Genomic DNA, 115,343 nt, shown 5'->3' with positions numbered 1-115,343 from the left:
AACCGATCCGAGCATAGCGCCTGAAGGTTGCGAAAACCTATTTCTGTTAATTCCTGTCGCTCCTGATCTTACCGACGATGAAGCCACCCGCGAACGTTATTTCAACCTGATTATGGATAGGCTCGAAGCCTATGTTGGTGAGGCTATTCGGGGACACATCGTGTTCAAGCGTAGCTATGCACACAGCGATTTTAAGGCTGATTACAATGCTTTTCGGGGAAATGCCTATGGATTAGCCAATACGCTCCGACAAACCGCACTTTTAAAGCCATCTCTTAAGAACAAAAGGGTGAACAACTTGTTCTACACCGGTCAACTAACTGTGCCAGGGCCCGGCGTTCCACCTTCCTTGATATCAGGCTTGGTTGTCGCCGATGAAGTTGCCAAAGAGTTTGTTTAGTTTTAGGAAACTCATTCCGGAAAAAGAAACCAAGCGAAAGAAAATGCCGTACATGTCCTTTCGTCAGTGGTCTATTTTTCTCTCCATAGCTTTCCTGTTAACCCTTCCTTCTTAAAATGTATGATGGCCTTATTCGATAAAACCGCACTGGAATGCAGTAAATTAGTTACCGAGCGTTACAGTACGTCGTTTACGTTAGGTATTAAAACACTCGATCGCAAATTCCATTTCCCTATCTACGCCATCTATGGATTTGTTCGATACGCCGACGAGATTGTGGATACATTCCATGATTTCGACAAAAAAACGCTCTTAGAACGATTTAAACACGATACCTATCAGGCCATTGAGGAAGGTATCAGCATGAATCCGGTTTTACATTCGTTTCAATTGGTGGTTAGTCAGTATCATATTGAGCATGATCTCATTGAAGCGTTTCTGAAAAGTATGGAGATGGATTTGTACTGTCAGGAATACGATGCCGATGGCTATAACGAATATATATACGGATCGGCGGAGGTTGTAGGCCTGATGTGCTTACGGGTGTTTTGCGAAGGAAATCTGGCCGAATTCAACCGCCTGTGCGAACCTGCCCGAAAATTGGGAGCCGCTTTCCAGAAAGTGAATTTTCTGCGCGACATGAAAAGCGACTTTGTTGAACGGGGACGCACCTATTTCCCCGGTGTTGATTTCAGCAACTTTGGCAGTGAAGTCAAGCAACTTATCGAAGCTGATATTCAGCGCGATTTCAACGAAGCTTATCTTGGCATCATGAACCTGCCACGAGGAGCCAGAATGGGCGTTTATCTGGCTTACATCTACTATCAAACCCTATTCAACAAGATTAAACAACTCCCGGCTTCGCGCATTCAGAACGAGCGGGTTCGTGTACCGAACCCGCAGAAATTTGCGCTACTCGCCCAAACGTATCTGAAGTATCGCCTGAATGTGATCTAAAAATTACACCCGTACACCTGCTTTTTCAAGCGTTCCTAATACGCCCCCAGCCACAGATAAGTAGGTTTGAACCGCTTTAGCTAGTTTGGGTCTATGCTTCTGCATATTCATATCGACTTCATTCATAAAGTTCTTCCAGTTGGATGCATTCAGGCTATCTAATGCCACCGAGATGGTTGGTGTGAGCGAGCGGGCAGTATGCCACCAACCGCAGGGAATGAACAAGGTTTCTCCAGGGCCGACGACAAACGAAACGGGCGTTGATTTAGCAAACAGCGGGTATTTTTCCAGATCAGGATTCCAGATATCATTTACCTGTGAAACCCAGGCATTTCCGGGTGTTGGGTACAAGTATTGTGTTTGATCGGGAGGAATTACCGTAAATTCTTTTTCGCCATACAATTGCGTAATGAACGCGTGAAGGCACATAAAGTCGTAATGCACATAGGGGAACAGAGCGCCTGGGCTGCCAAAAAATATCTCCAGCGTGTTTGCCCCTGATAGCAAGCGATTAGGTACGAGTTTGCTCCCGATACGACTTGGTTGGGCATATTTGAGCGGAGGCATAACATCGCGTAACAGCTCTGGGTATTCGCTCTCAATTTGGAGCGTACAAGGATAAGGAGCAGGGTTTGTCTCATCGCCCGTCAGCATCCAGTCAATGTATTCCCCTAAGCTGTATGTTTTTCCGGAGATAGTTACTTCACGGTCGCTGTAGTGTTTCTTGAAAAACTCGGGCGTAAATTTTTTCTTCGCCGACCAAGCTTCACAAGCGTCTCCAATTACCACAGGATAATTTGCAAAGAGGTGTTTCTCCGCAAATTCGTCATAACTCATGTGGTACTTTTTTTCCACCAAAATATTTTTCTCGTGAACCAGTTCAACAGTTTGGGTAGCCATCTTCAGAGGAGGTCGTTCTATGTAAAAAGATACTATTAGTCTTTAGACTATAAATTCTATAAATAGACATCTACAAGTTGGTCTATTTATTGTTCGGTACCTTTGTATGATTTCGTTAAAGCTGATTAGCAACCGTCAGCTGTTTTATTTCTGCCTATCTTTGCCTAAAATCACTAATTTTTATCGATGGTAGCCGAAGCGACCCTTTCGCCAGATGTTCTGTCCAAATACGAAGCCGTAATTGGGCTGGAAGTACACTGCCAGTTGCTTACGCAAAGCAAAATTTTCGCGGCCGATGCCAATGCATACGGCGCAGAACCCAATACAAATATCAGTGCGATTACACTCGGCTATCCGGGCACGTTACCCAAACTGAATCGCAAAGCTGTTGAATATGCGATTCGGATGGGATTAGCTTGTGGTAGCGAAATCACGCGCCACAATGTGTTTGCCCGTAAAAATTATTTTTATCCAGATCTGCCAAAAGGCTATCAGTTATCGCAGGATAAAGGGCCGATTTGCGTTGGTGGCGGCATTCCGATTAAAGCCAAAGACCCTGTCACGGGTCAATCCTACCAAACAACCATTCAGCTTCACCACATTCACCTTGAGGAAGATGCTGGTAAATCCATCCACGATGGCGATGAATGGGCCACTCAGCTTGACTATAACCGAGCCGGAACACCTTTGATCGAAATGGTGACGGACCCTACTATCCGAACTGCCGACGAAGCGGGCCAATACCTAACTGAAGTTCGTCGGTTGGTACGGTATCTGGACATCTGCGATGGGAATATGGAGGAAGGTTCACTCCGGTGCGATGTCAACGTTTCGATCCGTCCCAAAGGCGCAACACATCTCGGCACGAAGGTTGAGGTTAAAAACCTGAACTCGATTCGGAACGTAATGCGCGCAGTAGACAGTGAATTCCTTCGCCAGGTTGAACTGACCGAATCGGGCGGGCGCATCATACAGGAAACCCGTACGTTCGATGCCGCTACAGGTCTCAGCTATGGTATGCGTGAGAAGGAAACCATGAATGATTATCGCTATTTCCCTGATCCTGACCTGACACCAGTCGTTGTTTCGGAGGAATGGTTGGCAGATATTCAGGCTCAGATGCCAATGCTTCCGGCTGCCTTATACCAGAAATTTACGAGGGTATATGGCTTGCCTGATTACGATGCGGCTTTACTGACCGACGCCAAAGAATTGGCCGAATATTACGAAGCTGTTTGTACGAATACGACGAATTATAAAGCTGCGTCGAACTGGATCATGGGTCCGGTAAAAGGTCAGCTTAACGAAAAAACGCTGCGCGATCGTCAGTTTCCGGTTTCGGCCGAACGATTGGCTGATTTAATTGCCCTGATTGACAAAGGCACGGTAAGTCAAACGGCGGCTCAGCAGATCTTCACATTGATGGCTGAGCAGCCCAATGCATCGCCCGAAGACTTGGCAAAAGCACACGGACTCATTCAGAACCGCAATACCGATGCACTGCAAACGTTGGTAGAAGAAGTACTGGCTGCCTGGCCCGATAAAGTTGAACAATATCGAAAAGGAAAGAAAAATTTAATGGGCATGTTTGTTGGCGAGGTCATGAAAAAATCGAAAGGCTCTGCTGACCCTAAACTGGTGAATGAGTTATTAGCGAAGACATTACAGAACATATGAAAAACGCAGTATTCGGTATCGCTGGTTTCATGGCGCTCAGCCTCGTAACCAATGCTCAAAGCACAAAACCGTTTACGGTTACGGGCAAAGTCAATAAAGCAACCCCAGGCAGTTACGTTTATCTGGAAACGAACTCTCAGCCAACTCATAAAATTGACTCGACCAAAATCGTTGCGGGTAATACATTCACGCTCAACGGCAAAGTGGCCGATGGCGGTGAGGTATTTGTGCTTAACGTAGGGGGAGGTCAGAAAATGGCCCTGCTAGTGGAAGGGGGCGAAACCCTGAATGTGGTGGCCGATGGTTTTCAGATGGATGCTAAAACCGGGCAGGTAGGTCATGCAACGGTCTCTGGCTCCAAAAACATGGACTATTATGGCAAACTAATGGCGCTCCGTACCGATATGGAGACCAAAGTTTCCAACTGGAATAAACAGGTAGCAGCGGCTACAGAGAAAAAAGACAACAAGAAAATCGCCCAGATCGAGCAGGATTATCAGAATGCCGAACAGGACGTTGTCAACAAAGTAAAGGCGATGTTGCCGGAAATGGGAACATCCTTAGTGTCGCTTTTCGCGTTGAATTTCATCAATATCGATACCGATTTTGCCACCTACGATGCGCTGGCCCAACGGTTCGAGAAGGAGAATCCGAATAGCCCACACGCTAAATCGCTGATTGGCCGTGTAGCCCGGATCAAAGGCGTATCGGTTGGCGCGTCGGCCCCGGAAATTGCCCTGAACGACACAACCGGAACACCTGTTCCCCTTTCGTCTTTGCGTGGCAAATATGTTCTGATTGACTTCTGGGCGTCTTGGTGTGGCCCTTGCCGAGCCGAAAACCCAAATGTGGTTCGGATGTATAACAAGTATAAAGACAAAGGATTTGCGATTTATAGTGTCTCGCTCGATCAGGCCAAAGCGAACTGGACTAAGGCCATTCGCAATGATAACCTCACCTGGACGCATGTTTCAGATTTGAAATTCTGGCAATCGGCAGCCGCTCAACAATATGGTGTTCAGGCCATTCCCGCAACATTCCTGCTTGACAAAGACGGTAAGATCATCGCCAAAAATCTACGTGGCCCCGCTTTAGAGCAAAAATTAGAAGAAGTTTTACAGGTAAAATAGAAAAAGGGAGAAAGGAGGAAAGGGACGAAGGGGAGAAAGGTTCATCCATCTCCTTCGTCCCTTTCCTCCTTTCTCCCTCTCCTCCCTCCATTATGAAAATTGCTATTGTAGGTTGCGGCAACATGGGTATGGCTTTTGCCAAATCGTTTTTGCAGTATGACCTTGTAAAAAAAGAAGATTTACTCTTAATCGAAAAAAGTGCCGACCGCTCCGAATCGTTAAAAGCCGAAAAAGCGGGCGTTGTTGTTGATACCATTGGGCCACACGTTGGCGAAACGGATTTGATTATTCTGTCGGTAAAGCCACAGGACTTTAACAGCGTTCACGAAGCCTTACGCGATATTATTCAGCCCAATCAAGTGATTCTGTCGATCATGGCAGGCATCCCAATCGCACAAATTCAGGAAAAGTTGGGTCACCCTTTAGTCGTTCGGGCTATGCCTAATACACCTGCCATGCTTGGTATGGGCATCACCGGTTTCACGGCGGCCAAAGAAGTGGATCTAAACAACCTACGTAGAATCGAAAACCTGATCAATGCTACAGGCCGATCTATATTCCTGGAAGATGAAGCCATGATTGATGCCGTAACGGCCCTTAGTGGTAGCGGTCCGGCTTATTTCTATTACGTCGTAAAGTCGATGATTGAGGCTGGCAAACAAATGGGATTCGACGACGCAGTGGCGGCTTTGTTGGTTAAACAAACGATGCTCGGCGCATATCACCTCATTAACAACGCCGATAAATCGCTGGACGATCTTATTAAAGCAGTAGCCTCTAAAGGCGGCACAACCGAAGCGGCACTCCGCGCATTTGAAAGCGGGGGTTTATCCGATACATTAGTGACAGGAATCAAAGCGGCTCAAATTCGGGCAACCGAATTATCGAAGGGTTAATTTTCAAGGCCAGGCCGCTATGGCGGACCATAGCGGCCTGGCCTTGAAACATGAGTCATCCCGAATTTTGAGTAATGGCAAAAGCTACCATCAACGCATTGGCGATAGCTAAGCGAAGTCGATAGATCGTCACCGAATAGTTTCGGTGCTGATTACCTGTGATTAATTTCGCGAATCAGTCAGACTGGGCCCCCAAGCTATTGGGAAGAGCGGAATCTTACGCGTTGCAGGTATACCAAGATTATGCTCAATTTAAAGCCGCCTTTAAAGCCGGATGGTTCACTAAATAGGTCGATTTTAATCAGGACAGGAAAAGTAAGAATTATACTTTTATATACCAGCTTAGCTGCGTCATAACTGCACAACTTAGAGCCATCTGCTACTCAAACAGGTTTTTTTCTTAGGCAATAAAGTCTGAGCCGCCCGTTTCCTGTACAGTCTACTGTGTTTGCAAACTCTCTTTTTTTGGGGGAACACATGCCAGCGGCTGCCAAAGCAACTTTTCTCTTCGGACGCGTTTACTTTTTTTGAGAAAGCGGAGAATAAACTACCTTAAATAGATCGGCAGTATATCTTAAAATATAACCGATCAACGGATCACGGGGCTAGCCATACAATAATATCAAAGGAGTTTTTAGCAATCAGAAACCCCACCGAATAGCTTTCACTTCGGGCTACAGTCTATTCATAGCCGCTTTTGTGAGACGAAAAGACAGTAGATAACCGGACACTTACTAGTAGGGCGGGTTGTCTTGATGATCCGGCTATCTACTGTTGCCGTTAGGACGGATGTTTGCTGGTCTGAGCATCCTTGTCGATGAGCCCCTTCGCTTTAAGTTCCGACCAGAAATCAGCGGGTATCTTGGCGTTCATCGACGCAACATCCTCCGTTATTTGCTGGGCCGTGCGTGCGCCAACGATCAGGGCAGCCGCTACGTCAGGAAAGGACGAAAATTGCAGAGCGGCTGTCCTCAAATCAACGCCATGCGAGGCCGCAACCTGGCGCAACGTTTCCCGTTTGGCCAGGTACTCCTTGGGTATGGGCTTAGTGGGGTCATAGTTATACCGATTGCTACCCGAAAGAAAACCAGCATTTAAACTAGAGCCGATGACCAGCTTAATGTTATGCTTTCGTATTTCCGGGAAAAGGGTATGAAGCGCGTTTTGATGGTCAATCAGGGAATACTGGGAGGCCATAAGGAATACATCCGGCGTACTATCCTGCATGGCTTTCAGAATTGGCTCGGGGCGATTGACACCCAACCCCCAAGCTTTGATGAGCCCCTCTTCCCGCATCTTATTGAGTTCCGGGAAAGCCCCTTTGCGGGCTATTTCCCAATGCTCCAGCCAACTTCGGTCAAAATAGCGGAAGTCGGGCGATAAGTCATGGACAAAGGCAATATCGATGCTATCAATGCCGAGCCGCTGTAGACTATCCTCGACAGATCTTCTTATAGCTGGGCCTGAATAATCGTAGACGGGTGTATTGGGGGAGCCAGCATGAGGGAAAAGGGTTGCACCCTTGTTGTTCCTGGATGCCTTTAACAACTTCCCAACTTTGGTGGAAATGAAAAAATCCGTCCGCTTCTGGTTGTGTAGAAAAGAGCCAAATCGCCGTTCTGCTAATCCCAGGCCGTACCAGGGCGCCACATCAAAATACCGTACCCCGGCTTTCCAGGCAGCAGTCAGCGTTTCAAAAGCCTGATCGTCAGTGACCACTTCAAACTCATTGCCAAGGGGTACACCACCCATACCAAAACCAGGCAGGTTATCGAGCCAGGTATTTCCTCGTTCCCGGTCAATTTGTGGATTACTTATTCCAGTTCCCGAAGTAAAGTCAGCGGCCATACTATGCTGTGGTAAAGCCCCCAGACTGGCCAGTAACGCTCCGTTTCCGGCCATCGCTAAAAATTCACGTCTTGTTTCCATTGCACTTGATTTTTTGTATAAAAAACAAGGCAACTCCGGTTACGTTTTTGCAAAACGTGTCAACTATTTTGCTCATTTGCGTCAACCACCTTTTTACCTGGTAAAGACCGGGCTTGGGAAGGCGTTTGACCAAAATGTTGCTTGTATACCCTTGTAAAATGAGCGCTGTTGGTAATTCCTACCTGACGCCCTACATCGCTGATGGGCAGCCGGGTATGCAGTAACAGATCAAGCGCCTTTTCGAGCTTTTTCTGTTTGAGCCATTGGGCAGGCTGGGCCAGATAGATACGCTGGAAATCCCTGCGAAAGCTGGAAAGGCTACGCCCAGCTAACGTAGCCAGTTGCTGAAGGGACAGATCTTTTAAATAGTTCGCTTCGATTACCTGACTCAGGTCGGCAACGAATTCTCGTTCTAAGGTAGTTAACTGGGCCAATAGCTGTTTATCCGTTACTGCCAGGTCATATAACAGTTCAAGCATCTTCAGCTTAAATAATTGTTCGTTGATTTCTTCAGGATCTCGAAAGTAGGGGTGTAACGATTCCAGAAACTTTAACATCCGGCTCCCAAAATCTTTGACTGTAATCTCTGAGTCACTTTTAGAGATATCAGCCTCAAGGCTGGTCTGGCGAACAAACTCGGTCAAAAAGCCGTCTTTCAGAAAAAACATCATGCTTTCATAGGCAAATTGATTGTCTGGATTGCCTACCTTATGCGACTCAAAATAGGTATGTTTTTTCAGCAATACCATTTGATGCTTACCCACCGAGACCGACTGGGTGCCCCATCGAATATGATGAGTACCTTCCAAAACAAACAGCAACAGATGGTCTTCCAAAAAAATCTTCGCTTTTTTATCGTGAGCATTGGCACAGGACTCCACCAGCGAAACTCCCGTTAACTCGATCATATTATGTAGGTTAGGCCCCATTCGATAGTCGCTGGGCGTTTTTATGATCTTCATACGCGTGTAGACCGTTTAAGTATGAATAGTTCAGCCAATTATTCAGCGTTATGAATCGACATTCTCAGTCAATGCGGATAATCCCTAGTAACGGCCTATTGGCGTCAGCATCGATCTGATAATCTTTTCCGTTCATGCTGATAGTTATCATAAACTAATTCGCTGTTCCAAAACCATGATAAATGAAGGCAAAGCTCAGGTTTATAGGACTTTAGCAATTGACTAATTCAAACAGATACTTGATAAAATCAAACAGGTTGTATCAAGTATAGCGCCATCCTAGTAGAAGAATAGCTTGTCTATGGTCGTGAATCTGGCATCGAACAATCTGCCGGTATACTAAACAGTAAATAGAAATGGGAAGAACCGTTTATTCACGTTGATATTCGTTGGCAGGTGTACCTTACTATTCAGATACCTTCGAACCGTAATGAAACCATAAGGGTATCAAATGCTGCGTAAGAAGGTGTTAATTAAACGATTGGCGAAATTCAGAGGGTGAGATGGCCGTCTTGTTCTTAAACAATTTATTGAACGACTGCGGGTAGTCAAACCCCAATTGATAAGCAATTTCGCTGACCGATAAGGAGGTCGTAGACAGAAGCGCCTTTGCTTTTTCAACCAGCTTGGCATGAATATGTTGCTGCGTTGTCTGCCCCGTATAACTGCGCAACATATCACTTAAGTAATTTGCTGAAATCGACAATTCCTGGGCTACATACTGTACCGTAGGCAACCCCAGTTGCAGTTGGTCTTCATTGGCAAAATAGGTATCGAGTAACTTTTCTAATCGAATAAGAATTTCCGCATTATCGGGTTTACGGGTAATAAACTGCCGATTATAGAAGCGATTGCAATATTGTAAAAGAAGCTCGATTTGGGCGATCATGATATCCTGGCTGTACTGATCGATATTGGCTTTATATTCCGAAGTGATCTTCTCCATAATGCCAGCCACCGTAACCTCCTCGTCTTCCGAGAGGTGTAAAGCCTCGTTGAGTTCATAAGAAAAAAAGCCGTACTGGTTTATGGTAGCCGCTAACGAATAACCGAATAGAAAGCTTGCGTGAAATACGATGCCTATCCCTTCCCTGGCTGCGTCCTCTCCCCGAGGATAGGAAGACACCTGGTTGGGACCTAAAAATGTCATCACACCTGACCCAAAGGCATAGTACCGTTGTCCATATAAACAGTGCCCATCAAAGTTTTTCTTGATAGCAATGCAGTAGAAATCAAACATGTATTTATCCGGTAAACTATCCGTTACGTTTGTATCTTCAAAGCGGAAAACACTGATCAACGGATGCCGGGGTTTGGACAGTCCAAAATGAGCATGATGCTCTTCAATGGTCTTAATGAGGTAGGGAGCGCTGTTCTGTTTCATCGTTCTGGTTATCCATTGATCATTTGCCTACTATCCGAAAGCGGTACCTGATACGTTGGGTAATCCGTATAACCAACAGACCCTCCAGTATAAAAAGTTTTTCGATTGGGAAGCGCGAGCGGCCACCCGTTTTGGAAACGGGCAACCAGGTCCGGGTTAGCAATAAATCCTTGCCCAAAAGCGGCCAGGTCGATCAAGCCATTACTAATCAATTCATTCGCACGCACCTGGGTAAGACTGCCAGCGAAGATAAGGGCAGTTTGCGGTAAGTCCCCTCGCCACTGGCGAAGCAGCCGATGGATGGCGTCGCTGGTCGACTCCGCCCCAGCGGGCATGGTAAAAAATCCCGTCTGATCCATGACATGGATATAGGCAATATGGCGTTCGCCCAATGCCTTTCCCACCGCCAGATACGTTTCTTCTGCATCGTCAAAGTGGGGACAATCATTCAGGGTGCCATAGGGGGAAAGCCTGACGCCAATCCGTTTATGGCCTATTACGTCGCTAATAGCATCTACCGTTTCCAGTAAAAACCGTAAGCGGTTTTCCATCGTCGTGGTCGCATACCGATCGATCCGGTCATTGATAAGGGGATTCAAAAACTGATCGAATAAATACCCGTTAGCCGCGTGCAACTCAACACCATCAAAGCCTGCTTCGATCGCATTCCGCGCAGCCTGCACAAAATCCCTAATGACACGGCTGATTTCTCCGGTTGTCAGCGCTCTTGGTGTTGACGACGGAATAAAATTGATTTGACCCGTGGCATCCCGTCCAAAGGCATTGGCGTTTTTAGCTACTCGATTGGTAGAGCTGACGGGCGGCTGACCATACTGTTGAATAGACGTATGCGAAACTCGGCCGACGTGCCAGAGTTGTACTACGATTCGACCACGCGCTCGTTTGACGGCATCCGTTACCAGACGCCACCCGTTGACTTGTTCGGGGGTAAAAATGCCGGGATTGAAAAGATACCCTTGCCCTTCATTAGAGATGGGTGAGCCTTCAGCAATAATTAATCCGGCAGTAGCCCGCTGGCTGTAATAAAGCGCCATTTCCTGGGTGGCAATATCCCTTGGAGCCCGAGCCCTTGTCAGTGGCGGCATCACGATGCGGTTAGGCAACTCCAGTCCGCCCAGCTTAAAGGATGAAAATAAATCCGGCATTTTACTTCTCATTAAGGTCTGTTGAGATACTGACCGTTTTCCACTTGTCGATCTCCTGGAGCATGTTCGTTAGATGATTTGTCACGACCTGGACCCCATCGCTGCCCATAATGATATGGGTGGGTGGGTTCGCTTCGTTGAATAAGCGGATAATGACATCAGGGGCTTTTTCGGGATCTCCCAACTGTTTCCCATTCAGGTTGTTGTCAAGCCACTGCTTGTGCTGGTGAATATGGGCATAATCATCGATGGTAGGTTCGGCATACATAACCGATCCTTTACCCAGAAAATTGGTCCGAAAAGGCCCGGGGGCTACGGCGATAACCTTGATATTAAACGGCTTGAGATCTTTCGCCAGCGCATCACTAAGCCCCTCGACGGCATATTTGGAGCTGTTATAGACATTGGCTCCCTGATCGCCGTGCCAACCTGCAATGGAAGTAATATTGAATATATAGCCCGACCGTTGGTAACGCAATTGCGGTAATGCCTGACGAATGACATTGAAGGTAGCAAACACGTTAATCTCAAATTCCTGCCGAATCGCTTCCATGGAAAGTTCTTCTAAAGCGCCTAGTAGTCCATACCCGGCATTGTTAACCACGGCATCAAGGCGATCAAACCGGTCAATGGTTTCTTTAATTGCCGTTGCGACCGACGATTCACTGGTCAAATCGGTCTCCAGCGGCAAAAATGAATGATGCGTCCCTACAGCTTCCTGTAATTCAGACCTATTGCGGGATGTGGCTGCGACCTTATAGCCTTCTGCCAGTAACCGTTTTACTAAAGAAAGTCCGAGGCCTTTCGATGCCCCGGTGACAAACCAAACTTGTTGATGACTCATATCCGATCTTATTTTTGATACGGCAAAGTTCTCCTCTGTACCATTCCTGCGCTTATCCATATCTCCGAATAGCTTATCCAAAAGTTTTGTCCAACTAAACTTGATCCTTGAACAGTTGGTATTACGCTGACCACATGCCCGTATGAGGAGTGTACTTTTTGAGAAGGCTGTTCCCTCGCAGGGTATGTAAAGCCCATATTTGGTTAAAGAAGTCCGTTGAAAAAGAAGGGTTGGCCGTTTCACGTTTGTGCGTTGTACTATTACCAAGCCTGATCTGTCGGTAAAATAAATAGTTCGGCTACATCGACATGGTCAGGGGCCTCCAATGCATAGACCATGCTGTTGGCTATGTTATCAGGCGTAAGAAATGTCATTTGATTCCTGCTTTCCTGCATACTCGCCTGATATTTTTCGTCCGTAGTGTGTTGTTGTAATTCAGTAGCCACTGCGCCGGGTTGTATGCTTGTTACCCTGATGTTGTATTTGGCGGAAATTTCCATTCTGAGTACATCCGAGAACGCCGATACCGCATGCTTGGTAGCGCAATAAACCGCTAGTCCCGGAAAGAGCTTTCTGCCAGCAATAGAAGAGACGTTGATAATATGACCTGATTTCTGCTGCATTAAAAAGGGAAGCGCAGCGGCAGTCGTATTTAGAACCCCTTTTATATTTACATCGATCATCCTATCCCACTCATCTGTTTTTAGACTGTCAATGTCTGCGACCTGCATCAATCCAGCATTGTTTATCAAGATGTCGATCCTTCCAAAGGAAGCTATCAATTTTTCAACTCCTTTCTGTGCCGAGTTCTTATCAGTAACATCCATTTCCAGGATCACTCCTGTACCCCCGTTTTGCTCAATTTCCTGTACTAGATTCTGAAGGCGGTCTATCCTTCTGGCAGCGATTCCTACGTTAACGCCTTTGCCCGCCAGTGCTTTCACCACGGCTTCCCCTATGCCACTTGAGGCCCCTGTAACAAGGGCTACTTTGTCCTTTAATTTCATACTGACAGGTATTTTTTTGCAACAAAAGTATTGGCAGGAAGCCAGGGGGGCCTTGATGATTAGAAACCGATGATTGTATAATTCAAACAGATGGCGTACATTTTTAATGGAGGACGCCATCTGTTTGATTGCTAATTCGGCTCGGATTTATCGGCTTTACAGAAGACCTCCTGAAGCCGCTATCAGTTCACCTGTGATCCAGTAACTAGTGTCGGACGCCAGGAAAACCGCTACCCTGCCAATATCGGAGGGAAGTCCACCACGCCCTAATGGCGTTGCAGCCACAAGTTGTTTTGCCCATTCGGCAGCATTTTCACCCATGCTCCGTGCGCCCTCGGTGTCCACATAACCCGGCAAAATAGCATTCACACGAATCTTCATGCTACCAAGCTCCTGGGCCGTAACTTTGGTGATTTCGTTTAGTGCCGCTTTGGTAGCTGCATAAAGGGATGCGCCATGGACTGTTTTGCGGGTAGCGAGTGAGCTAATATTGATAATACTTCCTCCGGATTCACACATATACTGCACCGCTTCCTGAATGGTAAGCAGTGAACCAAGAACATTAACGTCGAACAGACTCCGGTATGCTTCTTCCGTTACATCACTGATTAACGGATAGGTATATATGCCAGCATTATTAACTAGAATATCTATTCTTCCAAACCGATCAATAGCAGTTTGAAACATTGTTTTTACCTGTTGTTTCTGTGAAACGTCTGCCTGAACGATTATCGCTTCCGTAGCGGTCTCGTTCTGAATTCGATTCGCAATAGTTTGGGCATCGTCCCGATTTGATGAATAGTTGATGACGAGCTTAGCACCCGCTTTTGCAAGTTCTAATGCAATACCGGCTCCAATACCTTTCGAAGCACCTGTTACCAGAGCCACTTTATCCTTTAATTCCATATCATTCTAATTGATTTTAGCGTAAATCTAAACGGGCCGTTTAGCGGGTACAATCCCCGAAAAGTTATTCATAGAGAATAATTTTTCCCTATAGGCAAGCGGTCGTAATCTCCTTAAATTGCGATACTTTTGGTTATGGCAATTTAAGGAGAAAAATCCCTTTGGATCTGGGATGTGGTTTTGAATTAGTGCGGCATATCATTAATGGGAAATGGAAATTCATGTTGATGTATTGCTTACATGAAGGCATTAATCGGCCAAGTGATATGCAACGTGTTTTGCCCGGAATCAGCCGACGGGTAATAAATATTCAATTGAATCAACTCATCCAGCATCAGTTGATAATGAAAGTAGATTATGAACAAAAGCCACCAAAAGTAGAGTACTTTTTAACTGATCTGGGCAAAAGTTTGCTGCCCCTGATTACTGATTTGGGAGCCTGGGGCGAAACCAATAAGAATTTGTTGCAAACAGCCATCGAAGATACGATCAGCTATGTGGCTTTATAAGCTGGCATCTGCATGCAGGTTATGTTGAATTCGGTAGTAGCTAAGTCTGTCATGCTCTATCATAAATGACGTAGATAAAAGTGACAGCCGGGTGGCATTATATAAGGCTACCTGTTGGAGCCCTCTTTTTTTAGCAAATAAGCAATCGAGTCTTCAGCGAGTTGCTTCAGTTTATGCAAGTCTACACCCGCTAGTTTGCCGTTGGCTTTTACTAACTTTCCGGCTACCATGACCGTATCCACATTACTGCGGTCGGCCGCATGAACCACTGTTCCCACCGCATCATTGGCAGGAAACAGATTAATCGCATTCGTATCGATCAGGATGAGGTCGGCTGATTTGCCGGGCGTAATGCTGCCGGATTCGTTTCCGAAACCAGCTATTTCTGAGCCGTTTAATGTGGCCGCTTCAAGGATTTCATAGGTGGTTGCTGGCCTCGGAGAATTAGTATCTCCATTGTATTTTCTGTTTTGTGCAAATGCCCGCTGGAGTGAGAATGCTACACGCATTTCCGTGAACATATCACCTCCATAAGCGGTTTCAAGATCCGTTCCTAGACCTGGCTTTATGCCCTGGTCGATGGCATGCTGATAGGCGAATACCCCTTCTTCCAGACCGTATTGGGCATCCGAACGTGGATCAACGGTAACCCTGACACCGCAATCGCGTATGATTTCCCAGGCTTCGGTTGTCAGCCCGGTACAATGGTTAAATACATTGTCCGGCCCCAGTGCTTCTTTTTTCTGGAGTTCTTTTAAACTTCCGGATAGCGTTTTGCCCAAAAATTCAGTAATGATCGGAATACCTAATCGACGGGCTACCTCCCAATGATCCGTACTCATATGTGTAAAGATACCCAGGCGTAGAAGGCCTTCCGATGAGAAACGCTCCGTTTGTAAACGTTCCAGTCCCGCTGTCCAGAACGATTGCTCCCATTCGCCACCCAACGGAAAAGCAGGCGCATATAAAGCCCTTATTCCTGACTCTTCCAGTGCATCCACGGCGGCACTGGCATGGGCATAGCTACGGGTGTTATGCGACGCATCGATGATTGTCGTTATGCCGGAATCCAGGGCACTCCAGGCCGTAAGCAGGTTGGCAATGTAGATATCTTCAGGCCTGTAACGGGTTGCCAGCCCCAAATGAATATCATTTACGTAAGTCATTAAATCGCTGACATCCGGCATCAACCTACGCAGGGTTCCCTGCCAGGAGTGACGATGCGCATCGGTAAAACCTGGCAGCAGAATCATGCCCGTAGCATCTATTAATTCGGCATTTTCATGAATGATCTGTGGGGCTACTTCAGCAATCTTACTACCGCGAATCAGTACATCGCCAATAGGCAGATTGTCAATCCGGGTGTCCATGGAAAGGATGTGTGCGCCTTTTATCAAAATTGTTTGCTCTTGTCTGGACATAACTTGTTTGTTTAGAACAAAGCTAGAGCCAACTAAAAAGAGAAGACAGACACTATATACGGATAGGCAAGCACAATCTACGGATTCTGTTTACGAAAGGCCGACGGTGAAATACCCGCTTGCTTCTTATAAAACCTGGCAAAGTAAGATGCATCACTAAAGCCTAACTGATCGGCTATTTGTGCTATGGTTAACTTGGTCTGAACCAGCAGGCCGGTAGCTACCCCCGCTAATTCCTCCTGAATATATTGTCCGACAGACTTCCCCAGTATAGCCCTTACGGTATCATTTAGATGGTTCGGCGTTATATATAACCGCTCTGCCTGTTGCTTGAGCGAGGGTAGGGTAGCTATTTTCCCACTCATGAGATTCGCAAAATCATCCTTACAGTACTGTAAAAAGGATTTGACTATTTCTATTGCTGCACCATTTTTAGGCGTAATCTGATTGTCTCGACCAGCAAACAGGGAGGCTGCCTTTCTTATGAGCACATGCAACTGGCTTCTGATTAACTCCGCATCTGGGTTGCTTCGACAACCGTACTCATGTTCCATATCGTCCAGCAGTAACGTAAAATAGCTTGTTTCGGCTTCAGTTAATGGTATGATGGCATGCCCAGGTATGGCTAATCGTTTGAGCCAGTGTTTATTTTCCAGTCCTTCATTGAAAAAGCCCTCCGAAAATGTGCAACAAAAGCCCTCCTGGAATGGAGTTTGGGCGTGCCAGGACACTAACGTATAGGGTTTTATTAAGCAAAGCGTGTTCGCTTTCAGGTAATAACCGTTTTGGTCAAAATGATAGATGCCTTCTCCCTTTCGAATCAGGCAAAGCATATAGAAATCAAGGATATGGGGCGATACCGCATTTTTGCAGCTTCGGAAATGCTCATCTGTTTTAATGACCGAAAACTGTGGGCTCATGGCAGTAACAGGAGTTGCCGGTAACGTGCCGGAAAAATAAATGCCAGAAAATTTGCTTTTTTGAACGATTGACAGTGCAGCTTTCATGTTTCTCGATGAGTGCCCTATTGGGGTTAATTCCGGTACTCCAGAGGTGTATGATTGGTATGCCTTTTAAAGAAATGGTTGAAATGGGATGGCTCGTCGAAACCCAGGCTAAATCCGATTTCCGATACGTTCCAGTCTGTATGTTTCAATAAGGCTTTTGCCTCGACGATAATACGGTCGTAAATTAGTTCGGATGTGGTTCTTCCCGTTGTCATTTTTACAGCTCTGTTCAGATGATTAACGTGTATCGCCAATCGATTGGCAAAATCTTTTGCGCTTTTCATCGAAAATGGCTGTGCCAGGCTTTCCACAGGAAATTGACGCTCCAGCAACTCCATAAATACGGCTGTTAGCCGGGTATTGGCGTTACTATGAGGGTATAATTTATCGGAAGGCTGTAGCTTCAGGGCTGTGTAGATGATTTCCAGCGTGTAATTCCGGATCAGGTCATATCGGAACCGGAAATCAGATGCATGTTCCCGAACCATTTTTTCGAAGATTATGCCTATCTCACTGCTCATTGTCTTATCCAGACTATAGGCTGGACTTCCTCCAATCTGATACATCGGGAGTTCCCGCAGACTGGCTCGTAGAAACTGACTCAAAAAACTTTCCCTGAAAATGCAGAAATAGCCGCCAGATTCCTCACTGATGGGTTCAAAAGTATAGGGAATAGCAGGGTTGGAAAAAATCAGCGTATCGCCGGAGACTTCCAGGGTTTTATCCGCATAATGGAAAAGATGGTGGCCCCGTATCAGGGTGATCTTGTAAAAATTTCGTCGGGCAAATCGAGGAGGCTGCTTATCCTGCGCCATGTTATCTTTTTTAAAGACATGGAATTGACCGGTATTCTCACCCGCTACGTCAAGCGTTTTAAGGGCCCTTTGTTCGTAAAATTCTTCTATTGTTTCGCTGACGGCCATGATTTGAGACTATCTATTTCCAAAAGGACTTTTAATTCAGATTGCGAAAGTCTTTAGGCGATTTTCCTGTTTTACTTTTAAAGAGTTTGGTAAAATGAGAGGGATAGTTAAAGCCAAGATCATAGGCTATACTACTGATTGACTTATCGGTGCTCCAAAGGAGCAGTTTTGCCCTCTCAACCAGTTTTAAATGGATATGTTCCTGCGTAGTCTTTCCGGTATATTTATTCAGAACATCCGACAAATAGTAGGGCGATAGGTTCAGATGAGCAGAAAAATAGGTTACGTCCGGCAATCCGATTTCGGTTAATGACTCATGAGTAAAGTAGTTGTTGAGTAAATCCTCAAATTGTTGAATAATGTCCTGGTTGACGTTGGCCCTCGTCAAAAATTGTCTGTCATAAAATCGGTCGCAATAATTCAGTAACAGTTCAATATTGGTCACGATAAGTGTTTGGGTATGCTTGTCGATTGGCCGCGTATATTCCAGCTCAATATGTCGGAGACAGGCTTCCAGCACTTCTTTTTCAGCATCTGAGAGATGCAATGCTTCCGTCGATGCATAGTTGAAAAACGAATACTCGTTTATTTTTTTGCCCAACCCGGTGCGGGCTAATACATCGGGATGAAAAAACAAACCCCACCCTTTTTCCGGTGTGGGATCGGCACTGGGTGCCACTACCTGATAGGGAGCGGTAAACAGCAACGTAGCTTCATCAAAATCGTAATACGATCGGCCATAGGGTAAAGCCCCTTTGAGTGTCTTGAAATAAACACAATAAAAATGCAGCCGGTATAGACTGGCCCCCGACGCCACTTGTTTTTTCGTTTTAGACAGGTCGATAATGCTCACCAGCGGGTGCTTTGGCTTTTCATAACCATAGAACTGGTGTAGTTCGTTGATGGATCGTATATCGATGATCGTTCGCTCCATAGCTGAGAGAGTATACGTATTGACACTAGCCGCGCATCGTTTTCAGGTACTGTTCTTCGCTGCTCTTTGCCTTTAAATCAATATAAAACCGGGCATCCTCACCGACCACATACCGCAGCTTCAGTTTGCCGTCTGTGGCGGCTTCGTATATCGTTTCGGCTACCTCCTGCGCACTTGCTTTGGGCAAATGTTCGGTTCGTTTGGTATAGCGGGGAATGAACGTAGCCAGTTCGGCCTGATAGTCGGTAATCTCATTCTGAATCATCTCCATGCCGTTTCTGAAATTGGTTGCTACGCTCCCCGGCTCGATGAGTTTGACGGCAATATTGAGGAAAGCAAGCTCGTGCGACAAGGCCTCGGAAAACCCTTCTACGGCAAATTTCGAGCTGTTGTATAGGCTGGCAAACGGTCCGGCAGTAATGCCGCCAAAGGAAGAAATATTGATGATAACCCCCTGTCTATGTTGGCGCATCACCGGCAAAACAGCCCGTGTAACCTGCATGAGGCCAAATACATTGACCGCATACTGCTGTTGAATCTGGCTGTTCGTGGCCGATTCAAAAACGCCCATTACCCCATATCCTGCGTTGTTTATCAAAACATCGATGGTCTTAAAGGTGTCGATACCTTTTTGTACCGCCCGGTCGATGCTTTGCTGGTCGGTTACATCTACTGATACCAACACTACGTTATCCAGTTGAGCCAGCTCGTTCTCTTTTTCGGGCGCGCGCATCGTCGCCAGTACATTCCATCCGTTGCGTTGAAATAATTTTGCGGTTTCCTTTCCAAAACCTGACGATGCGCCAGTAATGAACACAGTCTTTGCCATAGGTTGTATTATATAGTCCATGCAAAGCTCGTCTCATTAATCGTTTCGCCTTTATAGGTTTTCAGGAATGGCTTATACATTTTAAGGTAAATGGGGGCGTCAGTTGCCGCAGGCGTGTCGGAATAAACGATCGCTTCGGCTCCCTTAGTTAGAGCGAAATCCCTGCTTGAATGCTACCGGAGTGAGGTTTGTCTTCTTTTTAAACAGGCGATTTAAGGATTGAGGGCGTTCAAAGCCTATCAGGTACGCCACCTCGGAAATGGATAAATTGGTCGTGGAAAGTAATTCCTTTGCTTTCTCAATGATTTTATCCTGAATGTGTCCCTGAGCGCTTTTTCCGGTCGCGATACGGAGCATATCGCTCAGGTAATTAGGCGAAATATGCAATGCTTCGGCAATATGCTGAACCGTTGGTAAGCCTTCCCGGAGTGCCATCTCATCTGAAAAATAAGCGTTCAATAACTTCTCTACTCTAGCCAGCAACTCGTGATTGGCAGGCTTTCTGGTTATAAACTGGCGATTGTAAAACCGTTGGCTATAATGCAATAGCAACTCGATATGGGTGATCATGACATCCTGGCTCAGGGTATCTATGGGGTTTTGGTATTCGGTTTCGATCTGGCCCATGATCGTCTCGACCAAAAGTTGCTCTTCATCCGATAAATGCAGGGCCTCATTCAGTTCGTAGGAAAAAAAACCGTACTGCCTGATTTTGGCCGCCAGTACGTGTCCAGCAAAAAAGTCAGGGTGAAACATCAGGCAGAACCCTTCCTCCGGAATATTGTCTCCACCGGTATGAGCCAGTAATTGACCCGGCCCAACAAAAGACATCATCCCTTCGTCGAAATCATAAAAACTCTGTCCGTAGCGAACCTTACCCTTGAAATTCTTTTTGATGGCAATACTGTAAAATTGGGGGCAGAAATAATCCAGTAATTTATCATCCCTTCGGGTAATCTGGTCATACCGATACACAACGATCAACGGATGCCGGGGCTTGGGTAAACCCAGTAACTGATTAAGCTCTGTTACTGATTTTACGACAAAAGGAATTTTATTCTTCATGGCAAGTACTTCGTCGAAGTTGACCGTGAATACAAGAATACAACTATCCCTATTCCTGTATTCACGGTTACTGGATTATTCTTCATCTTTAGGCGTTGCCTTCGCATCGCTGCGGGAACCAGCCTGCCGATGCCCCAAAGGGAGAATCGATTCTAATTTAGCGATTTCTTCCGCTGTCAGGGTAATATTAGCGGCTGCCAAATTTTCCTCCACGTACTTAACTTTTCTGGTACCCGGAATGGGAACGTGTCCTTTGGCGACAATCCAGGCTAAGGCTAACTGGGAGGCCGTTACCTGTTTTTGTTCGGCTATCCCTCGCAGTGCTTTAACCAGTTCAAGATTTTTATAAAAGTTTTCGCCCTGAAATCGTTCTAAATGTCGGCGCGCATCGTTTGCGTCAAAATCATCCGGGCTTTTCAATTCGCCCGTTAAAAAGCCGCGACCCAGTGGCGAATAAGGAACGAGACCAATGCCTAATTCTGTCAGTACATAGGTCGTGCCATCATCATCGAGCGTGCGTTCAAATAAGGAATATTCCGTTTCAATGGCCGTAAGCGGGTGAACGGCGTGGGCTCTGCGAATCAGCTCGGCCGATACTTCCGATAAACCAAGATAGCGTACCTTGCCTTCCTTGACCAGGGCGGCCATTGCCTCCATCGATTCCTCAATCGGCGTTGCCGGATCTGGGCGGTGCATATAATACAGATCAATGAAGTCGGTGCCCAGGCTTTTCAGCGACCGTTCTGCGGCTTGTTTGATGTAGTCCTTTTTGCCATTTACTTTTCCGGTGAACTCCCCCTGATCATTGATTTCAAAACCGAATTTGGTCGCGATAACCACTTTATCGCGTCGACCTTTTATCGCTTTCGCCAGTAGGCGCTCATTCTGTAAAGGCCCATAGGCGTCCGCCGTATCTAAAAAATTACAGCCCAATTCCAGGGCCCGGTCAATTACCGCTAGCCCATCCTTTTCGTCTGATTTGCCATAAATGTACTGGGTATCGCTGCCGGCCAGACTCATACAGCCCAAGCCGATAACAGGCACCTGAAGCCCCTGATTACCAAGTTTTGTCGTTTTCATGTTTACTTGTTTTTACGCCAATCGTTTGAATGTTCTTACTTTTCTAAATACACCCTGCGCAGATAGTCCTTCATCGATGTTGGCGGACGAAGGAGATAGCGCGCTATATCCGTATGATTCGTATTGAATTCATTTCTACGTATTGATTCAGCCATATCCGCCAGGTAGGTAGCCAGCCATTCCGGTTGGCCCTTTTTCAGCAGATAGGCTAAAAATGCGCTTCGGTCCGGGCTCACATAAGGAAGCGGTTTTCCCGTCAACTCACTCAATATTTCCGTTATCTCCTGAAACGTATAGGCTTTCGAGCCCGCCAGCGTTATGATTTGATTTTCAGGAACATTGCTGAGCAGAATAGTTGCCGTTGCCTCTGCGATGTCGGTGCGGGTAAGGAAGGGAACCTGCCCCGTTCCGGCCGGAAAGCAGATACCTTCAGGCAGTACGTCATTGCCGATAAACAGGGGCAATAAGTCAGCATACAGGTTGTTATTGAGAATCGTGTAGCTAATCCCAGATTCCTTTAAGTAATCGATGGTTTGGGCATGCGGTATGGAAAGAAAGGGCACAGCACTATGCCACAAATCCGTCATATCGAAACCCGTGTAATAGATTCGCTTTACACCGGCTGCTTTAGCTGCGTCAATTGCCTGTTTATGATGCAGGAAGCGATCGGTATCGTGATTGGAGGATATGAGTAAAAGCTTTTCTACGTCGGCAAACCCATTTACCATAGCCTGGTAATGGGTATAGTCGCCCTGGCGTACGTCAATACCCATGTTTATAAACTCGTCTGCTTTCCGGATATCCCGAACCATAACCGCAAAGCGTCTGTCCGTTCGTTTGTGCAGTGCGTCGACGGTTGCTTTTCCTAAGTGTCCGGTTGCCCCTGTGATCAGTATCATATCGTCTTGTTTGCAGTGGCAAAAGTAGACGGGGGATCAGGCCCGGAATTCACTGGATTACTGAAATGTGTAGCTCAATCAACGAAAGTCTCCCGATGACCCAGTTTCTTGAACTGACTCAGCGGGAGACTTTCGTTCAGCTTTATATAAGGCTGACTTTTGGTATGATTTAAGTATAATTGGGTAAATCTAAAAAAACGGACCGCAGTGGCCGGTACGCTGGATCAGGACCATCAAAGGTGTTTAGAGCCGGTTCACACGGCTGATCTACCTTAATAAGTTCTGCTTTTATTTAACTACCACTGAAGGGTTCTACTCTGAACCGCTTACCCCTACCCGCTTTTACTATCCATGCAGAAGTTCTTGCTGCCTTTCGAAATACGTTTGCGGGAGTGTAGCGGTTTCGTACCAAAACAAGCGAAGATCGAGCATAAATTGTTTCCAATCCGGGAACGAAAATGGCTTGGTAAAGTAGGCAGCCGCTCCCAATTGATAGGCGTCTTTGACGTGCCGAGCGCTTTGCGACAACACAATCGCCGGCAGCAGTTTCCCTAACGGATGAGCTTTAAGCAGTTGCAGGAAATCTAATCCAGTTTGACCACCAGCTAGAAAAACATCCAATAGAAGCAAGCGAGGTCCTTTTCCCTCCAAATTATACAAATAAACGACTGCTTCTTCAAAGGTGGAGATAGCAATAATATCAGCCTCTGGAAAGCAAGCTCTGGTTGCGCGTTGAATAATATCAATAATGGCCAGATCATCTTCCACCAGCAGGATGGGAAATCTAGGCCCACTGGTTGGATTTAAAGACATCAGGACAGTGGTGTTTATCAAAAGTAACCAGTTTCAGCGAAAACTGTTAAGTTGAACTCCCTGCGCCATTAGGAGAATCAATGGGTTAACGACTTTGTCAAAAGACAAACGGCGATAAAAATGCCTGTGTTTCATTGAGCTAAATCCAATAGCCTGGTACATACGTATTTATACGCATTTATCTGTTTTTAACCAACACATTCGCGATCCGTAGAGAATAATGGCCTCATGTTATTTAGCTTAAAAGGAAAACACTAACCATGAACAAAAAGTATACTCACGTTAGTAGCCCGATGAAATTCACTCAGTTAAATGAAAAACACGTTTAATGTTTTGATCGTCGACGATGATGAGGATGATCAATTTTTACTAAAGACCGCGTTTGAGCAGGATTCCCCCCTTTTCAATCTTCGATTTGCCAATGATGGTACGGATGTCTTAGAAAATATTGATCGTACAGACTTCCTTCCTGACTTGGTTCTATTAGATCTCAATATGCCCCGGATCGGTGGTTTTGAGGTGCTTTCTCATCTAAAAAACTCTCCACACTATCGCCACGTACCCATCTTGATTTTAACGACGTCCGACAACGAGGAGGACATTAACCGATCCTATGAATTAGGAGCGAATACGTTCCTGATCAAACCGACGCAACATCAAGGATTAGTCGAACTAGCCGAACAGATTCGTCTATACTGGTTTAGGTTAGCTAAAATTCCAACCCGCCGGACCAATCAACGCGGGACGTAGGATGGTTCAACCGAAATCAATTCAAAACAATCGGGCTACTTACTAACCAACTTTCTTTATCTCAACGTATGCAGTCAGCACAATCTAGTCAGTACTTCGCTATTTTAGTGGTGGATGATGAACCGCCCATTTATGAACTTCTGGTTAGAGCTTCGGAAAAGGAGTTTCCCGAAGCTCGGTTTACCAATACTCGATCCGTTCAAGAAACGGTTACGTATCTGGATAGGCAATCCGATCAATCTCCTCAACTCATTCTTTTAGACATCGACCTGCGTGAATCAGCCGATGGGTTAAGCTTATTGCCTGAATTACGGGCGCGTTTCAAAGGTCGAGTGCCAATCATCATGCTGAGTTACCTGGATGAAGAAGATAAAATTGAACAAGCCTATGAACTGGGCGCTGTGGCTTATACGCAAAAACCAGAGGACATGCAGGGCTGGCATGAGTATGTAATCATGTTACGTCGGTATTGGCGTGATTCAGCTCGTCTGCCGAAAATATAACTCGTTGAGCGTTTTGTAGTTGATTTATTTTCGCACTTCCTTGACTAGTCCGAAAGGTGGATTGTGTCACATCATATACCCCATTAAAGAAGCGTATGCTACTGATTTCTGTGTACAGTACATTAGTAAGCCAATGGTTTGCTACTAATTAAGAAACGGTTAAGAATTAAAACGACCGATTCTGATCATGACTTAGAGAAGTATCCCAACCAAGTTAAAGAGCTCAAACCCGAAAGGCCAAATCAGCTCTGGGTAAGCGATCTAAGTTATATTCGAGTGGGAGTTGGCTTTGCCTATTTATCGGTGATTATGGATGCCTACTCACGTAAAATTGTTGGCTGGTCGTTTCACAAAACGTTAGAAGCCAAAAGGCCCGTAGCGGCTCTGGAGATGGCCTTAAAAACGCGTAGCCAAACCGATGAACCGCTTATTCACCACCGCACGGGCGACCCCGTCGGATCGGGCCAGACGGCCAGTGCCGTGTTCAATATTGCTCGGGAGTCTATGTGGATCGATTGCGCCAAGCGAGGATTACCATTAGTACGACTGAGTCAAGTCAGGCGACCCAAACGAAAATGCTTTAGCAGAACGGGCTTTTCGGACTTTAAAGGAGGAGTTTCATCTAGGGGGATCCCTACTTTTAACATGGCTGAAACGGCTATCGAGCAGGCTATTGTTGCCTACAATTCGTTACGGCTACATGGGTCTTTAGGCTATAAAACCGCACCGGCGGCCCGGGCCTAATCGGGCTCACCAAAGTCAAGGCCATCAGTCACTAAAAGGGTACCCTTATAAAAAAGTTCGGTACGGAAATGTGCAATATGAGGCTGATTGTCAACCTTGTTCCCTTTTGTAAATCTATTCCAGTGCTTTTCCAATTTAGATTCTATAGTTTCTGAAGATTCTATAAATTCTGATAATCAGGCGTCTGGTATCAAAAGAATCTAGTAGAATCAAAAAAAACTATTTTGGAAGAGCACTAGTAGCATACGCTCTCGTTTTTTTTTAGATTTACCCATAATTCTATAATAGGCTATTCTGAAAAAAGTCAATTCTTATGAAACTGATGCTTAAATGCAATGGGCGTTAAATTTGTCTTTCGTCTAAACAGTTTACTAAACGACTGTGGGTAGTCAAATCCTAACCGATAGGCGATTTCGCCCACTGTCATATTTGTTCCAGTCAGGTATTCCTTTGCTTTTTCAATCATTTTTTCATGAATGTACTGCTGTGCATTTTGCCCGATAAGGGCGCGGAGCATATCGCTCAGGTAACGGGGGGATACATTAATATGAAAAGCCAAATAATCGACAGTTGGCAGGCCGGTTGTTAAACCTTGTTCGCTACCGAAATATTCATCCAGCAGTTTTTCTATTCGGTACAACAGATCGTGATTGACCGTTTTGCGTGTAATGAACTGCCTTCCGTAAAAACGATTACTATAATTGAGTAGGGTCTCAATCAGCGAAACAACAATGTCCTGGCTAAAATCATCAAGACTGTGCTGTAGTTCATCGTTTATATTTTTGAAAACCGTCAATAGGGTATTCTTTTCCTTGTCTGAAAGATGCAAAGCCTCATTACTTTCATACGAAAAGAAGCCAAATTGTTTTATGCGCCTGCCCAGGGGGTAATTCCGGATATAATCAGGATGAAAAAGCAGGGAGATGCCAAAATAGTCGTGATCGCCATCGGTCGAAATCAATTGTCCAGGCGCGGTGAATACCATTGTCCCATCGTCGAAGTCGTAGTAATGCTGGCCATAGCCTGTTCTCCCTTTCAGCTTTTTCTTGTACGAAATGGTGTAGAAATCAAACATGAACGACTGGGGCAGCGTAGCTTTATTCACGATAGCCAGCGTATTATCGAACAGACTTACCAGGGGATGTAAGGGCCCTGGTAAATCCATTAATTGGTGCAATTCGACCGGTGAACTGATTTTAAGGGGGGTATTCGATGGATGTTTCATATAACCACATCAGCCAGGTTAATTCCCTAAAAAAGCGGATTCCATAAAGCGTCTGAACCCTTCATCACCGAGTTGCAGGCGCTGGTTATAAAGGGCCCTGGCCTCCTCTCCTATCAAATAACGCAATTGATCTTTCCCATCGGTGGCGGCTTCATAAACAACTTCGGCTATTGTTTCGGCCGGGGCAAAGGTAACCTGATCGACGTTCGAGAAAAAGCGATTAAACAGCTCGTCGTAGGCAGGATGATAGGCTTTATCGTACGATCGACCAATAAAATCAGTCTGGATAGCCCCTGGTTCTATCACTTTGATCCCAACATTAATGCTTTTCAGTTCATAAGCCATACTTTCACTCCATCCTTCCAGCCCCCATTTGGTGGCATGGTATAACGATGAAAACGGAAAGCCAACCAACCCGCCCACTGAGGTTGTCGTAATAAAAAGCCCGCTGCCTTTCTCCCTGAAATAGGGAATAAATGCCTGCGTAACCCGGATGACGCCTAACAGATTGGTATTAATCTGACGGGTCAACTGTTCTTCCGAAGTGGCCTCCAACGGGCCTGACAGGCCATACCCGGCATTGTTAAAAACGACATCTATATTGCCAGTCGCAATGGCCTTACTGACGGTTTTCTTAATCTGCTCAGTGTCAGTGACGTCCAGCGGTAAAATCGTTACGTTATCCAGCTGACTCAATTCAACTGCCTGCTCAGGCTTACGCATAGTTGCTATGACGTGCCAGCCTTTTTGTTGAAATAAGGTAGCGGTGGCCTTCCCTAAACCCGACGAGGCTCCGGTGATGAAAATTGTTTTGCTCATTTGCTTATTCGTTTATAGAGCAAAATTGGTCGGAACGTTTCAGGAAGATGTGGCCATATTGAGTTTAGTTGTGTTCAAAATGACACACCCATCAGGTAGCCTTTGCTTTACCTTATGTGGGCGAAATCCCAAACTGCTTTTCAAAGACATAAACAGCATTTCCTCGCGTTTCAGGTCAGAAAAGGTATTGTTTACTTAGCCCCTTCCGCTTGTAACCCATTGATCACGAAAGGTATATTTGAAATTGATAGCCAATAAAGAACGTTCACTAAAACGTCAGTTTAAATGCTCTGTAAGAAATCATAAAACTCCTGCTTGCTGGTAAACTTCAATTTAGCATTGATGTTTGTTGTTCAGACCCAGCCACGACGGAAAGCTGACGGCATCGAAGAAATAAGTATAATTCAGCTGTCCTAACAGAACGGGAAATAAATAAACACCAAAATAAACGAGCAGCCGGTGCTTGAAAATCAGCCCGAGTGCCAATACCGTAAACATAAAAAAGAACGCACTCGATAGCGCAAACAGCCGGGTGAGTTCTTCCTGGTCATGCTTAATGATAAACTGGCGTTGAGTCGACACTGTAATGGCTAATTCATGGATACCCGTCGTGCGTCGACTACGTAAGAATAGCCCTGCACGATCGTGTGGGAGCAGCGTGAACGGCAAGGCAAACGCTCGGATCGGAATAGCTCGCTGCTCGAGTGGTACCCGACGAAACAATTTTCCCAGATGGGTCAATTTACGGGGGTGGCCAGCTAGCACAAACGCGTCCAGGGTATCACAGCGGTTATGATCCAGATCGACCATCAGTTGTCGGCGCTGATTAGATGGATTCACGAGTGGCAAATAGACCCAGGCTTCCGGATACCGGTAAGCGGGCCCGATTAGCACGCTTTGTGAACTAGTGCTGTTCCAATTTAGATTCTATAGATTCTCGGGGCCGCCCGCGCGGTTGTCTCTATCGTTTCTGATTATCAGCACAATAGAATCGATAGAGACAAAAGAATCTATTTTGCCAAAGCACTAGTATTGAGTAACCAACTGGAACCTAAACCGAATCTGTTAGCTCGCCCATTTCCTTTGGTCAATCTTAGCTGAGATGTTGGTTGCTTTATTACTCCCAGGTCACATACTTCTGCCAGTTATGTTGTTCCTTAAAGCCCAGCACTTCCCGAATTTTTCGGTTTGAAAACAAAGCTTCATACTTCCCCAATTCGCGCGTAAGGGGTACACCAGGGAAGAACTTTTTAGACAGTTCTAGGCTAGGAAGAATAGCTCCATTGTGATCATTACCTGCATTGAAAATCTGATATCCAAGACCCTCTTTTTGCAAACATAAATCCACAATCTGGCCCAAGTCTCGCGCATCAATGTAGCAAAAGGCATTCCGACGTCGCACTTCAGGATGAGTCAAGTAAAAGGGAAACAGTTCGGTGTATTCGTGCGGTTCAATCACATTACCGATCCGAAGGGCGTACACATCAAAGCCCGAACGGCGCTGGAAGCTGCGGGCCGTTTGTTCATTGACTACCTTTGATAAGCCGTAGCTATCCATGGGATCAACGTCATAATCCTCTTCCAACGGCAACGATTTTGGGTTGGTTTGACCATCGGAAAAACAAATCCCATAGGTAGTCTCTGAAGAGGCAATAATAATCTTTCGAATACCCAGTTTGACAGCTGCTTCAATCACATTATAGGTGCCAATGGTGTTAACCCGAAACGTTTCATTATCTGGTTTAAGTAAAATTCGGGGCACGGCTGCAAAATGGACGACGGCATCAAATTTGGGTACGCCCGTACCTGGCTCTAATTCATCTAAGCTGGCATAAGAACTTAGGGCATTAAACATTTGTCCAGAATCCGTAATATCAGCGACGATATTATTTACTCCTGGATGATCCAAGGGCATCAGGTCTACATTCAACACGGTGTGGCCTTGGTCGATCAGGTAGGGAATGACATGCTTTCCAGCTTTCCCCGATCCACCAGTAAAAAATATGCGTTTTTTAGTCATGTATTCTGCTGATTAATCTATGATTTTTTTGCTTAAAAATTGATCTTGTTTACCCCACTTATAACAGGTCAATTTAAACATTATTCGTTATTCGTTCATTGAGTAATCGTGGGTGTGGCGCTGAGCAAGCTCTTTGTTTGATCGTTAATATTAACGTGAATAATGGATGATTTACGAATAGAATTATACTAATTTTTTGTCATCCCGACGCCAGGAGGGATCTTCGGTAAATAATCAGTTGCCGAAGATCCCTCCTGGCGTCGAGATGACAAAAAACGATATTATAAATAACTGATAATCAGTCAATAATTTCAGATTTCATCCATTATTCACGTTAATATTAGGTATTGGTAGCTGGCGGCTATAGACTTATAGATGGGGGCAATTGCCCGATTTCTGGTCATAGCAGACCAGTATAGATTTCAGAATGAAGCGATTATAGTTTGTTTATAATGTAAATAGCCGTGCTGCTTGTTAGCAGCACGGCTATTTATATAGACCTTACGTTACTCTACATCAATTATATTCCCGTATAGGTAAACGGCGTAATAGCGCGTAGCTCGCCCTTAACTGCTTCCGATACATCTAAACCCTCAATAAATTCGCGAATGGTATCCGCTGTAATTTTCTGATTAGTTCGCGTGAGGGCTTTTAGGGCTTCGTATGGCTGTGGGTAGCCTTCGCGACGGAGAATCGTTTGAATTCCTTCGGCTACGACAGCCCAGTTGTCTTCCAGATCAGCATTGAGAGCATCCTGATTCAACTCTAGCTTGTTCAAACCTTTCAGGAGTGATTTGAGCGCAATAACTGAGTGAGCAAACGGAACACCAATGCTCCGTAATACCGTCGAATCAGTCAGATCGCGCTGAAGCCGGGAAACGGGGAGTTTAGCCGATAAATGCTCGAAAATGGCATTAGCGATACCCAGATTTCCTTCCGAATTCTCAAAATCAATCGGGTTGACTTTATGTGGCATGGCCGACGATCCGACTTCACCCTCTTTTAGGCGCTGCTTGAAGTAATTCATGGACACATAAGTCCAGACGTCACGATCGAGGTCAATCAGGATTGTATTCAGCCGTTTAAAGGCATCCATCGTGGCCGCCAGCATGTCGTAATGCTCAATCTGGGTCGTAAACTGGCTACGAACCATGCCAAGACCTTCGACAAACCGATCGCCAAATTTCTTCCAGTCTTCGTTTGGGTAAGCCACCGCATGCGCATTGAAGTTGCCCGTTGCCCCACCAAATTTAGCCGCCGTCGGAATTGCGGCCAGAATTTGTAATTGCTTCTCAATCCGCTCAACAAAAACGGAAAGCTCTTTTCCTAATCGCGTTGGCGACGCGGGCTGTCCATGTGTGCGAGCCAGCATTGGTACGCCCTTCCACTGATTGGCCAGCTCCTGTAATCGCATAAATATCTGCCGGTAAAGCGGGACAATTTCGGTGTCGAGCGCTTCACTTAGCAACAGCGGAATAGCCGTGTTGTTGATATCCTGCGAGGTTAAGCCAAAGTGAACGAATTCCAGATACGGTTCAACAGACGATCCTTTCAGTTTTTCTTTGATAAAATACTCAACCGCCTTGACGTCGTGGTTGGTCGTTTTTTCAATTTCTTTGATACGAAGTGCGTCTTCTTCTGAAAACGTTTCGTATAGGGTCCTCAAGACAGAAAACTGTGCAGAATCGACGTCGGCAAGTTGTGGTATAGGCCATTCGCAGAGCGCGATAAAATATTCGATCTCAATACGAACCCGGTAATGAATCAAACCAAGTTCCGAAAAATAAGGAGCTAAAGCCTCAACCTGAGACCGATAGCGACCGTCAACGGGCGAAATAGCCGTTAATGCAGACAAAGACATATATATGATGTATAATGTAGTATGTATGATGTGTTATATATGATATGTAATTCTCTCATACATCATATATAATACATTCTATATCAAAATGGGCTCAGGTAGAGGCCAACGCCTATCCAAGAGGTTTGTTGTTGCTCATACTGGCTGTATGGACGGAAACCAGAATATCCTTCCAACAGAAACGTCAGATTGTTTTGCGTGCGTCCTAACTCAATACCTATCCCACCATGGATACCAGGCCGGAAATCGGTTTGCTGCCAGAATTTAATATCGGCACCACCTACCAATCGGGCGGCATGCGTAGATGGCTTTTTATAAAATGCCCCAAGCTGTGCACTAAACAGTTTACGCTCCTCTGTTTTTCGCAGCACAATTCCAGCTCCACCATACAATCGCCAGTCGCTTACAGTACGGCTATAGGTAAAGTCCAGTTGTTCGTAGTTAACCGAATTGGGTGAGGGAGCTGTCAGTTTGTTCCGATAGATGTAATCGTCGCCTAAATGCGATGATATGTGATAGACCCGAATTCGGTAATTGTGCTCTCCCCGGCGGATATTATAAATAATACTGATTTTATAATCGGTATTCATAATTTGCCGACGTGCCTTATCCATCACGTCATCGTGATAAGCCTCGAATTGGGTGAATGAGGCCAAATCCAGCACCCACTCTTCAGCCCGACCAGGTTCGGTAGTCCGGCGATAAAAGGGTTTTGCAAAGCCAAAAGCGAATGGAACTATGCTCCCCTTATACTTCTGACCTTCGGTCCAGTATCCGGGTAAAATACTTCCATACGTTTGGGCCTCCAGCGGGTCCAATATAATCGGGTCGAATAAATGTCCTTTGGGCAGAAACTCCCGCTTGGGCCGTACAGCCGTTGGTTCTACGCTACTCGTCGCAGAATCGGTTTGCACGGCAACAGGCTTTTTCTCTCGTTTTGGACGTTCGACCTTTGCAGGCTCCACTACTGCTGGTGCCACAGTCGGAGTATCAGTAAATGGCGAAGCAGGTGCCGTTTTAGCCGCTTTATCGGCCTTTCTTTGAGCTTCCTTTGCTTCTTTCGCAGCCTGTTTATCCGCTTTTTGTTGCGCCTTTTTAGCCTCTTTAGCCGCTTGTTCTTCCTTAGCTCGTATTTCTTTCTCAGTAGGCCCTACAACTACCGGTGTTGTTGGCTGGCTAACTGATGGTTGCACAGTTTGCGCTGGAGCAGGTGGTGGTGCTACAATTGGTTTCGACTGAGGGGCTGGTGTCTCTTTGGCAGGCAGTTCTTTTCCTGCTTTTTTAGCTTGTCGTTGGCGCTCCTTCTCGGCTTGTTTAGCTTCGTATTCACGTTGCTTTTGCAACCATTCTGCTCGAATTTGCCGTTCTCGTTGAATTTCTCGGTCTATTTTTTCTTTCTGCTTCTGCTCAGCGGGTGTTAATACACGAGCAGGTGGAGCAGTTGGCGTTTGTTGAGCAGAAGCCCAGGTCACCGCCAAAAAACTTAACAAAAGAACCGGTAACGTTTTTTTCATAGAGAAAAGAAGGATTTACGCCTAAACAGTTTTACGCGACTTTTTGAAATAGGGCTTTTGCCTGGAGCCGTGTCCCGGCTCCAGGCAAAAAACCTGTGAACAATACTTATTGCTTGAGAGCTGCGTAGTATTTATAGAAATAAGGGATGGTTTCGATGCCTTTATAGAAGTTAAAGAGGCCATAACTTTCATTCGGTGAATGCAGGGCATCGCTATCGAGACCGAAACCCATCAGAATCGACTTAATACCAAGCTCTTGCTCAAACAGCGCTGTAATAGGAATACTACCACCACCGCGTGTTGGAATGGGCTTTTTACCCCAGGCTTCTTCAAATGCTTTGCTGGCAGCCTCAAATTCAACTGAATCGATAGGCGTTACGTAAGGCATACCACCATGATGTGGCGTAACTGTAACAGTTACACCCGCTGGCGCTATCGACTTGAAATGAGATGTAAACATCTCCGTAATTTCGTCGGGCGTTTGGTTTGGTACCAATCGCATACTGATCTTGGCCGATGCTTTTGACGGAAGTACCGTTTTGGCTCCTTCGCCTGTATACCCACCCCAAATCCCGTTGACATCTAATGTTGGCCGAATCGAAGTACGTTCGTTGGTCGAGTAGCCCGTTTCACCGAGCACATCATTAATGCCCAGGTCTTTTTTATACTCTTCTAAATCGAAGGGAGCCTTCGCTAATTCAGCACGCTCGGTATCACTTAGATCAATCACTTTATCATAAAAACCAGGAATCGTCACGCGACCGTTCTCATCATGAAGCGATGCAATCATTTCGCACAAGACGTTGATCGGGTTAGCGACCCCACCGCCATACACGCCCGAATGTAAATCACGATTTGCACCTGTAACCTGTACTTCTACGTACGAAAGCCCACGAAGACCCATTTCAAGCGAAGGGGTTTCGTTTGAAATAATGCTCGTATCCGAAATTAAAATGACATCGGCTTTAAGCATCTCACGATTTTCCTTCACAAAAGTGCCAAGGTGATCAGAGCCAACTTCTTCTTCGCCCTCAATCATCACCTTTACATTACAGGGTAAACCGTCCGTAGCCACCATTGCTTCAATGGCTTTGATATGCATGTAGAACTGGCCCTTGTCGTCGCAAGCACCTCGCGCATAAATTCGTTCGTTACGAATCGTCGGCTCAAAAGGCGGTGTATTCCAGAGTTCGTACGGATCGGCAGGCTGAACATCGTAGTGACCGTATACCAACACCGTTGGCAGGGTAGCGTCCACAATTTTTTCGGCGTAAACAATTGGGTGGCCTGGTGTTTCGTACAAAGCGGCCTTATCTAATCCAGCAGCCGTTAGTTTGTCTTTCACAAATTCGGCAGCCCGGCGCACATCGCCTTTAAATGCTGAATCGGCCGAAACCGATGGAATACGTAGTAAGTCCAGCAACTCATCTAAAAATCGTTGCTTATTGGTTTCAAGGTAGTTAGTCATACTTTGATGTATGATATATGGTATATGATATAAGATAGATAAGCCAATAGCCATATCATACATCTTATATCATATACCATATATCTAAAAAGTTCGCCCCGAAGTTACGCCTTTTTCGCGCAACGCCGGGGCGTTGATTTATCCTGAAATAAGGTTTCTTAGCCTAGTGCTTTTTTCGGAATCGGATTAGAATAGTACGGCTTTCTTCGCCACGTAATAATCGACCAATATTTTTCTGGTGTGTAAATACCACAAGCAAAAAGACGATGAAGCCAAAAACAATCAATAATGGATTTTCTTTCTGACCAAAAATCTGCAATAACAACAGAACAGGGAAGGCCAATGCGGCAAGAATTGACCCTAGCGATACGTATTGTGAGGCAATAACCACCAATAGAAAAATGCCAATGCAAACGGCGGCCATTTCTGGATGCGTCGCTAACATCATTCCCAGCAGCGTTGCCACGCCTTTCCCACCTTTAAAATTGGCAAAAACAGGATATAGATGCCCTATAACGGCCACTAAGCCAAAAACGATTTTGAAGGTCAGAATTTCATTGATGGTGATAACATCGGCATACCATAGTATAGTCGATAAAATAGCTGCTGTGTATCCTTTCAGTACGTCCAGCAACATCACTATGGTTCCGGCTCGTTTACCCAACACGCGGAAGGTATTGGTTGCACCGGCATTACCACTACCATAGTTACGAATATCAAGGCCAAAGAATGCCTGACCGTACCATACGGCGGAGGGGATAGACCCTAGCAAATAGGCCACTAGTGTAGTGGCGCAGATAATGAGAACATTCATCAATAAAACTTAAGAACTGGTTGCTGGATAAAGAGACTAGCCAATTAAATTGATTAGCCTTGTAAAGGGAGTGTAACCCCAAAATTAAGGGATTGTTACTAAACGGCAAATCTTTTTAGACTACAAAACGACTTGGTTTCTCTATACAAATCCTATTTACCCCCTACAACTACTTCATTCAGGCTTTCTGGAGTTAGGTAACGGGTCGCCATTTCCATAACTTCCTCGGCTGTTACTGCGCGAATTCGTTGAATGTAGGTCGTCAGAAAATCAGCAGGCATACTATCCAGCAAAATCACTTTATACCGATCGGCAATGTCAAATGGTGTATTCAGTGATCCAACAAATTCACCAGACATATAATTCTTTACCGTTTCCAGTTCGCTGTCAGCAACCAGCTCGGTTTGAAGGATACGGATTTCCTTGCGTATTTCATCCAGTGTCTCTTGTGTATTTTCTTTATTGACATCCGTACCAATCAGAAAATAGCCATCTCGCCGGAATGAAGGCATATTCGAGGAGATGCCATACGTAAACCCTTTCTCTTCCCGAATATTCTTCATCAACCGAGAACCAAAATAGCCGCCCAATACTTCATTGGCGACCAACATTTTGAAAAAATCGGGATGAGAACGGGTAAACAACCGACGCCCTAATCGAATGGACGACTGAACGCTATCGGGCTTTTCCGCCAAAATAGGCAAATTATTATCGGCGGGTAAGGTACCAGAAAAACCGGGGAGGTTATCAGTCTTGATAAGTTGCTGACCCAACGCCTGGTTAATCAACAAGACTTCATTTTCAGACGCTTGTCCGGCCAGAATGATTTGAAACTGGCGATTTCGAATAACCCGTTCGTAAAAGGCTACTACGTTCTCGCGAGTGAGTTGCTCAACCGCTTCGGGCCGTTGACTACGCCCATAAGGATGCTCGGCACCGTAGAGTTTTTCACGAAACAGAACCCCCGCGAGGTAGGCACTCTTTTCGTAATTGACTCGCAAATTCTGAAGTGTAATATTCCGCAGGTCATCTAATTCTTTCTGCGGAAACACGGGTTCGTTAAGAATCTCGCTCAAAAGAGGCAGCACACTCGGCAGAAACTTCGTCAGACAATGAATAACGATACTTGCTCGATCAGGGCCGCTATTCAATTCCAGAAATGCTCCGTAACGATCGACGTACTCACTAATCTGTGCCGATGAGCGTGCTATTGTCCCTTCCGAGAGCATCTTCATTGTAAAGAAGGCACTACCCGGAACTAACTCGTGCCAGGTACCGGCATCAAATACGCATTCTAAGCGAATTACGGGCTGCTGATTAACCGCAATTAAATGCAGTGGAATACCATTATCTAACCGATGAGACTGCACTGAGGGTAATTGTATCTCATGTATAGCCTGAAAGGCGGGCGACTGGCTTCTGTTAAGTGTCATATAAAGAGCAAAAGAGTGAAAGAGCGAAAGAGTGAGTGAGTGAATTTGCCAGTTTGGCCTTCACTCACTCACTCTTTCGCTCTTTCACTCTTTAATTTTAGTTAGAATCGTCGGTTACGGCTTCTTCATCACCAACCCGATTCGCTTTATTAAAGTTAAATACTAATGAGATCCGGAACGTATCGGACAGCGGGCTACCCTGTTTTATTGGCACCAAATAAGAGAAGTCAATGCCAAATTTCTGCTGGAGCCGGAGTCCAATACCCGTCGTCACATATTTACGGCCACCTTTCTGATTCGATTCGTTAAAATAGCCAAGTCGGGCAGCAAACTGATCGTTATACCAATACTCAACACCCGTTGATAAGGTGACCTCTTGTAATTCCTCACTGAATCCGCCCGGTGCATCGGCAAACGAACCAAAGACGGATGAGAAGTAATCTTTATTGGCATTCAGATCCACGCCGTTAACAACGTTTGGCGTTGGCACCATCAATTTATTAGCGTCTAATACAAAGTTGAACTTGTTATACTGGTCGGAAAACAAGGTCAGACTGGTTCCTAAACGAAGATTGGTCGGAATAAAGTAGCTCTGCGTTCCTCCATAATTAAGTCGACCACCGAGATTCGAAATCATACCGCCAAATGCCCAGCCAATTCCTTTGCCCGTTGCATTATCGCGTGACTCGTTATGATAGTAAGCACTGATATCAGCAGCTGCAGTTGAACCAGGCTTAAGCGCCGGGTTAGCGCTACCAGCAGCTAAGTTGGAGTTCAGGTATTTCAGGTCAACAGCCAGCGAAAAATTCTGAGAGAGTTTCTGCGCAAACGAGACAGTGAGTGCATATTCGCGGGAGTTGAATGTACCAGCGGCCACACCATTTGCGGTCGTGAAATCAACTGTGCCTAAATCGAAATACATTAACGAACCCGATACCACGGAGTTCTTACCTACTTTTCCGTAGCCGCTCAGGTAGGAATAGTACATATCCCCAATTAGATTTCGCAGCCAGGGCGTATAGGATAGCGATCCTCCAGAACTCTGTTTAGCGAAAACCAGCTTCGAAGGATTCCAGAAAATAGCGTTGGCATCGACATCCCCAAGCGCTACGCCCGCTTCTCCAAGCGCCCCAGAACGAGCGTCAGGCGTAAAGTTCAGGAAGGGTACTGATGAGGTCGGAACATTTTTTGCACCGTTTAAACCATTTTGAGCAGATACGACGAAAGGAAAGTAAAAGCAAACGCCGAGAAGAACACGGAAAAAATTGCGCTTCATACAAAGAGAGTTGGTCAACGACCGCAACTGGATAGGGTGAGTAGTGCAGTACTGTTTGGTCAAAATTACAATGAATCGTTGGATTAGAAAAAATGAGACGATTTTAAGTCTTTTTAAATCATTTTGTTAGTACAATCCGGCTAGCACCAATAGCTGTTGTGCCATCGGTTGCCGAACGAATTTCAAGCCGAACCATGTACAGGCCATTCGATACGGGTTGACCCGTATCTGTCAGACCGTTCCATACACCAACGTCAACACTCGCATCACAATTGGTACATTGACCGGTTTGCTGGCTTAGTAAGCGACTGTTGATGTCATATATGCTTACTGTCCAGTCAAGCGGTTCGCCCGAACGATTGAGTTCTGCGGTTAACGTTGTTTGGGCAACCACTGGATTAGGACTAACCCGCAATGTGCGCAAAGCTAAGCCCGGTCGGTCAGAAACTACTATGGTCAACGCGCCCTCGCTTGAATTATTGTTAATATCCCACGCTTTGGCCCGAATCGTATACGTACCCGATACTACGTTTCGAAATGTATAGCTGGCCTCGCCCTGACGTCCATCTGCGCTGTTCGCCACATAATTTTCGTTCAGGATAACCGCTGCCTGGTCACCAAGCTGAGCCGTCAGCTCATGGCCAAGGCCCGATCTGGCAATATTAATCCCTTTATTATCTGACAGATTAATAAGAAGCGGGACATCTGGCCCCGTACAATGAACAACGTCACCGTCAAGCTTCCCTCCTATCACACTGAGCTTTATTACGGGTGGCTGCGTATCGATACTATTAGCAAAAACACTGCCACCAATTAGCAAACTATCGTAGCTTCCGCCTGCCGCTAACAAACTATCCGATTTTACGGCATATAGATAAAGTTTGCCTGGGCCGACGGTATAGTCAATATCTTTCGGCATCGTAAAGCGAGCAACGAATTTACCTTGCTGAACAGGTACCTGTCCTGTAAAAATAGGGTTGCTAAACGCCTGATACGTCATTTTAGGGCTACCCGCTTCAGAACCGAGGGTTGTATGGGTCACAGCCTTATCGTAAAGAGACAATCGAATGGTACCCGTAAAATCAGTTACTCGCTGGCTTTGCTGCCGAATTTCACCAGTTAACTCGACCGTCTGTAATGCTTTGAGGGTGTCCTGGCGAGTAGTAGTCACGCCTTTCCCATTGACTTGTGTAAGCACAGCCTTTGCCTGTGGATAGGCCAGTGTCATAGATGGATCGCCCAGAAGTGCAAAATTTCGGTTAACAGCACCACTCAAACTATTGTTTTTCGTGCCCCGCATCACATCGCCCAAGCGAGGCATTTGTCCATTCACCGGTGTGAAAACGGTATTATAGAATGCTTCATTTAAGAGTAAATTCGTATTGGCATAAACTGGGCGGGTGGTTGTCAGCAGTCCAATTCCTCCTCCCGTTCGACTTAATAAGGTTAGTTCTGCCCCTGAATTAACGTTCGGATCATCATACCGACCGAACTGGCAGGTAGCTGTCACGAATAAGGGAAGTCGGCTGTTCCTCCAGGAAAGAATATCCTGAAGGGTTACCACTTGCTCATCAGCCAGTCCTATTACGCCCCCATGCCCACTATAATTGATAATCAGCCGCCCGTCAGTAACTGCCTGATTAATTAATTGATTAACAATTGGGGCTTTTTGACCATCCGATGTGTTTTCTTGTGGATAATCGTCCAGAAAAACACGTTCTGGGCGATACGCAGGCGCGATTTTCTCAATATTTCTCGCCATCAAATCGGCATCCTGCTGGTGAATATTATAATCACCATCGTCGGCAACAAGGGTAATCCGACTTTGCCAATCGCCAGTTAATGAGGCATCTGAACTATAGCGAATAAGCTTATCAACAACGGTTTTGGCTTCATCTGCCGATTTTACGGGTAATCTGCCCACACCAATATCTAACAGGTAGTCGCCCGTAGTAGTCTCCGGCCACTCCCCTTCATTAGTATCCATAAAGCCAAAATAATCGTCGGAGGAATAGCTCGTAACCGGATGCAGTGATTCCCGACTTTCGTATACAGGCACCATGTTCGCCAATTGTGCCGCACTAACCTGCCCCGAAATATTTCGATAATCATAAGTCGCATCGCCAAAAAGCAATAGGTACTTGAGCTTAGCCGGTTGCTTCAGGTAAAAGTATCGAGCCATATCCCGAATGGCCGTCGGATCGGGTTGGCCTGAGCCAAACTCGTTATAAACCTGTTGCGTCGTAACAACCTGAACAGACAACAGATCATGCTCGCGCCGAAATTTCGCTAATCGTTCTGCCTGATCTACCCAGGCCGCTGGACTTACGATAATCAAGTCGGCAGTAGTCTGACTATGCAAATCCTGATTCGAGATGCTTTGTAGTGATACGGGCGCTAAAACCTGTGAATCTGTAAATAAAAAGTAGTCCCCTGAACGCGAAGCCAGCCACCCAGCTTCCTGTGCCGATGAAAGGGTATACGTCTGCGAAATGGGGACAGACGGGCTTGTTACATCCCACACACGCAAACCAGAAGACGACTGTTTAATAGTATATTGACCAGCGGGTAATCGCCGTACCCATGTTGGCTTATCATACTGACGCAGCTCCCGCTTGACTTGCGCCGACAAATAATTCAGATAGCCCTGCGCCGAGTATAAGCCATTCTTACGAAATGTAATGGCCAGGCGAATAGGACTATCGGCAGTTGTTAGTTTAGCTAAAAATGTGTCTGTCCGAGCTATGCCCTGATAATCATATTCATATCCAGAAATGGGCGTCATGGGCATGGTACCTACTAACTGATCATTGAGTTGAAGTCGAAATTGGGTGGATACAGTCGCTCCCGAAACAACTGATGCGGCTAATCGGACTGGAGTATTGGCTACCAGCCCCGGTACATCAAATAACACAACTTTGGTTGTGTCCGTAGTTAGGTATTCGCCTAACCATTCCCGGCCAGAGCGGACAGACGGCAACTTCAGCAGATCCAGTTCGTGAAACTGATAGTCATCGAAGGTCGTAACAGTTGCAGTAGCACCCAGCGAGCCCGCTGAACGGTCAGCGACACGCAGGCCATTTGAAGCCCCAATCGTCAGAAAGTAGAAGGTTGTGTCGGAATAAAAATTGAGTTGATGAGCGAATCGTTTAGCCGTTGAATCGTAACGAATTGCATGAGGACTTTGGCCAAAAAATAGTAGAGCATCTCCCGCATCGAATCGACCATCGGCTTCACCTGATACCTGAATTGCATTTTCGATTAAATCAGAAGCCCGTGGCGTGGCATTCGGTTGTGGTAATACAGCTCCGCCATTACCATAGAGCCGTAATCGCCTTGGATCGGCGGTCGCAAAAGCAGGATTTAATTGAATCAGCTGGGCTTGAGAAAGTCGATAAATCCCAGATTCTGTAACGCCAATTTTCACCCATATTCCCTCGCGCAGGACAGACTGGGCTTTCGAAGGGCAAATGATGAATGATAAATGATGAATGATCAGTAGAATAAACAGTCCCTTTCTAACTGCTTGCTTCCTCCATTCTCGTAGACTATAGTTTATTCCGCATTTATCATTCATCATTCATCATTATTGACACCCAGGCGTGAGCCAGAACGGCGTATGATTTTCCCGATGTAACTTCCTTACAAACGACGCGAGTACGCCGTAGCGTACCTCGTATATACGTCTTTTGAGCTAATTGAAAAGTCTTACCTTCCGATACATCCCGAAGTAATACCCGATTCTCTGGTATAGTTTGTATTGGTTGCGGATCAAACTGTCGTAATGCCAGAATTAATGCAGGGTGTGAATAGGTTGTAGCGCCAGGATTAGCCATGTAATGCGTAAGTGGACGCAGGATGGCCGCCGGGAAAACAGCTTCAGTCAACAGGGGTTGCATGAGCTGCTGAAAGGCCATTTGCCAGGCTTCCCCATGTGGCTTAACCCGCCGGGATCTTCGCTGTGCTACGTGCTGAAGATGAACAGCCGCATGGGCTACTTCATGCACATAAGTGATTAAAAACGCGTACGGATTTAGGTTCGTATTAACCGTTATCTGGGTCTGATTGTGTGGCAATACCCGGAAGTCACCTAAACGTGTCCGGCGGGGTTTTACGATCCGAAAGTGAAATTTATAATCCCGTAGAAGTTGATGGCAGTACTCAACAGCCATCGGGGGAATATGCGTAGTAAATACGTTTGTCAACGTCTTAAAAACAAAAAAGCCTTATAAAAATAAGGCTTTTTAAATTCTTGCGCGAAGAAAATTATTTCTTCGTGGTGTCAGCAGCAGCAGAATCAGCCATCATTGTAGATGCAGAATCCGTAGCCATTGTTGTAGTGTCGGTTGACATAGTTGCAGTCGAATCCGTAGTGGTTTCTTCTGTCTTAGGTTTGCTTTGGCAAGCAGCAAATGTCAGCATGCTACCAACGAACAATAAAGCGATAACTTTTTTCATTACCTTCTCAGTGATATTTTAGGTTTCCAGCTACAAATATACTTTTTTCTTAGTGAATGCAATAATACCCTGCAATAAATTTACAATTAGGTACTTAGCACACCAAAAAATCCTATTTGAAGTTGAATTAATCAGAGTTTACCTCTATACGTTACTTTCTGGTTCTTTTGATGAACGCGAAAGGAGCTTATCATAAAAACCTGTACTACGAAATGTCAGGAGTTTATGGCCAAAATAGTTGGCTAAGAAGCTCATTCCCATACCTGCTACGTGCGAACCTTTCTCACGCCAGAGTTCAGGGGTATTGGGAAATAAGGGAGTAGCAATCCACTCTAAGGTATATTTAGCCACATATACCTGAACTACAAGGGCAACAATAGCAATACCCAAAAATTTAATGGCTTCACGCCCTGTGTTACCTGTGTCTTTAGCCGAAAAAGCGTAGCGCTTCGTCGGAATAAACGTTAGCACAGTTGCGGTTAGGTAGCCGCAAAAAACACTGGTATCAAAATCAAAAAATTTCCGGTAGAAGATCTGGCTGACAAAATTAATGGATGCACCCAGTACAGCCGTTAAAAAGAACGAGAAGAAGTCCTTATATTCTTTTGGTTTTGGCTGTTCTATGCTACTCACGTTCACTGTTTTACCGGGCGAAATTCGTTAAATCTATTTATTATCTGGCCAACAAATTACCCCAAAAGTACACACTTGATAGCAAAGGTCTATGCTATCAGATGTTATTACTTAGGATACGGTCTCAGAAAGAGCCGTTTACTTATTAAAATAGGCCTTGTAATAAACCCGGTGCAATCCCTAATCCTATGGTCAGGATAATTGCTCCCACTAGTACGTATTGGAAGAAAGGTGCAACCCGAATCGGCTCCGTTGCGCCATCTCGGAAGTACATCGCAATAATGACCCGGAAGTAATAATAAATACCTACAGCCGACATCAGCACGGCTACAACCAGCAGCCAGATTTGTCCGCGTTCAACAGCGGTTGAAAACATGTAGAATTTGCCCCAGAAACCTGCTGTCAATGGAATACCTGCTAATGACAGCATCGAAACAGTCATTGCCAAACCTAAGAGTGGGTTTTGCCGAGCCAGCCCATTGAAGGCATCGAAATTTTCGGTCAGAACACCTTCACTTGTAATCGTTTGTGTACTTCGTTGTTGAGAGACCAGTATCAGTACCCCAAAAGCGGCAATTGTAGCTACCGAATAAGCTAGTGAATAAAACACAATAGCTTGTTTTGTTTGTGTACCCAAGGAGGCTAAACCAATCAGCAGATAACCCGCATGCGAAATACTGGAGTACGCCATCATCCGCTTAAAGCTCGTTTGGTAGACGGCGGTGATATTTCCGGCAATAAGCGTCAATGCCGTAATGATGGCCAACAAAGTCCACCAGAACGTGTAAACCCCACCGAAGGAAACAGATAGTAACCGGAACAAAGCGGCAAAACCAGCCGTCTTCACCACTGTCGACATGAACGCGGTGAAAATGGTTGGTGCTCCATCGTATACGTCAGGCGTCCAGAAATGAAAGGGAGCTGCCGATACTTTGAAGAGTAAGCCAATCAGTAACATCAGCAGGCCAACATAAATCAGTAAAGACAATCCTGTTTGTGGGTGTGCTGTATAAGAAGCAAGGCCAGAAAGCGTAAATGAGCCAGTTGCGCCATATAGCAATGCCATACCGAACAACATGATACCGGTGGCAAAAGCGCCCATCAGGAAGTATTTCAGCGCAGCTTCGTTTGAGCGTAAGTTCCGTTTGTCGCTACCTGTCAGTACGTACATCGCTACCGACAATATTTCGACGCCAACAAATAGCATAATCAGGTTTTCGAAGCTAACCATCATAACAGCTCCTACCAGCGAGAACAGCATAAGTGCGTAATATTCGGCAGGTTGGGCGGAATCATCATCGATAAAGCTACTCGACAAGGCCACAACCATAAATGCCGACCCCAGCATAATAGCGGTAAAAACCATTGACAGGTTATTTGTCCGCAGCATATCGTTAAAATACAGATACGTTTTATTCCAGTCGAGGAAGTTAACTCCCAGTGCGACAACGAGGAACAAGAGCGTAGCTGGTAGTAACACTGCCTTTGACTTCAAAAAGCCCAGGAACAATAGAGCAATGCCAAAAACCGATAACAGAACGATGGGAAGCATAGGTTTATAGTTTGTAGTTCGTAGTTTGTAGTTCGTAGTTGGCTGACGCCTGTTATTTCTGTGTCAGTCAACTACGAACTACAAACTACGAACTGAATAACTCATTTCAAGGATACAGCTGTTGTGCCGATATACTTCATCATATTGGCGACAGCGGGTTCGGTTACTTTCAAAAATGAATGCGGGTAGATACCTATCCAGAAGACAAGCACGACTAGCGGAATAAATACCCAACTTTCAGAACTGGTCAGATCAGCAAATGACTCTGTGCGCGATGAAGTCTGGCCAAACATGCTCTTTTGGAACATGCGGAGCATATAAACTGCGCCGAAGATAATCGTAAAGCCAGCCGCTAAACCCAGGTAATTGTTGTAGGTGAAGACACCATGTAATAACAGAAACTCACCAATGAATCCGTTTGTCAATGGCAGTGCTACGCTTCCTAATAGCATGATTAGGAAGAAGACTGTTAGTTTAGGGGTGGTTTGTGTAATACCGCCCAGTTGATCAAGTTGGTTGGTTTTCGTACGCGAGAAAATTATGTCGGCAACAAAGAACATTCCTACAACATTGATACCATGCGCCAACATTTGTACCAAGGCTCCCTGCATACCCGTTTCGGTTTGCGAGAATACGCCAGCAGCCATCAAGCCAACGTGCGAAAACGATGAATAAGCGATCAATCGTTTCATATCGCGCTGGCGAATGGCAATAATAGACCCGTAAATAATACCAATGACCGATAAAATAACGGCTGTTTTCCCCCAGGTTTCAACCCCAAGTGGCACGATAGGAAGAATAAACCGAATCAGGCCATAAACGCCCATCTTGAGCATAATACCAGCCAATAACATCGTAGCGGGCGTTGGCGATTCAACGTAGGTATCGGGTTGCCAGGTGTGGAATGGGAACACCGGCATCTTAATAGCGAAGGCGATAAAGAATGCCCAGAAAATCCAGGTTTCGGCTTCGGGCGTCAGGTTAAGCTTATAGAAATCAACAATAGCGGCCGAGTGTGCCGATACGGCTGTTGCAGGTGTCTGATAATACAAATATACCAAAGCAAGCAGCATGAAAAGGCTACCAAAAATGGTGTAAACAAAGAACTTGAAGGTAACTGGAATCCGATTGGCACCTCCCCACATAGCGGCCAGGAAGTAAATAGGAATCAGCGCGGCCTCAAAGAAGAAATAGAACAGAAAGCCATCACGAGCGGTAAAAACTCCAATTAAGGCCGCCTGCATATACAGCATCAGCGCATAAAACAAAGCAGGACGAGGGTAACTCCGATCGAAGGTAGACAGTATAATGAACGGAACTAGCAATCCCGTTAGCAATACCAGCAACACACTGATTCCATCAATGCCCGCACTGAATCGAATACCTAAGGAGCCAATCCAGGCGTAGTCGAATCCGAATTGCGAACTTGCATCAGGTTTAAATCCAATGAAGGCGTAACCCGCAAATGCCAGCTCGACAAGTGCAGCTATCAAAGCCGCCTGCTTTACCCGTTCTCCCCGAATCATCAGGATTAGCGAAGCTGCTACGACAGGATAAAAAATCAGAAATAATGTAAGCATCATGAACAAGTTTTCGGTTCTCAGTTTCCGGTTTTCGATTTTGCCAGTTGACAAACCAAAAACCGAAAACCAAAAACTATCTTATAACCGAATAAAGAATCGTAGGGCAAAAATGAGAACGATACTAACAACCATTGCCAGGACATAGAAACCGATCGAACCACTTTGCAGCAATCGTAACTGCGCTGCGCTTTTCTGTACTAACCAGGCCACACCATTCACGATACCGTCGATAAGACCTTCACCAAAGCTATACAAGGCATCCCCCAATCCACGAATTGGGCGAACGATGATCGTTTCGTATAGCTCATCGACATAATATTTGTTGTAAATGACCCGCTCTGCGAATGAACGTTCATCTGTTTCAGGGGCAGGAACAGCACCCCGGCTGATGTACATAACGTAAGCAATAATCAGGGCGACAAAGGCAACGCCTGCCGAAACCGCCATCAATACATATTCTGTACTATGCTCAATCGTCGATTCAGCAAAAGCTTCGGGATTAACTTGCTTCGAACCTTCGAACAAGGGTTCCATAAAGTGTCCCAACCAACCTCCGCCGGGTAGGTTAAGTGCTCCACCTACTGCCGATAGTATCGCCAGAACAATCAATGGCGCAGTCATCGTAATCGGTGACTCATGCAGGTGATGCTTTTGCTCTTCAGTTCCCCGAAACTCGCCAAAGAACGTTAGGAACAACAAGCGGAACATATAGAACGACGTCAGGCCAGAACCTACAACGCCCAGTGCCCAAAGCACTTTGTTATGTTCAAAAACGTGAGCCAGGATTTCATCTTTCGAAAAGAAACCAGCAAACGGAGGTAAACCTGAAATAGCCCAGGTACCAATTAAGAAGGTGATAAACGTAATGGGCAATGCTTTCCGCAAGCCACCCATTTTGCGAATATCCTGCTCATCAGACATAGCGTGAATCACGCTACCTGCTCCAAGGAACAACAATGCTTTGAAGAACGCGTGGGTAATAACGTGAAACATACCCGCTGTGTAAGCCGTTGCGCTTAAACCGAGGAACATATAACCCAGCTGCGAAACAGTTGAGTAAGCCAGTACTTTTTTGATGTCGTTCTGCAAAAGGCCGATCGAAGCAGCTAGAAGCGCGGTAACAATGGCAATTCCACCAACAATTTCAAGCGTTAGTGGCGATAGGGTATACAAGACATTCGAGCGAACGACCATGTAAATACCAGCGGTCACCATCGTCGCTGCGTGAATCAGCGCCGAAACCGGCGTTGGCCCCGCCATAGCATCGGGCAACCAGGTGTATAATGGAACCTGTGCCGATTTACCCATGGCACCGATAAACAAAAGCAGCGTAATGGCCAGTACCGTTTTATCGCCTATCTCCAGACTTGTAGCTTGTTTGAAGATGTCTAAATACTCAACCGTACCGAAGGTGTTAATAAGCATGAATATGCCTAACAGAAAGCCCAGGTCACCAATACGGTTCATGACGAAGGCCTTGCGAGCAGCATTGTTGTAGTTCGTATTCTTATTCCAGAACCCAATAAGCAGGTACGAACATAGTCCCACGCCTTCCCAACCAATAAACATGATGACGTAATTAGAACCCATCACCAGCAGGAGCATGAAGAAAATAAACAAGTTCAGGAAGGCCATGAACTTACCAAATCCTTCATCGTGGTGCATATAACCAATACTGTAGAGGTGAATCAACGAACCAACGCCCGTTACCACCAGCAACATCAAAAGCGACAACTGGTCAATTTGAAACGAGAAATTGATGTGCAGATCGCCAACGCTAATCCAGTCGAAGAGTACAGCGACGATAGGCTGAGAATCTCCCGAAAAAGAACTGAACAGCGAAATTGACAGAACAAAAGAGGCCAGAACTGCTATGGTGGCTATTGCCCCAACCAGGCCCGTTGGTACCCGACGAAAACCGAGGCCATTAATCAAAAAGCCTATCAGCGGAAAGAGCGGAATAAGAGCGCAGAGTAATTCTACTTTCATGAGGTCTAAGTTTCAGGTTTCAGGTTTAAAGTTTCAGGTTCAAATAAGAATGATCACGTAAATCTGAGTCATCTAGCAGAGAACGTGGAACTTGAAACATAAAACTGATTTCACCATTTCAATTTGTTAAGCAATCCTACGTCGATGGAGCGGGTATTGCGGTAAATCATGACAATAATAGCCAGACCAACTGATACCTCAGCGGCAGCAACGGCCATAATGAAAAAGACGAATACCTGCCCCGACGAATCTGATCGATACGACGAAAAAGCGATAAGTAGCAGGTTGACAGCATTGAGCATTAGCTCAATGGACATGAAAATGATAATGGCATTACGCCGGGTCAATACACCAATGATTCCAATAACAAACAGCGCGGTGCTGAGAATCAGATAATAGGTGAGCGGTATCTGCTGAATGACTTCCGGAATGAGGACGTCCTGCGTGGGTTGCATGGCTTGCCGGTTAATAGAAAGTGTCGCAAATGTAAAGATTATTCGGGCTTGCTCAAATCTGGAAGGGCAAGGTAAGTGTGAGATTTACACTTTTACTTCTTTCCAAGGCCATTACTGAACATCCGAAGTCGTATTTCAGTCAGCCGACGTTTAGTATCGAGCGGAAATTCGCCTTTCAATATCCAATCGTAGAATGATGGCTCTTTTTTGAGTACCTCCAACACCGGGAAACCTTTATGTTTCCCGAAATTAAATACTTCTTCGCCTTTGTCGTTGAGAATTATTCGTCCGGCAAGGTCAACATTTGTGTTTGCCGTGAGGCTATGGAGCATATCGACGTCGTTCTCGAAGATAACATCCTGTCCATTATCAGCTTTGGCAACCATACCCATATAGCGTTGTACCTGAGCATCGAGCACTTCAAGCGTAGCAATAGTGTCTGCCTCGGCACCATGAGCACCAATTAATTCTTTGTTACAGTAGAATCTGTAGGCTGCCGATAGATTTCGGGGTTCCATCAGATGAAAAATGCGCTGTGCATCGACCAGACGCCGATTTTTCATATCAAAATCAACATTGGCGCGCAGAAATTCCTCAACCAATAAAGGCACATCGAAGCGATTGCAGTTGAAACCGGCCAGGTCGCAGCCATCCAGAAACTGGGCCAGCGTTCGGGCAACCGATTTAAACGGGGGCGCATCTTTTACATCGTCGTCGTAGATGCCATGAATCAAACTCGATTCCAACGGTATGGGCATACCGGGATGAACACGCTGAGTTTTACTGACGACTTCACCACCCGGAAGCGCTTTGATCACGCAGATGTCAATGATGCGATCTTTGGCAATGTTAACGCCCGTTGTTTCGAGATCGAAAAACGCGAGCGGCTTTCTAAGTATAAGTTGATGCGTCATAACCAAACCGGATTTCGCACGGTCAGGTTACAAAGGTAAACACGTTTCGGTGGAATCAGGCTTTTTTCAACTCCTCAACCCATTTTAACCCATTTCTAATCGTTTCTACCGCTGGCATGCGGCCTTCGTGCATCAACTCCCGGATTGCAATAATATCCTGATCTCGTTTAAGACCAGCTGCTGCTTTGACCTGGCCATCCTGAACGTAGAGGGCTAAGAATGAATCGTCTTTTTCTAGGTCGCCCTCGTAAATAATGTCATCAATTTGGGTGATGTGTCCAACATAGTTGATGCGTTTGCCTTGCTGATTGCTCCAGAAAAACGGAATGGCCGTATACGGCTCGTCCTTACCTGCCATCGTTAAACCAGCTGTATGTCCTTGCTGACCAGCCACTTTCCAATGTTCAATTCGTTGAAAACCGTCCGCTACAGGATAATGGGCAATGTCGCCAGCGGCATATAGCCCATCTGATATAGTCAGGTAGTTATCTGTTTTAACACCCCCATCTTTCTCAAGCGCAATGCCCTTCAAAAAATCGGTACGGGGTTTAACACCTAAACCAAGTAATACAAAATCGGCAGGAATTCGCTCTCCATTGTCGAGAATTACCGCAGTCACAGTTCCCTCACCCTCTATATGATCAACTTTCCGACCGAGGTGAAACCGGATTCCTTCTTTCTCGTGCCATCCCTGAATAACATGACCAATTTTTTCGCCGAGAATTTTCTCAAAAGGTGTTTTTTCCGTACCGACCACATCTATCTCACTCCCAAGTTTACGAAGGCTCATCGCCCCTTCTAAGCCAATAAACGAACTGCCAACAATAACCACTCGTTTACCTTGTTTTCCTAAATCCCGCAAGGTTTGGCTATCGTGCAAACTCCGAAGCGAATAAACTCCTTTGAGATTAGTATTCAGACCAGGCAGTACATTCGGTTTACCTCCTGAACAAATTAGTGCTTTATCATACGAAATCGTTTCACCAGAAGCCAGCTCAATCTGTTTTTTAGTTGGGTCAAGTAATGTTACCTGCTGATTGGTACGGATTTCGATGCCGTAGTCTTTATAAAACTCATCCGGGCGCAACGGCATCCACTCGTCAGGGGCTTTGCCTTGCAGGTAATCTTTAGAACAATTTGGGCGATCATAAGGCGCTTCGCTGCTTTCGGTCATCATGATGATTTTACCCGTAAAACCACCCTCACGCATGCCTTCGGCAGCAAAAGCACCAGCTCCCCCACCCCCAACGATGACGTATGTTTCAGAAGCAGCATCGTCTAGTGCAGCCATTGGATTTTCCAGACTTTCCTTATTTGTAGTCAATCGCACGAACACCTGATCGTTTTCAATACGCACCTCGTGTGTCGGTAAGCCATTTAAAGCTGGCGCTTCCAGCCGATGGCCATCTCTAATATCGAAGCAGGCATTATGCCAGGGACAAACAAGTCGATGCCCATTGAGTAGGCCTTTTGCCAGCGGTCCTTGATAATGAGTACATTTCGGATAGAGCGCATAGTATTGGCTATCGGCACGGGCGAGCAATACGTCGGTATCGCCCACGCGAACTTCTTTTAATTCGCCATCAACCATGTCATCAACATGGCAAACAGGGGCTTCGGTGTAGTCAGCGATCATAAGTGGTTGAGTTTGGCTATACAACTATGAAGCTGACTAAATTGATTTATGATCTGCTTACCAAGTTGGCCAATGGTTATCTGTGCTGTTGATATGCCTGCTCTGAATTCGTTTCGCCGAATTCTCCCTAAATCGATCATTTAAGACTTGTCAAGCTGAGCGTAAGTCAACTAGCTGAATACTTATTTGTCCACAAAAAAATATTATTTACCGACAATTTGCATTGCTTTTAATCTATTATCTGAGAATAGGCCGTAATTTTGTATTTTTCTAATTTTTGTCCCTATAGTTTATTGATAAATGATTACACGAATAGCAGTTATTTGTTGTCTGTTATCGACAACAGCATTTGCACAAAATCTGCGTGGCCGCATCACCGACGCATCGAATAATACTCCCTTACCTGGTGTAACCGTACTGGTTGTTGGCCAGCAACTTGGCGCCACAACCAATGGTGAAGGTGATTTTTCCCTGAAACTGACACCAGGTCAGTACACGTTACGATTCAGTTCGTTAGGTTTTGAAACTGCCGAGCAACCCATCAAGGTAGAGGCAAATGGCAATGCACCCCTGAATGTGGCCCTGAAGCCTGCCCAAACCAGCCTTAGTGAAGTGGTTGTAGTCGGCTCACGTAATCTGAATCGTTCGGTTACCGATTCGCCTGCACCAATTGATATCATTGATGTGCGGCAGGTAACCTCAAAAACGGGCCAATTGGATGTTAATCAGTTACTTCAGTTTGTAGCGCCATCGTTCAACTCCAATCGGCAAACTGGCTCCGACGGCGCTGACCACGTGGACCCTGCTTCTCTTCGAGGTCTTGGTCCTGACCAAACCTTAGTTCTGATTAACGGTAAGCGCCAGCACCAATCATCGTTAGTTACCTTGTTTGGTACAAGAGGTCGAGGCAATACGGGAACTGACTTGAATACAATTCCGGCGGCTGCTATCGAACGCATTGAAATTCTTCGGGATGGTGCAGCCGCTCAGTATGGTTCTGATGCTATTGCCGGGGTTATTAACATTGTCCTGAAAACCAGCACCAATCAGTTAACAGCCAACGTCAACTATGGCGCCTATCAGGCCAAGTATCGCTTCGACAATCAGAAATTTGATGGTGGCAATCTCAACGTAAACGCCAACTACGGATTCCGTCTGGGCAAAAATGGGTTCCTCAATCTGACAGGCGATTTCAACCAACGTCAGCATACAAACCGGGCTAATACGCCTGGAATCGACTCAACGTTACAACGTCGGCAATATGGCGATTCAAAGATTACGAACTCGTCACTCTATGTAAATGCTCAGCTTCCAGTCACAGCAAACACAACGCTTTACGCCTTTGGTGGTATCAATAGCCGCCAGGGCGATGCCTATGCCTGGACACGCACGGCTGATAGTCCACGGAACATTCCTTCTATTTATCCCGATGGGTTTGACCCGATTATCACCAGCAAAATTCTTGATGGAACCTTTGCCGCTGGTGTACGTACAAACCTGCGCGGCTGGAATGTGGATTTGGGCAATATCTTTGGTTCAAACCGTTTCGATTATGGTGTTAAGAACACGCTGAATACATCAATGGGAGCTTCATCTCCCCGCGAGTTCAATGCTGGCGGTTTTCAGTTGCAGCAAAACGTAACGGGTCTGCATTTCACCCGATTCTACAAAAACACCTTACAAGGCCTGAACATCGCCTTTGGCTCAGAGTTCCGGTATGAGAATTATAAGATTTTCGCAGGTGAAGAAGCTTCCTATAAAGCGTATGATATTACAAAAGCAGCTGGTTCACAGGGGTTTCCTGGCTTTCAGCCAAGTAATTCGCTGAATAAAAGTCGTACTAATTTGGGGGTTTATATCGACACGGAGGCTGACCTGACTAAAGCCTTTATGATTGGGGCAGCTGCCCGCTATGAGAACTATAGCGATTTTGGAAGTACCCTGAATGGTAAACTATCGAGTCGTCTGAAAATAAGTCCGGCGTTTATGCTGCGGGGTACGGTAAGTACGGGTTTCCGCGCTCCTTCGCTGGCGCAAACCTATTTCAACTCGACTATTACGAATTTCGTAGGTGGTCAGGCGGTGCAGGTGCAGATTGCCCAGAACGGTAGTGCTATTACCCAAGCTTTGGGTGTACCTCCTCTTAAACAGGAAACCTCTATTAACGGAAGTTTGGGATTTACGAGCCAACTAGGAAGCGGCTTCTCGTTAACCGTTGACGCGTATTACGTTCGTATCAAAGATCGGGTTGTTCTGACAGGACAATTCAGCGATGATTTACCTGCTATTGCCGATGAATTAAAGCAATTGAATGTGAGTCGTGTACAGTTTTTCACGAATGCCATTTCAACCCGCACACGCGGTATCGACATCGTACTGGCGCATCATACGCAGTTAGGCAATGGCCGACTGAATACATCCTTAGGCCTGAATTTCAATTCGTTAGACACGATTAGTGTGAATACAAACGCCAAACTGAAACCCTATAAAGACCTGTATTTTGACCTGCGAGAGTACTATTTCGTAAAGGCGTCGGCTCCCCCGTCCAAAATGAACCTTACGGTTGATTATAGCATCAATAAGTGGGCATTCCTGCTACGTGTCGTGCGTTTTGGCGAAGTGAAGCTGGCAAACTGGAATTACGATTCGAATAATCTCGACGTTTACCGTCCAAAAGCCACAACCGATTTATCGATTTCGTACCGGTTCACCCCACAAGTTGGTTTGTCGATTGGCGGCTCTAACATCTTTAACGTGTACCCTGACCTACACCGTGCCGATCTGACCGAGTCGGGTGGTGCCTGGGACCCCGTTCAAATGGGTAGCAACGGAGCGTATTGGTTCGGCAAACTGAACTTCCGATTTTAAGAAATAAGCCTATTGCTACGAAAACCCTCTTAACAATGGCCTTTGTCATCGCATCGTTAAGAGGGTTTTTCAATGATATCCTATCAATTGCAGGTATGACCCCGAAGGGGTCAGATGTCTATAGAAAAAACTTGACTATAAACATTTGACCCCATCGGGGTCATACCTGCAATTGATAATTTCTTCTAAAAAATTACCGCAACAAAAAAGCCGATGCAACCCTGCATCGGCCCAATAAAATCAGATTAATCAAAAAAATCCGGGTCCTACTTCGATGTTGCCATTACCATTTTAATATTCAGCTTGGCCCCTGTCTGGAGAACATCCACCAAATCCTGTACGGTTAAGGTTTTGTCGAAACGAACAACAACCGTCGGTTCAGCAATACCGGCCATGATCGTTTTCAATTCAAGTTCCAGATTTGCCGGATCAACCGGCTTCTTATCAATAAAATACTGCTTCTTGTCATCGACCGATAAGGTCACTTGCTTCTTACTCAGTTGCTGCGACGACGATGCCTTGGGCAACATCAGTTTAATGACATTGGGGTTAGCCACCGTCGAGATAATCAGGAAGAACAACAACAGGAAAAACATGATGTCGTTCAACGATGATGTCGCGACTTCGGCAGCAAACTTTTGTTTTCGACGGAGTTTCATAGTCAGTTTATAGTTTGAAGTTTACGGTTTTAAGTTCTCAGTTACGATAACTACGAACTTCAAACCACATCGGTGACCTTGCACAAACCTCAAACTAAATATTACCGCATCCGGGCGGGTTCGGTGGTTGGTTTCTGGAGAACTTCGATGAATTCGAAGGCATTCACTTCGAGCGAAAGGGTAAACTTCTCGATCATCATGTTGAGCAGGTGATAGCCGGTATAGGCAATAACCCCCACAATCAGACCCGCGCCCGATGTGATCATTTTCTCGTATAGCCCACCGGCAATAATCCCAACGCTAATATTGTCGGACAGCGAGATATCGTAGAAAATACGGATAATACCAGAGATAGTCCCAATAAAACCCATCATTGGGGCAATCCCCGCGATAATCCCTAAATAGCCCATGTTGCGTTCCAGACGCGACAATTCAATCTGACCAACGGTTTCGACGGTACTTTCGATTTCCCGAATAGGCGATCCAATCCGACCAATGGCTTTTTCGAACACGCGTCCCATAGCCGTTCGCTGATTTTTAGCGAATGACTCGGCCGATTTGATATTTCCCTGCGCGATCATATCGCGGATGTTATCAATAAAGTTGGCATCGGCCTTGGTTTGTGCACGGATGACGAAGTATCGCTCAAAAATCAGATAAAGAGCAGCACAGAACAAAAACGCAATGGGTATCATAACCCAGCCGCCTTTGGCTACCAGATCAAAAAGTTGCAACGATTGGGGTTGAGCAGCCGTGGTGGCCGACAGCGATGCGGCCGTGGTGTCAACAGCCGGAACCTGAAGCAAGAGCATACGAACGAGTCGAGTAAGTGAGTGAGGTTAGACCAGCGGTCGTTACTGGAACAAACGTATGGCTTTCCTCAGATATTGTTTCAAAGATAACGAAGCCTTCGGTATGATAAAGAGAAAGTTAGGTAATGCTTACGTAACGCGGTTGGAAACCCACGATTTAAAGCGCTTCTCAATCACCATTACGGCTTCACCAGAATTTTCCCCCATCGGCCTGTGCGGTCGGCATGCTCAACGGCCTCTACGATTTGGTCCAGCGAATAAGCTGCTTCAACAGGTAGTTGAATAGCGCCTGACGCCAGCAAACTGATCACATTTTGAGCTACATCCTGACGAGTTTGGCTATCTACTCTGCGCATCCAGTCTGTCAGCCAGAATCCTCTGACTGTCAACTCTCTGAATATAAGTAGCCCGGCATTAATGGTAGGATCTTGCAAACTCAGTACACCATAAATAAGCATAGTACCACCTTTACCAAGACATTTCAGCGCTTCGCTGGCGGTATGCCCACCTACAGAATCTAACACACAAGTAACGCCAGCCCCTTCTGTAATTTGTTTGACACGGGCAGACAGATTTTCGGTTTCTGTATTTACAATCTCCGTCAGACCCAATGCTTTTAGCTCCTCGTTAAGGTCATCACGTCGAACCGTACCAATGGTTTTGATACCCCGCATTTTACACAACTGAATCACCATTTTCCCAAACGCTGATCCAGCCGCTGTTAGCATTAGCCAGCCACCCTCTGGTACTTTCGCATCCTGTACCATCGCATAGGCCGTGAATGGGTTGACAAATAACTGAGCCGCTACGTCATCGGGCATCGCATCAGGAACGGGAATCAGACTGCGATGGTGCGCAATGGCATACTCCGACCAAGTGCCAATGCTGGTAAAACTCACCCGCATGCCCGTTCGCATCTGCACGCCTTCGCCTAATGCATCCACGATGCCGACGCCTTCAAAACCTGCACCCGACGGCAACTGAGGCCGAATGCCGTACAGGTTTTGTACAAACATGATGTCAGACGGGTTAATGGGCGAGGCAATGACTTTTACCCGAACCTCATTTGGGCTGGGCTCAGGCATTGGCACATCGGTGGATTTGAGAATATCGGCAGGTTTTCCTGTTTTTTCAAAAATGATGCTTTTCATTTGTTAATGAGTGAATTATCGACTGATAGATTGAGCGAATAAGCTGATCCAGTTGAGATTCCGGTACTTTATTTGGAACGAAGCCAAAAATATCACTTAATTCGCACAAACTATTCCTAAACCTTGAATCGAGTCGTTAGCCAGCAGTCATAAATCGATAATCAGTAGATAGTTTTAGTAGCTGATTTTGATAAACGACTGTCGACTAACGACTGTTTATTTCCTATGCAAACCTCTCCTTTTCTGGGTGAATTAATCGGTACAATGGTGCTCATTCTGTTGGGCGATGGTGTAGTAGCCAATGTGGTTCTGAAACAGACCAAAGGCGAATCGTCGGGCTGGATTGTCATTACGGCGGGGTGGGCGTTTGCCGTTACAATGGGAGTGTTTGTGTCCAAGGCTTTTGGCAGCACCGATGCCCATTTGAATCCTGCTGTTACCGTGGCCTTTGCCGTAGCGACCAATGATTATAGCCACATAGTGCCTTATATTACGGCGCAACTGATTGGGGCGTTTCTGGGCGCTACGCTGGTCTGGTTACAGTACCTCCCTCACTGGGCCGCCACGCCCGATCCAGACGCCAAGCTGGCTTGCTTCGCTACAGGTCCAGCTATTCGCAACACAGGCGCTAATTTATTGAGTGAATCGTTGGCCACATTAGTACTCATCCTTGGATTAGCCGGGATTTCGTCTAAAAATCTAGGCGAATTAGCCATTGGTGTTGGGCCGTATTTAGTCGGTATTTTGGTTTGGAGTATTGGCCTTTCGCTTGGTGGAACAACAGGCTACGCCATGAGCCCCGCCCGTGATTTCAGCCCGCGTCTGGCACACGCGCTGTTGCCAATTCCGAATAAAGGTTCGTCTGACTGGGGGTACGCCTGGATACCGGTTATAGGACCATTGATAGGAGCTGTGATTGGTGGCGTGTTGATTCAGTGGTTTGCACTCTAAATGAATGAATAATGGATAATGTACAATGAATAATGAGAACGCCCTATCCATCATTATTCATTGTACATTATCCATTATTCATTAGTCTAACTTCCAAACAGATTCGTATCAAGAAACGCATTCCGGAATTTCCCTTGCGGATCGTATTCCTTCATGAGCTGCTTAAACTCCGGTAATTTTTCGTAGCGTGACTGTAATTGGGCTGGTGCCAGTGTAAACAATTTCCCCCAGTGCGGACGAGCTTTAAACGGAGCCAATTCTTTCTCGATCATCGGTAGCACTTTTTTGACCGAAGCCCAATCCTGTTTCCAGGTAAAGTGAATGGCCAGACTTGGCTGTTTGTAACAGGGACTCATCCAGAAATTATCGGCGTCGATGGTACGTAGTTCCGTAATCATCAAATGCGGGCTGATGTGCGCGTTTAGCTTTTCAACCGCCAGAATAGCCTCGACTGCGTTCTTCCGCGGAACGAAATATTCCGATTGCAGTTCCTTCCCACTGCTAGGTGTGAAACCCATGCGAAAGTGCGGTAAGCGTTCATACCAGGGACCCGGTACGCCCATTTGCTCGGTACAATTGACCGCTGACAGTTCGGCAATGGGGTGAAGGTTTTTCGTGGCGCGTTTGGCACCGTAAAACTCCGGCTTAGCGTCAAACGTCTTCCCTTTCTCAATGCGGCTTTTTATCCAGACCTCATTAATGCGTTTCTTTTGCCAATCGGTAAATAGACTCACGCTGTAGCCAGCCGACACAATGGCCTCAAAATGTTGCTGAAGCTGCGCTAATGGCAGATTTTCATAGACATCTTGACGCATCATAAACGTCGGCTGAATGTCGAGCGTGACTTTTGTAACAACGCCCAGAGCACCCAGGTGCACAACGGCCGCTCGGAAAGTTTCGCCATCTTTAGCCCGCGATAACGTGCGAACTTCGCCTTTAGCCGTTACGATTTCCATAGCGGCAACTGCCGTAGAAAGGTTACCATTCTTTACGCCCGAACCGTGCGTTGCGGTGGCACAGGCACCTGCAATGGAGATGTGAGGCAACGAAGCCAAGTTATGCAAAGCGAACCCTTTTTTATCGAGATAGGGAGCCAATTGGCCATATTTCATTGTGGCATCGACTGTTACGGTATGCACTTTGGTATCCAGCGAAATAACGTCGTCCATTTCACCCAGCGAAATAAGGTTGTCCTTACTGTCGGCAATGCCATTGAAACAGTGGCGCGTACCGAGTACCTTCAGCTTAGGGTATTTTTTCACCAATTCCTGAACCTGTGGAATCGACTTGGCTTTATATAGTTTATCGGTACTATACTGGTAATTACCTGCCCAGTTTTTGAGTTTATCATCTGCTGCCCAACTCGTTAGTGGAGCTAATATAGGTGTTGCCATTAATGCGGAGGATAATTTCAGAAAGGTCCTTTTTTTCATTGGCATAGGGTTTTTCGCTAAACTAATTGGATAATTTGACAATATTACGTTCCAAAACGAATATCCCTAAATACCTTATGCCTACCTACGTAGCCGCCATTGACCAGGGAACAACCAGTACCCGCTGTATCGTATTCGACCGACAGGGCCAGATTGTTTCTGTGGCGCAGAAAGAACATAAACAAATTTACCCACAACCGGGCTGGGTCGAGCACGATCCTGAAGAAATCTGGCGAAATACGCTTGAGGTTGTTGCCTTGGCTCGTATCAAAGGCAAGCTTTCCGTACAGGACATTGCCGCTATTGGTATCACTAACCAACGCGAAACTACGGTTGTCTGGAATCGAAAAACAGGTAAACCTTACTACAATGCGATCGTCTGGCAGGACATGCGAACGGCTGATTTAGTCGCTCAATTCTCAACGAATGGAGGCCAGGATCGTTTTCGGGCGCAAACGGGCCTGCCACTGGCAACCTATTTTAGTGGACTAAAACTCAAATGGCTCTTAGACAATGTGCCGGGCCTTCGAGCTGACGCCGAACGGGGTGATGCCCTCTTTGGCAATATGGACACCTTTGTCGTCTGGAATCTGACCGGGGGTCCACATGGTGGTTTACACCTGACTGATGTGACGAACGCTAGCCGAACTCAGTTAATGAATCTCAAAACCCTCGATTGGGACGATTCACTACTCACTGACTTTACCGTGCCACGCGCCATGCTTCCACAAATTCGGCCCAGTAGTGAGGTATATGGCAATGTGACTTCAGAGGTGTTACCGGGCGTCCCCATCGCAGGTATTCTCGGTGATCAGCAGGCGGCTTTGGTTGGACAAACCTGCTTTGAGCCAGGACAAGCCAAAAACACCTACGGTACCGGTTGCTTCCTCCTCATGAATACAGGCACCGAACTCCGTGAATCAACTTACGGCTTACTGACCACCGTGGCCTATCAGTTCCAGAACGAGCCTGTTCGCTATGCACTTGAGGGTAGTGTCGCCATTACAGGGGCACTTGTGCAGTGGCTTCGCGATAATTTGGGCATTATTAAGAAGAGCACAGATATTGAAACACTCGCCCGCTCGGTAGATGATAATGGAGGTGCCTATTTTGTGCCTGCTTTCTCGGGTCTATATGCGCCCCACTGGAAAGCCGATGCCCGTGGTGTTATTGCCGGATTGACGCGCTTCGTGACCAAAGGCCATCTAGCCCGTGCCGTTTTAGAAGCCACTGCTTATCAGACGGTTGATGTTGTCCGGGCGATGGAGCAGGACGCAGGTGTTTCGCTTAAATCGCTTCGTGTGGATGGGGGTATGGTGGTCAACTCACTCCTGATGCAGTTTCAATCCGATGTTCTGAATGGTCCCGTCGTTTGTCCGCAAATGACCGAAACCACTGCACTCGGTGCCGCTTATGCCGCTGGACTAGCTGTAGGATACTGGCAAAATCTGGAAGACTTACGTCAGAACTGGGGCATCGCCAAAACCTATGAACCCGACATGGACGAAGCCCAACGGGCAAAACTCATGCGGGGCTGGCAAAAAGCCATCGAGCGATCGTTTGGCTGGGAAGAAAACAATTGATGTATGAAGTAAGATATAGTATGTATGATGTTGACTGACGCGAAAGCCATACATCCTACATCCTATATCACACATCTTTCTTCAGCTCCTCGGCTAGTACCAGGCGTGTTTGTGGTAGGTTTTGTGGGTATTCATCCCGAATGAATTCGATTAGCTGTTCGCGCATATGGCAGCGTAGATCAAAAGCTGATGGTGCATCTGGCGCTGATACTAATATGCGTATCTGAATACAAGTTGGCGTGGTATCGGTCACCTGAACGGCAAACGCATCGCCCGTCCATAGTGGGTCGTTTTCGGCAATCTTTCGAGCTTGCGCCCGAATTTTATCGACAGGAACGTTATAATCCAGATAGAGAAAAACTGACCCAACAATAGATGCGTCGGAACGAGTCCAGTTCTCAAACGGAGTTTCGACAAAATAGGTAATTGGCAAAATCAACCGACGGCGGTCCCAAAGTCGGACAATCACGCTCGTCATGTTAATTTCTTCGATACGTCCCCATTCTTTTTCGACAACCACGGCGTCATCTAAGCGAATTTGTTGGTTAAAGGCAATCTGAATACCGGCCAGCAAATTGGCGAGTGTTTTCTGTGCCGCAAACCCAATAACAACCGATACAACACCTGCTGAGGTCAGTACACTCAATCCTACTTTTCGACTTCCCTGAAACGAGATAAGCAGCAATGAAGTCCCCAGGATGATCACAACAATCGCAATCATCCGGCGAAAAAACCGAACCTGCGTAACGAACTTTCGTTGCGAAAGATTGACATCTTTCGTGGTATCATATTCATTGATCAGGCGCAATTCGCCAACCTTTAGTAGCTGAATAACCAGCCAGGTAGTGGCAATCAGAAACAGCATTTCGGCTGTTTTATCGGCAACGGGATGCCGACGCAGAAAACGCTCCGATTGTAGATTGGTTGCCAGCAAAAAAAAATAAGGAAGGCACAAATACCCAGAATGCCCAGCGTGCATAAATCTTGAGCAGCCCTAAGGTTCGGAAGGGCCGACGACGCACAATAAATCGAATGACCTGCGTCACCACTAGGTCAACTGCTAGCCCCAGGACAACGGCGGTTATTAATAAAATCCATCCCGACAAATCACGATTGGGAATGTAGCCAAACCAACGGACCACTGCCCGTATCCATAGATCTAATTGTTGCTGCATAGACAATTCTAAATTACGTATAGTCTAAACGGCTCTAGGCTGTTGAGTGTCTTCATTCTGATTACGTTTTGTGGTTTACTGCCACACCCAAAGCGGTTTAAAACTATTGTCGGGCGATTCGCCAATCAGGATTCGCCCGCTTTTCTCGACCCACGCGTGAGCTTCAAAAGTATGCTTTTTCTGAACCCCTACAATTAGCTCAATGCCTTTATCCTTCCTTAAGAAATAAGCCAATGCCAACGCCTGAGGCAAACAAACAGCCGCCAATGGGGTACTTATTTTCTGTATAGCCCAAACCCGCCGACTAATTAATGTATCGGATGTGTTTGCCGATTTATTTACCGTCAGAAGCTTGCCATATAGGGTTCTAAACTGCTGAAACGATAGCAATTTTAGCCCCAGCCGCACTAAAGTCAAAACCATAGCCGTGTGTATGAGCAGTAACTTATCGGTAAGGGTTAAGTTAGAAAACTCTCGCAAGCGTTTCCACCAGTTTTTCATACATCAAGTTGACTAGCCATTCTCAGGAAGCTCTGTTGCTATTTCGTTCCTTACCCAATTTAACTACCTGGTATACTTCGGGCTAATCGATCCTTAAAAGTAAGGGGGAAGAAGCTATTCTCGTCAAAACTCAACTACATTCACTACAACAGGATTGAAATGACTGAGTACTAAGGCCAGTATGCCCCTATTCCTTTTTTGGCAACATACATCTAAAGCGTACTCTTACCTAATTGATTAGTTGGCTGTTATACACTTCGAATGTTTAATTTTTTATAACCTATATTAAAAATCCATATACAGTTATATTATAAATTTTCAATTTAAATAATGTACTTATCAATGAACATAAATAAATAATACAAAGAACGTACCGTTTTCCACTATTGTGCTTTTAATTTATAGACTAAATGTTGACCAATACACTTCTAACTTTATCATCTGTCTTTTATTGACCCATTTTTATTATGTACAGAAAACTACTCTTCGTTCTATCTTTTCTTTTGGTAACGCATGCGCTTCAGGCGCAGGTAACGCTAACGGGTACATCGTACGCCGAAACATTTGATGGCGTGGGCACAAGCCTTCCATCAAGCTGGTCCATTTATACAGGTGCAACCAGCACTACACTAGGCAATACAGCTACTTACGTTTCTGCGGCAACCGCCTGGACATCAACTACGGGAAATTTCAGGAACGTAGCCTCAGGCGACATAGGTACAGGCTCGAACAATACACAGCAGAACGCAGCAACAGACAGAGCTATTGCCATCAGACAAACAGGCTCTTTGGGAGATCCAGGTGCAGCTTTTGCCGTTAAACTAGCCAACACAACTGGTTTTCAAGACTTTAAACTTTCTTTAAAGCTTCAATCGCTTGATGCATCTTCTGCCAGATCTACAACATGGGCTATACAGTATGGTCTGGGGAATTCGCCAACCAGTTTCACAACAGTAGCTACGCAGGCAATTGGTGGTTCTACATTTACCAACAATACGGTAAATTATGAATTTGGTTTCGCGCTCGACAATATTGGGCAGAATGTCTGGATCAGAGTGGTTGCGTTAACGGCTAGTACCGGAAGTGGTAGCCGGGCAACTACGGGTCTTGATGACTTTTCATTAACCTATTCAGCACTGAGTAATAACCCAAGAATTGCCGTTTCGGCCACGTCATTACCAGCGATGGTCTATACGGTTGGTCAAACACCAACGTCAACTACATTCACAACGGCAGGCAAAAATCTTAATCCAGCAACGCCAATTGTTGTTACGCCACCAGCGAATTATGAAGTTTCGACGGATGCCAACTCTGGTTATACCACAAGCCCTCTCGCCCTCACTCCTGCTGGCGATGGCAGTGTAAATCAGACTGTTTATACTCGCTTAGCGTCTGGCCTTTCTTCCGGCGCTTACTCAGGAACCGTTACAGTAGCCACTACAGAGGTAGCTGGTGCGAAATCAATTGCGGTTAGTGGAAACGTATACCCTAGTAGCGGCAGTGGCCCTTGCGGCATTTCTACCGCCATTAGTGCTGTCCGTGGCGCTGCCGATAACGTAACCTTCACTGTTACAGGTCGCGTTACGTCCAACATTGGTACCAACATGTACATCCAGGATGCAACAGGCGGGCTATTACTTTATACGGGTAGTGGTACTACAATAGAAATACCAGAAGTAAGTATTGGCGATGAAGTACAGGTAACAGGTGTAATAACGACCTATCGTACGGATAGAGAATTACAACAATTCACCGGTTGTTTTGTAAAGACAACCTCTAGCAGCATTACGCCAACGTCGACTACCGTTACGGGTACTACTGTCTGTGATCATAAAGGTGAATTAGTCACGCTGCCAAGTGTAACCATCAGTGCGCCCGCTGGAACTGCTTTTACAGGTGGGGCAAACTATACACTTGTTGGTACCAGCACTGTTTTACGAATTCAGAACGGAACCGATCTTGTTAATGCCACCCGCCCTTCTGGCAGCTTCGATCTTACAGGAGTTGTGAGCCTATTTGATAATGTTTGTCAAATATTACCTCGTTCAACAGCTGATGTCCCAGGCTCAACCCCAACTGCAGCTTCCTGCCCAGAAGTAGGAACAGGCGGATCGGGTACTGCCGTTACAGCTACCCTGGATGTTGCCTGGTGGAACGTTGAGTGGTTGGGTAATACGGGCTTTGGTCCTACCAATGAAGCACAACAACAGAGCAATGTTGCTGCACAACTTCAGACCATGAACAAGGATATTTACTGCCTGGAAGAGATTTGTGATCTTACAAAACTGGACGCTATCGTTGCTACGTTAAATGCAGGCACCGGGAAATCCTACACCTATACATGCGGTGCCGATCCAAGTCGCCCTTCGCCAAGACCTGCTATTTATTATTCTCACTGGTTTGATTCTCCTGAAGTACCGGGCGATGCAACTACTTATGCTCAAAAAGTATGTTTTGTATATGATCAGGCTGTAGTTACGAATGTATCGGCTACTCAAATTGTACCAGCTAGTTTAACAGATGCAGGATCGAGCGACTGGGCATCCAACCGTTTCCCTGTGTTAATGAATTGCGATGTGACCATAAATGGTATCAAGAAAAACCTTAAGCTAGTTGGGGTTCACGCCAAGTCGGGCTCCGATAACTCGTCGTATAGCCGTCGTATAGCTGATTTCAATTCTTTAAGGACTTATCTTGACACAAACTATCCGAACGATAATATCATGATTATGGGTGACTATAATGACGACGTTGATCAATCAATCTACATTGATGCCGCGACCAGCGCAACGAATGTTACGTCATTCAGTGCGCTGTCAACATCAGCAAATTATACAGTGGTCACCAAGCAACTAAGTAATTGTAATGTTCCCAGTACGGCTTCTTATCCTGACATCATCGACCATTTGACTGTGTCGAATGAGATTAGCACGAACGGAACATTTACAGCAAGTGGCATCCAATACATAACGAATTCTGTCAATAATGTTCGTCCTGTTACAGGAGGCACCACTACATCTGACCACTATCCGGTAACAGCCCGATTCCTGCTTGCAGCTCCCGATTTGACACCTACGCTCGATCTGCCACAGGCGAATTTCAACACGAATACTACCAATAACTTTGCGGCTTATATTACAGAAGTAGGTGGTAATCTTCCAACCACAGGCAATACGATAATTACAATTACTGCGCCTACGGGCTACACAATTGGCTTCGACAATACGATCAGCAGCATCAATGTGACAGACGGCACTACGAACCTTGCGGTTGATAACACCAAATGGAGCGTTACGAACAATGTATCTAATATCCAGCTAACCCTGACGCTCGCAGTTGGGCAATCTATCGGTGTAAGTGGCAAATCGACGCTTGGCTTTAGTCTCACACGCACGACGGCTAACTCAGGTAGCACGTCAAGCGTTACGGTTAATGTCAGCAATGATGCTACACAGGCGTACGATAGTAACATAACCAATAACGTATATTCCCGTATTATCAGCGGCCTGTAAGTTCAGGCGTTATTTCTCGTACACAAAACAAGCAGGCCGATCGTCTTAGAGATGATCGGCCTACTTGTTTGTATGACGCCTATTTCATGAATCTTTATTCGTCTATATCTTTTGCCAGCCCTCCAATAAAAGGTGAATTTAATAACCCCAAAATGTACCTACAATTTCCAAATAAATATACTTACTTTGTAAACGAAATTTACTAGTAAGTATATGATAAAATTACTACTAATCCTGCTACATCTATGTTCTTTGGCAAGTTTCGCCCAAGTTGCCACCTACACCTTCACAAGTTCAGATCCTGGGAATCAGACTTCCAAAGCCGTCACCTCTAAAGATGCGAACATTACAGCTTCAGATATTACGCGTGGAGCAGGAATAAGCCCTGTCACAACCATAAGCAGTATTAATTCTTCCGACTGGAATAGTTCGACACAAAACGCAACGGATTACTATGAATTTACGCTAACCCCTAATACGGGTTATCAACTGAATTTGACGGGTTTAAATCTGACTGAGCGCAGATCAAACACTGGTCCAACGACTTACCTAATCGCTTACAGCATTGCAGGAGGCAGTGAAACCACGGTATCTACAGGGCCATTGTCCGGTACTGTAGATGCTGCCCTTAACATCAGTTTGAGCATACAAACGGCACAGTCGATTCGATTCCGAATCTATGCCTGGGGAGCGACTAGCAACTCAGGAACCTTCAGACTCAATAATTCATTAACCGTTACTGGAGCAGCCCCACTTCCAGTCAAACTTATTGGATTCTCTGGTCAATCCATTGATAATTCTGCTGTCTTAAACTGGTCGACAGGTTGGGAGGTGAGAAACGCAGGGTTTGATATTCTACGAAGCAGCACAATCAGCAACTTCGAAAAAGTGGGTTTTGTGAAAGGAAGTGTGAGTACGCAGGAGGTGTCTGTCTATTCATTTACTGATCCAAATGTTCAAAATGGACAAGTGTATTATTATCGACTCAAGCAAAATAATGAAGACGGCAGCTCAGAACTATCGAACATTATTGCTGTACGTATTCGATCTGATATGAGTCTGTCAACTGCAATTCCAGTTGTTTACCCCAACCCAAATCAAGGTAGTTTTTCCCTTTCAACACAGGGGCTTGATATCACTAAAGTTAGCCTTTATAACGCTGGCGGGGTTGAAATTCCGATCACAGTCAATACCACAAAAGACTCTAGCACGCTAACTATTGAGGTTACTGCACCAATAGCGAGTGGTCTTTATATTCTGCGGTTCCAGACAGCCGATGGCGCGCATCAACCAGCTGTCAAAGTCCTGATTAAGTGACACTTTTAGTAATGCCGAAAGATCATTAAGCCAACAACGGTTTTACTACGTTGCCATGTACATCGGTTAGGCGATAACGCCGTCCCTGGCTTTTAAACGTCAGTTTTTCGTGATCAACACCGAGCAGATGCAGGATAGTTGCCTGGAAGTCATGCACGTGAACAGGCTCCTTGACCACGTTATAACCAAAGTCGTCCGTTTCGCCATAAACCATGCCTTTCTTGACGCCAGCCCCAGCCATCCAAACCGAAAACGCACGTGGATGGTGGTCTCGACCGTAGTTATCGCGAGTCAGCTTTCCTTGTGAATACGCTCCGCGGCCAAATTCTCCGCCCCAAATCACGAGCGTGTCATCGAGCAAACCGCGCTGCTTCAGGTCCTGAATAAGCGCAGCGGAAGGTTGGTCAACGCTCTTCGCCTGGATCTTAATATCGTTAGGTAGGTTTCCGTGCTGATCCCACCCCTGATGGTACAATTGCACGAATTTCACATCCTTTTCAACGAGCTTTCTGGCCAGCACACAGTTAGCCGCAAACGTCCCCGGCTTCCGACTGTCGGGGCCATACATATCGAAAATGTAATCGGGCTCCTTCGAAATATCGAGGGTTTCCGGAACGGATGTTTGCATTCGATAGGCCATTTCGTACTGTGCCATCCGACTATTGATTTCGGGGTCCAATACGTGCTTAAATTGCTCTTGATGCAGTTTTCCCAGATAATCGAGCATCCGCCGACGACTGGATTTATCAATACCCGGCGGGTTATTGAGGTAATAAACCGGGTCGGGTCCCGAACGAAACACTACTCCTTGATGCACAGACGGCAGAAAGCCATTACTCCAGAGCTTAGCATACAACGGCTGATCACCATCACGACCTTTGGAAAGAAGCACTACGAACGAAGGCAAATTCTGATTATCCGAGCCTAATCCATAACTAACCCAGGAGCCCAACGAAGGTCGACCAGCTTGCTGACTTCCTGTTTGAAAGAACGTTACGGCGGGGTCGTGGTTAATGGCTTCGGTATGTAACGAACGGACAAAAGTCAGGTCATTGGCGATACGTGCCGTATGGGGTAGCAATTCACTAATCCACATCTGACTAGGTCCATACTGGGCAAATTTATATTTCGATGCGGCCAGTGGAAACCGGCTCTGGCCTGCACTCATGCCCGTCAGCCGTTGTCCGTTCCGCACCGATGCAGGCAAATCCTGCCCCCACATGGCTTCGAGCTTCGGTTTGTAATCGAATAACTCTAATTGGGAAGGAGCCCCACTCTGGAACAAATAAATGACTCGCTTTACTTTCGGTGGGAAGTGTGGTTTTCCAACAGCCGGATTTTCGCCCGGCGAGTCCACGCCGGGGCCAGTACCGCCAAATAGATTCGTTGGATTCAATAACGAAGCCAGGGCAATTGTGCCTAAACCCGCGCTAGCCTGGCCCAGAAAATTCCGGCGGCTAAGCTGGTCGTGAAGTTGATCCTGAATATCCATAGCCCCTACCGTTTTATGATTGCTTCATCAAAATTCATTATTGTACTGGTCACTACTGTCCAGGCAGCTAATTCGACTGGATTGAGCTTTTGGTCAACCGGGTACTCTCCTACTGAGAGCAGCTCTGTTGCTCGTTTCGGATTCTGTTTAAAATCGGCCAGTTCGTCCGCATAAAGCTGCTCCATCAGCGCTAGTTCTTCGGGTCGGGCTGGCCGACTGATCACGGATTTAAAAATCTCGTTGATCGTTTGCTTACCCTGTTTCCACGCCCCTTTTCCTCCTTCTCTTTGGGCCAATACGCGGGCAGCTTCTACAAACTGTGGGTCATTTAGCGTAACGAGTGCCTGCAAAGGCGTACTCGTTTTCTGGCGCTTCACAATACACGTATGTCGTTCAGCCGCATCGAAATTGAGCATCATTGGGGCAGGCGACGACCGTTTCCAGATCGTATACATCGACCGGCGGTACAAACTATCGCCATGATCCTGTTCGTATTTAACTGCATTTCGGGTAGCCAGTGCTTCCCAGATACCCGACGGTTGATAAGGCAAAACACTCGGCCCGCCAATTCGTTGCGTCAGGAGACCACTTGCCATTAAGGCATTGTCACGAACTTGTTCGGCCGACATTCGGTAACTAGGCCCACGCGTAAGGAACATATTTTCGGGGTCGGTTTCCCGCGCTTTTTCGGGCACTGCGGATGCCTGCCGGTACGTGGCCGACATGACAATCAGCTTGTGCATTGCCTTCGCATTCCAGGCATCGGGCGTGCCTTCTTCACCACGGAATTTAACGGCCAGATAGTCCAGCAATTCTGGATGACTCGGCAAGGCACCTTGGTTGCCAAAATCATCACTGTTTTTAGCTAATCCCTGGCCAAAATACTGCTGCCACATCCGGTTCACCATAACCCGGCTGAACAATGGATTTTTGTCAGACAAAAGCCATTTCGCCAGACCAAGCCGATTCTTTGGCGTTTCATCATCCATTGGATTTAGGCTATGCAAAACGGCGGGCGTCACTACTTCGGCGGGGGCATCGTAAGCACCCCGTTTCAACAAATGTGTTTCGCGTGGCACCGACCGTTCCTGCATAATCATGAGCTGATCAGAATTGGTGTACAGCATAAGCTGCTCACCCCGTAGCTTCATGGCTTTAGCGTAATCGGCTCGATAAACGGGGTCGTGGTTTGTCACATAGTATGTGTACAACCCCGTTCGCTGAGCGGGCGTCCGGTTGGTAACAGGCGTTTTGAGGGCTATGCCCAAGGCATCTGGTTGTCCCGCTAAGGCAGGCATTTCGAGCGGGGTCAGGCAACGTTTGTAGATACGAAGTTCGTCTACGGCAAAATCCTTGTAGAAGTTATCGTGCATCCGACCCACATAAAAGTTATGCTGGGCCCAATGGGTCAGGTTTCGGCCGTAAACCATACTATGAATCAGGTTATCGGCAATTACATTGGTACGTACAGGTCGACCATTTATATATACAGTGATGCCTTTTGCCTGCCCCGTTCCATCGTAGGCAAACGCAACCTGAAACCACTGATGTACAGGCACTTTATCAATCGTTTCGATGTCGATGGCATTGGCAGGCCAAACGTGACTAAACGCCAGTTTCAATCGTCCATCAGCCAGTAAATCAAGTTGATAGCCGCGCTGACCATCCATTGGGCCAGTTGTACGTCCTAGTAGTGTAAGAGCCATACCCGGTTTCGCTAGGTTAAACCAGCTACTAATGGTAAACGGCTCGTTTTGCTCAAAAGCACCGAATTTGTTGGGCAACTCAATGTAGCTATCACCGCCCAGATAGCGTGCTTTGCCAAATCGTCCCGGCACCGAGTACGCTACTTTATCGGGATCGCCCCCTAGGCGAGCAGGCAGGGTATCATTTACCGAATTGGCAAACGCATTACGAGGGTCTTTCCAGAGTTCTTCTTTAGTTTTTCGCTTTGGTGGCTCTTTCTTCTCCGCTACGTTAACTTCTGGCTTTTTAAGTTTCGCCCGCGCTTCCTCTTCTTTCTTTTTCTGCGCGTCCTCCAACTTCCGTTTTTCGTTCTGCGCTTTAACAAATGCACTAATATCAGTCCGATCAGCCTCATCGAATGTATAATGCGCCAACAAGCCCGAATCAATGGTGGATATTGAATGAGTCTTGGCTAACCACTGGCCAAAGCGTTGCTGATAGTCGGGCCGATTCGGATTTAGTTTTTGTTCAAGGGGAGTAAGCTGTTCGCGGATAAATTTCAGTTTGGCATCTGTTTCAGGCTTTGTCAGCGTGATGGTTGGGGCTGCTTCACCATTGTATGGAATCTGGCCTCTCTCGTTGTTGCTATTGAAAAAGGCAAACAGCGAATAGTAATCTTTCTGGCTGATTGGGTCGTATTTATGGTCGTGGCAACGGGCGCACTCCACTGTCAACCCAAGCATCGCTTTCCCAAATGTATTGGTTCGGTCGGCGACATACTCTACCCGATATTCTTCATCGACAATACCCCCTTCCTGGCTTTGTTGGTGATTTCGGTTGAAGGCTGTTGCAATCAGTTTTTCTTTCCAATCGGTCGATGCTTTCAGATTGGGCAGTAAATCGCCTGCCAACTGCCAGGTTATGAATCGATCAAATGACAGGTTATGGTTATAGGCCCGAATGACCCAATCGCGATAAGGCCAAATGGTTCGTAAGCCATCGTCCTGATAACCGTCTGTATCGGCATAGCGAGCCACGTCGAGCCACTCAACCGCCTGACGCTCCCCATAATGAGGGCTTCTTAGCAAGCGATTGACAACCTTTTCGTAGGCATTTGGGGATTTATCGGCCAGAAAAGCATCGACTTCGGCAGGTGTTGGTGGCAACCCCGTTAGGTCAAGACTCACACGGCGGAGTAAGGTTGTCTTATCGGCTTCAGGGGCGTGCGATAAGCCTTTCGCTTCCTGTTTAACCAGAACAAATCTGTCGATGTCATTTTTCACCCACTTTTCATCCTTCACTTTCGGAATCTCCGGCAAGGTTGGGGCAATGAGCGACCAGTGTTCTTTATACTCCGCCCCCTGCTCAACCCAGCGAATAAGGATCGCCTTTTCTTCTGTGGTTAGCGTCAGGTTCGATTTTGGCGTCGGCATCATCACATCGGGATCGGTGCTAATGATGCGATTGACCAGTTCACTTTTGGCTAAATTACCCGGCACAATAGCTGTATGACCACTTTTCGCTAATGCTTCATAGGCACCCTCAGGCGTATCTAAGCGCAGACCTGCCTGTTGTTTCGCTTTGTCGGGACCGTGACAGGCAAAACAACGATCTGATAAAATCGGCTTAACATGCAGATTGTAATCAACTTTTTCAGGAAGACTTGCCTCAACAGCAACAATCTCGGCTGGTTTTTCAACGGAACTATGACAGGCCGTCAACCAGACAGACGCGCCGAATAGACCAGCCGTTACGCTTAGGAGAGTATATCGAAGCCGTATGTCAGACCAGACGTGCATAGAGTGAGTCGCAGAATCGGAAAACTGATTGACAATGAAATGATTTTACAAAAATAACGCCGAAACGCCCATAAAAATCATACTATATTTTCCCGTTGTCAGGCTATTTTGCTTATTCTTAGTTGTGGTGTCGGGTTCTCAAACCCGGCACTGTTGCTGACGCGAAATGTCGGGTTTGAGAACCCGACACCACATGCAATTCGATACCAAAGTTCTACTTCTTGGCTTCACTCGACTTCGCTTCAACAGCCGTTGCTTTAGCCAATTCGGCAGCTTCTTTTTCACTGATACCTCCAATAACCTCAAGTTTCGGCATAGCCTTTTTCAGATTGGCAATACCTTGTTCTGTCACTTTGGTTTGCCAGAGATAAATGGTTTTCAGGCTTTTAAAACTCGCCAAATCAGCTAAACCAGCATCAGTTACTCCCGTTCCGTAGAGGTTCAGGTATTCGAGGTACTCCAGCCCTTTGAGTTGTTTCAGTCCCGCATCGGTCACTTTCGTCTGCTCCAGATGTAGCTTCTGGAGATTTTTGAGCCTGGCTACCTGCGCCAGAGTTGCATCCGTAATTTCGGTATCGCCTAATTTTAACCAGACAATCTGGCTGCTCAGTTTGGGCAGCAACTGGGCCTGTGTATCATTGAACGTACGGGCATTAACCGCACTCACTTCCAATTGATTTTGCTCTTTCGAGAGGGGAAGCACTAACAGCCCGGCTTTCTTTAACTCATCAATGAGCTTCGGATCAGCCGCAGCCATCTTCATGGTTAGAACAGGGGATTCGGGAGCCGGTCCCGTAGTACCATTCGACTTGCCCGTTTCAAGTGGGCCACCACCGCCTAATGAGGCTAACACTGGCCGAATGGCGTCGTTGACTTTCACGTCCGACACTTTTTTGTCGAAGGGCGCGCCCTGATCAATCCACCACGTCAACAAGGCGATCTGGCCTTCTTCCAATTGTGTTTTGCCTTTAGGAGGCATATGATGGTCATCGTCTTCAGGAAGCAGGCAGACCTTTATCAGATCACTGGCACTGCCTTTTCCGGCCACGAATACTGGTCCATCTTCCGACCCTTTCTTGATCATATCGGGCGTATCCAGTCGCAAGCCCGCTTTCGATTTGTCGGCATTGTGGCATTGCACACAACGACTGTGTAGAATCGGATTGACAATTTGCTGGTAAACCATTGCCTGATTCACATCCGTGATTGGCTCCACTTTCAACGCTGGCGTCTTCGCCGGAACACCAGCCAGTGTTCGGATTGGCCCTGGCATGTATTGCGTCAGATAATCAGAGCCGTGTGTCAGGTTTCCACCAAGATGGCCAGTCGACAATAATAAAATCAGCGCGATACCTAATGCAGGCAGGTACAGAAGTTGCGAAAACGATAAAATGCGCCCGAGATTCTCAGATTTGACACCCCATGCTACCCAGGCAAAAACAGCCACGCCAATGCCTTGCCACATGTGCGAGTCCAGCGTTTCGCCGTCGTAGCCTCCACCTAACGATAGCATATAGCCAAGCAGGCAAGCCATCGTAGCGCTTACTGCCGACCAGAACAAAATCAGGGTGATGGTATGCTGACTTACTGAGTTACGCCGGGTCAATCGGTCCAGTTCAAGAAGCCCGGCAATTAACAGGAAACCAATAGGTAAATGAACAATGAGTGGATGAAAATGGCCCCAAAACAACACCCAATCGGATGGTTGTGCTGTGGCCTGCACTAAAATCAGGTTAGTCATAATCGGGCTACACTTAGGCTACTCGCTCTAATTTAATAGGATATGTTTTTTTAGATGCCCACTGAGCCACATAAATGCTGTCGTCGCCATCGATCAGCACATCGTGCGGGTGCAGGAAGGCGTTAAGCGTATTGTCTTTGCGTTGTTCACCAAGTTTACCGTTTTGATAAATTGGTTCCGTGCCCCCTGGCGTTGAAATGACCCGATCATTTTTGTCCAAAATTGTGATATAGCCCGAATCAGGATAGGCATCGGACGTGCTACGAAACACAGCTCCATAGATATTTTCGCCATGTATAACCGGGCGGCAAATGTATGAACCGGGCAACGCAATCGTCGACAGGTATTTACCATCCAGTGTAAAGCGTTTCAGTGCATTATGTCGTCGATCCGTAACCAGAAGTGTTGGATTAGACGCCACCCGCCGATCAACCGTAATACCGTGGCAGCAGTCGAAGGTTTCGTTGGTCTCTCCTTTTCCACCCCAATAGCGAACGAGTTTACCCGATTTATCAAACTGGGTTACGTAGTTGAGTCCGTAGCCGTCTACAACATAGATGTCGCCATTAGCTGGATTAACAGCCGTTTCGGTTGGTTTGAATTGAGTTGGGTAGTCATATTTCCCGGTTTCTTTCGGGTATTCGATCTTCATCAACTCTCGTCCTTTCAAGTCGGTTTTAATAACCTGATGGCGATCCGTATCTGTAATAAGCAAGTATTGATCGTTGCCCTCGCCCCCAAGCGTCAGACCATGCCCACCTGGATAGTCGTGCCCCCATGTTTCGAGTAACTTTCCGGACTTATCGTAGATGAGAATATTATTTTTCGTCTCGTTGGTCAGCAGAATGATTCGTCCTTTGGCATCCAGAGCCATCTCGTGGCAGTCATTCACCGGATTTTTTCCTGCATCCAACACGCCCCAACCCGGTACAACCCGGTAGCGGAAGCCATTGTGGCCAAGAATAGCTGGTTCGGCAGCTTGTCCAAACGACTTAGCAGATAAACCGGCCGGAATCGCAAGTCCAGCCGCTGTAATCAATGAGGTTTGCCGCACAAACGACCGGCGCGATAAGAAAGAAGCCATAGAGTAGTAGAGCGTTTCGTAAAAAAGGGAAGAGTACGTAAACTTTACTGCAATTAGGTCTACTCTATATCACTAGAAAGGTACTATCCAGACAACGTGTTGAGGGCAACAAAAATCGGTAGCCTGCCAGTCAACTTATCGTTCAACTAGCAGGCTTCCGATTTTACAGATTATTTGATCAGCTTATTTCTGGTCGCTATTATCTGTTGAGCCTCCGTTACCACGGCCTCGCCCCATACGACCTTTCATCGACTCGAATTTTGTAAACTGATCGGGTGTCAGCACGCCTTTTAGCTTACTTTTAAAATCCTCAGCATTCGCTTGCAGGGCCTGATTCTTTGCCTTATTGTCATCAGTACCTTTCTGGATAGCATCCACTTTCTGCGCCCGGGCTAAAGCTACATCGTACACTTTTTTAGACGTTGCTTCATCAAGCCCTAACTGTTTCGTCATTTGATCGGTCATCCGTTGTGCCCGAACAGTTGGATCGGCAGCCTGATGCTGCTGCATACCCCGACCTTTTCCCATACGCTGACCCGTTTGGGCATCGGGGGTAGCCGTTTGCTGCGCTAAAAGTGGCAATGACGACAGCGTAAGTAGCAGGCCACTCAGGGCAATTAATTTCTTAAACATGATCGTGTTTAGTTTATCCGATCATAAGACGCCGAAAAACACCAACGGTTTAAGCATCAACCTCAATTTAATTACATCTTAATTGAATGTACCCACAGACTTTAGTCCGTGTTTCAACTCAATCAAACACGGACTAAAGCCGAACGCGGCCCGGCCCGTAGGTACCATTAGAAATTGGTGATCAGTTTGGCAATTTGTTCGAGCCCATTAACATCGACTTCGCTAAAATCATCAAGCTGATCGCTGTCGACGTCCAGCACCATCGACACATTTCCGTCCCGATCAAACACAGGCACCACAACCTCTGATTGAGAAGCTGAACTACAGGCAATATGCCCCGGAAACTGCTCAACGTCGGGAACTAGTATGGTTTCCTGGCGAGTGTAAGCAGCCCCACAAACGCCCTTACCAAACGTAATACGCGTGCAGGCAATTGGTCCCTGAAACGGTCCCAAAACTAACTGGTTTTCTTTTTTGAGATAGAAGCCTACCCAGAAAAATCCAAAAGCTTCTTTTAACGCTGCGGCAATATTGGCCAGATTGGCAACGAGGTCTGGCTCGCCTTCAACCAGCGCAGCTATTTGTGGAATCAGGCTCTCATAAATAGCCTGACGATTTGTAGTTTGAGGAATATGAAGTGTTTCGGCCACAGCGATGTAAGATGTAGGTTATATGATGTATGAGTAGTGGTTGCAGAATTATATCATACATCCTATATCATACCTAAATTAGTTTCTTGTGAAAAACTGAATTAATACAATACTTACCGTCGTGAAGAGCGTACTGGCAATGACCCGGATAAGCGTTGGAATAATAAGCGTTAGGCTACTGGCTTCGATGAAGAACAAAGCCGTATGGTGAATTAGAGCAAGAACGAGTACGTACCGAAAAAAGGCACCTGTGCCTAGTTCTTTGAGCGAAAAAGCAATCCGCGATTCGAGCCCTGGCACATCGATTTGCGCTCGTACAACCAGCGGGCGACAGTAGGCCATCAGTACTGTAGCAGCCGCATGCATACCCAGTGTATTATAAAATGTATCGACAGTTATGCCCGTTATAAACGCGATAATCAGCAACCACGTTAAACTGGTTTCATTGGGCAGCAGTAGAATACAGGCGATATAAACAAAGCAGAATGCGTAATCGAACAGCACCAGATTGCGGACCAGCAGAATTTGCAGAACCAGATACAAAAGGAAAAGTAGGATAGCGGATACGATTTCGCGAAAAGTCATTTTTAATTTATCGATTGTCGATGGTCACCTGTCATCAGGAGTATAGACTCGTTGCTGATGACGCCCAACTTATGACTTATTTTTCGGTTTCAACCTGTTTCTCTAACTGATCCTGTTCGGCCTGCAGCCGATTTTCAACGACATACACGAACGATAAACTACTGAAATTCGTGGCTAGATCGAGGGTAAGATCGTGAAATACCCGATTCGGTTGTACGCCAATCGTTCGGACACGACCCACCAAAATGCCCGGCGGAAACGTAGAATTGCGATCAGAGGTCACCACAGAATCTCCTTTGCTGACGGGTTTTGTCAGCGAAATATCATTCAGCTTAATTAAGTGCGGGTCAACGCCATCCCACTTGGCTGTCCCGATTTCTCTGGCTTTTACCAATTGCGAAGAAACCAGATACTCTGAATGAAGAATGGATGTAATAACCGAAAAGCGCCGGTTGCAAATCTTCACTTTACCAACAACACCCGTCGGCGAAATCACACCCATACCCGGCCGAATGCCATCGTCGGTGCCTTTATCAATCGTGATGTAGTTGTTCGCAAATTGGGTGGTATTATTAACCACCTTCGCTACTACAAACTTAAATCGGTCGGCAAAGGCCGAATCAGCCTGATATTCGGCGGGAGCAGCTGGCTTGCTTTGAAGCAGTTGGGTCAAGCGGGCATTAAGTCGTTGGTTTTCCAGCGCCAGATCAGCATTAACCTGTCGTAAGTTAGCGTATTGATTCGCTGCGTTCGACCAGGCCAGTACTTGAGCCGCGTACCGATTTGAGGTATTGAAGTAGGTAGCTCCCCAATAATTGCTGGTGTTGATGATGAAGTAAAAACAAAGTACTTCCAGCAACACAAACAAGATGAAGTTCCGACTTCGAACAAAAAAATCAACTAACTCTCCCATAGTAAACTGTGTAGCCTGGACGTCTACGTCCGGGTGTAGTCATTGATCTACACCCGGACGTAGACGTCCAGGCTACACAAAAATACATTAACTAATCAGTACAGACCGGTACATCTCCAGATTCTTGATCACCTCACCCGTTCCTTTTACAACGGCTTTGAGCGGATCATCGGCCACGTGAATTGGCAACTTGGTTTTAGCACCCAGACGTTTGTCGAGACCGTGGAGCAAGGCACCACCGCCTGTCAGGTGAATACCGTTTGTATAAATATCAGCCGATAATTCAGGTGGCGAAATTTCAAGGGCCTTCATGGTAGCCTCTTCAATTTTCGAGATGGATTTATCGAGCGCATAAGCGATTTCGCTGTAGGTAACCTTAATTTCTTTCGGAATACCCGTCATCAAATCGCGACCCCGGATTTCGTAATCGGCTGGTGGGTTATCAAGCTCTGGCAATGCCGAACCAACTTCCATTTTGATTTGCTCAGCTGAGCGTTCGCCAATAAGCAGGTTATGTTCCCGACGCATGTAATCCACGATGTCGCGGGTAAATACATCACCTGCAATACGAATCGACTGTTCGCAGACGATGCCAGAGAGGGCAATTACCGCAATTTCGGTTGTTCCCCCACCGATATCCACGATCATGGTTCCGTTGGGCTGGGTAATGTCGATGCCAATACCAATAGCGGCTGCAATAGGCTCGTGCACCATGTACACTTCCTTTGCTCCAGCATGCTCGGCAGAATCTTTAACAGCCCGTTTTTCCACCTCTGTAATACCCGATGGAATACAAATAACCATCCGGTGCGAAGGTGAAAATAGTTTGCTGCCGGTATCAATCATTTTAATCATCCCCCGAATCATCAATTCGGCGGCCGTAAAGTCGGCAATTACGCCATCCTTCAATGGGCGAATGGTCTTGATATTTTCATTGGTCTTTTCGTGCATTTGCATGGCCTTATGACCAATGGCCAGCACCTTACCGCTGACTTTATCCATTGCAATAATCGAAGGCTCATCCACCACAATCCGATCCTTGTGAATAATCAAGGTATTCGCCGTGCCCAGGTCGATAGCAATGTCGCTAGTTAAAAAATTGAAAAGTCCCATTATAGGTTGACGCAGAACGCCTTATTACAGATACTGTTTTATTGAAAAGTGTGCAAAAATAGAGATTATTCAAGAGAATGCACTCAATCCGTAATGAATAATGGTTAATGGAGAATGAATAATTATCAGGGACTTCTCATTGTCCATTTTACATTATCCATTATTCATTATCCATTACTTTTGCATCATTATGGGAATTCGTTCAATTGTTAGTAAGCCGTTGGCCAAGTGGGTTGTCGAGCGTCAGCAAAACTGGATGTATCAGCCTGCCCAGACTCAGCAGCGTTGGTTTCGCCAGTTGATCGACGGGGGGCGTAACACCGTTTTTGGCCGGGATCACAAATTCAAGGATATTCAAACAATCGAAGAATTCAGGCAGGCTGTCCCTGTTCGTGATTACGAAGACCTGAAACCCTATATCGAGCAGGTTTTGCACGGAGACAGCGACGTACTCTGGAAAGGGAAGCCTCTCTATTTTGCGAAAACGTCCGGTACAACTTCCGGCGTCAAATACATTCCTATCTCCCAGGAGTCGATTCCTAACCATATAAACTCAGCCCGTGACGCGCTGCTGAACTACATTAACGAAACGGGAAACAGTGCCTTTCTGGACAAGAAGCTCATTTTTCTATCCGGCAGTCCTGAACTTACTCAGAAAGCAGGCATCAACATCGGCCGGTTGTCGGGAATTGTCAATCACCACGTTCCGGCTTACTTACGTACCAATCAGTTGCCCAGTTATGAGACCAACGTTATTGACGATTGGGAAACCAAACTGGAAAAAGTTATCGACGAAACGATCACCCAGTCGATGTCGCTCATTTCGGGGATTCCGCCCTGGGTACAGATGTATTTCGACCGTATTCAGGAGCGGACAGGGAAATTAATCAAAGACGTTTTCCCCGACTTTTCGCTCTTCGTGTATGGGGGTGTAAATTTTGAACCCTATCGGGCCAAGTTATTCGAAAGCATCGGTAAACGTATCGACTCAATCGAAACGTACCCCGCTTCTGAAGGCTTCATTGCGTTTCAGGACAGCCAGACCGAAGAAGGTTTATTGATGCTTTTAGACAGTGGTATCTTTTTCGAATTCATTGCTGCCGACGACTATTTCAGCGAAAACCCGCGCCGACTAACCATCGACGAAGTGGAATTAGGCAAGAATTATGCGGTCATTATCAACAACAATGCTGGCCTATGGGGGTATTCCCTAGGCGATACGGTTAAGTTCGTATCAAGAGAGCCTTATCGCTTATTGGTAACGGGCCGTATCAAACATTTCATTTCGGCCTTCGGCGAACATGTGATTGGCGAAGAAGTGGAAAAGGCCCTGAAAGATGCGATGGAGAAACACCCTGAAACCGAGGTCGTTGAATTCACAGTTGCGCCAATGGTCAGTCCAAACGAAGGACTACCTTACCACGAATGGCTGGTTGAGTTTGCTACGCCCCCCAACGATCCAGTCGCCTTTGCCCAGGACGTAGACACCCGATTGACGAAACTGAACGTATATTACGATGACCTAATTACAGGCTCCATCCTACAACCGCTAAAATTGACGAGTTTGCCACGTGGGGCTTTTCAGCGGTACATGAAATCGCAGGGGAAACTGGGCGGACAGAACAAAGTGCCGCGTTTAGCAAATGATCGGAAGATTGCGGATGGGTTGTTGGAAATAGGGCAAACAGTTTAAGACAATGGAAGCTACAGCTGTTAATCAGGAATTCATTTTGGAAACGCTCAGAGCGAATCGAGAGCGCCTACGAACAGAATTTGGCATTGATCGCATTGGGCTTTATGGCAGCTTTGCCCGAAATGAGCAGACCGAAAAGAGCGATATTGATTTGGTCTATGAACTAACATCTGGTTTTAAACTGCAATACACAGAGAAAGATCGACTTTACCGCATCCTTCGTCGAAAATTGCATCGAAAAATGGATTTAGTAGACAGCCAATTAATGAACCCAATCATCCGGTATTATATGCGCAAAGATGTTATTTATGTATAGTGGTCGAAATCTAGTTCATATATGCACTATTCTCGAATGCATTGAAAAGATCTTTATATATATTGATGGATTCTCGGATGCTACGGCGCTTGCCTGGGCGAACGACCAACTAAACTTCAATGCTGCCTGGGGACTTTTACTCGTTATAGGTGAAGAATCTAAAAAAATAGAAAGCTCACTTAAAAACGAATATTTGCAAATCCCGTGGCAACAACTAGCAGGTATGCGTAATTACCTCGCTCATGATTATAGGGGAGTTGACAAGGAACTAGTTTACCAAACCAGTAGGGTTAGCCTTGTTGAACTAAAAATGATTCTAACCGACATGATTGATAGGGTCGACTATGAAGAAGGTGCCCTTATTGAAGCATTAGAATCACCTTATTACACACACATTCAATACCTCCGCGATAAGCTTAATGACTGAATCTAAAAAACGCCACATCGCCATTCTCGGCTCGACTGGCTCCATTGGAACCCAGGCCGTCGATGTGATAAAGGCCCACCCCGACCAGTTTCAGGTTGAGGTACTGACCACGAATAACAACGCCGAATTGCTTATCCAACAAGCTATCGACCTAAAACCGAATGTTGTTGTTATCTGCAACGAAGACCGCTACGATCAGGTTTTCTCGGCGCTCGATCCACTCGACATTAAGGTTTACGCGGGTGCCAAGTCGATTGCGTCCGTCGTCCAGATGGATACGATTGATATGGTGCTGACGGCCATGGTGGGTTACGCGGGTCTGCTACCAACTATCAAAGCAATTGAAGCTGGAAAGTCCATTGCTTTAGCCAACAAAGAAACGCTGGTGGTAGCTGGTGAACTCATTACCCAACTGGCTGCCCAGAAAGGGATGAATATATACCCTGTCGATTCAGAGCACTCCGCTATTTTTCAGTGCTTAGTCGGTGAGTTTCATAACCCGATCGAGAAAATTATCCTGACGGCATCGGGTGGACCATTTCGGGGAAAATCACGGGAGTTTTTATCAACGGTCACGAAAGCGCAGGCGCTCAAACATCCGAACTGGACGATGGGAGCCAAAATCACCATCGACTCGGCTACACTCATGAATAAAGGTCTTGAGGTTATCGAAGCCAAATGGCTGTTTGGCCTTCGCTCTGATCAAATCGACGTGGTCGTTCATCCGCAAAGCATCATTCATTCTCTTGTGCAGTTTGAGGATGGAAGTCTGAAAGCGCAAATGGGTTTGCCCGATATGCGACTCCCGATCCAGTTTGCATTAGGTTATCCCAATCGGTTAAAATCAGATTTTCCACGGTTCAACTTCCTGGATTATCCGTCCCTCACATTTGAGCAGCCCGACCGGGAAACGTTTCGTAATTTACAACTCGCTTTCGATGCGCTCGACAAAGGCGGCAACGCAGCCTGCATTGTTAACGCGGCCAATGAAGTGGCAGTAGAGGCTTTCCTGAACGATCAGATTGGTTTCCTGGAAATCTCGGAATTGATTGAAAGCTGTTTAGCGAAAGCGACTTTCATTCAAAACCCCACTTACGATGACTACGTAAGTACAGATGAGGAAACCCGTCGGCTGGCTACAGAGCGAATTAAAAGTTTGGTTTAGCTGTTATAAATAGGCGTTCCAAACGTTAGCTATTCATTAAGAAAATTATTTGTCTTATGAGCGAACTTGTGTTTCAGGTTGAACCAGATGAAGAAGGTGGTTATGTGGCTCGGGCAAAATTGGCGACTGGGTCAATCATTACTCAAGGAGACACACTGGATGAACTAAAAGCTATGATTAAAGACGCAGTATCAGGCTATTTTTACGATAGGCCCGATAAACTACCTAAAACCATCCGGTTACAGGTTAATGAAGTGTTTGCGTTAGCCTAATACGAATGAAATTACCAAGAGATTTAAATGGGTCCGAATTAATAAAGCGATTGGAGCGATACGGTTATCAGGTTCATCATCAAACTGGAAGCCACGTTATCCTTAGGACAAATGTAAATGGTGAACATTCGATTAGTGTCCCCTACCATAAACCTTTAAAAGTTGGTACATTGAATAGTATTTTAAGCGATGTAGCTGATCATTTAGGTCTCGATAAACAAACAGTAACTGAGCGACTATTAAGTCGCAAATAATGATCTCAAAACAAATAAAATGGAAATTTTAGTAATGGGAGGACAGCTCATTTTGGGTCTGTCAATTTTAGTTGGATTACACGAGTTAGGGCACCTTTTGGCGGCCAAAGCCTTTGGGATGCGCGTAGAGCAGTATTTTATTGGCTTTCCCCCTAAAGTCTGGAGTATTAAACGGGGCGAAACTGAATACGGTATCGGAGCGATCCCACTAGGCGGTTTTGTGAAAATTTCGGGGATGATCGACGAATCCCTCGATACCGCTCATACGGATGCCGAACCGCAACCTTACGAATTTCGCTCGAAACCAGCCTGGCAACGCCTGATCGTAATGCTCGGTGGTATTATCGTGAACGTCATTGTCGGTATTATGATTTTCGTCATTCTGGCCTATAAAAATGGGAATACCTATCTGGCGACCAAAGATGCTAAATACGGTATCGTCGCCTACGATTTAGCGAAAAGTATTGGCTTACAAACCGGGGATAAGATTATCAAAGTCAACGGGAAAGAAATTACCGATTTCAACGAAATCCGTAGCTCCGATGTGTTTTTAGGCAACAATAGCTCTTACACGATCGAGCGCAATGGCAAACAGACGGACATCTACATCCCGAACAATTTCGTGGATAAATTAGCCGATAAAAAAGCCGCCGGGCAATTTATTGAGCCAATCGAGCCGTTCAAAGTTGCTGAACTGGTACCTGGTCAACCGGCCACGAAAGCCGGTTTAAAAGCAGGTGATATGATCACCAGTGCAAACGGAAAACCCATTCAGTTCTATCATGAATTTACAGACGTGGTTAAGCCATTGAAAGGAAAACCGCTTACGCTTACCGTTAATCGGAATGGCCAGCCTGTTACGCTTTCGATGACCACCACACCCGATGGCACTATCGGATTTTATCCTGAGTTGCTTCTGCCTATGACCACCCAGGAGTATACATTTGGCGAAGCCTTATCGGTCGGTACACAACGGGCTTTTCAGGTAGTTTTTGATAACATTAAAGGGTTCGGCAAGATTTTCCGGGGTGAAGTATCGGCCTCTAAAGCATTAAGCGGCCCTATTGGTATTGCGCAAAATCTCTTTGGAGGTATCTGGCGTTGGGATCGTTTCTGGACAGTTACAGGCTTGCTCTCGATGGCACTCGCATTCATGAACGCACTACCTATTCCAGCTCTCGATGGTGGTCATGCAACGATTCTTAGCTATGAGATTATTTCAGGTCGTAAACCATCTGATCGCTTCCTGGAAGGTGCCCAAAAAGTAGGCATGGTTCTTCTGCTTGGTTTAATGGCCTTCGCCATTTTCAACGACGTATTTAAGGCCGTTTTCTAACTAATTTAAGCGCTGGGAATCTAGGATGCTTCCTTCGGGAATACGGTATCCTTGGTTCCCAGCGTTATCTTTTGTAGTCCCTGTGATTCAAAAATTATTCATCTGCCTTTCGCTCATTAGCCTGACTGCCAGTCGCCCGGCCCACGATTTCCATGCCAGTGTTACGCAGATGGAGTACAACGCGAAAGAGCGAGCTTTCGAAATCAGCATTCGGATCTTTACGGACGATTTTGAAAAAGCGCTTTCGGCGGCTTCATCCAGTAAAATTAATTTAAGTGGACCGGGTGAAAAAAATGATCCTTTGATCGAAAAATATATACAGGCCCATTTTTCGTATGTAAATCCGCAGAAGCAAACTAAATCGTTCAAATACGTTGGACACGAAGTTGAAGCCGAAGCGAACTGGATTTACCTGGAAATGCCTTATAGTGAGCCATTTCGTGGTGGTCTATTGAAACAAAACGTTCTGATGGAGCTGTTTGACGACCAGGTTAATATGGTCAATATTCGCTATCAAAACCAGAAAAAAACGTTTGTTTTTCGAAAAAATCAGCCTGTTCAGGACATTTCGTTCGATTAATAAATTTCTAAGCCATTAAGCTGCCTAATTAGTTAGTTTTGTGTTAGAAACAATTGGGGTGTCAATTCGTCATAAGCATATGATTGGCATGACGCTTGCAACTACCTCATTTCCCTTGCCTTTCCTGATCTAGTAGGCACCAACCCATTATTGAATGCTGCCAGACTGGCAGTGTACGTATGATTTCAGAAAAAGAACTTGCGACCCGTTTAATGTTGGCCGATTTTGATTCGGATAATTTAGAAATTGTGCCCCTCGGTTCGCCCGAGGGTTTAGATGAAGACTATGAGTTACCGGCAAACCTTCCCATTTTGCCGGTTCGTAATACCGTTTTGTTCCCTGGCATGGTCATTCCTGTTACCGTGGGACGAGCTAAATCAATCAGACTGGTAAAAAAAGCATATAAGGGTAATCGAATTATTGGCGTAGCTGCACAGCTAAATCAACAGAAAGATGAACCGACCGCCGATGATCTCTACCGATTCGGAACGGTGGCCTACATTATCAAAATGATTACGCTTCCTGATGGTAATATTACGATTATCATTCAAGGGAAGAAGCGTTTTGAAATTCAGGAGATCACTCAGGAAGAGCCGTTTATAACCGCAAAGGTCCGTCAGATTGACGATGTTTTCCCCAGCGCCAATACCAATAAAAAAGAAGGGAAAGCTATGCTGCAATCGTTGAAAGATGCAGCCTATAAAACCCTTCGGCTTAACCCCGAGATTCCTCAGGAGGCTCGTATTGCGCTCGATAACATCGAGAGTCCTACGTTTTTGCTGCACTTCTTATCCTCGAACCTAAATGCCGATGTTGCTGATAAACAACGGCTTTTAGAACTGACGGACGGGAATCAGCAGGCAAGTCTGCTACTCGAATACATGCTTCGAGAAGTGCAGTTGCTTGAATTAAAACGTGAAATTCAGTCTAAAGCTTCGTCAGATCTCGATCAGCAGCAGCGCGATTATTACCTGCGTCAGCAGATGAAAGTGCTTCAGGACGAGTTGGGAATGGATAACCCCGACCGTGAAATTGATGAACTTCGTATGAAAGCCGACCGGAAGAAATGGCCAGCTGAAGTACGGACTCATTTTGATAAAGAACTCAATAAACTCCAACGTATTAATCCAATGGCGCCGGAATATCCGGTTACAATGAATTACGTTGAGTTAATGGTTGATCTTCCCTGGAGTGAGTACACCAAAGACAATTTCGATTTAAAACGTGCTCAGAAAATTCTGGACGGCGATCATTTCGGACTGGAAAAAGTAAAAGAACGGATCATTGAATACCTGGCCGTTCTGAAACTTAAAAACGACATGAAAGCACCGATTCTTTGCCTTTATGGCCCTCCGGGTGTGGGTAAAACCTCACTAGGAAAGTCGGTGGCGAAGGCATTAGGTCGGAAATATAGCCGGATGGCATTGGGTGGCGTTCACGATGAAGCCGAAATTCGGGGACACCGTAAAACGTATATTGGCGCCATGCCCGGTAAGATTATCCAGAATATTCGGAAGTGCGGCACCGCCAATCCGGTCTTTATTCTGGATGAGATCGATAAAGTAAGTTCCGATTTCCGGGGCGATCCATCATCGGCCCTGCTCGAAGTACTTGACCCAGAACAGAACTCAACGTTCATGGACAATTACCTCGAAACAGAATTCGATCTCTCTCGGGTGTTGTTCATTGCTACGGCCAACTCGCTCGATACCATCCACCCTGCCCTGCGCGACCGGATGGAGATTATCGACATTGCGGGATATACCGTTGAGGAGAAAGTACAGATTGCCAAAAAGTACCTGATTCCGAAGCAACGCAAAGATCATGGTCTGAAACCCAAAGACCTGGTAATTGAAGACAAAGCCATTCTTCGCATCATTGAAGGCTACACTCGCGAATCGGGTGTGCGGAATCTGGAGCAGAAAATTGGTGCCCTGGTACGGAAAATTGCCAAATCCATTGCCATGGAGGAGGAATATAACCACACCGTTAAGGCTACAGATATTTCAAAAATGCTCGGTGCGGAGATTTTCGATAAAGAACTCTATGCCGATGACGATATTGCGGGTATTGTAACGGGCTTAGCCTGGACACAGGTTGGGGGCGAAATTCTGCTTATTGAGTCTAGCTTGAGTCGGGGTAAAGGAATCCTTACGCTATCAGGCCAGTTGGGCGACGTAATGAAGGAATCGGCCGTTACAGCTCTATCCTATCTGAAGGCGCATGCCGATGATTTGGGTATCGATTACCGCGTCTTTAACCATTACGATCTGCACATTCATATACCAGCCGGAGCCGTACCCAAAGATGGCCCATCGGCAGGGATAACTATGTTAACCTCCATGACGTCAATTTATACTCAGCGTAAGGTTAAGCCTTATCTGGCAATGACGGGCGAGGTAACGCTTCGGGGTAAGGTATTGCCCGTAGGCGGTATTAAGGAAAAGATTCTGGCGGCTAATCGGGCAGGTATTAAAGAAATTATTCTCTGCTCGAAAAACCGGAAAGACATTGAGGAAATTAATCAGTCTTACATTAAAGACTTGACCTTCCACTATGCCGATACCGTAGATCAGGTACTCAATATTGCGTTATTACCCGATCAGGTTGGAAAACCCATGAAATTCGTGCTTCCCGAAGAAAGGGAGTATCGCGAAGTAGAGAAAGTGTATTAAGTTGATCGGGGCCGCCCATGCGGTATGATGTATGATATAGGGTATATGATATAACCGACATCATACATCATATACCCTACATCATACATTCCCCTCCGTGCTTGACTTTCAAAAACTCTCCGCTACCTATCAACAGGCATTGCTTCGGCAGGTTGTACCATTTTGGCTTAAACATAGCCGGGATGAACAATGCGGTGGCTATTTTGATCTACTATCAGCAACGGGCGAGGTAATTGAGGGGGATAAATTCGTTAGCCAGCAAGCTCAACAGGTTTGGGCTTTTGCCTGGCTTTATAATACGCTCGATGGCCAACCCAGCTGGCTCGAACACGCCCGGCACGGTGCTACCTTCTTAAGTCAGTTTGCCCATTCAGACACGCTTTCCTGTTACACCCAACTCGATCGACTGGGGCGACCGATAGCTCCTTCTACAGGCCTTATTCCTGATTGCTCTGTCGTAATGGCTTACGCACAACTCCATCGAGCAACAGGCGATGACGAATGGGGCATGCTGACCAAACAGACATTTGTCGATCTATTGGAACGGCACGATGAAGTTCGAACGGCACAAGCGGCAACCCTTGGCGGCTTTCGACAAATGCGACACCTGAACGAACCAATAGCTGTTCTTAAAACACTTCAGGAAATTCAGCCTCTTCTGGACGAGGAAACCTGGAAAAACGCTACGGATAGTATCGTACAGGAATTACTGACTGAGTTTGTCGACCGCCGGATTGATGTATTGCGGGAATTTGTTTTACCCGAAGGTTCGTTTGTGAACACACCCGAAGGACGGCGAATCAACGTAGGACTGACATTCCGGGCGGCCAGTTACCTGCTTGATTTTTCAGCGGAAAGCAGCCAGTCCAGAACCAGCCCATTCACCAATACGAACCGTAAGCTAGCTGCTCAGGCTACCGGTTGGTGTCTGCGCTTGTGCGAGCAAGCCTGGGACGAAGCGGGAGGAGGACTGAATCAATATGTAGATATCAAACAACAGCCATTACTCTTCCCCGACTGGCAACAAAAATGGGGTTGGGTACAAGTTGAAGCATTGACCGCTTTGCTAAAAAGCTATTTCTATACCCGCCAGCCCGACTGCCTCAAGTGGTTCAAACGCATCCACGATTATACGTTTCATAATTTCCCCGATGCGAAACAGAGTGGCTGGCATTTAATCGTCGATCAACACAGCCAACCCGTATTATCAGTCAAGTCCACTACCGCAGTTGGTTGTTTTTCGCTTATCCGCTGCTTAGCTGAAACAGCACAACTGTTAACAAAATGCGAGCAGGTAAAAACGAAACCGACGGGTACGCGAACGCTTTATTAAAGCTGTAAAACAGTCAGCTCGAGGTTATCGACTTCTGCTACCAGAAAGTTAATCGTTGACGTCAGCTCAGGAAAAGCTTCGATTGGGAATGTATGATCTCCGGCCTTAACAAACTCAGAAACAAGTGTTTTTTGCAGGGTGGTATGAATGGCATCCAACTGATATAGATCAATTGTCAGTTGACAATCAACAGCCACAGAAACAGTAATCTGCAATGGGTTGGTCTTCTCGTAGCTAAAATTCGTGATTACTTTTTTGCTAGTAGAATGGGGTGCCAGGGCAAGTTTGATCTGCTTCACCAACAGCGAAATAACCGGCGCCAGTCCATCAACAAACAGAATCGCAGGGTTTTGCTCCAGGAAACTAGCTCTAAGAGCTGCATTTGTAGCAGCATCAATACCACGACCAAAAGCGACTACGTCAAAATCAGTCGCATTGAAATCCTGACTAGCCTGTTCAATAGCGCTTGTCGTTTTTACAACGAAGCCGTCATCCCTTAAAGCTAAAGCTAGGTTGGCCAATACGTTTGGGTTACGGCCGATGAGTAGTACCTTTTTGCCCATTATTTTCTAGCGGGTAGAGGCTGTTTGTCATTTCGACGTCAGGAGAAATCTCAAGCTTGATTAACAAGGAACGTCGAGATTTCTCCTGACGTCGAAATGACAAAAAATATAATCATCGTTCAGAAAGAGGGCTATACAGTATATGGTAGCCTCTTAACAATTAGCTCATTTTTGCATCTGAGCAAACCCCTCAATAGCACCACGAACATTTCCGAACTTTGCAAGCAAAGCTTCGGCCTCTTCCCGGCCAACGCCAATCTCACTCATCACCATTTTAGCTGCTCGATCCTGAAGCTTTATATTCGTCAGTTGCATATCGACCATTTTATTACCCTTCACCCGGCCAAGTTGAATCATTACTGAGGTCGAAATCATGTTCAGAGCCAATTTCTGCGCAGTTCCGGCTTTCATACGTGTACTACCCGTTACAAATTCGGGGCCCGTAACAACTTCTACTGGATACTCAGCCGCCTGCGCTACTGCCGAACCCTCGTTACAGACAATACAACCGGTCAGGAGCCCCGCTTTCCGGGCTTCCTGCAAGCCACCAATAACATAAGGAGTCCGGCCAGAGGCTGCAATGCCAATAACAGTATCGTGTTCATCGGGGTGATAGGGCGCAATGTCTTTCCAGGCTTGCTCGGCATCATCTTCGGCAAATTCAACGGCTTTACGAATCGCGCCATCCCCCCCAGCCATCAGTCCAATCACTAAATCATGCGGAACCCCATAGGTTGGTGGACATTCCGAAGCATCGACAACCCCAAGGCGACCGCTGGTTCCAGCCCCTATATATATGAGTCGGCCACCCTGTTTCATCCGTTTTACGATTTCCGTTACCAGCGCTTCAATCTGTGGAATCGCCTTCTCTACGGCAAGAGGTACAGTTTTATCTTCTTTATTAATATTAGTCAGCAAGTCGTGAACCGACATTTGCTCTAGATGGTCGTAATGCGAAGCTGTTTCTGTTGTCATACATCAAAAGTAACACTCACTTATTTTAACAGACAATAGATCGCTGATTTTTATGATTAGCAAGACTAACTATGATTTTCAGTGCCATTGATAACACACTAGTGTTGTCTAAAGATTAAACTGTCGGGTATAGCTTATGTAATTTTACTCGGGCATCTTTGGTGGTAAACTGCCAGTTCGCCTTCGCTTGTTTGGCATTTCTGTTTGCTTGCCAGGCGGTAATTTCTGCTACCAGCAACTCTTTGGTCGCAATGTGCCGATTCAGGCAATCACGCTGTAAGATGGACAACTCAATCTCAGCCATGTCAAGCCAACTGCCATGCTTGGGGGTATAGACAAACTCCAATCGATCCAGATACGCTTTGGCTTTCTCGGCCCCAAAAACTGTATAAAATGCACTGGGTTTATGGGCACTCAGATTATCTCCAACCACCGTCATTTTTACACAGTCTGTATAAGGGCCGTCCAATAAATTGGCTAGCACACCCACCCACGTAATGGCCTTGTGATCGTCTTTGACTTCGACAAACCGTTGCCCTGCCAAGGGTTCAAAGGCCATATAAATCTCGCCTACGCCCCGCCGGATGTATTCGGAATCTTGGATGCGTGTGCCGTCGGCGGAACGATATTGCTTGATTTCGATTAGTTGTTTGGGTGATTCGTCCACACAAACAACGGGAAACCGCTCATCATAAGGTCGCTCATAAACAGCTAAAACCTGTTCCATATAGTACACAAAATCGGCACTTTGCTTGGGCGGAATCACCCATCCCTTGACCCGCCAGGGCTTAAGTTGGTTTTTTTTAACACCGTTGCCACACTCGTGTGAGAAAGCGTTTCAACTACTTGGAGTTCGACCAGTCGATCCGCAATAGCCTGTAATTTCCAGCGGCTTTCACCGACTGGTGGTTCGCTACAGGCAATGGCAATCAAGTGAGCTTCCACTTCCCCCGTCAGCTTTTTGTCGGAACGGGGCTGGCGGGGCTTTGGATCAAAGACCGCCATGCCCTGCTCACAAAATTCTTTGCGAATCCGCTCAACACTGCGTGTGGAGAGATGATAGGTGGCGGCAATCGTAGTTTGGCTCTGGCGTTCGACAGCCTCGTCACTGGCCAAAAGCACCTGTGCTTTTTGGATGAGTTTAGCGGCTGTTTTGCCTTTTTGGACTTTAGCCAGTAATTCTGTACGTTCGGTGGCCGTTAGAGTCAGTCGATGCTTAGTCATGGAAGATGAGTTACAGCATCAAAAATACAAAAAGCCGCCAGACTACTCTTTAAGTAACACTAGCTAGGTAACCGGCGATGTAAAAGCATTCCTAAATCATATGGATCATTAAAATCAGCGTTCCATCGAGAAATAATCCGATTTTTCTTGCCTTTCATAAAAACATAACTTTTCTTTACAGCGTTATTACACCATCAGCGAAATTTCGCTAATTGTTAATTATGATTGCCGAACAACCTACTACCGAATTAAACCGCTTTAGTCGTACGCTAACCCAAGAAGTCAGTAACCCAGCCGCCAAAGCTATGCTTTACGGAGTAGGGCTAACTGAAGACGACATGCAGAAGCCCCAAATTGGTATTGCCAGTACGGGCTATGAAGGAAACACCTGCAACATGCACCTGAATGGACTCTCTGTTTATGTGAAGCAGGGAATTCAGGCCAATGGATTGGTCGGGTTGATTTTTAACACAATCGGGGTATCGGATGGGATGACAAACGGTAACGACGGCATGCGTTATTCACTCCCCAGCCGCGATCTGATTGCCGACTCTATTGAATCGGTTGTATCGGCACAATGGTACGATGGTGTGGTAACGGTTGTAGGTTGTGATAAGAATATGCCCGGCGCCCTGATAGCAATGGCTCGCCTTGATCGCCCAGGCATCATGGTGTATGGGGGCACGATTCGTTCGGGACATTATAAAGGACAGAAATTAGATATCGTTTCGGCGTTTGAAGCACTCGGTAAAAAATACGCAAATAACATCTCCGACGAAGATTACGAAGGTGTTATCAAAAATGCGATTCCAGGGGCAGGTGCCTGCGGAGGTATGTATACAGCCAACACAATGGCTAGTAGCATCGAGGCCATGGGATTGAGTCTGCCATTCAGCAGCACTTACCCAGCCACGCACGAAGGAAAACAGGAAGAATGTAAAAAGATTGGTGCGGCTATGCGCCTATTGCTTGAACGCAACATCACGCCAGCCGATATCATTAGCCGTAAATCACTCGAAAATGCCCTGACTCTCGTCATGACGCTTGGCGGGTCAACCAATGCGGTGTTGCACTACCTGGCTATTGCGCGGGCGGCTGGCATTCAGCTTACGCTCGACGAAATTCAGGAAATCAGTGACCGGACTCCCCTACTCGCCGATCTGAAACCAAGTGGTAAATACTACATGGAGGATATGCTCGCCATTGGGGGTGTTCCGGCTGTAACGAAATATTTGTATCAGAATGGATTCATCCACGGCGATTGCATGACTGTAACGGGCAAAACGGTTGCAGAGAATCTGGAAGAAGCATCTGATTTAAACTTTGATACGCAGAAGATTGTATTCCCGCTGAGCCAACCCATTAAGGCTACTGGCCACATTCAGATTCTGCGGGGTAACTTGTCGCCAACTGGGTCTGTTGCGAAAATCACAGGTAAAGAAGGCTTAAAATTCGAAGGTGTTGCCAAAGTATTCGAACATGAAGGCGACATTATCGATGCTCTCTCGAAAGGCGAAATCCTGGCTGGTCAGGTACTTGTGATTCGGAATGCGGGGCCAAAAGGTGGGCCTGGCATGAGTGAAATGTTGAAGCCAACCTCAGCCATCATGGGAGCGGGTCTTGGCGATAAAGTTGCTTTAATTACCGATGGGCGTTTCTCCGGTGGTACGCACGGTTTCGTTGTAGGCCACGTTACACCCGAAGCCTTCGAAGGAGGTCCTATCGCGCTGGTTAAAGATGGCGACGGTATCACAATCGATGCCACAACTCGCGAACTGATTTTACACGTTTCGGACGAAGAATTAGCGCAACGGAAAAGCGAATGGAAACAACCCGCTCCTTTATTCACTAAAGGTGTGCTGGGCAAATACATTCGCAATGTAAAGTCTGCCAGTGAAGGCTGTGTAACAGATGAAGCGTAGCGGTAAACAATAAATAGAGAGTATGACAACACCAATTCAAAATCAACAGATTCTCAATTATCTGAAGCCATATCAGCTTGAGTGGGTGGGAATTTTTGGATCTTGGGCAAGGGGTGAAAACGGGCCAGAAAGCGATCTGGATATTTTGATTAAGTTTATCAAGCCCGTTTCGTTGTTAACATTCGTTCGGATGGAGCGTGAACTCTCAGAAATGCTTGCATTAAAAGTTGATTTAGTATCAGAAGGTGGACTTAAGAATGAACGCATGCGTCGACGAGTGCTGCATGATCTCAAATTAATTTCATCATGAATGACGATCTGACTTATTTGGATCACATCGCAAACAGTTTTAGAAAATTACTGGAATATGCAGAAGAAATGACATTGGCAGAATTCCTGAATGATTCAAAAACACAGGATGCTTGTGTCAGACAATTGGAAATTGCTGGAGAAGCAACCAAACGGTTATCAATGTTAGTGCGTGAACGTTTCGCTGACATTCCCTGGAAAGACATAGCAGGAATGAGAGATCGACTTATTCATCAATATATCGATGTCGATCTAATGATTGTCTGGCTAGTAATTACCGAAAATGCAACGCCACTTTTGATTTCTATTGAAACAATTATTGAAACTCTTGAAAAAGAGGAATCCTAGCAACACAACAAACTGAATACAACCTTAAACGGACCAAGCGTAATGGAAGCAATTGCCAACGTCATGCCGGAAGTTATCGAAACCAAACCGGCCCCTACCTACATCAACGGCTCACATGCTCTGATGAAAGCCCTGTTAGCCGAAGGTGTAGAAACCATTTTTGGCTACCCTGGTGGAGCCATAATGCCCGTCTACGATGCCCTTTATGACTATCAGGATCAACTTAATCACATCCTGGTACGTCACGAGCAGGGAGCTGGTCATGCTGCCGAAGGCTATGCCCGTGTAACGGGTCGGGCTGGCGTTTGTTTGGTCACATCAGGTCCAGGAGCCACCAATTTGGTTACGGCCATTGCGGATGCCCTTATTGACTCGACTCCACTTGTTTGTATCGTAGGACAGGTTGCCAAAAAACTGCTAGGAACCGATGCCTTTCAGGAAGCCGATGTAATGGGTGTAACGATGCCTATTACCAAGTGGAACTACCAGATTACAGATGCGAACGAAGTACCTGAGATTATTTCAAAGGCATTCTATATCGCCCAGTCAGGTCGCCCAGGTCCGGTTTTGATCGATATCACGAAAAGTGCACAGTTGGAGTTGATGACCAAAGACTTCGTGTACGAAAAGTGCCAGACGCTTATCAGCTATAGGCCTCGTTTAGTACCCAAGCAGGAACAAGTCGAAGCGGCTGCTCAATTAATTAACGCAGCCAAACGACCTTACATACTAGTTGGTCACGGTGTACAGATTGCTAAAGCAGAAGATGAGCTAAAAGCATTTGCCGAAAAAACAGGCATTCCTATAGCTACAACGCTGTTAGGTCAATCCACGATTCCAACCAATCACCCACTTTATGTTGGCTGGCTGGGCATGCACGGCAACTACGGCCCGAACGTAATGACCGACCATGCCGATGTAATTATCGCGATTGGTATGCGCTTCGACGACCGGGTTACGGGCGATGCCAGCAAATACATCAAGCAAGCTAAGGTTGTTCACATTGAAATTGATCCTGCCGAAATTGACAAGATCATCCGGGCCGATGTACCTGTGGTTGGCGATGCGAAAGCGGCATTAAATGCACTGCTTCCGCTCGTAAAACCAAACGACCACACAGTTTGGCGGAATGAGTTCCGGAAATACGATGCCGTTGAGAACGAAACCATCACGGTTCCTGAATTAACCAATACCAACGGTAAAATCAGAATGGCTGAGGTTATCGACATGCTTTCGACCAAAACCAAAGGTGAGTCGATTCTGGTAACCGATGTAGGTCAACACCAGATGATGGCATCTCGCTATTACCAATTCCGTCGTCCCAACAGTTTAGTGACGTCTGGCGGTATGGGTACCATGGGCTTTGCCTTGCCAGCCGCTTTTGGCGCGCAGGTAGGTGCTCCCGACCGACAGGTAGTAGCCATCATAGGGGATGGTTGCTTCCAGATGACCTTGCAGGAACTGGGTACTATCGTTCAGAACAAGCAGCCCGTTAAAGCCATCATCCTGAATAACAACTTTTTGGGCATGGTGCGTCAGTGGCAACAATTGTTTCATGAGCGTCGGTATTCATTCGTGGAATTACAAAACCCCGATTTTATTACGATTGCCAAAGGTTTCGGAATGGCCGGGCAAACCTGTACAGAGCGCGATAACCTATCCGATGCACTCGATACGATGCTGAATCATGATGGCCCGTTCCTGCTTGAGGTAATCGTTGAAAAGGAAGAGAACGTATTCCCAATGGTACCGGCTGGTGCTAGTGTAGCGCAAATCAGATTGAAATAGCCTTATGACGACATACACCATTTGCATATTCACGGAAAACACCATCGGGTTGCTCAATCGCATCACGATCATTTTCACGCGACGACGCATCAATATCGAGAGCTTAACCGTATCAGAAACCGAACGGAAGGGTATATCGCGCTTTACGATTGTAATTAAACATGAATCGCGGGAAGAAGTTGAAAAGCTAGTCCGGCAAATTCGGAAAATCGTAGAAGTACTGGCGGTATTTGGCTACCTCAACGATGAGATTGTGTATAATGAAATCGCCCTGTTCAAGATTTCAACATCGCTCGGCACGAAGTCGCTGGACGTTGAAACAATTAACAAGCAGTATAAAGCCTGGGTGGTTTACTGGGGACTGGACTATGTGGTGATTGAGAAGACAGGGAATGACACTGAGATTTTTGAGGTTTTTGCTTACCTCAAACAATACGAGATTCTTGAATTTGTTCGCTCTGGGCGCGTAGCTGTTGGCAAGACCGAAAAGGGTCTGGTCGAGTACTTGCCCGAAGCCGAATGGGAGTCTTACATGTAGTTTTATTTTTTGCCATTCGGCCTATCGTCGGAATGGCAAAAATAAAAAGCAAATTTGCGTAACCAATTAGTAACCCTAAATACGAGTACAAAAATCAATTAAACATGGCAACGATTAATTTCGGAGGAGTTGAAGAGCAAGTTGTAACACGGGAAGAGTTTCCGTTAGAAAAAGCACGTGAAGTACTGGCGAATGAAGTAATCGCCGTAATCGGTTATGGTGTTCAAGGCCCTGGTCAGTCGCTGAACATGCGCGACAATGGTTTCAACGTTATCGTTGGCCAACGCAAAGGCAAAACCTATGACAAAGCAGTTGCTGACGGCTGGGTTCCAGGCGAAACATTGTTCGAAATCGAAGAAGCGCTCGAAAAAGGTACCATCATCTGCTTCCTGCTTTCTGATGCTGCTCAGATTGAACTCTGGCCAACTGTAAAAGCAGCCCTCAAACCCGGCAAATCGCTGTATTTCTCACACGGTTTCGGTGTAACGTATAAAGAGAAAACCGGTATTGTTCCTCCTGCCGATGTTGATGTATTCCTGGTTGCTCCTAAAGGTTCAGGTACATCGCTCCGTCGTCTGTTCGTAGAAGGTAAAGGATTGAACTCGTCTTTCGCTGTTTATCAGGATGCCAGCGGCAACGCACGTACCAAAGCGATTGCTATGGGTATCGGTGTTGGTTCAGGTTACCTGTTCGAAACCGATTTCTACAAAGAAGTAACGTCTGACTTAACGGGTGAGCGTGGTACGCTGATGGGTGCTATCCAGGGTATTTTCGCTGCTCAGTATGAAGTTTTACGTGAAAATGGTCACAGCCCATCCGAAGCGTTCAACGAAACGGTTGAAGAATTAACCCAATCGCTGATGCCATTGGTTGCTGAAAACGGTATGGATTGGATGTACGCTAACTGTTCGACAACCGCTCAGCGTGGTGCGCTGGATTGGTGGAAGCCTTTCCACGATGCTACCAAGCCCGTATTCGAGAAACTATACAACTCGGTAAAATCGCAGGAGCAAGCTGAAATCAGCATCACTCGCAATTCGCAAAGCGATTACCGCGAAAAACTTGAAGTTGAATTGGCTGAACTACGTGAGTCTGAAATGTGGCAGGCTGGTAAAGCTGTTCGGTCACTGCGCCCAGAACGTAGCTAGTCAGAACTGACAATTATTATACCTATCGGGTAGAGAGCAGCCATCAGGCCAGCTACTACCCGATAGTTCGTTTATGGCCAATATCTAATCCGCTGGCCTCGAATCTCCGCCCATCACCCGTTGACTTTTTGTATGTTTGTGTAAACACTTCCGTTAGCCGTGGTCGATTCCGAAAAAATAGGTTTTACACCTGATCTTGACAATATATATCTAGCTGCCGAGCGGCTTCAGGGCGTTGCTGCCCATACGCCGTTACAGGAAAACCTTAACCTGTCGGATCGATACGGGGCTAACATTTTTCTAAAACGCGAAGATTTGCAGGTCGTACGCTCCTACAAAATTCGGGGCGCTTATAATAAAATGGCCAGCCTCTCGGCCGAAGCGCTGGCCAAAGGAGTCGTGTGCGCCAGTGCTGGAAACCACGCACAAGGGTTAGCCTATGCCTGCCGGAAGATGGCGGTACATGGCACCATTTTCATGCCGACAACCACACCGAACCAAAAGGTGAAACAGGTACGCATGTTTGGCAAGGAGTTCGTCGATGTTCAGCTGATAGGCGATACCTATGACGATGCCTACAATGCGGCAATGGATTACGTCAATACCCACGACAGTACGTTTGTGCACCCTTTCGATGATGTGCTGGTGATGGAAGGGCAAGGCACCGTTGGTCTGGAGATTCTTCGGGACGCTACAGGCAAAATCGATTACCTGCTCATGGCCATCGGCGGAGGTGGCTTGGCATCGGGCGTTTCAACAGTATTTAAGCAGCTAAGCCCCAAGACTAAACTCATTGGTGTAGAACCTCTTGGTTCGCCATCTATGAAAGTTTCCATAGACGAAGGCCACGTTGTAGCGCTCGACAAGATTGATAAGTTTGTCGATGGAGCTGCCGTAAAACGTCCGGGCGATATGACCTTCGAAATCTGTCGCAAAAACCTTGATCGCGTTTTGCTGGTACCCGAAGGAAAAGTCTGCACAACGATACTAAAGCTGTACGACGAAGACGCTATTGTAGCCGAGCCTGCGGGCGCCTTAACGATTGCCGCCTTGGACATGATGAAGGACGAAATCAAAGGCAAAAACGTTGTTTGTCTGGTTAGTGGCGGCAATAACGACATTACCCGTACAGAAGAAATCAAGGAGCGGTCTTTGTTGTATGAAGGATTAAAACACTACTTCATTATTCGTTTCCCACAACGTGCCGGAGCCTTCCGCGACTTTCTGAACGTACTTGGCCCCAATGACGATATCAGCCGTTTTGAGTATGCCAAGAAAACGAATCGGGAAACCGGCCCTGCTGTCGTAGGGATCGAGCTAAAACATCGTGAAGACTTCGAGCCGCTCATTCAGCGAATGCAGGCACAAAATATCGTGTTCGAGTACCTGAACGACCAGCCTGATTTGTTTCAGTTTTTGGTGTAACTTATCATACATATGCCCGAGATTAGCCGCTTTTATGGGATTATTATCCGGATGTTTTACAACGACCATAATCCACCTCATTTTCATGCTATCTATGGCAATGATGAAGCGTTAATTAATATTCAAACGTTAGAATACATAGAAGGTAAGCTTCCTAAGCGTGCCAGAGCGTTAGTAACCGAATGGGCAATTGAGCATCGGGAGGAATTAGTAAATAACTGGGAAAAAGCACGTAAACCAGAAGACTTATTGCCAATTGATCCTTTAAACTGATCGAAGACTATGGCAGAAATTGAAAATTTTGAAGTATTAGAGAACTACTACATTCGTTTTCGCTTCACCGACGGCCTAGAAAAGTTAATTGATTTTAAGCCGTATATTAAAGATAACCCAATTACGAAGCCTTTGGCTGACTTTGATTATTTCAAACAAGTTCATTTGTATGAACGGGGAAGTGGTATCTATTGGCCCAATGGTTATGATTTTGACCCAACGTATCTGAGAGATTACGTTGAAGGTGAGATTTTGGCGAAAGCTTAATCAACAAACCTTCATGCTCCGCGTCCCCTCCTCCATACAAGCCAATCAGTTTGAATCACTGAATATCCGGCGACCCGACGCTTCAGAGATGAAGTTCGTGGCGTATCGAAGCGACGTCTATCCTGAACGGAACGAGGTATTTTTTGAGGAACATGCCGTTATTGTAGTGCTCGAAGGCGAGAAGAAGTTCAGTTCGCCTACGCAGGAATTACACGTACGAAAAGGCGACATTCTATTTTTTCAGCGGGGGTGTTACTCCATGAACGAGTCGATCGACAACAGCTACCGAAGTCTGGTGTTTTTTGTGAATGAGAAAATGCTGAAAGAGTTTGTTAATCAGCACCTGTCACTGTTTCAATCGGCATCAACTTCGCTCCCTACGGATCTGATTTTATCCTTCTCGTCATCGCCCACGTTTGCCACGTTTATTGATTCACTGCTACCTTATTTCGGTTCTAAAACTCCCTTTCTGAACGACCTCTTACGGCTTAAGTTTCAGGAGCTATTACTTCATCTTCTCGAACTCGATACGCTAGGCCAGCTACGCGCTATCTTGTGGCATATTTACCAAGGCCAGAAAATCGACCTCGATTATTTGATGAACGCCTATTCGCTTAAGCCACTATCGATGAGCGAATTGGCCAGATTATCAGGACGAAGCCTATCGGGATTTAAACGCGAATTTGAAGAACACTTTCATACGTCGCCCGGTCATTGGATACGATTAAAACGGCTTGAACATGCCCACTTTCTACTCCGAAACACGAATAAAAACGTGTCGGAAGTCAGTATGGAAATTGGGTATGAAAGCGTGTCCCATTTTATTAAAGCCTATAAGCAACAGTACGGTTTTACACCCAAACGCGGTAACTAATCATACAGCTATGCTACACTGTACCCCCTTTCTTTTATTCGATGGAAATTGCGCTGAGGCAATGACCTTTTACCAAACGTGTCTTGGCGGAGACTTGACACTGATTAAACTCGGTGATACGCCCATGAAAGCCCAGTTTCCACCCGAAAAACATGACCGGATTATCAATGCCCAACTGAAAAGTGGGGCCATCGATTTCTCAGCTACCGACTGGATGGCTTCCCCTAAACTTGAGCCAAAACCGGGAAACACATTTAGCATATATGTCGTCGGTGAAACATATGATGAAGTAAAAACGGTGTTCGACAAACTGGCAGCCGGAGCTGACCAAGATACCAGAACGTTCATTGAGCTAAATAATATGCCATTTGGAAGCTATGGGCAATTCACCGATAAATACGGCGTTTCCTGGATTTTCAAAGGCGGCCAGAAAGATTAACCGTTGCTATCCAGCCAATAACGATTTAACATTTCACCAACTATGATTACACGAATTACCTTCCTTACACTGCTGATAGGCAGCACAGTTGTCTCAGCCCAACAGACGAGTTCACCAATCCGGAAAACAGTCGAGACGTCGAAGCGTTCAGTTCGGCTCGATGTTCCGATAACAAACTCCATCCAAAACGCATTCAAGGCTGGCACGCGTGATTTCTCTGGCAAACCGGGACCCAATTACTGGCAGTTAGAGGCTGACTATACTATAAAGGCAAGCCTTGATCCGGCAACACAAGTAATTACTGGATCAGAAAAAATCAGCATGCATAACAATAGCCAGTACGACCTGAAAACGATTGTTCTGCGCCTTGATCATAACTTGTTTCGGCCGGAAGCCCAGCGCGGGGCGTCTGTGCCAGCCGAAGCAACCGATGGCATGGTTTTAACTAGCCTGAAAGTAGCGGGGCAGTCAGTGGATCTTACAGCCGCAGCTCCCACTCCGTCGCCATTTGGTCGGAGTACAGCACCCACTACCAAAATGACTATATCCGGCCTTACGCAAACGATAGCCACTATCAATCTGGTTGATCCGGTCAAAGCAGGAACAACGGCTGAACTGGAAATCGAATGGCACACCAAGCTACCAGGCGGTCCAAATGGGCGAGGTCACCGAATGACGCAACGGTTTGATAGTAAGCTCTTTCAACCCACACAATGGTACCCGCGCCTGGGAAAATATGATGATCTGCGTGGTTGGGAGACAAGCCCTTACCTCGGTCCTTCAGAATTCTACAATAACTTCGGCAAATTCGATGTGTCCATAACTGTACCCGGCGGATGGATTGTCAGTGGTACAGGCGTCCTTCAAAACCAAAACGAGGTGTTGACAGCAACGGCACGGCAGCGGCTTTCCACCGTTCTCAACTCCAACGATGAAGTAGTCATTGTGGGTGAAACCGAAAAAGGGCCTGGCCAATCAACGGCTCCGGGCGACAAGCTCACCTGGCATTTTGTGGCAGACAAGGTCAATGATTTTGCCTGGGCAACCGCCGAAAACTTTATCTGGAAGGCAACCCGCGCCACCATTCCCGGCAAAGGCGCTATTCCCATTCATATGGTTTACCTCCCCGAACGAGCCAAACTCTTTGAAAAAGCGGGTACGATTACACGACATGCGCTCGAGTTTTATTCCGCACTTTGGGCACCTTATCCATTTCCTCAATTGACCTTGCAGGATGGCCCAAGCGCGGGTATGGAGTATCCGATGGTCATTAACTCGAATCAGGGTGCTGCCGATCATGAAACTGGGCACGAGTGGTGGCCTATGATGCTGGGTACGAATGAAACACGTTACGGCTGGATGGATGAAGGCTTCAATCAGTACATGAATATCCTCTCGGCTGCCGACCGAGACCGGAAACCCTATAATCTGGATGGTCTGGGCCAGAGCTATGGCCGGATGAGTGGCGACGAAAACGAAGCACCCATGATGTGGAGCGCAAACGATGCTGGTAGTGGCTATCGGTTTCAAACTTATGGCAAAGCGCCGTTGATGCTTTCCATGCTGGGTGGCATTGTAGGCGATCAGGCAGTGCTAAACGCCATGAAAAAATATACAGCAACGTGGGCGTTCAAACATCCGTCGCCCTGGGATTACATCTTCTTCATGAACAATGAATTAGGACAGAATCTCGAGTGGTTCTGGTACTACTGGCTATGGACAACGGAGACTGTTGAAGGATCGATTCAGGGAGTAAAAACGGCAAATGGCCAGACTACGGTAACTGTTCATGAGGCAGGTCAGATGCCGTCGCCGATTGTGTTGAAGGTTGAGTTTGACGCAGCAGGCCCTGCCATTAAAACGATGCCTAACGCCAAAATGATCGATGCCACTACCGCCGAAGTTACCTGGCCTGCCTCCGTTTGGTTTGATGGCAACCGTACGTTTAATGCCATCATGAATTTTGGCGAACGCAAGATCAAAAAGATAACGTTTGATCCGCATGGCCGTTTCCCGGATGCCAATCCTACCGATAACATTTGGCCACGGGAGTAGTCATACCGTAGATAGACCCTAGATTCTGTCATTCCGACGCCAGGAGGAATGACAGAAAAGCGGTTCAATTTCAAAGAAATAAGACGGTTAAGCTGCTTCCATATTAAAGTTACGCACTATGGTATTTACGTTATCAAACCTGCTTTTAACTGGACTGACATCTCCTGACTTCTGTTAAATGAAAAATCGCTCCCTACTCGTTTGTACAGTAGTCTTCAATCTACTTTTCTGCTCATGTCTGAAAGCGCAACAGCATTCAGCAAAAAAAGTAGGATTAACTGCTAATTCGGGGGTTTTCACCAAAAAGCAGGTTGAAACAGGGGCAATTCTATTTGCTACACATTGCGCGGCCTGTCATGGTCGGGATTTACGAGGAACGGAAGGTGGCACAGCGCTGATTGGGGATCGTTTCATAACTAAGTGGGCCGGTAAATCGGTGGGGCAATTGTTTGATTTGACCAAATCGACCATGCCCAAAACCAATCCCCACTCGCTGGATAATACGGCTTATTCGTCCCTATTGGCGTTTATTCTGAATGCCAACGGGTTTCCCAACGGCGATGTGGCCTTGTCGTCGAAAAAGGAAGTATTGGCCGCTATTTCTTTGGGCACGCCTTCTTCGCGGGTAAGTATGCAGTTTAAGCCCGCTGCCTACAACGCAAAACCAACCACGATTGAAGCCGACTGGCGACAGCACAGGGGCGACTGCGCCAGCTCGAATTACTCTTCTTTAGAGCAGATCAATAAAGAAAATGCCAAAAATCTGAAAATCGCCTGGCGCTGGAAAACCGACAACTTCGGAGCCAGTCCAGAGTTTTATTTTAAATCGACACCCTTGATGGTGAATGGTATCTTATATACCACTGCCGGCTTGAGCAGAACAGTAGCCGCCATAGATGCCGAAAACGGGGAAACACTCTGGACGTTTCGATTCGACGAAAAAGAGCGAAAAACCTATGTACCCCGCCAGAATTCTGGTCGAGGAGTAGCCTACTGGGCATCGCCTTCAATAGGGAAAGATCGGATCATTTACATTACGCCAAGTTTTCAATTGGTTGCTTTGGATGCTAAGACAGGGCATTTAATCCCTGATTTTGGCGATAGCGGGGTGGTAGATTTGAAGAAAGGCTTAGACCAGAAAATTGATCCAATTACCGCAACGATTGGCTCCACATCTCCCCCCATTATTGTCAACGACGTTATCATCATGGGAGCGTCTTTTCCCGTGGGCTTAGCGCCTGTTTCTAAAAAGCAAGTTCGGGGAGATATTATGGGATATGATGTAAAAACCGGAAAGAAATTATGGATTTTCCACACCATACCGCAGCAGGGCGAGGTCGGAAATGAAACTTGGGAAAAGGAAAGTTGGACCTATACGGGCAACGCTGGAGCCTGGGCACCCCTAACAGCAGATCCCGAATTAGGCTACGTTTATCTACCCTTAGAGGCCGCAACCGGCGATTTTTACGGTGGCCATCGACCAGGAAGCAATCTGTTTTCGCAAAGTCTGGTTTGTTTAGATGCTAAAACGGGCAAACGAGTATGGCATTACCAGTTGATCCACCACGACATCTGGGACTATGATTTGCCAGCTCCCCCTATCCTGGCAAATATTACTATAGATGGAAAGGCCATAAAAGCAGTTGTTCAGGTTACCAAACAGGCGTTTGCTTTTGTTTTTGATCGCGTTACCGGGAAGCCCGTTTGGCCAATCGAGGAGCGTCCTGTTCCCCAAAGTGATGTGAAAGGCGAGTGGACATCACCTACGCAACCTTTCCCAACAAAACCTGCCGCTTTCGACCGACAGGGGTATTCAGATGATATTCTGGTGGACTTTACACCTGAAATCAAAAAGGCAGCCTTAAAGATTGTCAGCCGCTATAAAAAAGGGCCGCTTTATACACCTATCAGTACCTACAATCCACCCAATAATTTAGGAACGCTAATGCTTCCCGACGCCGTGGGTGGTGCTAATTGGCAGGGTGGCGTTCTGGACCCCGAAACCGGAATTCTGTATGTTTCGTCCAGTACGGTTATTCGGCCTATGAGTTTGGAGTCGGCACCTAATATATCGGATATGGATTACGTAGCCTATATGGGTAATGCCCGAATTGGCCCCTATGGTTTGCCGTTAGTAAAACCTCCCTACGGACGAATCACAGCTATTGATCTGAATACCGGCGATCACAAATGGATGGTACCGAATGCTGATACGCCTAGCTGGGTCAAAGATGTTCCAGCCTTAAAGGGCATTAAAATTCCCAGAACTGGATTGCCTGATCGGGTTGGCATGCTGGTGACGAAAACCCTGTTATTTGCTGGCGAAGGGGCAGGCTTGTATGGTTCAGATGGCGGTGGCGGAAACAAATTCAGATCGTACGACAAACAAACTGGGAAAATCATTTCGGAGATCGAATTGCCCGCCAATCAGGCCGGTCTACCTATGACGTATTCGATCAATGGCAAGCAGTATATCGTTGTAGCCGTTGGGGCCATCGGTCACCCTGGAGAACTCGTTGCGTTATCGCTATAAATAAAAACACCTCGCACTTGGCTATGAACATAGAAGAGCAAATCAACAATTATATTACTAGCCAGCCTGAGCCCAAACAGAGCGATCTGCAAGAGTTGCACCGGCGCATACTTCAAGCGTCACCAGCTTCTAAATTATGGTTCATCAATGGAAAAAACAGCGATGGTAAAACGGTTTCTAACCCGAACATAGGCTATGGATTTTACACCATAAACTATGCTGATGGCACAACCCGGGAGTTTTATCAAATTGGGTTGAGTGCAAACACGACCGGAATCTCGGTGTACATCCTTGGTATTAAGGATAAGACATACTTAGCCAAAACGTATGGTGAAAAGCTTGGAAAGGCGAGCGTGACTGGCTATTGCATCAAGTTCAAAACGCTGAAAGATATAAACGTTGATATACTCGAAGCAGCCCTAAAAGATGGCTTTGAGGCCACCTGACAGGCCAACTTCAACTCTAACCACGCGTAGCAAGAGCCTCCTTTTACTTGTCCTTATAGATAAATACGGTTTTACACCCAATTTAACCTCCTGAACTAAAATCGCTATTTACTGGACGAATGACGGGATACGGGATTGAATAAGATTCTGCAACTTTGTAATCACGTTTCTCCGCATGGCGACACCGGAGGAAAGAGAGTCAACTACAGAGAACAGTTACCTACTAACCACTATGAGTACCCCAAAAACCCTGTTCGATAAAGTATGGGATGCGCACGTCATCCGGCAGGTTAAAGATGGTCCCGATGTGTTGTTCATCGACCGTCATTTTATTCACGAAGTAACTAGCCCGGTGGCTTTTCTGGGCCTCGAAGGGCGTGGTGCACCGGTATTGTTTTCGGGCCGCACATTCGCTACCGCCGATCACAACACGCCAACGCTGAACCAGCATTTGCCCGTAGCCGATCCAATGTCGGCGAATCAGTTAGCGGCCCTGGAGCGGAATGCGGCTAAATACAACATCTCTCACTGGGGTCTTGGGCACATCAAAAACGGTATTGTACACGTAGTAGGTCCCGAAAACGGCATCACACTACCGGGTATGACCATCGTTTGTGGTGATTCACACACCTCAACGCACGGTGCTTTTGGAGCGATTGCCTTTGGTATTGGTACTTCGGAAGTTGAAATGGTGCTGGCAACGCAGTGTATCATGCAGCCCAAGCCAAAGAAAATGCGGATTACGGTCAATGGTAAAACGGGCAAAGGCGTATTACCGAAAGATGTAATTCTTTACATCATTTCGCAAACGACCGCCAGCGGTGCTACCGGTTATTTTGTCGAGTACGCTGGTGAAGTGTTCGAGAACATGACGATGGAAGGCCGGATGACGGTTTGTAACATGACCATCGAAATGGGCGCTCGGGGTGGTATGATTGCCCCCGACCAAACCACGCTCGATTACCTGAAAGGCCGCGAACTATCACCCAAAGGCGAACAGTGGGACAAACTGGTTCCTTATTGGGAAACGCTCAAAACCGACGAAGGTGCTACGTTCGATCTTGACCTTACGTTCGATGCAGCCGACATTGAGCCACAAATCACCTATGGTACAAATCCAGGATTAGGAACGGGTGTAACGCACCAGATTCCAGCAGCCGAAGACGTGAAAGACGGCTCAGCGAGCTACAAAAAATCGCTGCAATACATGGGCTTCGCCGAAAACGAATCCATGATTGGCAAACCCGTCGATTTTGTATTCCTCGGCAGTTGCACGAATGGTCGGATTGAAGATTTCCGGGCGTTTGCCTCCATCGTGAAGGGACGTCAGAAAGCGGATAACATTACGGCCTGGTTGGTACCGGGATCGCATGTGGTGGAGAAACAAATCAAAGACGAAGGTATTCTGGATATTCTGACCCAGGCTGGTTTCGAACTACGTCAGCCCGGTTGTTCGGCTTGTTTGGCCATGAACGAAGACAAAGTTCCGGCTGGTAAATACGCCGTGTCAACGTCAAACCGCAATTTCGAAGGTCGTCAGGGACCCGGTGCACGCACCTTGTTGGCTAGCCCACTGGTAGCTGCCGCTGCCGCCGTAACTGGTGTAGTTACTGATCCAAGAATTTTAATTGATAATGAATAATGTAAAATGGACAATGTAAACTGATGGCTTCTCTTATTGAAACCAAGTTTCACATTACTCGATCATTATTCATTACACATTATTCATTATCCAAAATGGCTTACGACAAATTCACTATACTCCGGAGCAGTGCCGTTCCCATGCCGATTGAGAACGTCGACACTGACCAAATTATCCCTGCCCGATTCCTGAAAGCTACCGAACGCAAAGGATTCGGCGACAACCTTTTCCGCGATTGGCGCTACAACAACGACAATACGCCTAAAGCCGATTTCGTCCTAAACGATCCGACTTATTCAGGAAAAATCCTGGTCGGTGGTAAAAACTTTGGTAGCGGATCGAGCCGTGAACACGCAGCCTGGGCTATTTATGACTATGGTTTCCGTTGCGTCGTATCGAGCTTCTTCGCCGATATTTTCCAGAACAACTCCATTAACGTTGGTATTCTGCCAGTACGGGTCAGCCCTGAGTTTCTGGAAAAAATCTTTGCAGCCATCGAAGCCGATCCAAAGACAGAATTGGAAGTAAATCTTCCAGCCCAAACGATTACGCTATTGGCTACGGGCGAAAGCGAAAGCTTCGCCATCAACGAATACAAAAAGCATAACCTCACCAACGGCTACGATGACATCGACTATCTCCTCTCGATGAAAAGTGAAATCGAAGCCTTCGCCGACGCGAGACCCTTCTAGTTTTGAATGAGTGAATGATAGAATGATTGAATAGAAAAGGTTGCGACAGCCTATTCAATCATTCTATCATTCACTCATTCTACCATTACATATGAAACGTCGTTATATTGAAATCATGGACACGACGCTTCGCGATGGTGAACAAACCAGCGGAGTGTCGTTTTCTGCGTCCGAGAAATTAGCGCTAGCCCAATTACTGCTCACCGAAGTTAAAGTAGACCGCGTTGAAGTTGCTTCGGCACGCGTGTCGGCGGGGGAATTGGAAGCCGTACAGCAGATTACCGCCTGGGCTTCCCAAGCTGGTCTGCTCGATAAAGTAGAGGTACTAACCTTTGTCGATGGACAAGCCTCGCTCGACTGGATGCAGGCGTCAGGAGCAAAGGTGATGAATCTGCTCACAAAAGGCTCGCTCAATCACCTGACCCACCAGCTCAAGAAGACCCCGGAGGAACATTTCGCCGATATTCAGCAAGTTATTCTCCAGGCGCAACAATCGGGTTTACAGGTCAATGTGTATCTGGAAGATTGGAGCAATGGCATGCGTAACTCGCCTGATTACGTGCTCCAGTACCTGGATTTTCTTCAAACGCAACCTATTCGTCGGGTGTTGCTGCCCGATACGCTTGGGGTGATGACTCCATCCGAGTCGTACTCGTTTATCAGTCAGCTAGTAAACCGTTATCCAAATCTGCATTTCGATTTCCACGCTCACAACGATTATGACCTCAGCATTGCTAACGTGATGGAGGCAATTCGGGCGGGTGCACACGGTATACACCTGACAGTGAACGGTTTGGGCGAACGGGCTGGAAATGCGCCAATGGCCAGCGCCATAGCTGTCCTGCGCGATTTCATGCCTGAGGTAAAAATGGGCGTCGTTGAAAAATCTCTGTATCAGGTTAGCAAGATTGTTGAGACGTTCTCAGGCCTTCGGATTCCCGACAATAAGCCCGTCGTTGGCGACAATGTGTTTACCCAAACAGCAGGCATTCATGCTGACGGCGACAAGAAAAACAATCTGTATTTCAACGCCTTGCTCCCTGAGCGATTTGGTCGCAAACGCAGCTATGCACTCGGGAAGATGTCGGGGAAAGCGAACATTGAGAACAACCTCCGCGAATTAGGCATCCTGCTGTCTGAAGGTGATCTCAAGAAAGTGACTCAACGGGTTATTGAGCTAGGCGACCAGAAAGAAGCGGTCACGCGTGAAGATTTGCCGTATATCATCTCCGATATCCTGAATACCAATGCAATAGCTTCTCGGGTTGAAGTTCTTAATTATGTGTTGACGCATTCGAAAGATCTCAAGCCATCGGCTACGTTACGGGTACGGATTGATACAGAGCTATTTGAAGAGAATGCGCAGGGTGATGGTCAGTACGATGCGTTTATGAATGCGCTCAAGAAGATTTACAGTAAGAAAAAGCTAACCCTGCCTGAGTTGACCGATTACGCCGTACGAATTCCAACCGGTGGAAGGACGGACGCCCTTTGCGAAACGATTATTACCTGGAAGCACAAGAACCGTGAATTCAAAACCAGGGGCCTTGATTCTGACCAAACTGTATCGGCAATTAAAGCCACTCAAAAAATGCTGAATACGCTGGATTAAAAATGACAATTCGTTTAATAACTTAGTGCTCTAGTTAACAAAGGCTAAAACGAGATTAGATTTAATTTGTCCTTTATGAGCCAGGCAAAACAAACGGCAGAGAAAGTAGAGTATAACGGATCAGACAATTTGGCAATTATGAGCCATGCTGTCAATTACAACAGCGGTCTATACAAGTGGGTATCTAGTGATATTCGCCCTGGTGAGGCTATCTTAGATTTTGGAGCCGGAAATGGCGAGTATGCCAATCGATTTCCATTAGGAAGCGTCGATGCTGCCGAAATTGATCCTGATCTTCTGCCTCTAATCAAACAACCCGTTTTTACCGACATCAGTCAACTAACGAAAAAGTATGATTTAATTTATACAATCAACGTACTGGAGCACATCGAGCATCACGGCGAAATCGTAAAAGAGTTATTTACGAAACTCAAGCCAGGCGGTCGAATTAAGGTATTTGTACCCGCTCGCCAGGAAATTTTCAGTAATATGGATGAGCACGTTGGTCATTATCGTCGCTACGATAAAAAACTGGTTCGTCAGATTCTGGAAGATGCTGGCTTTCGGGTTACCGACTGCCGGTATTATGATTTCGCAGGTTACTTTATCTCGTTACTCTATAAGTGGTTGGGAAAAGACGGTCGGATTACTAAAGAATCCGTTATTCTTTACGACCGGGCCATATTTCCAGTAAGTCGTGTATTTGATGTGTTAACCGTGGGCCAGGTTATTGGCAAAAATGTTATTGCCGAAGCTGTTCGTCCAAAGTAGCTTACAAGCATTTAAAATTCTTTTTGTTTAATTCCATTTAGCTATAAGTTCCCTAAAGAAAGATTGAGCACAGATGCGCTTTTTCTTTCAGTTGAAAAAAATGAAAAAACACATTCTAGTGGTGCCAGGCGATGGCATTGGAGCCGAAGTAACCGCCGTTGGCAAACAGGTTTTAGAAGTTATTGCTCAGAAATTCGGGCATGAATTTTCGTACGATGAAGCCCTAATTGGTCACGTCGCCATTGAAGCCACAGGTTCCCCCCTACCAGCCGAAACTTTAGCTAAAATGAAGGAGGCCGATGCCATTTTATTTGGCGCTGTAGGTCATCCTAAATACGACAACGATCCATCGGCAAAAGTCCGTCCTGAGCAAGGCTTATTGCAAATGCGTAAAGAACTTGGCTTGTACGCCAACCTGCGCCCAATCAAACTCTTCGACGAACTCCTCGACGCATCGAGTATCAAGCCTGAGATTCTTCGCGGAGCTGATATTCTGTTCTTCCGGGAATTAACAGGTGATGTTTACTTCGGTAAACGTGAACGGATTGATGAAGGCAATACAGCTTACGACACTATGATCTACAGCAAATATGAAGTAGAGCGTATTGTTCGGAAGGCATTCGAAGCGGCTCGTACACGTAGCAAGAAACTATGTTCTGTCGATAAAGCAAACGTACTTGAAAGCAGCCGTTTGTGGAGAGAAGTCGTTCAATCCCTGGCACCTGAGTATCCAGACGTTACCGTTGAGCATCAGTTTGTCGATGCCATGGCCATGTTATTGATCAAAGACCCTAAACGCTATGATGTGGTCGTAACAGGTAATCTCTTTGGTGATATCCTAACCGATGAAGCCAGTCAGATTGCGGGTTCAATGGGCATGTTGGCTTCGGCTTCGGTTGGCGACAGCACAGGGGTTTATGAACCTATTCATGGCTCGGCACACGATATTACAGGTAAAGGCGTAGCCAATCCATTAGCATCAGTTTTGTGCGTAGCTCTATTACTGGATATTTCATTTGGTCTCAAAGCAGAAGCGCAGACGGTTATCGACGCAGTAGATGCTATCTTAAAAGCTGGTTTCCGCACGCGTGACATTGCTAATAGCACTACGCCAGCCGATAAAATTCTTGGCACCGATGCGATGGGCGAGCAAATTCTGCAACGTCTGAATGCATAATTACCTACTGATCATCAGTTGAAAAAATTTGTGTATTCCCTTGCACTCTTTTTCAAAATGGTTATTTTTGTAGCGTATTTACGCGAACAGCGAAATTTCGCAAATAAAATTATGCCTATTTCCCTTACTAACCGACTGCAAAACCTAAACGTTTTATAGAACGGAGAGAAGGATATGCCATACTTAAAGGCCCTTTCTCAACAGGAAAGGGCCTTTTTCATAGACCAATAAATTTTTACGTTTTCAATATATATCGGACCATGAGCCAACGAGTTTATATTTTCGATACCACTTTACGCGATGGCGAACAAGTGCCAGGCTGCCAGTTGACCACAGAGGAAAAAATTGTGGTTGCCAAAGAACTGGAACTATTGGGTGTCGATATTATTGAAGCAGGCTTCCCTATCTCAAGTCCCGGTGATTTCCGTTCCGTTGTCGAAATCTCGAAAGCCGTTACAGAGCCAACGATCTGTGCACTTAGCCGGGCCGTAAAAGGCGATATCGATGCAGCAGGTGAAGCGCTCAAATGGGCTAAACGAGGCCGTATTCACACGGGAATTGGCTCATCGGATATTCACATTCGGAATAAATTCGGTAGCACGCGGGAGAAAATTCTTGAGCAAGCCATTGCGGCTGTTAAGCATGCAAAAACCTACGTTGAAGATGTAGAGTTTTATGCCGAAGATGCTGGTCGTGCGGATCTGGCATTTCTGGCCCAATTAACAGAAGCCGTTATTAATGCTGGAGCCACGGTCGTTAATATTCCAGATACAACCGGCTATTGCCTACCCGACGAGTATGGTCGGAAAATTGCGTACATCTATGAACACGTATCGAATGTTCATAAAGCTACGATTTCAATTCACTGTCATAACGATTTAGGTCTGGCGACAGCAAATACGCTTGCAGGTGTCATGAATGGCGCACGTCAGGTAGAAGTAACCATGAACGGCATTGGTGAGCGGGCAGGTAATACATCGCTCGAAGAGGTCGTAATGGCCATTAAGGTGAAGAAGGAATTAGGCTTATATACGAATGTCGATTCGACACGCTTGTTCCCGTTAAGCAATTTAGTGTCTCAAATGATGCGCATGCCTGTTCAGGCAAACAAAGCCATTGTGGGTCGAAATGCGTTTGCTCACTCGTCAGGAATTCACCAGGACGGTTTTTTAAAGCATTCTGAGAACTATGAGATCATGAATCCACATGATGTTGGTGTTCCAAAATCTTCGATCGTTCTGACCGCTCGTAGCGGCCGCCACGCCTTAAAACACCGACTCGAATTGTTAGGCTTCCGTTATGACAAGCCAACCCTCGATGGAATTTATACGCGCTTCCTGGATATGGCAGACATTCGTAAGGAAGTAAATGATAAAGACTTAATGGAATTAGTCCGCTAGTCTAAGGCCCGTCTCACGAGACGGGCTTTTTAGCTTTTAGCCGAACAAATTAATAAAACGGTCTGTTTCGCCAGTAAATCCTTCACGGCTATGGCACGTCCAACTCCCGAATTAATCAATGCGCTCCGCAAAACGGCCCAAAGCCTAAAAAATGGTGCTCCATATCAATGGGGTCATATGGGCGGCTGTAATTGTGGTAATCTAGCCCAAGAGCTCACAAATCTTAGCAAAGGTCAAATTCACCAGTATGCCATGCAACGACATGGTGATTGGAATGAACAAGCCGAAGACTATTGTTCAACCAGTCAGATGCCTATTGATCTTCTTATCAATGAAATGTTAAGCGCAGGTTTGCTTCTAGAGGATTTAAAACACCTTGAGCGCTTGGATGATCGTCAGGTACTAAGTCGTTTTCCAGTCGAAAAACGCTATCTGAGACATAATATGCGCGAAGATGTTGTAGCTTATATGATAGCCTGGGCCGAGTTGTTAGAAGAGCAGCTTTTGGCTAAAATAACCTTATCTTCTTTACAGGAAGTTGAATTCGCCTAGAATACATTACTGATTCCTTTTAGTAACGATAAGCATGATGCTCTTATAACCAACAACAAAAAGAGCCTGTCTTATGAACAGGCTCTCTTCTTAATTTCAGTCAGGTGGCACCTTCCTACTCTCCCGCTTGTGACAGCAGTACCATCGGCAGTACGGGGCTTAACGGCTCTGTTCGAGATGGAAGAGGTGAACACCCGCCTTACCAGCACCAACCTGAGTGACTCTTCAGACACCAGCCTTTCGGCTTACGTATCAATATCGGTATGTCTTTTTCCCCACAGAGAGAGACCCTGATTTCGTCTGTCACCAACCCCACCAACCAATCACCAATAGAACAATCTCTTCAAGTAAACACCATAACACGCGTCCGGGGACATTAGTACGGCTCGGCTCAACATGTCTCCATGCCTACACCTGCCGCCTATCAACGTTGTCGTCTACAACACCCCTTTATACCGGAACACTCATCTTCAGGCCAGTTTCGCACTTAGATGCTTTCAGCGCTTATCTGTTCCCCACGTAGCTACTCGGCCGTGCCTGCGGCCAAACAACCGATTCGCCAGCGGTGAGTCCATCCCGGTCCTCTCGTACTAAGGACAGATCCCGTCAGTATTCCCACGCCCACCACAGATAGGGACCGAACTGTCTCACGACGTTCTGAACCCAGCTCGCGTGCCACTTTAATCGGCGAACAGCCGAACCCTTGGAACCTTCTCCAGCCCCAGGATGTGACGAGCCGACATCGAGGTGCCAAACCTCCCCGTCGATGTGAGCTCTTGGGGGAGATCAGCCTGTTATCCCCGGCGTACCTTTTATCCTTTGAGCGATGGCCCTTCCATGCGGAACCACCGGATCACTATACCCTGCTTTCGCACCAGATCGGCTTGTGGGCCTCACTGTCAAGCTTGCTTCTGCTATTGCACTCCCCTGCCGATTACCGTCCGGCATGAGCAAACCTTGGGAAACCTCCGTTACCCTTTCGGAGGTGACCACCCCAGTCAAACTACCCACCAAACGCGGTCCTGTCTCCAGTTAGAACGCCAGTCAGCCAAGGGCGGTATTTCAAGGTTGATTCCACGATGCCTGGCGACACCGCTTCGCAATCTCCCGCCTATCCTACACATGCCTGACCGGCATTCAGCGTTAAGCTGTAGTAAAGGTGCACGGGGTCTTTCCGTCCCGTGGCGGGTAAGCGGCATCTTCACCGCTACTACAATTTCACCGAACTCATGGTTGAGACAGTGCCCAGATCGTTACACCATTCGTGCAGGTCGGAACTTACCCGACAAGGAATTTCGCTACCTTAGGACCGTTATAGTTACGGCCGCCGTTTACTGGGGCTTCAGTTCAAACCTTCGAGTTACCCCTAAGCTCCC

Annotated in this window: 102 protein-coding genes and 2 rRNA genes (2 of these 104 cut by a window edge); 45 read left to right on the top strand and 59 right to left on the bottom strand. The window is 46.3% G+C overall.

Annotation, left to right across the window (positions count from 1 at the left end; translation table 11 throughout):
• Both crtID and H3H32_RS33800 read left to right on the top strand, forming a co-directional pair.
• Positions 1–400 carry the 3' end of a bifunctional phytoene desaturase/3,4-desaturase gene (gene crtID / locus H3H32_RS33805; RefSeq protein ID WP_182460110.1) on the top strand. The gene continues 1,073 nt to the left of window position 1, outside the view, so the window shows 400 of its 1,473 coding nt (coding positions 1,074–1,473); the start codon falls outside the window, past its left edge; its stop codon occupies positions 398–400.
• Between the two features lie 120 nt (positions 401–520).
• Positions 521–1,357, top strand: a complete 837-nt coding sequence (locus H3H32_RS33800; protein ID WP_182460109.1) for a phytoene/squalene synthase family protein — start codon at positions 521–523, stop codon at positions 1,355–1,357.
• A 3-nt stretch (positions 1,358–1,360) separates the two neighbouring features.
• Here the strand turns inward: H3H32_RS33800 and H3H32_RS33795 are convergent, their stop codons facing one another.
• The gene (locus tag H3H32_RS33795) at positions 1,361–2,257 is read right to left on the bottom strand and encodes a cupin-like domain-containing protein (RefSeq protein ID WP_182460108.1); all 897 of its coding nucleotides are present in this window, start codon (positions 2,255–2,257) and stop codon (positions 1,361–1,363) included.
• A gap of 186 nt (positions 2,258–2,443) precedes the next feature.
• Between H3H32_RS33795 and gatB the strand changes: the two genes are divergently transcribed.
• The 3 genes from gatB (at position 2,444) to proC (ending at position 5,960) form a co-directional block, all read left to right on the top strand.
• On the top strand, positions 2,444–3,934 hold the full coding sequence (gatB, locus tag H3H32_RS33790; RefSeq protein ID WP_182460107.1) for an Asp-tRNA(Asn)/Glu-tRNA(Gln) amidotransferase subunit GatB: 1,491 nt from the start codon (positions 2,444–2,446) through the stop codon (positions 3,932–3,934).
• On the top strand, positions 3,931–5,064 hold the full coding sequence (locus H3H32_RS33785) for a TlpA disulfide reductase family protein (protein WP_182460106.1): 1,134 nt from the start codon (positions 3,931–3,933) through the stop codon (positions 5,062–5,064). Before gatB ends, H3H32_RS33785 begins: the two co-directional genes overlap by 4 nt.
• A gap of 92 nt (positions 5,065–5,156) precedes the next feature.
• A complete protein-coding gene (gene proC / locus H3H32_RS33780) occupies positions 5,157–5,960 on the top strand; it encodes a pyrroline-5-carboxylate reductase (protein ID WP_182460105.1) in 804 nt (267 codons plus the stop codon).
• Positions 5,961–6,740: 780 nt separating this feature from the next.
• Here proC and H3H32_RS33775 read toward each other — a convergent pair.
• The 7 genes from H3H32_RS33775 to H3H32_RS33745 form a co-directional block, all read right to left on the bottom strand.
• The gene (locus H3H32_RS33775; protein WP_182460104.1) at positions 6,741–7,889 is read right to left on the bottom strand and encodes an aldo/keto reductase; all 1,149 of its coding nucleotides are present in this window, start codon (positions 7,887–7,889) and stop codon (positions 6,741–6,743) included.
• 59 nt (positions 7,890–7,948) lie between these two features.
• Complete coding sequence (locus tag H3H32_RS33770) at positions 7,949–8,851, bottom strand: helix-turn-helix domain-containing protein (protein ID WP_182460103.1); 903 nt, start codon at positions 8,849–8,851, stop codon at positions 7,949–7,951.
• 469 nt (positions 8,852–9,320) lie between these two features.
• Positions 9,321–10,235, bottom strand: coding sequence for a helix-turn-helix domain-containing protein (locus H3H32_RS33765; protein WP_182460102.1), 915 nt, complete (start codon positions 10,233–10,235; stop codon positions 9,321–9,323).
• Positions 10,236–10,243: 8 nt separating this feature from the next.
• Positions 10,244–11,413, bottom strand: coding sequence for an alkene reductase (locus H3H32_RS33760; protein WP_220472577.1), 1,170 nt, complete (start codon positions 11,411–11,413; stop codon positions 10,244–10,246).
• Positions 11,403–12,245: an SDR family NAD(P)-dependent oxidoreductase gene (locus tag H3H32_RS33755; protein ID WP_182460101.1), complete on the bottom strand. Its 843-nt coding sequence runs from the start codon at positions 12,243–12,245 to the stop codon at positions 11,403–11,405. Before H3H32_RS33755 ends, H3H32_RS33760 begins: the two co-directional genes overlap by 11 nt.
• A gap of 260 nt (positions 12,246–12,505) precedes the next feature.
• Positions 12,506–13,252 (bottom strand): SDR family oxidoreductase, encoded by a 747-nt coding sequence (locus tag H3H32_RS33750; protein ID WP_182460100.1) that lies wholly within the window; start codon positions 13,250–13,252, stop codon positions 12,506–12,508.
• A 156-nt stretch (positions 13,253–13,408) separates the two neighbouring features.
• Positions 13,409–14,158 (bottom strand): SDR family NAD(P)-dependent oxidoreductase, encoded by a 750-nt coding sequence (locus H3H32_RS33745; protein ID WP_182460099.1) that lies wholly within the window; start codon positions 14,156–14,158, stop codon positions 13,409–13,411.
• Positions 14,159–14,346: 188 nt separating this feature from the next.
• On the opposite strand from H3H32_RS33745, the gene H3H32_RS33740 reads away from it, so the two are divergent.
• Complete coding sequence (locus tag H3H32_RS33740; protein ID WP_374191862.1) at positions 14,347–14,667, top strand: winged helix-turn-helix transcriptional regulator; 321 nt, start codon at positions 14,347–14,349, stop codon at positions 14,665–14,667.
• A 107-nt stretch (positions 14,668–14,774) separates the two neighbouring features.
• On the opposite strand, the gene H3H32_RS33735 is transcribed toward H3H32_RS33740, so the two are convergent.
• From H3H32_RS33735 to H3H32_RS33695, 9 genes are all read right to left on the bottom strand, one after another.
• Positions 14,775–16,088, bottom strand: coding sequence for an amidohydrolase family protein (locus H3H32_RS33735; protein WP_182460098.1), 1,314 nt, complete (start codon positions 16,086–16,088; stop codon positions 14,775–14,777).
• Positions 16,089–16,165: 77 nt separating this feature from the next.
• The gene (locus H3H32_RS33730) at positions 16,166–17,095 is read right to left on the bottom strand and encodes an AraC family transcriptional regulator (protein WP_182460097.1); all 930 of its coding nucleotides are present in this window, start codon (positions 17,093–17,095) and stop codon (positions 16,166–16,168) included.
• A 26-nt stretch (positions 17,096–17,121) separates the two neighbouring features.
• On the bottom strand, positions 17,122–18,018 hold the full coding sequence (locus tag H3H32_RS33725; protein WP_182460096.1) for a helix-turn-helix domain-containing protein: 897 nt from the start codon (positions 18,016–18,018) through the stop codon (positions 17,122–17,124).
• Between the two features lie 31 nt (positions 18,019–18,049).
• Positions 18,050–18,952: a helix-turn-helix domain-containing protein gene (locus H3H32_RS33720; RefSeq protein ID WP_182460095.1), complete on the bottom strand. Its 903-nt coding sequence runs from the start codon at positions 18,950–18,952 to the stop codon at positions 18,050–18,052.
• Positions 18,953–18,977: 25 nt separating this feature from the next.
• On the bottom strand, positions 18,978–19,781 hold the full coding sequence (locus H3H32_RS33715; RefSeq protein ID WP_182460094.1) for an SDR family oxidoreductase: 804 nt from the start codon (positions 19,779–19,781) through the stop codon (positions 18,978–18,980).
• A 144-nt stretch (positions 19,782–19,925) separates the two neighbouring features.
• Positions 19,926–20,846, bottom strand: a complete 921-nt coding sequence (locus tag H3H32_RS33710; RefSeq protein ID WP_182460093.1) for a helix-turn-helix domain-containing protein — start codon at positions 20,844–20,846, stop codon at positions 19,926–19,928.
• Positions 20,847–20,921: 75 nt separating this feature from the next.
• Entirely contained in the window at positions 20,922–21,926 is a 1,005-nt protein-coding gene (locus H3H32_RS33705) for an aldo/keto reductase (RefSeq protein ID WP_182460092.1), read from the bottom strand.
• A gap of 35 nt (positions 21,927–21,961) precedes the next feature.
• A complete protein-coding gene (locus H3H32_RS33700; protein WP_182460091.1) occupies positions 21,962–22,825 on the bottom strand; it encodes an SDR family oxidoreductase in 864 nt (287 codons plus the stop codon).
• Between the two features lie 345 nt (positions 22,826–23,170).
• Positions 23,171–23,638 carry a response regulator gene (locus H3H32_RS33695; protein ID WP_182460090.1) on the bottom strand — a complete coding sequence of 156 codons (468 nt, stop codon included), beginning with the start codon at positions 23,636–23,638 and terminating at the stop codon, positions 23,171–23,173.
• Between the two features lie 312 nt (positions 23,639–23,950).
• Between H3H32_RS33695 and H3H32_RS33690 the strand changes: the two genes are divergently transcribed.
• The 3 genes from H3H32_RS33690 to H3H32_RS33680 all read left to right on the top strand — a co-directional run bounded on the left by H3H32_RS33690 (position 23,951) and on the right by H3H32_RS33680 (position 25,635).
• The gene (locus tag H3H32_RS33690; RefSeq protein ID WP_182460089.1) at positions 23,951–24,388 is read left to right on the top strand and encodes a response regulator; all 438 of its coding nucleotides are present in this window, start codon (positions 23,951–23,953) and stop codon (positions 24,386–24,388) included.
• 68 nt (positions 24,389–24,456) lie between these two features.
• A complete protein-coding gene (locus tag H3H32_RS33685) occupies positions 24,457–24,891 on the top strand; it encodes a response regulator (protein ID WP_182460088.1) in 435 nt (144 codons plus the stop codon).
• 138 nt (positions 24,892–25,029) lie between these two features.
• Positions 25,030–25,635, top strand: coding sequence for a DDE-type integrase/transposase/recombinase (locus H3H32_RS33680; RefSeq protein WP_182460087.1), 606 nt, complete (start codon positions 25,030–25,032; stop codon positions 25,633–25,635).
• 304 nt (positions 25,636–25,939) lie between these two features.
• Here the strand turns inward: H3H32_RS33680 and H3H32_RS33675 are convergent, their stop codons facing one another.
• The 20 genes from H3H32_RS33675 to H3H32_RS33580 all read right to left on the bottom strand — a co-directional run bounded on the left by H3H32_RS33675 (position 25,940) and on the right by H3H32_RS33580 (position 51,285).
• Positions 25,940–26,860, bottom strand: coding sequence for a helix-turn-helix domain-containing protein (locus H3H32_RS33675; RefSeq protein WP_182460086.1), 921 nt, complete (start codon positions 26,858–26,860; stop codon positions 25,940–25,942).
• An 18-nt stretch (positions 26,861–26,878) separates the two neighbouring features.
• Positions 26,879–27,679 (bottom strand): SDR family oxidoreductase, encoded by an 801-nt coding sequence (locus H3H32_RS33670; protein WP_182460085.1) that lies wholly within the window; start codon positions 27,677–27,679, stop codon positions 26,879–26,881.
• 333 nt (positions 27,680–28,012) lie between these two features.
• Positions 28,013–28,573: a 7TM-DISM domain-containing protein gene (locus H3H32_RS33665; protein WP_182460084.1), complete on the bottom strand. Its 561-nt coding sequence runs from the start codon at positions 28,571–28,573 to the stop codon at positions 28,013–28,015.
• A gap of 223 nt (positions 28,574–28,796) precedes the next feature.
• A complete protein-coding gene (locus tag H3H32_RS33660) occupies positions 28,797–29,699 on the bottom strand; it encodes an NAD-dependent epimerase/dehydratase family protein (protein WP_182460083.1) in 903 nt (300 codons plus the stop codon).
• A gap of 520 nt (positions 29,700–30,219) precedes the next feature.
• Positions 30,220–31,560: an adenylosuccinate lyase gene (gene purB, locus H3H32_RS33655; RefSeq protein ID WP_182460082.1), complete on the bottom strand. Its 1,341-nt coding sequence runs from the start codon at positions 31,558–31,560 to the stop codon at positions 30,220–30,222.
• Between the two features lie 83 nt (positions 31,561–31,643).
• Positions 31,644–33,074, bottom strand: a complete 1,431-nt coding sequence (locus H3H32_RS33650) for a DUF1207 domain-containing protein (protein ID WP_182460081.1) — start codon at positions 33,072–33,074, stop codon at positions 31,644–31,646.
• Positions 33,075–33,180: 106 nt separating this feature from the next.
• Positions 33,181–34,542, bottom strand: a complete 1,362-nt coding sequence (locus H3H32_RS33645; protein ID WP_182460080.1) for a dipeptidase — start codon at positions 34,540–34,542, stop codon at positions 33,181–33,183.
• 163 nt (positions 34,543–34,705) lie between these two features.
• On the bottom strand, positions 34,706–35,356 hold the full coding sequence (gene plsY, locus H3H32_RS33640) for a glycerol-3-phosphate 1-O-acyltransferase PlsY (RefSeq protein ID WP_182460079.1): 651 nt from the start codon (positions 35,354–35,356) through the stop codon (positions 34,706–34,708).
• 152 nt (positions 35,357–35,508) lie between these two features.
• The gene (locus tag H3H32_RS33635) at positions 35,509–36,789 is read right to left on the bottom strand and encodes a M16 family metallopeptidase (protein WP_182460078.1); all 1,281 of its coding nucleotides are present in this window, start codon (positions 36,787–36,789) and stop codon (positions 35,509–35,511) included.
• A gap of 97 nt (positions 36,790–36,886) precedes the next feature.
• Complete coding sequence (gene porV, locus H3H32_RS33630) at positions 36,887–38,065, bottom strand: type IX secretion system outer membrane channel protein PorV (RefSeq protein ID WP_182460077.1); 1,179 nt, start codon at positions 38,063–38,065, stop codon at positions 36,887–36,889.
• Between the two features lie 118 nt (positions 38,066–38,183).
• Entirely contained in the window at positions 38,184–41,642 is a 3,459-nt protein-coding gene (porU, locus tag H3H32_RS33625; protein ID WP_182464564.1) for a type IX secretion system sortase PorU, read from the bottom strand.
• On the bottom strand, positions 41,635–42,237 hold the full coding sequence (locus H3H32_RS33620; RefSeq protein WP_182460076.1) for a SprT family zinc-dependent metalloprotease: 603 nt from the start codon (positions 42,235–42,237) through the stop codon (positions 41,635–41,637). The genes porU and H3H32_RS33620 overlap by 8 nt, the downstream gene beginning before the upstream one ends.
• 94 nt (positions 42,238–42,331) lie before the next feature.
• Positions 42,332–42,523 carry a hypothetical protein gene (locus H3H32_RS33615; RefSeq protein WP_182460075.1) on the bottom strand — a complete coding sequence of 64 codons (192 nt, stop codon included), beginning with the start codon at positions 42,521–42,523 and terminating at the stop codon, positions 42,332–42,334.
• A gap of 144 nt (positions 42,524–42,667) precedes the next feature.
• Positions 42,668–43,162: a GtrA family protein gene (locus H3H32_RS33610; protein WP_182460074.1), complete on the bottom strand. Its 495-nt coding sequence runs from the start codon at positions 43,160–43,162 to the stop codon at positions 42,668–42,670.
• Between the two features lie 139 nt (positions 43,163–43,301).
• Entirely contained in the window at positions 43,302–44,708 is a 1,407-nt protein-coding gene (locus H3H32_RS33605) for an NADH-quinone oxidoreductase subunit N (protein WP_182460073.1), read from the bottom strand.
• 101 nt (positions 44,709–44,809) lie between these two features.
• Complete coding sequence (locus H3H32_RS33600; RefSeq protein ID WP_182464563.1) at positions 44,810–46,288, bottom strand: complex I subunit 4 family protein; 1,479 nt, start codon at positions 46,286–46,288, stop codon at positions 44,810–44,812.
• A gap of 81 nt (positions 46,289–46,369) precedes the next feature.
• Positions 46,370–48,280: an NADH-quinone oxidoreductase subunit L gene (gene nuoL / locus H3H32_RS33595; RefSeq protein WP_182460072.1), complete on the bottom strand. Its 1,911-nt coding sequence runs from the start codon at positions 48,278–48,280 to the stop codon at positions 46,370–46,372.
• 110 nt (positions 48,281–48,390) lie between these two features.
• The gene (gene nuoK, locus H3H32_RS33590) at positions 48,391–48,735 is read right to left on the bottom strand and encodes an NADH-quinone oxidoreductase subunit NuoK (RefSeq protein ID WP_046577146.1); all 345 of its coding nucleotides are present in this window, start codon (positions 48,733–48,735) and stop codon (positions 48,391–48,393) included.
• Positions 48,736–48,827: 92 nt separating this feature from the next.
• Positions 48,828–49,649: a 3'-5' exonuclease gene (locus H3H32_RS33585; protein WP_182460071.1), complete on the bottom strand. Its 822-nt coding sequence runs from the start codon at positions 49,647–49,649 to the stop codon at positions 48,828–48,830.
• Between the two features lie 55 nt (positions 49,650–49,704).
• Positions 49,705–51,285, bottom strand: coding sequence for an FAD-dependent oxidoreductase (locus H3H32_RS33580; RefSeq protein ID WP_182460070.1), 1,581 nt, complete (start codon positions 51,283–51,285; stop codon positions 49,705–49,707).
• 300 nt (positions 51,286–51,585) lie between these two features.
• Between H3H32_RS33580 and H3H32_RS33575 the strand changes: the two genes are divergently transcribed.
• On the top strand, positions 51,586–54,153 hold the full coding sequence (locus tag H3H32_RS33575) for a TonB-dependent receptor (RefSeq protein WP_182460069.1): 2,568 nt from the start codon (positions 51,586–51,588) through the stop codon (positions 54,151–54,153).
• A gap of 266 nt (positions 54,154–54,419) precedes the next feature.
• Here H3H32_RS33575 and H3H32_RS33570 read toward each other — a convergent pair whose 3' ends face one another.
• The 3 genes from H3H32_RS33570 to H3H32_RS33560 form a co-directional block, all read right to left on the bottom strand.
• On the bottom strand, positions 54,420–54,812 hold the full coding sequence (locus H3H32_RS33570) for an ExbD/TolR family protein (RefSeq protein WP_182460068.1): 393 nt from the start codon (positions 54,810–54,812) through the stop codon (positions 54,420–54,422).
• 101 nt (positions 54,813–54,913) lie between these two features.
• Positions 54,914–55,624, bottom strand: a complete 711-nt coding sequence (locus H3H32_RS33565; RefSeq protein ID WP_182460067.1) for a MotA/TolQ/ExbB proton channel family protein — start codon at positions 55,622–55,624, stop codon at positions 54,914–54,916.
• Between the two features lie 179 nt (positions 55,625–55,803).
• Positions 55,804–56,775: a zinc-dependent alcohol dehydrogenase family protein gene (locus H3H32_RS33560; protein WP_182460066.1), complete on the bottom strand. Its 972-nt coding sequence runs from the start codon at positions 56,773–56,775 to the stop codon at positions 55,804–55,806.
• A 225-nt stretch (positions 56,776–57,000) separates the two neighbouring features.
• Between H3H32_RS33560 and H3H32_RS33555 the strand changes: the two genes are divergently transcribed.
• Positions 57,001–57,726, top strand: a complete 726-nt coding sequence (locus tag H3H32_RS33555) for an MIP/aquaporin family protein (protein WP_182460065.1) — start codon at positions 57,001–57,003, stop codon at positions 57,724–57,726.
• 86 nt (positions 57,727–57,812) lie between these two features.
• Here the strand turns inward: H3H32_RS33555 and H3H32_RS33550 are convergent, their stop codons facing one another.
• Positions 57,813–59,159 carry a D-arabinono-1,4-lactone oxidase gene (locus H3H32_RS33550; protein ID WP_182460064.1) on the bottom strand — a complete coding sequence of 449 codons (1,347 nt, stop codon included), beginning with the start codon at positions 59,157–59,159 and terminating at the stop codon, positions 57,813–57,815.
• A gap of 77 nt (positions 59,160–59,236) precedes the next feature.
• Between H3H32_RS33550 and glpK the strand changes: the two genes are divergently transcribed.
• A complete protein-coding gene (gene glpK, locus H3H32_RS33545; protein WP_182460063.1) occupies positions 59,237–60,742 on the top strand; it encodes a glycerol kinase GlpK in 1,506 nt (501 codons plus the stop codon).
• Between the two features lie 67 nt (positions 60,743–60,809).
• On the opposite strand, the gene H3H32_RS33540 is transcribed toward glpK, so the two are convergent.
• The 3 genes from H3H32_RS33540 to H3H32_RS33535 all read right to left on the bottom strand — a co-directional run bounded on the left by H3H32_RS33540 (position 60,810) and on the right by H3H32_RS33535 (position 62,418).
• A complete protein-coding gene (locus tag H3H32_RS33540; RefSeq protein WP_240543570.1) occupies positions 60,810–61,676 on the bottom strand; it encodes a mechanosensitive ion channel family protein in 867 nt (288 codons plus the stop codon).
• Positions 61,618–61,917 (bottom strand): hypothetical protein, encoded by a 300-nt coding sequence (locus tag H3H32_RS37680; protein WP_240543569.1) that lies wholly within the window; start codon positions 61,915–61,917, stop codon positions 61,618–61,620. The genes H3H32_RS33540 and H3H32_RS37680 overlap by 59 nt, the downstream gene beginning before the upstream one ends.
• A 75-nt stretch (positions 61,918–61,992) precedes the next feature.
• Complete coding sequence (locus H3H32_RS33535) at positions 61,993–62,418, bottom strand: lasso peptide biosynthesis B2 protein (RefSeq protein WP_182460062.1); 426 nt, start codon at positions 62,416–62,418, stop codon at positions 61,993–61,995.
• Positions 62,419–62,885: 467 nt separating this feature from the next.
• On the opposite strand from H3H32_RS33535, the gene H3H32_RS33530 reads away from it, so the two are divergent.
• Both H3H32_RS33530 and H3H32_RS33525 read left to right on the top strand, forming a co-directional pair.
• Positions 62,886–65,930, top strand: coding sequence for a DUF5689 domain-containing protein (locus H3H32_RS33530; protein WP_182460061.1), 3,045 nt, complete (start codon positions 62,886–62,888; stop codon positions 65,928–65,930).
• A 252-nt stretch (positions 65,931–66,182) separates the two neighbouring features.
• Positions 66,183–67,247, top strand: coding sequence for a T9SS type A sorting domain-containing protein (locus tag H3H32_RS33525; RefSeq protein WP_182460060.1), 1,065 nt, complete (start codon positions 66,183–66,185; stop codon positions 67,245–67,247).
• A gap of 25 nt (positions 67,248–67,272) precedes the next feature.
• Here H3H32_RS33525 and H3H32_RS33520 read toward each other — a convergent pair whose 3' ends face one another.
• From H3H32_RS33520 to H3H32_RS33480, 9 genes are all read right to left on the bottom strand, one after another.
• A complete protein-coding gene (locus H3H32_RS33520; protein ID WP_182460059.1) occupies positions 67,273–68,739 on the bottom strand; it encodes a DUF1501 domain-containing protein in 1,467 nt (488 codons plus the stop codon).
• Between the two features lie 5 nt (positions 68,740–68,744).
• Positions 68,745–72,224 (bottom strand): DUF1553 domain-containing protein, encoded by a 3,480-nt coding sequence (locus H3H32_RS33515; RefSeq protein ID WP_182460058.1) that lies wholly within the window; start codon positions 72,222–72,224, stop codon positions 68,745–68,747.
• 214 nt (positions 72,225–72,438) lie between these two features.
• Positions 72,439–73,965: a c-type cytochrome domain-containing protein gene (locus tag H3H32_RS33510; RefSeq protein WP_182460057.1), complete on the bottom strand. Its 1,527-nt coding sequence runs from the start codon at positions 73,963–73,965 to the stop codon at positions 72,439–72,441.
• Between the two features lie 13 nt (positions 73,966–73,978).
• Positions 73,979–75,049, bottom strand: coding sequence for an NHL repeat-containing protein (locus H3H32_RS33505; protein ID WP_182460056.1), 1,071 nt, complete (start codon positions 75,047–75,049; stop codon positions 73,979–73,981).
• A gap of 183 nt (positions 75,050–75,232) precedes the next feature.
• Positions 75,233–75,682: a DUF4890 domain-containing protein gene (locus H3H32_RS33500; protein WP_182460055.1), complete on the bottom strand. Its 450-nt coding sequence runs from the start codon at positions 75,680–75,682 to the stop codon at positions 75,233–75,235.
• A 167-nt stretch (positions 75,683–75,849) separates the two neighbouring features.
• The gene (gene msrC, locus H3H32_RS33495; protein ID WP_182460054.1) at positions 75,850–76,332 is read right to left on the bottom strand and encodes a free L-methionine (R)-S-oxide reductase MsrC; all 483 of its coding nucleotides are present in this window, start codon (positions 76,330–76,332) and stop codon (positions 75,850–75,852) included.
• A gap of 78 nt (positions 76,333–76,410) precedes the next feature.
• Positions 76,411–76,917 (bottom strand): hypothetical protein, encoded by a 507-nt coding sequence (locus H3H32_RS33490; protein ID WP_182460053.1) that lies wholly within the window; start codon positions 76,915–76,917, stop codon positions 76,411–76,413.
• Positions 76,918–76,993: 76 nt separating this feature from the next.
• Entirely contained in the window at positions 76,994–77,830 is an 837-nt protein-coding gene (gene mreC, locus H3H32_RS33485) for a rod shape-determining protein MreC (protein ID WP_182460052.1), read from the bottom strand.
• A gap of 87 nt (positions 77,831–77,917) precedes the next feature.
• On the bottom strand, positions 77,918–78,943 hold the full coding sequence (locus H3H32_RS33480; RefSeq protein ID WP_018619308.1) for a rod shape-determining protein: 1,026 nt from the start codon (positions 78,941–78,943) through the stop codon (positions 77,918–77,920).
• A 190-nt stretch (positions 78,944–79,133) separates the two neighbouring features.
• On the opposite strand from H3H32_RS33480, the gene H3H32_RS33475 reads away from it, so the two are divergent.
• The 10 genes from H3H32_RS33475 to H3H32_RS33430 all read left to right on the top strand — a co-directional run bounded on the left by H3H32_RS33475 (position 79,134) and on the right by H3H32_RS33430 (position 88,994).
• A complete protein-coding gene (locus H3H32_RS33475; RefSeq protein WP_182460051.1) occupies positions 79,134–80,636 on the top strand; it encodes a GH3 auxin-responsive promoter family protein in 1,503 nt (500 codons plus the stop codon).
• A gap of 4 nt (positions 80,637–80,640) precedes the next feature.
• Entirely contained in the window at positions 80,641–80,952 is a 312-nt protein-coding gene (locus H3H32_RS33470; RefSeq protein ID WP_182460050.1) for a nucleotidyltransferase family protein, read from the top strand.
• On the top strand, positions 80,945–81,379 hold the full coding sequence (locus tag H3H32_RS33465; RefSeq protein WP_182460049.1) for a HepT-like ribonuclease domain-containing protein: 435 nt from the start codon (positions 80,945–80,947) through the stop codon (positions 81,377–81,379). Before H3H32_RS33470 ends, H3H32_RS33465 begins: the two co-directional genes overlap by 8 nt.
• A complete protein-coding gene (locus tag H3H32_RS33460; RefSeq protein ID WP_182460048.1) occupies positions 81,372–82,544 on the top strand; it encodes a 1-deoxy-D-xylulose-5-phosphate reductoisomerase in 1,173 nt (390 codons plus the stop codon). The genes H3H32_RS33465 and H3H32_RS33460 overlap by 8 nt, the downstream gene beginning before the upstream one ends.
• A gap of 56 nt (positions 82,545–82,600) precedes the next feature.
• Positions 82,601–82,816, top strand: a complete 216-nt coding sequence (locus H3H32_RS33455; RefSeq protein ID WP_182460047.1) for a type II toxin-antitoxin system HicB family antitoxin — start codon at positions 82,601–82,603, stop codon at positions 82,814–82,816.
• A gap of 5 nt (positions 82,817–82,821) precedes the next feature.
• The gene (locus tag H3H32_RS33450) at positions 82,822–83,070 is read left to right on the top strand and encodes a type II toxin-antitoxin system HicA family toxin (protein ID WP_182460046.1); all 249 of its coding nucleotides are present in this window, start codon (positions 82,822–82,824) and stop codon (positions 83,068–83,070) included.
• A 19-nt stretch (positions 83,071–83,089) separates the two neighbouring features.
• A complete protein-coding gene (gene rseP / locus H3H32_RS33445; RefSeq protein WP_182460045.1) occupies positions 83,090–84,406 on the top strand; it encodes an RIP metalloprotease RseP in 1,317 nt (438 codons plus the stop codon).
• An 82-nt stretch (positions 84,407–84,488) separates the two neighbouring features.
• On the top strand, positions 84,489–84,986 hold the full coding sequence (locus H3H32_RS33440; RefSeq protein WP_240543568.1) for a DUF6702 family protein: 498 nt from the start codon (positions 84,489–84,491) through the stop codon (positions 84,984–84,986).
• A 179-nt stretch (positions 84,987–85,165) separates the two neighbouring features.
• Positions 85,166–87,661, top strand: a complete 2,496-nt coding sequence (gene lon / locus H3H32_RS33435; protein ID WP_182460044.1) for an endopeptidase La — start codon at positions 85,166–85,168, stop codon at positions 87,659–87,661.
• A 97-nt stretch (positions 87,662–87,758) separates the two neighbouring features.
• A complete protein-coding gene (locus H3H32_RS33430; protein WP_182460043.1) occupies positions 87,759–88,994 on the top strand; it encodes an AGE family epimerase/isomerase in 1,236 nt (411 codons plus the stop codon).
• Here H3H32_RS33430 and H3H32_RS33425 read toward each other — a convergent pair.
• From H3H32_RS33425 to H3H32_RS37215, 4 genes are all read right to left on the bottom strand, one after another.
• On the bottom strand, positions 88,991–89,557 hold the full coding sequence (locus tag H3H32_RS33425; protein ID WP_182460042.1) for a hypothetical protein: 567 nt from the start codon (positions 89,555–89,557) through the stop codon (positions 88,991–88,993). The two genes, H3H32_RS33430 and H3H32_RS33425, sit on opposite strands and share 4 nt — an antisense overlap.
• A 165-nt stretch (positions 89,558–89,722) precedes the next feature.
• Entirely contained in the window at positions 89,723–90,532 is an 810-nt protein-coding gene (gene murQ / locus H3H32_RS33420) for an N-acetylmuramic acid 6-phosphate etherase (RefSeq protein ID WP_182460041.1), read from the bottom strand.
• A 115-nt stretch (positions 90,533–90,647) separates the two neighbouring features.
• A complete protein-coding gene (locus tag H3H32_RS37220; protein WP_220472671.1) occupies positions 90,648–91,298 on the bottom strand; it encodes an IS630 family transposase in 651 nt (216 codons plus the stop codon).
• Positions 91,295–91,756, bottom strand: a complete 462-nt coding sequence (locus H3H32_RS37215; RefSeq protein ID WP_220472550.1) for a helix-turn-helix domain-containing protein — start codon at positions 91,754–91,756, stop codon at positions 91,295–91,297. Before H3H32_RS37215 ends, H3H32_RS37220 begins: the two co-directional genes overlap by 4 nt.
• Before the next feature lie 221 nt (positions 91,757–91,977).
• On the opposite strand from H3H32_RS37215, the gene ilvD reads away from it, so the two are divergent.
• The 21 genes from ilvD (at position 91,978) to H3H32_RS33310 (ending at position 113,967) form a co-directional block, all read left to right on the top strand.
• Positions 91,978–93,678: a dihydroxy-acid dehydratase gene (ilvD, locus tag H3H32_RS33410; protein WP_182460040.1), complete on the top strand. Its 1,701-nt coding sequence runs from the start codon at positions 91,978–91,980 to the stop codon at positions 93,676–93,678.
• Positions 93,679–93,700: 22 nt separating this feature from the next.
• Positions 93,701–93,988: a nucleotidyltransferase family protein gene (locus H3H32_RS33405; protein ID WP_182460039.1), complete on the top strand. Its 288-nt coding sequence runs from the start codon at positions 93,701–93,703 to the stop codon at positions 93,986–93,988.
• Positions 93,985–94,335 (top strand): HepT-like ribonuclease domain-containing protein, encoded by a 351-nt coding sequence (locus H3H32_RS33400; RefSeq protein ID WP_182460038.1) that lies wholly within the window; start codon positions 93,985–93,987, stop codon positions 94,333–94,335. Before H3H32_RS33405 ends, H3H32_RS33400 begins: the two co-directional genes overlap by 4 nt.
• A 42-nt stretch (positions 94,336–94,377) precedes the next feature.
• Entirely contained in the window at positions 94,378–96,123 is a 1,746-nt protein-coding gene (ilvB, locus tag H3H32_RS33395; protein WP_182460037.1) for a biosynthetic-type acetolactate synthase large subunit, read from the top strand.
• 4 nt (positions 96,124–96,127) lie between these two features.
• Entirely contained in the window at positions 96,128–96,661 is a 534-nt protein-coding gene (gene ilvN / locus H3H32_RS33390) for an acetolactate synthase small subunit (RefSeq protein WP_182460036.1), read from the top strand.
• Between the two features lie 104 nt (positions 96,662–96,765).
• On the top strand, positions 96,766–97,809 hold the full coding sequence (gene ilvC / locus H3H32_RS33385; RefSeq protein WP_182460035.1) for a ketol-acid reductoisomerase: 1,044 nt from the start codon (positions 96,766–96,768) through the stop codon (positions 97,807–97,809).
• Positions 97,810–97,968: 159 nt separating this feature from the next.
• Positions 97,969–99,234 carry a threonine ammonia-lyase gene (gene ilvA / locus H3H32_RS33380; RefSeq protein ID WP_182460034.1) on the top strand — a complete coding sequence of 422 codons (1,266 nt, stop codon included), beginning with the start codon at positions 97,969–97,971 and terminating at the stop codon, positions 99,232–99,234.
• A gap of 12 nt (positions 99,235–99,246) precedes the next feature.
• A complete protein-coding gene (locus H3H32_RS33375) occupies positions 99,247–99,507 on the top strand; it encodes a DUF4160 domain-containing protein (protein ID WP_182460033.1) in 261 nt (86 codons plus the stop codon).
• Between the two features lie 9 nt (positions 99,508–99,516).
• A complete protein-coding gene (locus H3H32_RS33370; RefSeq protein ID WP_182460032.1) occupies positions 99,517–99,774 on the top strand; it encodes a DUF2442 domain-containing protein in 258 nt (85 codons plus the stop codon).
• A 13-nt stretch (positions 99,775–99,787) separates the two neighbouring features.
• On the top strand, positions 99,788–100,648 hold the full coding sequence (locus H3H32_RS33365) for a helix-turn-helix transcriptional regulator (RefSeq protein ID WP_182460031.1): 861 nt from the start codon (positions 99,788–99,790) through the stop codon (positions 100,646–100,648).
• A gap of 10 nt (positions 100,649–100,658) precedes the next feature.
• Positions 100,659–101,087, top strand: coding sequence for a VOC family protein (locus H3H32_RS33360; protein ID WP_182460030.1), 429 nt, complete (start codon positions 100,659–100,661; stop codon positions 101,085–101,087).
• Between the two features lie 42 nt (positions 101,088–101,129).
• On the top strand, positions 101,130–103,142 hold the full coding sequence (locus tag H3H32_RS33355; RefSeq protein WP_182460029.1) for a M1 family metallopeptidase: 2,013 nt from the start codon (positions 101,130–101,132) through the stop codon (positions 103,140–103,142).
• A 178-nt stretch (positions 103,143–103,320) separates the two neighbouring features.
• Positions 103,321–105,675, top strand: a complete 2,355-nt coding sequence (locus H3H32_RS33350) for an outer membrane protein assembly factor BamB family protein (RefSeq protein ID WP_182460028.1) — start codon at positions 103,321–103,323, stop codon at positions 105,673–105,675.
• Between the two features lie 23 nt (positions 105,676–105,698).
• Complete coding sequence (locus H3H32_RS33345) at positions 105,699–106,121, top strand: DUF1801 domain-containing protein (protein WP_182460027.1); 423 nt, start codon at positions 105,699–105,701, stop codon at positions 106,119–106,121.
• Between the two features lie 232 nt (positions 106,122–106,353).
• Positions 106,354–107,763, top strand: a complete 1,410-nt coding sequence (gene leuC / locus H3H32_RS33340) for a 3-isopropylmalate dehydratase large subunit (RefSeq protein WP_182460026.1) — start codon at positions 106,354–106,356, stop codon at positions 107,761–107,763.
• 95 nt (positions 107,764–107,858) lie between these two features.
• On the top strand, positions 107,859–108,455 hold the full coding sequence (gene leuD, locus H3H32_RS33335) for a 3-isopropylmalate dehydratase small subunit (protein ID WP_182460025.1): 597 nt from the start codon (positions 107,859–107,861) through the stop codon (positions 108,453–108,455).
• A gap of 91 nt (positions 108,456–108,546) precedes the next feature.
• Positions 108,547–110,067: a hydroxymethylglutaryl-CoA lyase-like TIM-barrel protein gene (locus tag H3H32_RS33330; protein ID WP_182460024.1), complete on the top strand. Its 1,521-nt coding sequence runs from the start codon at positions 108,547–108,549 to the stop codon at positions 110,065–110,067.
• 75 nt (positions 110,068–110,142) lie between these two features.
• On the top strand, positions 110,143–110,838 hold the full coding sequence (locus H3H32_RS33325; protein ID WP_182460023.1) for a class I SAM-dependent methyltransferase: 696 nt from the start codon (positions 110,143–110,145) through the stop codon (positions 110,836–110,838).
• Positions 110,839–110,938: 100 nt separating this feature from the next.
• Complete coding sequence (leuB, locus tag H3H32_RS33320) at positions 110,939–112,015, top strand: 3-isopropylmalate dehydrogenase (protein ID WP_182460022.1); 1,077 nt, start codon at positions 110,939–110,941, stop codon at positions 112,013–112,015.
• Between the two features lie 260 nt (positions 112,016–112,275).
• On the top strand, positions 112,276–113,415 hold the full coding sequence (locus H3H32_RS33315) for a 2-isopropylmalate synthase (protein ID WP_182460021.1): 1,140 nt from the start codon (positions 112,276–112,278) through the stop codon (positions 113,413–113,415).
• 90 nt (positions 113,416–113,505) lie between these two features.
• On the top strand, positions 113,506–113,967 hold the full coding sequence (locus tag H3H32_RS33310) for a hypothetical protein (RefSeq protein ID WP_182460020.1): 462 nt from the start codon (positions 113,506–113,508) through the stop codon (positions 113,965–113,967).
• Positions 113,968–114,069: 102 nt separating this feature from the next.
• Here H3H32_RS33310 and rrf read toward each other — a convergent pair.
• Together rrf and H3H32_RS33300 are read right to left on the bottom strand one after the other, a co-directional pair.
• Positions 114,070–114,180: ribosomal RNA gene (gene rrf, locus H3H32_RS33305) — 5S ribosomal RNA — on the bottom strand.
• A 142-nt stretch (positions 114,181–114,322) separates the two neighbouring features.
• Positions 114,323–115,343 (bottom strand): 23S ribosomal RNA (locus H3H32_RS33300) (it continues 1,808 nt past the right edge of the window).

The sequence above is a fragment of the Spirosoma foliorum genome (assembly GCF_014117325.1).
GTDB classification, from domain to species: domain Bacteria; phylum Bacteroidota; class Bacteroidia; order Cytophagales; family Spirosomataceae; genus Spirosoma; species Spirosoma foliorum.
This window is presented reverse-complemented; position numbering and strand designations above follow the sequence as displayed.

Coding starts and splice junctions, on each gene's coding strand:
- H3H32_RS33800 (WP_182460109.1), top strand. CDS start 521: ATGATGGCCTTATTCGATAAAACCGCACTGGAATGCAGTAAATTAGTT.
- H3H32_RS33795 (WP_182460108.1), bottom strand. CDS start 2,257: ATGGCTACCCAAACTGTTGAACTGGTTCACGAGAAAAATATTTTGGTG.
- gatB (WP_182460107.1), top strand. CDS start 2,444: ATGGTAGCCGAAGCGACCCTTTCGCCAGATGTTCTGTCCAAATACGAA.
- H3H32_RS33785 (WP_182460106.1), top strand. CDS start 3,931: ATGAAAAACGCAGTATTCGGTATCGCTGGTTTCATGGCGCTCAGCCTC.
- proC (WP_182460105.1), top strand. CDS start 5,157: ATGAAAATTGCTATTGTAGGTTGCGGCAACATGGGTATGGCTTTTGCC.
- H3H32_RS33775 (WP_182460104.1), bottom strand. CDS start 7,889: ATGGAAACAAGACGTGAATTTTTAGCGATGGCCGGAAACGGAGCGTTA.
- H3H32_RS33770 (WP_182460103.1), bottom strand. CDS start 8,851: ATGAAGATCATAAAAACGCCCAGCGACTATCGAATGGGGCCTAACCTA.
- H3H32_RS33765 (WP_182460102.1), bottom strand. CDS start 10,235: ATGAAACAGAACAGCGCTCCCTACCTCATTAAGACCATTGAAGAGCAT.
- H3H32_RS33760 (WP_220472577.1), bottom strand. CDS start 11,413: ATGAGAAGTAAAATGCCGGATTTATTTTCATCCTTTAAGCTGGGCGGA.
- H3H32_RS33755 (WP_182460101.1), bottom strand. CDS start 12,245: ATGAGTCATCAACAAGTTTGGTTTGTCACCGGGGCATCGAAAGGCCTC.
- H3H32_RS33750 (WP_182460100.1), bottom strand. CDS start 13,252: ATGAAATTAAAGGACAAAGTAGCCCTTGTTACAGGGGCCTCAAGTGGC.
- H3H32_RS33745 (WP_182460099.1), bottom strand. CDS start 14,158: ATGGAATTAAAGGATAAAGTGGCTCTGGTAACAGGTGCTTCGAAAGGT.
- H3H32_RS33735 (WP_182460098.1), bottom strand. CDS start 16,088: ATGTCCAGACAAGAGCAAACAATTTTGATAAAAGGCGCACACATCCTT.
- H3H32_RS33730 (WP_182460097.1), bottom strand. CDS start 17,095: ATGAAAGCTGCACTGTCAATCGTTCAAAAAAGCAAATTTTCTGGCATT.
- H3H32_RS33725 (WP_182460096.1), bottom strand. CDS start 18,018: ATGGCCGTCAGCGAAACAATAGAAGAATTTTACGAACAAAGGGCCCTT.
- H3H32_RS33720 (WP_182460095.1), bottom strand. CDS start 18,952: ATGGAGCGAACGATCATCGATATACGATCCATCAACGAACTACACCAG.
- H3H32_RS33715 (WP_182460094.1), bottom strand. CDS start 19,781: ATGGCAAAGACTGTGTTCATTACTGGCGCATCGTCAGGTTTTGGAAAG.
- H3H32_RS33710 (WP_182460093.1), bottom strand. CDS start 20,846: ATGAAGAATAAAATTCCTTTTGTCGTAAAATCAGTAACAGAGCTTAAT.
- H3H32_RS33705 (WP_182460092.1), bottom strand. CDS start 21,926: ATGAAAACGACAAAACTTGGTAATCAGGGGCTTCAGGTGCCTGTTATC.
- H3H32_RS33700 (WP_182460091.1), bottom strand. CDS start 22,825: ATGATACTGATCACAGGGGCAACCGGACACTTAGGAAAAGCAACCGTC.
- H3H32_RS33695 (WP_182460090.1), bottom strand. CDS start 23,638: ATGTCTTTAAATCCAACCAGTGGGCCTAGATTTCCCATCCTGCTGGTG.
- H3H32_RS33690 (WP_182460089.1), top strand. CDS start 23,951: ATGAAAAACACGTTTAATGTTTTGATCGTCGACGATGATGAGGATGAT.
- H3H32_RS33685 (WP_182460088.1), top strand. CDS start 24,457: ATGCAGTCAGCACAATCTAGTCAGTACTTCGCTATTTTAGTGGTGGAT.
- H3H32_RS33675 (WP_182460086.1), bottom strand. CDS start 26,860: ATGAAACATCCATCGAATACCCCCCTTAAAATCAGTTCACCGGTCGAA.
- H3H32_RS33670 (WP_182460085.1), bottom strand. CDS start 27,679: ATGAGCAAAACAATTTTCATCACCGGAGCCTCGTCGGGTTTAGGGAAG.
- H3H32_RS33660 (WP_182460083.1), bottom strand. CDS start 29,699: ATGACTAAAAAACGCATATTTTTTACTGGTGGATCGGGGAAAGCTGGA.
- purB (WP_182460082.1), bottom strand. CDS start 31,560: ATGTCTTTGTCTGCATTAACGGCTATTTCGCCCGTTGACGGTCGCTAT.
- H3H32_RS33650 (WP_182460081.1), bottom strand. CDS start 33,074: ATGAAAAAAACGTTACCGGTTCTTTTGTTAAGTTTTTTGGCGGTGACC.
- H3H32_RS33645 (WP_182460080.1), bottom strand. CDS start 34,542: ATGACTAACTACCTTGAAACCAATAAGCAACGATTTTTAGATGAGTTG.
- plsY (WP_182460079.1), bottom strand. CDS start 35,356: ATGAATGTTCTCATTATCTGCGCCACTACACTAGTGGCCTATTTGCTA.
- H3H32_RS33635 (WP_182460078.1), bottom strand. CDS start 36,789: ATGACACTTAACAGAAGCCAGTCGCCCGCCTTTCAGGCTATACATGAG.
- porV (WP_182460077.1), bottom strand. CDS start 38,065: ATGAAGCGCAATTTTTTCCGTGTTCTTCTCGGCGTTTGCTTTTACTTT.
- porU (WP_182464564.1), bottom strand. CDS start 41,642: ATGAATGATAAATGCGGAATAAACTATAGTCTACGAGAATGGAGGAAG.
- H3H32_RS33620 (WP_182460076.1), bottom strand. CDS start 42,237: ATGGCTGTTGAGTACTGCCATCAACTTCTACGGGATTATAAATTTCAC.
- H3H32_RS33615 (WP_182460075.1), bottom strand. CDS start 42,523: ATGAAAAAAGTTATCGCTTTATTGTTCGTTGGTAGCATGCTGACATTT.
- H3H32_RS33605 (WP_182460073.1), bottom strand. CDS start 44,708: ATGCTTCCCATCGTTCTGTTATCGGTTTTTGGCATTGCTCTATTGTTC.
- H3H32_RS33600 (WP_182464563.1), bottom strand. CDS start 46,288: ATGCTTACATTATTTCTGATTTTTTATCCTGTCGTAGCAGCTTCGCTA.
- nuoL (WP_182460072.1), bottom strand. CDS start 48,280: ATGAAAGTAGAATTACTCTGCGCTCTTATTCCGCTCTTTCCGCTGATA.
- nuoK (WP_046577146.1), bottom strand. CDS start 48,735: ATGCAACCCACGCAGGACGTCCTCATTCCGGAAGTCATTCAGCAGATA.
- H3H32_RS33585 (WP_182460071.1), bottom strand. CDS start 49,649: ATGACGCATCAACTTATACTTAGAAAGCCGCTCGCGTTTTTCGATCTC.
- H3H32_RS33580 (WP_182460070.1), bottom strand. CDS start 51,285: ATGATCGCTGACTACACCGAAGCCCCTGTTTGCCATGTTGATGACATG.
- H3H32_RS33575 (WP_182460069.1), top strand. CDS start 51,586: ATGATTACACGAATAGCAGTTATTTGTTGTCTGTTATCGACAACAGCA.
- H3H32_RS33570 (WP_182460068.1), bottom strand. CDS start 54,812: ATGAAACTCCGTCGAAAACAAAAGTTTGCTGCCGAAGTCGCGACATCA.
- H3H32_RS33565 (WP_182460067.1), bottom strand. CDS start 55,624: ATGCTCTTGCTTCAGGTTCCGGCTGTTGACACCACGGCCGCATCGCTG.
- H3H32_RS33560 (WP_182460066.1), bottom strand. CDS start 56,775: ATGAAAAGCATCATTTTTGAAAAAACAGGAAAACCTGCCGATATTCTC.
- H3H32_RS33555 (WP_182460065.1), top strand. CDS start 57,001: ATGCAAACCTCTCCTTTTCTGGGTGAATTAATCGGTACAATGGTGCTC.
- H3H32_RS33550 (WP_182460064.1), bottom strand. CDS start 59,159: ATGAAAAAAAGGACCTTTCTGAAATTATCCTCCGCATTAATGGCAACA.
- glpK (WP_182460063.1), top strand. CDS start 59,237: ATGCCTACCTACGTAGCCGCCATTGACCAGGGAACAACCAGTACCCGC.
- H3H32_RS37680 (WP_240543569.1), bottom strand. CDS start 61,917: ATGCAGCAACAATTAGATCTATGGATACGGGCAGTGGTCCGTTGGTTT.
- H3H32_RS33535 (WP_182460062.1), bottom strand. CDS start 62,418: ATGAAAAACTGGTGGAAACGCTTGCGAGAGTTTTCTAACTTAACCCTT.
- H3H32_RS33530 (WP_182460061.1), top strand. CDS start 62,886: ATGTACAGAAAACTACTCTTCGTTCTATCTTTTCTTTTGGTAACGCAT.
- H3H32_RS33520 (WP_182460059.1), bottom strand. CDS start 68,739: ATGGATATTCAGGATCAACTTCACGACCAGCTTAGCCGCCGGAATTTT.
- H3H32_RS33515 (WP_182460058.1), bottom strand. CDS start 72,224: ATGCACGTCTGGTCTGACATACGGCTTCGATATACTCTCCTAAGCGTA.
- H3H32_RS33510 (WP_182460057.1), bottom strand. CDS start 73,965: ATGACTAACCTGATTTTAGTGCAGGCCACAGCACAACCATCCGATTGG.
- H3H32_RS33505 (WP_182460056.1), bottom strand. CDS start 75,049: ATGGCTTCTTTCTTATCGCGCCGGTCGTTTGTGCGGCAAACCTCATTG.
- H3H32_RS33500 (WP_182460055.1), bottom strand. CDS start 75,682: ATGTTTAAGAAATTAATTGCCCTGAGTGGCCTGCTACTTACGCTGTCG.
- H3H32_RS33490 (WP_182460053.1), bottom strand. CDS start 76,917: ATGACTTTTCGCGAAATCGTATCCGCTATCCTACTTTTCCTTTTGTAT.
- mreC (WP_182460052.1), bottom strand. CDS start 77,830: ATGGGAGAGTTAGTTGATTTTTTTGTTCGAAGTCGGAACTTCATCTTG.
- H3H32_RS33480 (WP_018619308.1), bottom strand. CDS start 78,943: ATGGGACTTTTCAATTTTTTAACTAGCGACATTGCTATCGACCTGGGC.
- H3H32_RS33475 (WP_182460051.1), top strand. CDS start 79,134: ATGGGAATTCGTTCAATTGTTAGTAAGCCGTTGGCCAAGTGGGTTGTC.
- H3H32_RS33470 (WP_182460050.1), top strand. CDS start 80,641: ATGGAAGCTACAGCTGTTAATCAGGAATTCATTTTGGAAACGCTCAGA.
- H3H32_RS33465 (WP_182460049.1), top strand. CDS start 80,945: ATGTATAGTGGTCGAAATCTAGTTCATATATGCACTATTCTCGAATGC.
- H3H32_RS33460 (WP_182460048.1), top strand. CDS start 81,372: ATGACTGAATCTAAAAAACGCCACATCGCCATTCTCGGCTCGACTGGC.
- H3H32_RS33455 (WP_182460047.1), top strand. CDS start 82,601: ATGAGCGAACTTGTGTTTCAGGTTGAACCAGATGAAGAAGGTGGTTAT.
- H3H32_RS33450 (WP_182460046.1), top strand. CDS start 82,822: ATGAAATTACCAAGAGATTTAAATGGGTCCGAATTAATAAAGCGATTG.
- rseP (WP_182460045.1), top strand. CDS start 83,090: ATGGAAATTTTAGTAATGGGAGGACAGCTCATTTTGGGTCTGTCAATT.
- lon (WP_182460044.1), top strand. CDS start 85,166: ATGATTTCAGAAAAAGAACTTGCGACCCGTTTAATGTTGGCCGATTTT.
- H3H32_RS33425 (WP_182460042.1), bottom strand. CDS start 89,557: ATGGGCAAAAAGGTACTACTCATCGGCCGTAACCCAAACGTATTGGCC.
- murQ (WP_182460041.1), bottom strand. CDS start 90,532: ATGACAACAGAAACAGCTTCGCATTACGACCATCTAGAGCAAATGTCG.
- H3H32_RS37215 (WP_220472550.1), bottom strand. CDS start 91,756: ATGACTAAGCATCGACTGACTCTAACGGCCACCGAACGTACAGAATTA.
- ilvD (WP_182460040.1), top strand. CDS start 91,978: ATGATTGCCGAACAACCTACTACCGAATTAAACCGCTTTAGTCGTACG.
- H3H32_RS33405 (WP_182460039.1), top strand. CDS start 93,701: ATGACAACACCAATTCAAAATCAACAGATTCTCAATTATCTGAAGCCA.
- H3H32_RS33400 (WP_182460038.1), top strand. CDS start 93,985: ATGAATGACGATCTGACTTATTTGGATCACATCGCAAACAGTTTTAGA.
- ilvB (WP_182460037.1), top strand. CDS start 94,378: ATGGAAGCAATTGCCAACGTCATGCCGGAAGTTATCGAAACCAAACCG.
- ilvN (WP_182460036.1), top strand. CDS start 96,128: ATGACGACATACACCATTTGCATATTCACGGAAAACACCATCGGGTTG.
- ilvC (WP_182460035.1), top strand. CDS start 96,766: ATGGCAACGATTAATTTCGGAGGAGTTGAAGAGCAAGTTGTAACACGG.
- H3H32_RS33375 (WP_182460033.1), top strand. CDS start 99,247: ATGCCCGAGATTAGCCGCTTTTATGGGATTATTATCCGGATGTTTTAC.
- H3H32_RS33370 (WP_182460032.1), top strand. CDS start 99,517: ATGGCAGAAATTGAAAATTTTGAAGTATTAGAGAACTACTACATTCGT.
- H3H32_RS33365 (WP_182460031.1), top strand. CDS start 99,788: ATGCTCCGCGTCCCCTCCTCCATACAAGCCAATCAGTTTGAATCACTG.
- H3H32_RS33360 (WP_182460030.1), top strand. CDS start 100,659: ATGCTACACTGTACCCCCTTTCTTTTATTCGATGGAAATTGCGCTGAG.
- H3H32_RS33355 (WP_182460029.1), top strand. CDS start 101,130: ATGATTACACGAATTACCTTCCTTACACTGCTGATAGGCAGCACAGTT.
- H3H32_RS33350 (WP_182460028.1), top strand. CDS start 103,321: ATGAAAAATCGCTCCCTACTCGTTTGTACAGTAGTCTTCAATCTACTT.
- H3H32_RS33345 (WP_182460027.1), top strand. CDS start 105,699: ATGAACATAGAAGAGCAAATCAACAATTATATTACTAGCCAGCCTGAG.
- leuC (WP_182460026.1), top strand. CDS start 106,354: ATGAGTACCCCAAAAACCCTGTTCGATAAAGTATGGGATGCGCACGTC.
- leuD (WP_182460025.1), top strand. CDS start 107,859: ATGGCTTACGACAAATTCACTATACTCCGGAGCAGTGCCGTTCCCATG.
- H3H32_RS33330 (WP_182460024.1), top strand. CDS start 108,547: ATGAAACGTCGTTATATTGAAATCATGGACACGACGCTTCGCGATGGT.
- H3H32_RS33325 (WP_182460023.1), top strand. CDS start 110,143: ATGAGCCAGGCAAAACAAACGGCAGAGAAAGTAGAGTATAACGGATCA.
- leuB (WP_182460022.1), top strand. CDS start 110,939: ATGAAAAAACACATTCTAGTGGTGCCAGGCGATGGCATTGGAGCCGAA.
- H3H32_RS33315 (WP_182460021.1), top strand. CDS start 112,276: ATGAGCCAACGAGTTTATATTTTCGATACCACTTTACGCGATGGCGAA.
- H3H32_RS33310 (WP_182460020.1), top strand. CDS start 113,506: ATGGCACGTCCAACTCCCGAATTAATCAATGCGCTCCGCAAAACGGCC.